Consider the following 108,214-nt stretch of genomic DNA (forward strand, 5'->3'; position numbering starts at 1 on the left):
ATCTTGGGCAGGTACTTGGTCTTCTGCTCGGCATTGCCGTGCTTCAGCACGGTACCCATCGTGTACATCTGGGCGTGGCAGGCCGCGGCGTTGCAGCCCGACGCATGGATTTCCTCGAGGATCGCAGCGGCGGCGGAGAGCGGCAGGCCTGACCCGCCAAATTCCTCGGGGATCAGCGCGGACAGCCAGCCGGCCTCGGTCAGCGCATTGACGAATTCGGTGGGGTAGCCGCGACGGGCATCGAGCTCACGCCAGTATTCGCCGGGGAAGCGGGTGCAGAGCTTGCGCACCTCCTCGCGGATCTCGGCGTGGGCGTCGGTCGGCATCTGCATGTCCATGGGTTCTCTCCCGCTTGGGTGGGGATTAGGGCCGGGTGGGCGGGCTGGCAAGGTGATTGGATTGTGTGCCTCAAACGCCGGCGCCGCCATCCGGCGGCCTGGCTTTCGCGCCCTGCATCGGCGTTCTTGCGGCGACTGTCGGACTGGGCGCGCTCGCGGCCCGATGCGCGGCATCGGGCCGAAGGGTACGCGACAGAAGGGGTGGGCGGTGTCTCAGGCGGCCAGCCCGAGCGCCGCCTGCATTCGGCCGCGTACATAGGCGCCGTCGCGGCTTGGCAGCACGCGCGGGGCTTCGGCCGGGTCGATGCTGATCACCGCGACGCGCGGCCCGGCACCGCCGGCCTGGATGGATGCCGCCAGCGCGGCCACGCCCGCCATGTCGGCGATGCGCGACGCATCGGCGATGCCGCAGCCGCGCGCCACCGCGGCCAGGTCCACGCCGCGGCCGGTGTGGCTCTGCTGCCCGCCGGTCTCGCCATACAGCCCGTTGTCCAGCACCACGACGGTCAGGTTGGCCGGCGCCTGCAAGGCGATGGTGGCGAAGGCGCCGAGCCCCATCAGTTGTTCGCCATCCCCGGTGACCACCACCACGGGCCGGTCGGGCTGCGCGATCGCCAGGCCGAGGCCCATCAGCGCCGCGCCCCCCATGGCACCCCAGAGGTAGAAGTTGCGCGCATCGTCGCCGGCTGCCGCCACATCATAGGTCGCAGCGCCGAGGCCCGTGACGACCAGCGCCTCGCCGCGATCGGCCAGCAGCCGCGCAACCACATCCCGCCTGTCCAGCATCGTCATCTCCGTAGTTTGGCGCATGGCCGTCCCGCCGCTCCGCTCCGCCTGCATCTCAAAAGACCTTCGCGCCGATAAGCCGCTGTCCCAGCAGAACGGCGACCGCGCTGCCGCCCTCGAACACCATCCGCGCGGCGGCGTTCACCGTGTCCGCGACATCCTCCGGCCGATCGGCGCGGCGGGTCTCCACATCCATCAGCCGGAAGGCGGCCTCGGTCGTCGAGCCCATCGGCACCTGCCACGGATTGAACTCGCCCCATTCGCCGCGCATCGTCACCAGAACCAGCAACGGGAAGCGGCAGGTCTTCACCAGCGACAGCATGTTCACGCAGTTCCCGACACCGGAGGACTGCATCAGCAGCACGCCGCGATCGCCGCCCAGCGCTGCACCGGCGAGGACGGCGATGCCTTCCTCCTCGGTCGTCAGCGGGATGGCGCGCATGGCGGCATCGGCATGGATGCTGCGGATCAGCCGCGCATGGCCGCCATCGGGCACATAGGCGACCTGGCGCACCTGCCAGCGCTGCAACTCGGCGAAGATCGCATCGGGCCAGGCGATCGCCTCGGCTGAAACGGTACCATCCATGGAAGTCCCTCCCGCATTCGGTGGCGGTCTTATGCGGTGCGACCAGCCTTCGCGAAATTCGAAACAACGGATAGCTTCCATCGCAGAATGCTATAAATGACAGGATGGACCTGCGGCAGCTGCGCACCTTCCGCGAAATCGCCGAGGCCGGCTCGCTCAGCCGTGCCGCCGACCGGCTGCGCATCGCCCAGCCGGCGCTGTCCCGCCAGGTCCGGCTGCTGGAGGCCGAGGCCGGCCTCGCGCTGTTCACCCGCCATGGCCGCGGCATGGCGTTGACCGAGGCAGGGCAGGATCTGCTCGCCCGCGTCGCCGGGCCGATGCGGCAATTGGAAGGCGCCATTGCCGAGGTCCGCGCCCTGTCCGGCGCGGTGGCGGGGCAGGTCGCGCTCGGCATGATGCCGACTGTCGCCGCGGTGCTGGCCGGGCCGCTGTCGCGCCGCGTGGCGCAGCGGCATCCTGATGTCTCGCTCCGCGTCGTCGAAGGCTATACGGGCCACCTGATCGAATGGGTGCAGCGCGGGGCAACCGACGCGACGCTGCTGTATGGCCGAGCGACGGATTTCCACCTGCCGGTGCGCGACCTGTTCGTCGAGGGGCTGGTCCTCGCCGGCCCGCCAGGCAGCGGTCTGTCGCCCGATACGCCCGTCACCCTGGCCGCCGCCGCCCATCATCCGCTGGTGCTGCCGAGCCGCCCGCATGGTCTTCGCGCTATCGTGGACGCCGCGGCCGGGCGGGCCCGTGTCACGCTGAACCTGCGGCATGAGGCCGATTCCTTCCTGGTCCTGAAGGACCTCGTCGAATGCGGCCTGGGCTTCGCCATCCTGCCGCGCTCGGCGATCCGGCGGGAGGAACAGGAAGGGCGGATGCTGGTGGCACCGCTGGTGCGCCCGGCGATCCGCCGGCATGTGGTGCTCGCCCTGCCGCCCGATCGTGCGCCGGGGCGGGCGACGGAGGCGGTGCTCACGCTGCTGGCCGAGGAAGTCGCCGCCCGTGCCGAGGCCGGGGATTGGCGACTGAGCCTGGGACGGGCGGCGGATGATCAGCGCGCTTGAACTGCGCGAAAGATCGGCGGTAAGAATTCTACCATGAGTAGAATATTCGCGCTCGCCACCCTGCTGCCCATCCTCGCCGGCCCGGCCGCGGCGCAGACGCGCAGCGTGGTGGTGCCGCCGGATAGCACGGTGGTCATAGCCCCGCGCGGGGAACCCGCGCCGCGCCCGCGCCTTGCACCGGCCCCGCGACCGCAACAGCAGCGCATGGTGATGGTCGCCCCTGGCGGGGATACCCTGTCCGGCCCCACCGCCCTGGCGGCGGCCGGCATGGCGGCTGCCGCGGTGGCCGCCATTCTTTTCGCAGGCGGCGCGAGCGGTGGCAGTAGCGGCGGCGGTTCGGCCACCGGCAGCGCGAGCGGCACCGTCCGCCGCTAGCGCCCCGGCCCCCTTGCGCGGCGGCGGGGGCAAGGCCAGGGTCGCGCCCGTTCTGAACCGGGAGAGCCCTTCGATGCTGCCGCCGAGCGATCAATTGACCGTCTGCTTCGCCCATGTCGCCTATCGCTTCGGGGATCGCTTCCTGCCGCGCAACACGGGCATCCGCTTCATCGAGGCGCGGTCGCGCGAGGAACTCGACGCCAACCTGGCGCAGGCCGACGTGCTGGTGTGCTCGGGCATGTGGCGCAACGACATTCCGCAGATCGCCCCGAAGCTGCGCTTCATCCAGTCCTGCTCCGCCGGCACCGACCAGTATGACCGGGACGTGCTGAAGAAGGCCGGCATCCGGCTGGCGAGCGGGCAGGGCATCAACGCCAATGCGGTGTCCGACCATGCCATCGCGCTGATGCTCGCCTTGCTGCGCCGCATCCCCGAAGCCCGCGACAACCAGGCCAAGCGCATTTGGCGCGGCATGCAGGGGGATTTCGCCAAGCGCGAGGACGAGGCATTCGGCAAGACCGCTGTCGTGGTGGGCCTGGGCCGCATCGGCGGACGCATCGCGCGGCTGTGCAAGGCCTTCGGGATGAATGTCGTGGGCGTGCGGCAGAACGTCGCCGGCGGGGCGGAGGGCGCGGATGAGGTGCATTCCTTTCGCGACCTGGTCTCGGTCCTGCCGCGTGCGGATTTCCTGATCCTGGCGTGCCCGCTGACGGATGACACGCGCGGGCTGGTGGGTGCGGCGGCGCTCGCCGCATTGAAGCCGACGGCGCAGATCATCAACGTCGCGCGCGGGCGGGTGATCGACGAGCCGGCGCTGATCGCCACGCTCCAGGCGGGGAAAATCGTCGGCGCGGCGCTGGACGTGACGGCGGATGAACCGCTGCCGGCCGACAGCCCGCTCTGGGCCATGCCGAATGTGCTGGTCACGCCGCATACCGGCGGCGAGACGCATATGTACGAGGACAATGTCCTCGACTTCATGGTGGAGAACATCGCCCGGCTGCAGCGGGGCGAGGCCGCGCTGGTCAACCAGATCGTGTGATCGGCGGCCGCGCCTCCGGTCCCCCGGGCCGGAGGCGCGGACTTGACCGCCGCTTATCATGTCGATAAGTCGGGACATATGGACGCTAATGCGGCTACGGAATGCTTCGCCGCCCTGTCGCAGGACACGCGCCTCGCGGTCTTCCGCTTGCTGGTGGCCGCCGAGGGCAGCATCCCGGCCGGCGAGATCGCCGAGCGGCTCGGCGTGCCGCACAACACCATGAGTACCCATCTGGCCATCCTGGCGCGCGCCGGGTTGATCGGCGCGCAGCGGGAAGGGCGGCTGGTGCGCTACGGCGCGGACCATGACGGCATCCGTGCCCTGATCGGCTTCATACTCCAGGATTGCTGCCAGGGCAGGCCGGAACTCTGCGCGCCGCCCGCGGCCTGCTGCGCCACCGGGAAGGACCCCGCATGACCGAGGTGACGATCTACCACAACCCGGCCTGCGGCACGTCGCGCAACGTGCTCGGCCTGATCCGCAACAGCGGGGTCGAGCCGCGCATCATCGAATATCTCCGCACCCCGCCCACGCGCGACGAACTGGCCGCGCTGATCGCCCGCATGGGTGTGCCGGTGCGCGCGGTGCTGCGGGAAAAGGGCACGCCCTATGCCGAACTCGGCCTGGGCGACCCCGGCCAGTCCGACGATGCGCTGCTGGATGCGATGATGGCGCACCCGATCCTGATCAACCGGCCGATCGTGGTCACGCCGCTTGGCGTGCGGCTGTGCCGCCCGTCCGAGATGGTGCTGGACATCCTGCCCGACCCGCCGCGCGGCGCCTTCGCCAAGGAGGATGGCGCGCCGGTGCTGGATGCGGCCGGGCGGCGTGCGGATGGGGCATCCTCGTGAGCCAGGCGCCCGCACTCGGCCTGTTCGAACGCTACCTGACGCTGTGGGTGGCGCTGTGCATCCTGGTGGGAGTCGGGGCGGGGCAGGCGGCACCGGGGCTGTTTCACGCCATCGGCGCGGCGACGCTCGCCGAGGTGAACCTGCCGGTCGCGATGCTGGTCTGGCTGATGATCGTGCCGATGCTGCTGCGCATCGATCTCGGCGCGCTGGGGCAGGTGCGGGACCATTGGCGCGGCATCGCCGCGACCGTCGCGGTGAACTGGCTGGTGAAGCCCTTCTCGATGGCGCTGCTGGGCTGGCTGTTCATCGGCGTGCTGTTCCGCGCGCTGCTGCCGGCCGACCAGATCGATTCCTACATGGCGGGGCTGATCCTGCTCGCCGCCGCACCCTGCACGGCGATGGTCTTCGTCTGGTCGAACCTGGTCGATGGGGAGCCGCATTTCACGCTGAGCCAGGTGGCGTTGAACGACATCATCATGGTGGTCGCCTTCGCGCCGATCGTGGGGCTGCTGCTGGGCCTGTCCGCGATCGTGGTGCCGTGGGAGACGCTGCTGCTCTCGGTCGTGCTCTACATCGTCGTGCCGGTGGCGGTGGCGCAACTCTGGCGGCGGGCCTTGCTGGCACGCGGCGGGGAAGAGGCCCTGCGGCGTGCGCTCGGCGCACTCGGGCCCTTATCGCTGGGCGCGCTGCTGCTGACGCTCGTCATCCTGTTCGGGCTGCAGGGGGAACAGATCATCCGCCAGCCACTGGTCATCGCCCTGCTGGCCGTGCCGATCCTCATCCAGGTCTATCTGAATGCGGGGCTGGCCTATTGGCTCAACCGGAAGCTCGGCGTCGCCTGGTGCGTGGCCGGGCCTTCCGCGCTGATCGGGGCGTCGAATTTCTTCGAACTGGCCGTCGCCACGGCCATCGCGCTGTTCGGCTTCCAGTCGGGGGCGGCGCTTGCCACCGTGGTCGGCGTGCTGATCGAAGTGCCGGTGATGCTGAGCGTGGTGCACATCGTCCAGCGCAGCCGCGGCTGGTACGAACGGAGCCTGCCGGCGGGCTAGGCACCGGGGCCGGGCGGGTCTACCGAAGGGCCGAGACGTCCCGGCAGGAGTGACCCATGCCCACCCGCGAAGGCGCGCTGTCCCGCGCCGCATCCTTCTTCGACGATGGCGGCTTCAAGTCGCTGCTGTCCGACCTCGTCGCCATCCCCTCCACTGCGCAGGAGGAAGGCCGCGAGGCCGATCTCGACCGGTATCTGAACGGCGCGATCCGGCCGTGGCTCGAAGGGCTCGGCTTCACCGTGCAGGTGCGGCCCAATCCGCGCGCGGGCTTCGGCCCGATCCTGACCGGCATCCGCATCGAGGATCCGTCGCGTCCCACGGTCCTGCTCTACGGCCACGGCGACACCGTGCGCGGGCTTGAGGACCAGTGGCGCGCCGGCCTCGAACCCTGGAAGCTGATCGAGGAAGGCGACCGCTGGTACGGCCGCGGCACCGCCGACAACAAGGGCCAGCACGCGCTGAACATCGCCGCGCTTGAAGCGGTCATCAAGGAACGCGGCGGCAAGCTCGGCTTCAACGTGAAGGTCGTGCTGGAGATGGCGGAGGAGCGCGGCTCCACCGGCCTGCGCGAATTCATCGCGGCGCATGCCGAGGAACTCGCCGCCGATGTGCTGATCGCCTCCGACGGCCCGCGCGTCGAACCCGAGATCCCGACCATCGCCACCGGCACGCGCGGCACCTTCCATTTCGACCTGGTGCTGAAGCTGCGCCCGGGTGGCGTGCATTCCGGCCATTGGGGCGGGCTGACGCGCGACCCGGCGATCCTGCTCGCCCATGCGCTCACCACCATGATGGACCGCAACGGCAAGGTCCTGGTGCGCGGCATCCTGCCGAAAACCCTGTCGAACTCGGTGCGCGCGGTGCTCGATGGCTGCCCGGTGGGTGGCGGCGATGGCGCGGCGACGATCGACGCGGGCTGGGGCGAACCGGGCCTCACCTCCGCCGAGAAGATCTATGGCTGGAACAGCCTGATCGTGCTGGCGATGATCTCCGGCCGTCCCGAGAACCCGGTCAATGCCGTGGCACCCGACGCCCGCGCGCATATGCAGGTGCGCTACACGGTGGATTCCGACCCGGCGACCTTTGGCAAGGCGGTGCGCGACCATCTCGACGCGCATGGCTTCCAGGACATCGCGGTGGAGAATGCCGGGCTGCGCATGCCGGCGTCCCGCACCGATCCCGACCATCCCTGGGTGCGCTGGGCGCAGGCCTCGATGGCGAAATCGCTCGGCAAGAAGGTGCAGATCATCCCGAATTCCTCGGGCGGGCTGCCGGGGGATGTCTTCGTGGACCATCTGAATGTGCCGCTGGTGTGGGTCCCGCATTCCTACAATGGCTGCAAGCAGCATGGCCCGGACGAGCATTACCTGATCGCGCCCGCCCGCGAAGGCATCCTGGCCTTTGCTGGAATGTGGTGGGATCTGGGCGAGCCGGGCACACCCTGAACACCCCCGCGTTACCCTTCCTCACCCTGTCAAGCGGGTTTCGCAATGCCGCCGTTACACGAAGGGGCCAATTTCCTCACAGCGGCGTAAGGCCGCAGACAGAAGGGATTGAGACCATGCGAAAGACAACGGTTGCGGCGGTGAGTGCGATGCTTCTGGCCGGCAGCATGGGCCTCGCCTTGGCGCAGCCCGCGCCGGGCGGCCCGCCGCCGGGTGGCCCCGGCGGTCCCGGCTGGCAGGGCCATGGCCCGGGGCCGCATCACGGCCGCGGCGGCGCCGCCGGCTTCGCGATGGGCGAGGCCTTCGCCCGCGCCGACGCCAATAACGACGGCCGGGTGACGCGTGAGGAAGGGCAGGCCTGGTTGCAGGCGCGCTTCGTCGAGATCGACGCCAACAAGGATGGCGGCGTCACCATCGAGGAGTTCCGCGCCTATATGGAAGCGCAGCGCCCCGCCGGCCGCCGTGGCCCGCCCGAGGCGATGCGCGAGGGGATGCAGCAGCGCGGTGCGGCGATGTTCCGCTTCATCGACGCGAACCTCGACGGCAAGGTCACGCTGGATGAGCTTCGCCCGATGTTCGACGCAGCCTTCCGCGCGGCAGACGTGAACGGCGACGGTGCCCTGACGCGGGACGAGGTGATGATGCGCGGTCAGGGCGGTCCGGGTCGTCGCGGCGGTCCGCCCGCCGGCGCCCCGGCCGTACCGGCTGCCCCGGCGGCGCCCGCCACGCCACGCTGAGGCAGGGGCGGGGCAAGCCCACGCCCAGCCTTGAAGGACGGACGCCGCCGCATTCCCATGCGGCGGCGTTCGCGCATTGACCCCCTGCGCACCCCCGCGCAGTTTCCCGCCGACGTGACGGGATTGGGGGGAAGGCGGGTGCAGTTTTCGCTGACGGACGACCAGGAGGAATTGCGGGCACAGGTGCTGCGCCTCTGCGCGCGGTTTGACGACGCCTATTGGCTCGCCCGCGACCGCGACGGCGTCTTCCCGCATGATTTCCACGCCGCCATGGCCGAAGGTGGCTGGCTCGGCATCGCCATGCCCGAGCCATATGGCGGCGGTGGCCTCGGCATGATGGAAGCCACCATCATGATGCGCGCGGTGGCCGAAAGCGGCGCCTGCATGACCGGCGCCTCGGCCATCCACATGAACATCTTCGGGCTGAATCCGGTCGTCGTCTTCGGCACCGAGGCGCAGAAGCAGCGCTTCCTGCCGCCGCTGATCGCGGGGCGGGAGAAGGCATGCTTCGGTGTGACGGAGCCGAATGCGGGCCTCAACACGACCGAACTGAAGACTCGGGCGGAGAAGCGCGGCGACCGCTATGTCGTGAACGGCCAGAAGATCTGGATCTCCACCGCGCAGGTGGCCGACCGCATCCTGCTGCTGGCGCGCACCACGCCGCTCGACCAGGTGAAGCGCAAGACCGATGGGCTGACGTTGTTCTACACCGCGCTGGACCGGTCGAAGGTGGAAGTCCGGCTGATCGAGAAGATGGGCCGCCACGCCGTCGATTCGAACATGCTGTTCTTCGATGGGCTGGAGATCCCGGAGGAGGACCGCATCGGCGCCGAAGGTGCCGGGTTCAGGCAGATCCTGCATGGGATGAACCCCGAGCGCATGCTGATCGCCGCCGAGGCGGTGGGCATCGGCCATGCGGCGTTGGGTCGCGCGGCCAACTACGCGAAGGAACGCGTGGTCTTCGGCCGCCCGATCGGCAAGAACCAGGCGATCCAGCATCCGCTGGCGCGCTGCTGGGCGAATCTGGAAGCGGCCTGGCTGATGACGATGAAGGCGGCCGCGCTGTACGACGCCGGGCGCGACTGCGGCGCAGAGGCCAATGCCGCCAAATACCTCGCCGCCGAGGCGGGCTTCACCGCCGCCGAGACGGCGGTGATGACCCATGGCGGGATGGGCTATGCCCAGGAATACCATGTCGAGCGGTATCTGCGCGAAAGCCTGATCCCCCGCATCGCGCCGGTCAGCCGGGAACTGATCCTGAGCCATTTGGCGGAACGGGTGCTGGGGCTGCCGAAATCGTACTGAGCACAGCGCCCATCCCGGCGCGGCGGACGGCCGCGTCCGGCGCGCGGATGCGCGACCGCGCCCACCGCCGGCGACCGCCGATGCGACTGCGCAGGACGCGACGCCTAGCCGCCGTCGCCAGTCCGATGCGTCGCCCACGAGGGTAACGGGGCTCAGGTTGATGGTGTCGGAATTCTTGACAGTGCCCATCTCAGCTTCAGAAAATATGGCTTATTATGCAATAAAATCAATGAATTGGCAGAATGGCATGTCACTTGCTCTACCCTAGGTAGAAGCGTGCACGGCGCGTGCTTCGAAACAGGAGATAGTCCCCGATGCTGAAGCGAATCGTTTTGGCGGGTCTGGCCGCACTGGCGATGGCAGTTGCGACGCCGGCCCGCGCTGCGCTCTACGATTTTACCTATACCCAGACGAGCGGTGCAGCGAACGACAACTACACAGGTACGCTCGACGTCAGCGGCGGCACCGTGACCAGCATCACCGGCACTTCGACGCTGTTCGGCAGCATCGTGGCGCTGCTCCCCGCCGGCGCCTGCTGCGCGCCGCCCAACAACGACAATCTGTTCTCGGCGACCGCGCCGTTCCTGACGATCGGCGGGATCGCGTTCTCGACGTCGAGCGGGCAGAACGTGAACCTCTGGTACGCCAGCGGCAACAACTACTACAACGCGGCTACCGGCCTTGGCGTCTACTTCAGCGGCGGCGCCTTTACGGCGACGGCTGTGCCGGAACCGGCGACCTTGGGCCTGTTCGGCATGGGCCTGATTGGCCTGGCGGCGTTGCGCCGCGCGCGTCGCCGCACCGCCTGACCTGACGGATCCGCTTCAGGGCGGATCCATTCGGCCTTGATCGGCGCGCTGCTCCCGGGGACAGCGCGCCGATTGCATCGCTCCGCGCCCGCCATGGGCTCGCGTTTCCCGCCGCCGGCCCTGGCGATGTCCTGGCGATGGTCCCTGCGCCGCGCAGCGGGCCATTCGATGCGTGCCAAGTCGGCGACACCGGGGCGCGATTTGTCGCGGGCGAAATCGGGGACGGGCTGGCGATCGCGGATGCGCGCGCCGCGGCTATCGAGCAGCCTGCGGATCGCGGAATGCCAGACAAACCTGGAATTTGAATGGTGGGCGCGACAGGGATTGAACCTGTGACCCTTCGCGTGTGAAGCGAATGCTCTACCGCTGAGCTACGCGCCCGACCTTGCGGGGAGGCGGACATAGAAGCGGGTGGGTGGGGGTGTCAAGCACCTGCCTCTTGCCCCGACGCCGGGATGGGCCATTCTGTTGTGGATGAATCTGCGCATCGCCGCCGCAGTGTTGGCCGCTGTCGCCCTCACGGGTGGCTATGGCCCTGTGTCTGCCACGCCGTTCGAGGCCAGCTACGCCGTCTCCCAATCCGGTCTGCCGGTGATGGACGTGCAACTGGCGATGCAGCTTACCGATGCCTCCTACCGCCTGGTCAGCATCTCGCGCGCCCGTGGACTCGCGCGGCTCTTCCTGCCGGCCGAACAGCGTGCCGAGGTACAGGGCGGCCTGGCGGGCCGTGAGGTCCGTCCCCTGCGCTACATGTCCGAAGGCAACTGGCGCAGCGGCACGCGGCGTACCGTGGTCGACTTCCTCGGCGGACAGCCGAGCCTGTCGCTGCAGGAACCGCCTGACCTCGACCGGTACCCGGTGCCGCCCGACCAGATGCGCGGCACCATCGACAGCCTCTCGGCCTTCGTGCGGCTGTCGCTGGATGCCGCCGCCACCGGGCGGTGCGACGTGACCGGCGCGGTCTTCGACGGGCGGCGCCGGCTGGAATGGTCCTCGCGCACGGTCGGGATGGTGCCCTCGCCGCTGCCCGGCGTCACGGCGCAGGCGCTGCGCTGCCGGCTCGAAAGCCGCCTGGTGGCGGGCTTCCGCCACAGCGACAACCCCGCCGAGGCCGGTCGCCCGCGCGAAGCCGATGCCTGGATCGCCGCCCCCGGCGCCGGGCTGCCGCTGATGCCGCTCAGAGTCGATTTCCCCTCCACCCTGTTCGGCGCCATGCGGCTCGAACTGGTGCGGGTGAACCGGTCAGGCGAGTAGCGCGTCCATCATGCCCGGCAGGTCGAGCGGCGTCGCGGCGACCGGCGCGCCATCGGCCATGGCCAGCGGCCCATAGCCCCAGCCGGCGAAGATGCAGGGCACGCCGGCCCGGGCCGCCGCCTGCACGTCGTTGCGATGGTCGCCAATCATCACCGCGCGGTCGGGGCCAACCCCGGCGGCGGCGAGCGTCGCCAGCAGATGTGCCGGGTCGGGCTTGCGCACGGGAAAGGAATCGCCCCCGCCCAGCGCCGCGAAGCGATGCGCCAGGCCAAGATCCTCCAGCAGCAGCCGTGCCGCCGCCTCGGGCTTGTTGGTGCAGACCGCCATGCGCCAGCCCTGGGCCTGGAGCGTGTCGAGCACGGCGGGAATGCCCTCGAAGGGCCGGGTCAGCACGGTGGCCTGCGCGGTGTAGTCCTCGACGAAATCGGCCAGCACCGCCTCGTCGAAGGGCCGGCCGCGCGCGGTCAGCGCCTTGGTCATCAGGGCGCGCACCCCGTCGCCGATCATGGCGATCACCTCGGCGCGGGTGAATCCGGTCAGGCCGAGCCCGGCCATGGACCGGTCCAGCGAGACGTGGATGTCGGCCGCGCTGTCCACCAGCGTGCCATCGAGGTCGAAAACGGCGATCCTGTTCATCCCATCCGGGTACGCAGGCGGGTCGCGGCCCGCAAGGGGGGGAAGCGGGCCCCGACACATGCGGCAAAGCAACTTGACCGCGACTGCGCTGGACGCGGCGCCGCGCGGCGCGTTACCGGAGGGGTATGTCAGCCGCTGCCATCATCCTCGCCGCGGGCCTGGGCACCCGCATGCGGTCCACCCGGCCCAAGGTCATGCACCCGCTCGCGGGACGACCGATGATTCGGCATCTGCTCGCCGCGTGCCAGCCGCGCTTCGGGCGCATCGTCGTCGTGGTCGGGCCGGACATGCCGGAACTGGAGGCGGCGGTGGCGCCGCATGACGTTGCGGTGCAGCGCGAAAGGCTGGGCACCGGCCATGCGGCCCTGCAGGCGATGTCGCAACTCGGCGGGCATGCGGGCGATGTCGCGGTGCTTTATGGCGACAACCCGCTGGTGACGGAGGCCACGCTCGGCCGCCTGCTGGCCGCCCGTGGGGAAGCGGATCTGGTGCTGCTGGCGATGCGCCCGGCCGATCCGGGGCGCTATGGCCGCGTCGTCACCGCGGCGGATGGCATGGTCGAACGCATCGTCGAATGGGCGGATGCGGATGACGGCGAACGCGCCATCGGCCTGTGCAATGCGGGCGTGGTCTGCGCGGCGTCGGCGGATCTGTTCCGCTGGCTCTCGGCGGTGACGAACGACAATGCCAAGGGCGAATACTACCTGACCGACGTGGTCGCGCTGGCGCGCGCCGAGGGGATGCGCGTGCGCGCCGTGGAAGCGCCCGAGACCGAGCTGCGCGGCATCAACAGCCGCGCCGAGCTCGCCGCCGCTGAGGCCGAGCTGCAATCCCGGCTGCGTCTCGCCGCGATGGACGCCGGGGTGACCATGACGGCGCCGGAGACGGTGTTCCTGTGCCACGACACGCGCCTTGGGCCCGATGTGGTGGTTGAACCTCATGTCGTCTTCGGCCCCGGCGTGACGGTCGAGGAGGGCGCGGTGATCCGTGCCTTCAGCCATCTGGAAGGCTGCGCGGTGAAGCGCGAGGCCATCATCGGCCCCTATGCGCGGCTGCGCCCCGGCACGGTGGTCGAAGCGCGCGCCCATGTCGGCAACTTCGTGGAACTCAAGGCGACGACGCTGGGCGAGGGGGCGAAGGCCAATCACCTGGCGTATCTGGGCGATGCGAGCATCGGCGCGGGGGCGAATATCGGCGCGGGGACCATCACCTGCAATTATGACGGCGTGCACAAGCATCGCACGGATATCGGCGGGGGCGCCTTCATCGGCAGCAACACCGCGCTGGTGGCACCGGTGAAGGTCGGCGCTCGGGCGCTGGTGGGGGCGGGCAGCGTCATCACCAGGGACGTGCCGGACGATGCGCTGGCGATCGCGCGCGGCCAGCAATCGGTGAAGCCGGGCCGGGGCTTCAAGGGCAAGAAGGGGTAGCGGGACCATGTGCGGAATTGTCGGCGTCGTCGGGCGCGAAGCGGCCGCGCCGCGCATCCTGGAGGCGCTGCGCCGGCTGGAGTATCGCGGCTACGACAGCGCGGGCATCGCCACGCTGGTCAACGGCTACATCGACCGCCGGCGGGCGGAAGGCAAGCTCTCCAACCTCGCGGCCGTGCTGGACAGCGCCCCGCTGCCCGGCACCACCGGCATCGGCCACACCCGCTGGGCGACGCATGGCGCGCCGACCGAACGCAACGCCCATCCGCATGGCACGCTGCGGGTGTCCGTCGTGCACAACGGCATCATCGAGAACCACGCCGACCTGCGCGCCGAACTCGAAGCCAAGGGCCAGGTCTTCGAGACCGAGACCGATACCGAGACCTTCGCCCGCCTGGTGGACCAGAACATCGTCGAGGGCCTTACCCCCGAACAGGCTGCCAGTGCCGCGCTGCGGCGCGCCCACGGCGCCTATGCGCTGGCGATGATCTTCGCCGGCCATCCACGCAAGCTGATCTGCGCGCGCCAGGGCGCGCCGCTCGCCGTCGGCTACGGCGAGGGCGAGATGTTCGTCGGTTCCGATGCGCTGGCGCTCGCACCGCTGACGCGCCGCATCGCCTATCTCGACGAAGGCGATTGGGCGGTGGTGGACGACGCCGGCGCCCGCTTCTTCGACATCCATGACGCGCCGGTGGAACGCGAGGTCCGTCTCACCGCCGTCTCGGGTGCGGCGACCGGCAAGGGCAACTACCGCCACTTCATGGAGAAGGAACTGCACGAACACCCGGTCGTGCTCGGCGACACGCTGACGCAGTATCTGGACCCGATGACGCGCAGCGTGACGCTGCCGCCGCTGCCCTTCGACCCCGCCGTCGTGCCGCGCATGACTATCACCGCCTGCGGGTCGGCCTTCCTGGCCGGGCAGGTCGGGCGGTACTGGATCGAACAGCTTGCACGCATTCCGGTCGATGCCGATGTCGCCAGCGAATTCCGCTATCGCGAGCCGCCGCTGCCCGAAGGAGGTGCGGCCCTGCTGGTCAGCCAGTCCGGCGAGACGGCCGACACCATGGCCGCGCTGCACCTGCTGAAGCGGCACGGCCAGAAGGTCGTCGCCGTGGTGAATGTGCCGGAAAGCAGCATGGCGCGTGAAGCCGATGGCGCCGTGCTGACGGTCGCCGGGCCGGAGATCGGCGTCGCCTCGACCAAGGCCTTCACCGCGCAGCTCGCCGTGCTGGCGTGCCTGGCGATCGGCTTCGGCCGCGCGCGCGGCACCATCACCACCGAGGCCGAGGCGGAACTGACTGCGGCCCTGCTGGAGGTGCCCGGCATGGCCGCGCAGGTGCTGGAGAAGGACGAGGAAATCCGCGCCATGGCCGTCGAGGTCGCCCGCGCGCGCGACGTGCTGTTCCTCGGCCGCGGCACGCTGTTCCCGATCGCCATGGAAGGCGCGCTGAAGCTCAAGGAGATCAGCTACATCCACGCCGAAGGCTATGCGGCCGGGGAGATGAAGCACGGCCCGATCGCGCTGATCGATTCCGCCGTGCCGGTGATCTCGCTGTGCCCGTCAGGCCCGATGTTCGAGAAGACGGCGTCGAACCTGCAGGAAGCCGCGGCGCGCGGCGGGCGCATCATGGCCTTCACCGATGACCTCGGCGCATCGCGGCTGCGCGCCTTCGCCGACCGCGTGGTGGTGCTGCCGCGGGTGGGGGCCTTCGCGGCGCCGATCCTGCATGCCATTCCGGTGCAGTTGCTCGCCTATCACGTCGCGGTGCTGAAGGGCACGGATGTGGACCAGCCCCGCAACCTCGCGAAAAGCGTGACGGTGGAGTGAGGCGATGGAAGTCCATGTGGCGCCGGGGCAGGCGGCAAGGCTCACGGAGGTCGAGGATCTGCGTCGCTTCAGCGTGATCGTCGCCGCTGCGCCGGATGCGCTGCCGGCCCTGGCCGAGGCGCTGCGGGGCGTAATCGACTTCCAGGGCGCGGAGCATGCGTGGGTGTCGGTGGACTGGCTGATCGAGGCATCGGGCCGGTCCGGTTCCGCAACCTGGCGGAAGGATTTTGCGGCGATGACCGCCTATGCCGAGTCCAAGGGCTGGACACGGGCGGAGCCGGCGGCGCTGCGCGGGCATGTTGTTTGGCAGGGCGGCTGAGCATCAGGGTTGCGGTGGCGGATGGAGAGGGGCGCTGCCCCTCTCCGGTCCGCTCACTCCGGCTGCACGCCCAGTTCCCGCAGGATGCGCCCATAGGCCTCGTATTCGCTGTGCACCATGGCGGTGAAATCGGCGCGCGACATGAAGTTCACCGGCACGCGGCGTGCGGCGGCGATGCGGCGGAAGGCTTCGTCCTCGGTCCCCGTGCGGCAGGCTTCCTCCAGCTTCGCCATCACCGGTTCGGGCGTCCCGCGCGGGGCGTAGATCCCGACCTGGCTTAGCTGCTGCGCGTCGATGCCCTGTTCGCGCGCGGTCGGCACCTGGGGGTAGTCGGGGTGGCGACGGGCGGAGAACACGGCGATCAGCCGCAGCCGATCGCCATCGATCAGGCCGCTGGCGGACGCCACCACCGCGGCGGAGAAATCCAGCCGCCCGGCCAGCACCTCATTCAGATGCGGCGGGTCGCCACGAAAGGGAATGTGGCTGAATTCCACGCCCGTCGCGCGCGTGACGCGCACCATCGCGAGTTGCGGCAGGGAATTCGGCCCCGGGCTGCCGAAGGTGAGCGTGCGCTGCCGCCCGGCGGCGACCAGCCCGGGCAGGTCGCGGATGTCGCTGTCGGCGCGCACCACCACGCCGATGACGTTCTCATTGGTGCCGCAGACCGGGGCGAAACTGTCCGGCCCGATGCCGAGGTTGCGCACCATGTGCGGCTGCACGACCACCGGCGTGACCGGCGTCAGGCCCAGCGTGTGCCCATCGGGCGTCGATTGCGCGACGAAGCGCATGCCGACGACGCCCGACGCGCCATCGCGGTTCACCAGGACGACGGGCTGGCCCATCAGGCGCGTGAAATGCTCGCCGATCGCGCGGCCATAGGCATCGGATGCGCTGCCGGGCGCGTAGGGCAGCACGATGGTGATGGGACGGTCGGGAAAGGTCTGTGCTGCCGCCCCGACGGGGGCCAGCAGCGCGATGGCAAGCATCAGGCGGCGCATCGCCCTCACTCCTCGATGATCGCGACGGCGCGCGTCCAGCCGGCCGAGGCGCGATGCACCTTCACCGGGAAGCAGGCGACCATGAAGCCGTCCGACGGCAGGGTCTCCAGCTTCGACAGTTTCTCGATGTGGCAATAGCCGATCTCGCGTCCGGCGCGATGGCCTTCCCAGATCAGCCCGGCATCGCCGGTCGCCTGCACCTTCTTCTTCGTCAGCGAGAAGGGCGCATCCCAGGACCAGCCATCGGTCCCCGTCACCCGCACGCCCTGTTCCAGCAGCCAAAGTGTGGCCGCCTTGCCCATGCCGCAGCCGGAGTGGATGTAGTCGTCCTCACCATACCGCGCGCCGGCGGCGGTGTTGACCACGACGATCTCCAGCGGCTTCAGCGTGTGGCCGATACGCTTGAGCTCCGCCTGCACGTCGGCGGGTGTCGCGACATAGCCGTGTTCGAAGTGCCGGAAGTCGAGCTTCACCGCGGGCTGGAAGCACCAGTCGAGCGGGATCTCGTCGATCCGCCAGGACGGTTCGCCGCCGGGGACGGTGCGTTCGTTCATACGGGGGAAGAAGTGGTAGGGCGCGTCGAGATGCGTGCCGTTGTGGGTGCTGAGCTTCACCTTCTCGACGGCTGCGTAGTTGCCTTCCGGCAGTTCATCCTCGCGGATGCCGAATTCCTGCGCCATGCCCGGCGCGGTCATCTTGTGGTCGAGGTAGTCGATCTCCGGCAGCGAACGCGGCGGGTCGGAGGCAATGCCGGATTTCAGCGCGACCGAGATGTCGATGATGCGACGGGCCATGGGGCGTTTCCTTGCGTTTCTTGATTCAGGCGGGCCAGGCGATGGCGGGGGTCAGCACGCCGCGGCATTCGCCGAAGCCGATCGACACGGCACCAGGGGCTTCGGCGCGGCCGCGGAAGATGATCTCGTCGCCATCCTGGATCCATTTCCGCGTCTCGCCACTCGGCAGCGTGACGAGGCCGGTCAGGCCGATCTCGGCGAGGCAGGCGCGCGCCGTTTCCTCCGGCCCCGATACCGTGCCGCTGCCGAGCACATCGCCGGCGAGCAGGTTGCAGCCATTGGTGGCGTGGTGCGCGACCATCGTCGCCGCGGTCCAGTACATGCCGGCGAACTGTGTATCGGTCAGGATGAAGGGCTCGGCGCCCTCGGCGCGCATGCGCGGCGTGAGGATCGCCGCGGTCATGCGCACCGACAATGCGCCATTGGACCGGTTCCACGGGCTGTCGAGATAGGGCAGGGCAGGCGGGTCCTGCACGGGTGCGGGGACCTCGAAGGGGGCGAGCGCCTCCGCCGTGACGATCCAGGCCGAGACGGAGGTGGACACCGACTTGCCGAGGAACGGGCCGAGCGGCGGCATTTCCCACCGCTGCACGTCGCGCACCGACCAGTCATTGAGCAGGCCGTAGCCGAAGATGCGATCGGGCGCGCGCGACATCGGCACCGGCTCGCCGATCGCGTTGTCGCCGGCGATCCAGACGGCCATTTCGAGTTCGTAGTCCATTGCCTCGGTCGGGCCGAAAGCCATTGACCCGTCCTGGCGCTGCCACTGGCCGTGCGGGCGGGTGATCGCCTCACCCGACACGCGCAGCGATGAAGCGCGCGAGTGATAGGCCACGGGCAAGTGCCGGAAGGCCGGCGGCAGCGGGTTCTTCGGGTCGCGCCGCACGCCGAGCCGCGCGCAATGGTCGTAGGACGCCATGAAGTCGGAGAAGTTCCGCACCGTCGTCGGCAGGTGCATCCGTGCCCTGGACATTGGCACCAGCACATCCGGCCGTGGCGTCGCACCTTCGGACAGCAGCGCCGAGACCTCCGCGCGCAGCGTCGCCGACGCCATGCGCCCCTGCGCCATCAGCCCGGCCAGCGAGGTCTCCTTCACGACCGGGTTCATCACCAGGTCGGCATCGACCGCGGCCCGCAGGTCGAGGATCTGGTCCCCGATCGCCACGCCGCAGCGCGGCCCGGCAAGCCCGGCGCTGAACACCCCGAGCGGCAGGTTCTGGATGGGGAAATCCGCCCCCGGCGCATTGGCGCTGGCGACCCAGCTGCGGCGCGCGGGGTCATGAGTGGCATCACGCTGGGCCATGGACGCTCCGTTTGCTCCCGAATGGGCGGGATCATGCCGTTGTTGATCGATATGGCAAGATAAAATATATTTTCGATATGAACATATCCGCCGCCACCGCCACGGAAGCCGCGACGGCACGTCTGCGGGAGGAGATCGTCGCCGGCGCCCTGCCGCCCGAGGCTCGGTTGCGGCTCCGCGACCTTGTTCCCCGCTACGGCTTCGGCGCGACGCCGCTGCGCGAGGCGTTGTCCCGCCTCGCCGCCGAGGGTTTCGTCACCTTTGAGGGTCAGAAAGGCTTCTCGGTGCCGCCGGTGACGCGGGTGCACCTGCTCGACATCACCCGGTCGCGGCAGTTCGTGGAACCGGAGGCGCTGCGCCAGGCGATGGCCGAGGGCGGCGCGGCCTGGGAGGATGAGATCGTCGCCAGCCTGTCCCTGCTGAAGCGCGAGACCGAGCGACACCGCGCCGAGGATGATTGGCTTGATGTCTATGAGGCCAAGCACCACCGCTTCCACCGGGCGCTGATCGCCGCCTGTCCGCTGGCCTCGCTGCGCGGCTTCTGCGACGAGCTCTATATGCAGACCACGCGGTATCGCCGGCTGATGAAATCCGTCACGCCCGACTGGCCGCGCATGGCTGCGGCGCATGAGGCGCTGGCCGAGCGGGTGTTGGCGCGTGATCCCGCCGCACTTCGGGCGCTGCGTGACCATATCGGTACCACCGCGACCCGCGTGCTGGAGATGCTGGGCCAAGACCCGCCATCCTGACATCGGCGCCCCGCGGGCCTATCTTCCGCCCAGTCCCGGAGGAGAAGCCGCCATGCTCGATGCCATCGCCAAGGTTCCGCTGAAGGATCCCGACCTCTTCCGCCAGGCCAACTACATCGCCGGGCAATGGGTGCAGGCCGACAGCGGCAAGACCATCGCCGTGCGCAACCCCGCCAGCGGCGAGGTGATCGGCTCCGTCCCCGCCCTCGGCCGCGCTGAGACCCGCCGCGCAATCGAAGCCGCGAACGCCGCCTGGCCGGCCTGGCGGGCGATGCTGGCGAAGGATCGCGCGGTCATCCTGCACAAGCTCGCCGCGCTGATGCATGCGAATGCGGACGACCTCGCCGCCATCATGACGGCCGAACAGGGCAAGCCGCTGGCCGAGGCCAAGGGCGAGGTGGTCTATGCCGCGTCCTTCATCGAGTGGTTCGCCGACGAAGGCCGCCGCGTCTATGGCGAGACCATCCCGCAAAACGCCAAGGGCCGGCGCATCATCGTGACGAAGGAGCCGATCGGCGTCTTCGCGGCGATCACGCCGTGGAACTTCCCCGCCGCGATGATCACCCGCAAGGCCGGTCCCGGCTGGGCCGCGGGCTGCACCGGTGTGATCCGCCCCGCGTCGCAGACGCCGTTCTCCGCACTCGCCATCGCCGTGCTGGCGGAGCGCGCGGGCATGCCCTCGGGCGTGTGCAACGTCATCACCGGCCCGTCGGGTGAGACGGGCAAGGAACTCACCGCCAACCCGATCATCCGCAAGCTGTCCTTCACCGGATCCACCGAGGTCGGCCGCGTGCTGCTCGCGCAATGCGCCGAGACCATCAAGAAGACCTCGATGGAACTGGGCGGCAACGCGCCCTTCATCGTGTTCGACGATGCCGACCTCGACCAGGCAGTGCTGGGCGCGATGGCGTCGAAGTATCGCAATACCGGGCAGACCTGCGTCTGCGCCAACCGCATCCTCGTGCAGGATGGCGTCTATGACGCCTTCGCCGCCAAGCTGAAGACGGCGGTGGAAGGGCTGAAGGTCGGCCCCGGCATGGAACCCGGCGTGACCCAGGGACCGTTGATCAACGCCGATGCGGTCGCGAAGGTCGAGGAGCACATCGCCGATGCGCTCGCCCTTGGTGCGACGATCGTGACCGGCGGCCACCGCCATGCCCGCGGCGGCAATTTCTTCGAGCCGACCGTGCTCGCCAACGTGCCGCGCGGTGCGAAGATCTTCGGCGAGGAGACCTTCGGCCCCGTCGCCCCGCTGTTCCGCTTCAAGACGGAAGAAGAAGCGATCGCGCTTGCCAACGACACCGAGTTCGGTCTCGCCTCCTACTTCTACGCCCGCGATGTCGGCCGCATCTTCCGCGTCGCGGAAGCCCTGGAATACGGTATCATCGGCATCAACGAGGGCATCATCTCGACCGCCGAGGTGCCCTTCGGCGGCTTCAAGCAGTCGGGCCTCGGCCGCGAGGGCAGCCATATGGGCATCGAGGAATACCTGGAGGTGAAGTACCTCGCGATCGGCGGCATCGGGACGTGAGCGAGCCGATCTATCTCGATGACCTGACCGTGGGCCGACGCTTCACCGCCGGCCCGGTGACCGTCACCGAGGCCGAGATCATCGCCTTCGCCAGCCGCTACGACCCGCAACCCTTCCACACCGACCCCGAGGCAGCGGCGAAGCATCCGCTGTTCCAGGGCCTGGCGGCAAGTGGCTGGCATACCGCGGCGCTGACCATGCCGATGGTGGTCCAGGCGGCAGGCAACATCGCCGGCGGCATCATTGGCGGCGGTGGCGAACTGCAATGGCCCCGCCCGACGCGCCCCGGCGACACGCTGACGCTTGAGATCGAGGTATTGGAGGTTACGCCCTCCCGATCTCGCCCCGATCGCGGATCGGCGCTGATGCGCAACCGTACGCTCAACCAGCATGGCGAGGAGGTGCAGGTCTTCACCGTACGCATCGTCGTCCCACGGAAGCCCGCGCCATGAAGCTCGGCTACGTCATCCACTACGTGCCCGATGTGGCGGCGACCGTGGCTTTCTATGAGGCGGCCTTCGGCCTCTCACCGCGCTTCGTCCATGACAGCGGCACCTATGCGGAGATGGAAACAGGCGCCACGGCCCTGGCCTTCGCATCCGAGGCGATGATCGACGAGCAGGGCGCGAGTTTCCGCCGCACCCGTCCCGGCGACACGCCGCCAGGCATGGAGATCGCCCTGGTCACCGAGGACGTCCGCGCTGCCTTTGCGCGGGCCGTCGCGGCCGGTGCGGTGCCGCTGATGCCGCCGAAGCAGAAGCCCTGGGGCCAGACGGTCGGCTATGTCCGCGACCTCAACGGCGCCCTGGTCGAACTTTGCACCCCGATGGGCTGACCTGTGGCGCTGGGCGCAAGACGAGGATTCCAGGGCCTGTCGGGCTTTTGGTGATGCAGGGTTTGGAGGAAGCGAAGGTTGGAGGGGCGCTGCCCCTCCAAGCCACCCCGCCAGGGACCAGCGGGTCCCTGGACCGCGGGATTTTGGGCGATTGGCCTCGGCGGTCGCCGATACCCCGAGCGGCCGACCTGCGGGCCCGCCTCATCCGGCGCCAAGTCGAGGTGTCCAGAGGCCCTTAGGCCTTTGGTGGGGAGAGGTCCGGAGAGGGGCAAAGCCCCTCTCTGCCCCCCCGTATCACCGCACTTCCCGCGTCGCCAGCGCATCCCGCGCCGCCGAGCGGAACTCCCGCCGATGCAACTCCCGCAGCACGAACAGGCTTGCGCCCACCAGCGCCAGCGGATGGATGATCCAGGCCAGTGCCGCGAGCCCGAAGTAATACGCCCGCAGCCCGGTGTTGAAATGTCGTGCGGCGCGGTTGGCGAGTTTCGCCGCTGCCTCGGCATGGTGGACCGCCGTGGCGTCCAGCGGCATCCCCATCACCAGGGTCGATGTGTAGTTGAACTGGCGCAGCGCCCAGGTGAATTCGAAGAAGGTCTTCACGAATATCAGCAGTAGCAGGCCGATCTTCACCTCCCACATCATCTCGTCCGGCACCGATGTCCAGGGCAGGATCGCGACGACGCGCCGCGCCGGGTCGGGGGCCGCCAGCATCGCGACCAGGCCGCCGAGCACCAGGATCGACGTGGTGGCGAGGAAGGAGGTCGAGGACATCAGGTTGCCGATCGCCGAGATGTCGGCGATGCGGTTCTCCCGGCCCAGCGCCGCGCGCATCCAGCGTTCGCGATGCACGTCCATCGCGGCGATGACGCTGCGGGCGCGGATGGAGGGCACGCGGTCGACCACGGAGGCATAGCCGATCCAGGCGCAGGCGAAGATCGCGACGGCGATCCAATCGAGAAGCGTGAGGGGCAGGTTCATGGAACACCAGTCTGGGCGGAGGGGGCGGGTGCGAGCGGCTCGGGCTCGCAGACGTCGGCAAGCGATTGCCGTGCCGCCGGCGTCGCGCCAGTGAAACGGTAGGATGCGCGGTCCCAGGCGAAGGGCAGGGTGACGGTGCGGCAAACGTCCCGCCCGGTTTCGCAATAGTTGGCCCGTAACCGCAAGGTGTTACCGCTCCGGCTGAACTGTAGCTGGCTATCATGGATGCCCTGGAACAGCGTCTGCGCCTGCGGGCGACCGGCGGGTGCGTTCCAGCGCAGCTCGACGGTGCTCATGGATCGCCCATGGTCGGCCGCCACGCTGCCGATGCGCCAGCGCAGCGGGCCGGATGGCACGCCTTGCAGCGTGCCTTGCCGGATCGTCACCTGGTTGTCCTCCCAGTCGAAGCAATCCGCCCGTGCCGCGCCGGTCAGGGCGAGCAGCATCAGCACCGCCGCTGCGCCGCGTGCCGCGTCAGCGCCGCAGCGGGTCATAGGGCGCCAGGTCGAGCGGCGGCGCCTCACCCAGCGCGAGCCGCGCCGCGATGGCGCCGGCGAAGGGCGATATGGTCAGCCCGCTCGGCCCGAGCCCATTGGCGAGGACCAGACCCGGCAGACCCGGCACGGTGCCGAGCAGCGGGCGCCCATCCGGCGACATCGGCCGGAATCCTATGCGTGTCTCGATATGCGTTGCCACCGCAAGGCCGGGCGCCGCGGACAACGCCGTTGCCAGCACTTCCGCGAGCCCCGCGGCGGTGACGCGCAGGTCGAAGCCCGACCCGGTTTCCCGCGTGGCGCCGACCACGACGCGGCCGCCCTCGAAGGTCAGCAGGTAGTGCGAGGTCATCGGATAAAGCACGGGCCAGGCCGCGGTGTCCGTGCCTTCTAGTCGCAGATGCAGGATCTGCCCCCGCTGCGGCTCGACCGCCAGGCGCAGCCCAACCGGCGCGAGGACGTCCGGCGCCCAGGCGCCAGCCGCGAGGATCACCGCATCGGCCTCGATCGCCGCGCCGTCCAACCGCGCACCACGCAGCCGGTCACCCTCCATCATCAATTCGGCGAGCCCCTGGCGCAGCGTGCCGCCGCGGCGCGCGATGGCGCGATGCAGCGCGGCGCAGAGCCGCCGCCCATCCACCCGCGCCCCGCCTTCGACATGCAGCGCGGCGCGCGGCGCCATGGCCGGGAACAGGCGCTGCGCCTCGGCCGCCGTCAGGCGGGTGATGGCGCCGGCCATCGGCGATGCGGTGGCGCGGCGGCGCACCAGCGGTTCGATCGTGTCGAGAAGGGCAGGGTCTTCCGGCGCGCTCAAGGTGCCGACGCGGGCGTAGCCGAGATCGGTCTCGCCATCCTCGGCCAGCGCTGCGATGAGGTCGGGGTAGGCGGTCGCTCCGCCATGCAGCATCGCATAGAGGGCCTCGCCCTCATATCGGGTGGTCCAGGGGCAGACGATGCCGGCCCCCGCCTGCGTCGCCCGGCCGTCATGCGCGCGATCGAGGAGGGTGACCTCCGCCTTGGCGCGCAACAGGGAATAGGCCGCGACGGCGCCCAGAATGCCGCCGCCGATCACCACCACTCGCATTGGTGCCCCCATCGCTGTCGCGGCAATTGAGCGCCGAACGCCGCCGCAAGGGAAGGTTCCGAAAACGACGCGGCCCGCGTCCCCGAGGGGATGCGGGCCGTGTCACCAATCACAGGACCTCGAATCGCGGCCCTGCCGCGATCCGCGAGCGCACGGCGCGACCGCGCCCAGACCACCAGCCGCCGCCAGAACGCCAGCCCGTGGCGCGAAGGCAAGCCGCGCGGATGCGCGGCGCCCGCCGTTTCGGAGATGCAGGCCTTGTCACCAATCACAGGACTTCGAATCGCGGCCCTGCCGCGATCCGCGATCCGCGAGCGCACGGCGCGACCGCGCCCAGACCACCAGCCGCCGCCAGGACGCCAGCCCATGGCGCGAAGGCAAGCCGCGCGGATGCGCGGCGCCCGCCGTTTCGGAGATGCAGGCCGCGTCACCAATCACAAGACTTCGGATCGCTGCCCTGCCGCGATCCGCGAGCGCACGGCGCGACCGCGCCCAGACCAACAGCCGTCGCCAGAACACCAGCCCATGGCGCGAAGGCAAGCCGGCCGGATGGCCGGCGCCGGCCGTTTGAGGGACCAAAAAACCAAGGGCGGCCCGAAGGCCGCCCTTGCGATCAGGCCATCGCCTTCTTCAGGTTCTCGTCGATCTTGGCGAGGAACGCCTGGGTGTTCAGCCAGGGCTGGTCCTTGCCGATCAGGATGGCGAGGTCCTTGGTCATGAAGCCGGCTTCCACCGTATCGACGCAGACCTTCTCCAGCGCATTCGCGAAGTCCGTCACGTCCTGCGTGCCGTCGAACTTGCCGCGATAGGCAAGGCCACGGGTCCAGGCGAAGATCGACGCGATCGGGTTGGTCGAGGTCTCGCGGCCCTTCTGGTGCTCGCGGTAGTGGCGCGTGACGGTGCCGTGCGCGGCTTCGGATTCCACCGTGTTGCCGTCCGGGGAGAGCAGCACCGAGGTCATCAGGCCGAGCGAGCCGAAGCCCTGCGCCACGATGTCGGACTGCACGTCACCGTCGTAGTTCTTGCAGGCCCAGATGTAGCCGCCTTCCCACTTCAGGGCCGAGGCGACCATGTCGTCGATCAGGCGGTCTTCGTAGGTCAGGCCGCGCTTCTCGTATTCCGCCTTGAACTCGGCGTCGTAGATGGCGCGGAAGATGTCCTTGAACTGGCCATCATAGGCCTTGAGGATCGTGTTCTTGTGGCTGAAGTACACCGAGTAGTTGCGCGCCAGGCCGTAGTTGAAGGACGCGCGGGCGAAGCCCTCGATCGACTTGTTCAGGTTGTGGATCATCATCGCCACGCCGCCCGAGGCCGGCATGACGAATTCGCCGATCTCCTGCGGGGCGCCGCCTTCGGGGGTGAAGGTCATCTTCACCGTGCCGGCGCCCGGCACCTTCATCTCGACCGAGCGGTAGATGTCGCCATAGGCGTGGCGGCCGACGACGATCGGCTTCGACCAGTGCGGCACCAGGCGGGGCACGTTCTGGCAGATGATCGGCTCGCGGAAGATGGTGCCGTCGAGGATGTTGCGGATCGTGCCGTTCGGGCTGCGCCACATCTTCTTCAGGCCGAATTCGGCGACGCGCGCCTCATCGGGGGTGATGGTCGCGCACTTCACGCCGACGCCGTACTGCTTGGTCGCGTTGGCCGCGTCCACGGTCACCTGGTCGTCGGTCTGGTCGCGATACTCGATGCCGAGGTCGTAGTACTTCAGGTCGATGTCGAGATACGGGAGGATCAGCTTGTCCTTGATGAACCCCCAGATGATGCGGGTCATCTCGTCCCCGTCCATCTCGACGACGGGGGTCTTCACCTTGATCTTGGCCATGAACTGTCCTCTGCGCGCGTGCGGATGCGGGCACGCCCGGGCAGGGCGGCCGATGCGGGCGGAAATTGCACGGCCCGGGCCGGTGCGGCAAGCCCGGGGGGCACGGGAGCGGGAGGCGCGGGCGGCGATCCCCGGCGGATCGGCCCGCTGCCCGCCCGTCCGTGCACCACCCGTCCCACAGCCGGATCGCGGTCAGGCCGCGATCCCGGAGCACGAAGCGCAACCGCGCCCGGACAGGCTGCTGTCCCCGGCAGAACAGCACAGGGCGCGACGGCAAGGGGCGCGAATGCGGCCCGCCCGCCGCCCGAGGGGCTGGAGCATGCTGCGTTCGCATGCGCTGACGCCACATGCTCCAGCCTGATGTTTTGAGAGCATCTTCACGCGTCCAGATTATTCCATCTGAACGCGATCTGCTCTAACCCAGGCTCGTCACGTCCATCGGCGCCTGGTGCCAGGCAAAGCCTTCGCCTTCCTTCGCCACGCGCCCCAGGCCCGGCCAAGGGAAGTGGTAGGACAGCAGCAACGGCTTGTCGGTGGCGAAGACCTCCAGCGCCCGTGCCCGCGTCTGCGCCGACTGCTTCGGGTCCGTATCGAAGGAGAATTCAAGCAGCGGCCGCCGCAGCAGCAGGATATGGTGATGCGCGAGGTCGCCAGTATAGACCATGACGTTCGGCCCGGAACTGATCGCATAGATGGTGTGGCCGACCGTATGCCCGGGGGCGGCGATGGCGGTCACGCCGGGCACCACCTCGCGCCCGTCCTGCACCATCACCATGCGGTCGCGATAGGCGTTGAGGTTCTTCGTCGCACCGCGGATGAACGGCCCCATGAAGGCCGGGCCGCGGATGTTCGATTCATCCGTCCAGTAGCGCAGGTCGGCCTCAGTCACCGCCACCTGGGCATTGGGGAAATTGCGGTTGCCGCTGGCGTCCACCAGCGCCCAGCAATGGTCGCAATGGGCGTGGGACAGCACGACCATGTCGATCTGCGCGGGATCGATGCCGGCGGCGCGCATGTTGCGCAGCAGCCGCCCCGTGGTCGGGCCGAACATCTGGCTGTCCGCCCCCATGCTGTCGCCCATGCCGGTGTCGAACAGGATCAGCTGCCGCCCGGTGTTCAGCACCAGCGCGTTCTGTTCCAGCAGCGCATTGGCGGGGTCGAGGAAATTCGACTGCATCATGGCGTTGATCTCGCCGGGGCGCGCGCCGACGAAGGAATCCTCAGCCTTGCCGAGCGGCAGGGCGCCGTCGGAAATGATGGTCGCTTCGTAATCGCCGAACTTGAAGCGGTACCAGGCGGGCGCACCCCGCCCGACGAAGGGGGCGGCAGCCTCGGCCCGCAGCAGCGGCAGCGCGGCCGCTGCCAATCCGGCACCCAACAGGGCGCGGCGGTTCATGGTCATCGTTCGTTTCTCCCTTTGGCGCCGCCATGCCGGTGGGCGGCGCCGCGCCGGCAGGCTATCGTCCGGATCGGATGAAATGCCAGCATGGCGTGTGTCGCATTCAGTCATGCTCACGTTACAATGTAAGGAGAGTCGCATGTTTCTCCGCATGATGGGCGTGGGCCTTGCGGGCATCGCCGTGGTGACCGCCACGGCCGCGGTGGCCGGCGCGGCGGTCGCGGGTGTGGCCGTGCTGGCCTGTGCCGCCAGGCGCCGGGCCAAGGCGGACAGCGCATGGCCGCGGGAGGCCGCGGCCACGCCCACCCCGGCCGAGGAGAACTGAACGACAGCGTCGCCACGCCGCCTTGTCCGGTGTGCCCCCGGGCGCTACGCCGCACCCGATGGCGTCGGAGAGTGACATGCGGGTGCTGATCGCTGGCGGTGGCGTGGGCGGGCTGACCCTGGCGCTGTCGCTGCACGAGCGCGGCATCGCCTGTTCGGTGTTCGAGGCGGCGGAGCAGGTCCGCCCGCTTGGCGTCGGCATCAACACCCTGCCGCATGCGATCCGCGAATTGGCGGCGCTGGGGCTGTTGCCGGCGCTGGATGCGGTGGCGGTTCGCACGCGGGAACTGCGCTACCTGAACCGTTTCGGCCAGGAGATCTGGGTCGAACCGCGCGGCACCTGGGCGGGGCATGAGGTGCCGCAATTCTCGATCCATCGCGGTCATCTGCATGCGGTGCTGTGGGCGGCGGCGTTGGAACGGCTGGGGCCGGATGCGCTCATCACCGGCGCCAGGCTGGCCGGCTTCTCGCAGGATGCGCAGGGCGTGACGGCGCGCTTCGCCGATGGCCGCAGCGCGCGCGGCGATTTGCTGGTCGGCGCCGATGGCATCCATTCCGTACTGCGTGCCGCGCTGCATCCCAATGACGGCGGCATCCGCTGGAACGGTATCCAGATGTGGCGCGGCGCGATCGACTGGCCGGCCTTCGAAGGCGGCGACACCATGATCGTCGCCGGCGACATGACCGAAAAGCTGGTGCTGTATCCGATCGCCGCCGGCGCGACGCCGGGGACGCGGCTGACCAACTGGGTGGTCTGCGCGCAGATCGGCGATGCGACGCGACCGCCGCCGCGCCGGGAGGACTGGTCGCGCCCCGGCCTGCTGTCCGAGGTGCTGCCCCATGTCGCGCGCTTCCGTATCCCGTTCCTGGATGTCGGGGCGCTGGTTCGCGCGACGCCGGAATTCTGGGAATACCCGATGTGCGACCGCGACCCGCTGCCGTTCTGGACGCAGGGGCGCGTCACGCTGCTCGGCGACGCCGCGCATCCGATGTATCCGGTGGGCTCGAACGGCGCGTCGCAGGCGGTGCTCGATGCGCGCTGCCTGGCCGCGCTGCTGGATGGGGGCGATGGCGTCGCGGCGCTCGCCGCCTATGCGGCCGAGCGCCTGCCGAAGACAGCCGATATCGTCCGCAGCAATCGGAAAGGCGGGCCTGAGCGCGTGGTCGATGTCGTTTCCGAACGCGCGCCCGATGGCTTCGCGCGCATCGAGGATGTGATCGCGCGGGAGGAGCTTGCCGCGATCGCCGGCGGCTATGCGCGCATGGCCGGCTTCGCCGCGCCGCGGTAACCGCGCCACTTCGCTACCGACCGCACCATCGCGCGGATCACTTGCGGCATTTCACCTGTCCACACGGCAGGAGAATGACGATGACCTCGCACAGCGGTACGCAGACACCATCGCGGATCATCATCGCCGCGCCGTGGTCCTGGGCCGGCGTGGTGCAATGGATCGGCATGGCGATGGATCGGCAGGCGCAACGAGCGCGGCTCGCATCGCTCGACCCGCGGCTGCTGCGCGACATCGGGCTGACGCGCGCGCAAGCACTCGCCGAAGCGCGCCGGCCGTGGTGGCAGGGCTGACCGCTGCATTGGCAGCCTTCCCCGACGCGGGCAGGATGGCCGGCGACGGAGGAAACCGATGGCTGGACGAATGGATGTGCGGCGGTCCCATGACGGGCGGGTCGCGCATGTGGCGGTGGATCACGACGCCAAGCTGAACACGCTGAATCCGGCGCTGATGGATGCCTTCGTCGCGACCTTCGCTGCGCTCGGCCAGGACCAGTCCCTGCGCGCGGTGGTGCTGACCGGCGCGGGGCCGCGCGCCTTCATCGGCGGGGCCGATATCTCGGTGATGGCGGCGGTGCAGGATCCGGCGGGCGGCGAAGCCTTCATCCGCCTGGTGCATGGCTGCTGCCGCGCGGTGCGCGACTGCCCGGTGCCGGTGATCGCGCGGGTCAATGGCTGGTGCCTGGGTGCCGGGCTGGAGATCGCCGCCGCCTGCGACCTGCGCATCGCTTCTGAGGCCGCGAAATTCGGCATGCCGGAAGTGCGCGTCGGCATCCCTTCGGTGGTCGAGGCCGCGCTGTTGCCCGGATTGATTGGCTGGGGCCGCACCCGCCGTCTGCTGTTGCTCGCGGAGACGATCGGCGCGGCGGAAGCGCTCGACTGGGGCCTGGTGGAACGCGTCGCCGCGCCGGAGGCGCTGGATGGGGCGGTGGAATCCTGGGTCGAACTGCTGCTTGAAGCCGGTCCCGAGGCGATCCGGTCCCAGAAGGCGTTGATCCGGCGCTGGGAGGACCTGACGCTGACCCAGGCGATCGCTGCCGGCATCGAATCCTTCGCCGCATCCTGGCGCACGGATGAGCCGGTACGGATGCTCGGCGGGTTCATGGCGCGGAAGAAGGGTGGGTGAGGGTGAACCGGGAGGCCTTGCCTCACCTGGGACGCGATGTGCCGAAGGCCTTTGACGCCTTTTCGCGGCGGGCCTTCGTGCCCGGCGCGGTTGGGGATGGGGCCGATCCCCGTCCCGATGTGCGCCTGGAGCAGGATCCGTTCGCTTTCGCTCACGCCTCCGGCTCCATGCCGCTGTCTGATCGTGTGATTCACGCCTCCGGTGATTCCACCTGCGGCGGTCACGCCTTAACGTAGGGGGCCGTGCCAACTGGCCCGCAGGAGAATACGCATGATGAATGTTCTGGCCGGTCCGGCATCCGCCGGCGCCGCGCAGCGCACCGTCGCTGGATCGGCCCGGCGCGGCATGGCGGCCCTGGGGCTCGGCTTGCTTGCGAATATCGGGCTGCTGTTCGGTGACGGCGCCCATGCGCAGGGGTCGCCGACGCTCGCCGCGATCCGCGCCCGCGGCAGCGTGGTCTGCGGCGTGCAGTCGAACAATCCGCCATTCTCGCTTCCGGACAGCCGTGGGGTCTGGCGCGGGATGGATGTCGATTCCTGTCGCGCTCTGGCCGCCGCCGTCCTGGGCGATCCGAACAAGATGACCATTCGTCCCGTCACCGGACTGACCCGCTTCCCCGCGGTCCAGAGCGGCGACATCGACGTGTTGTTCGGCAGCACGACCTGGACCACCACGCGTGAGACCCAGCTCGGCCTGATCTTCGCCGCCGCGAACTATTTCAGCGGGCAGGGCTTCCTGGTGCGCCGCTCGCTCGGCGTCACAAGCCTGAACCAGCTGGACGGGGCGACCATCTGCGTACCGCCGGGATCCACCACCGAGGTCATCCTGCAGGAATGGTTCCGGGCCAATCGGCTGACCTTCCAGCCCATCCTCATCGACGACCCCAACGAGATCATCGGCGCGTTCCTGGCCGGTCGCTGCGATGTCTATACCCGCGACATGACCGGCCTTTCCGGTTTCCGCATGTCGCAATCCAAGCCGGATGATTTCCTGTTGCTGCCCGAGAACATCACCATGGAACCGCTGGGCGCCTGGATCCGCAAGGGCGACGACCAATGGCTGGACGTGGTGCGCTGGACGCAGTTCGCCCTGATCTGGGCGGAGCAGCAGGGCGTGACCGCCGCGACGGTCGACAACCCCGGCCCGGCGCCATCGACCGACGTTCGGCGCCTTCTGGGCGAGGGCGACATCGGGCCGGGCCTGGGTCTCGATCGCCGCTGGGCGGCGAACGCCATCAAGGCCGTCGGCAATTACGGCGAGATGTGGGAGCGCAACGCGGCACCCTACGGCCTGGCGCGAGGCCTGAACCGGCTCTGGAACCAGGGCGGTCTCATGTACTCGCCACCGCTTCGCTAGCGTGTGATGGCCGCAGGTGCCAATGCACCGAAGGTCTGAATCACGCGATCAGGCAATAGGTTGGAGCGTGATGGGCGAACGAATGTGAACCAATCGTGCTCCGAGCCGGATCGCGATCAGGTGGAAGCACCTGGTCGGGCGGCTTGGCCCATTGCCTCGCGGGGCGCGACCCGGTGCGAGCGCCTCATTCGCGCCCGGACCGGGCTGAGATGCCGGACGGCGCTCAGCCCCTTGGCGGGAAAGGGTCCGGGGCGGTGCCGCGTTCCTCTCCCATCGCCTTCAGCCGCCGGCAGCACGCCTCGAACGCAGTGAAATCCCGCCACCGCTGCATCGGGGCGGCGTCGAACCGCTCGAACGCGCCGCCGGCCGCCTCGATCCCGCCATCGATCATCAGGTTGTCGGCCAGGCCGAAATCCTCGAGGCCCATCGCTTCCGCATCCTCCCACCCGCCATCGGCGCGCGGGCGGGCCTGGTCGCCGAGGAAGGCGCGGGTGCGGGTCAGGAACTCGGCGGCCTCGTTGCTGTAGCCCATGACCGGCCGGCCGAGCGCGCGCATGAAGCCAAGCTCGAACACCGTCCCCGCATCGGCCGACGGCCCGCGGAACGGCGTGAGGTTGGCGATCAGCCCGCCGCAGGACCGGATATGCGCCTCATTGCCCAGGTAGATGCGCATCCAGTAGGGCCGGTCGGCCGGCGGCGCCCGGGGCGGCGGGTCGAGCGGGAAGACGCCCTCCAGCCCGTGCGCGGCGCAGATGCGCTTCTTCGCCGCCGCGACCTCGAGCGCGTCGGGCAGGAAGACTTCGGGGCCGGCGAGGTAGACGCGCATCACCCGATCCTGCCTTGCCGGCTTGCGCCGCGCCATGCGCAATACAGGGCATGGATCTGGAAGCCGAATACAACAACCGCGCGCGGGTGGCCGACAGCGCCGCGATCATCGCCGGATGGGCGCGCGATGCCGCCGCGTTCCGGGCCGGCTGGGCCCGCAGCACGCTCGACCAGCCCTATGGGGATGGCGCGCGGGAACGACTCGACCTGTTCGAGCCTGATATGCCCGGCCCGCTCGCCGTGTTCATCCATGGCGGCTATTGGCAGGCGCTCGACAAATCCTTCGCCAGCCATTGCGCGCGCGGATTGCTGGGACGCGGCGTGGCGGTTGCCGTGCCGTCCTACGACCTGTGCCCCGGCGTGCCGATGCGGCGGATCGTCGAGCAGATGCGGGCGGCCTGCGCCATGCTGCACCGGCGCACCGGGCGGCGGCTGCTGGTGGCGGGCCATTCGGCGGGCGGGCACCTTGCCGCGTTGCTGATGGCAACCGACTGGACGGCGGTCGACCCGGCGCTGCCGGCCGGGCTGGTCGGCGCGGCCCTGCCGGTCTCCGGCGTGTTCGAGATTGAGCCCGTGCTGCCCACCAGCCTCGGCCGCGCGCTGAACCTGTCGCCCGCCGAGGCCCACGCCCTGTCGCCGCGCTTCCTGCCGCCAGCTGGGGGCGACCTGCACGCCGTGGTGGGCGGGGCGGAAAGTGGCGAATTCATCCGCCAGACCCGCGACTTCGCCGCCGCCTGGGGCGGCAGCGAGGAGGTCCTGCCGGGGGCGAACCACTTCACCGTGCTCGACCCCTTCGCCGATCCGGCGCATCCGCTGGTCGCCCGCGCCGCCGCCATGGCGGGGCGACTTGCGCAGGGCTGACGGATCGCGCTTAACAGGGGCCGGAATCCAGGCAAACGGGGGGGTTTCCATGGTCGGTATCGGACGGCGCGGGCTTCTGGGCGGAACGACGGCGCTGCTGGCCGCCCCCGCGATTCTTCATGCGCAGCCTGCGGGTGGCGTGAAGATCGGCGTGGTCGCGGTGCAGACGGGGCCGCAGGCAGCCCTTGGCAACCAGTTGAAGGACGGGTTCGCGCTGGGGCTTCGGCACCTGGACGGCAAGCTCGGTGGGCTGACCGCCGAGACGGTCGTCATCGATGACGAGCTGAAGCCCGATGTCGCCGTCACCAAGGTCCGCGCGGCGCTGGAACGCGACAAGGTGGATTTCATCGTCGGCGTGGTGTTCTCGAACATCCTGCAGGCGATCATCCGGCCGGTGACCGAATCCGGCACCTTCCTGATCAGCACCAATGCTGGCCCGTCCACCTTCGCTGGCCGCGGCTGCAACCCGAACTTCTTCACCACGTCGTACAACAATGACCAGGTCCATGCGGTGATGGGCCAGGTGGCGCAGGACAACGGCTATCGCCGCGTCTTCGTGCTGGTGCCGAACTACCAAGCGGGCCGCGACGCGGTGGCCGGCTTCAGGTCGAAGTTCCAGGGGGAAGTGGTGGACGAGGTCTTCGTCCCGCTCACCCAGCTCGATTTCTCCGCGGAACTGGCGAAGATCGCGGCCGCGCGTCCGGACGCCATCTTCACCTTCATGCCCGGCGGGCTTGGTGTGAACCTGGTGCGGCAGTATCGCCAGGCGGGGCTTGCCAACATCCCGTTCCTGTCCACCTTCACGGTGGATGAGGCGACGCTGCCCGCGCAGGGCGATGCGGCGCTCGGCTTCTATTCGGCGGCGTCCTGGGCGCCGAACATGACCAACGCGCAGAACGTGAAGTTCGTGGCCGACTACATCGCCGCGCACAATGCGGTGCCGGCGACCTATGCGGCGCAGGCCTATGACGCGGCGATGCTGCTCGATTCGGCGATCAAGCGGGTCAACGGCAACCTCGCCGGCAAAGATGCGCTGCGCGCGGCGATCAAGGCGGCCGATTTCCGCTCCGTGCGCGGGTCGTTCGCCTTCGGGGAGAATCACTACCCGGTACAGGATTTCTGGCTGCTGAAGGTCGGCCGCCGCGCCGACGGCAAGCTCGAGACCCAGACCGATCGTAAGGTCTTCGCCAACGCGGTCGATCCCTGGGCTGCCGAATGCCGCATGCGCTGATGGCCGGCGCGCAAAGGCATGTCCTTTGCGCGCCGGGCCGCGCGCGCCGAGCCGTTGGGGCGGCCATGCGCCCGACCATGGCGGCGGCTGGCCCGCGGCCGTGCGCCGGGGGGCGGGCGTGACGACCCAGTTGCTGCTGGTGCAGGCGCTCAACGGCCTGCAACTCGGTATCCTGCTGTTCCTCGTGGCGGCCGGGCTGACGCTGGTGTTCGGGGTGATGGATTTCATCAACCTCGCCCATGGCGTGCAGTACATGCTGGGGGCCTATCTCGGTGCGTCGCTGGCGGCAGCGACCGGGTCCTTCTGGTGGGGGCTGCTGCTGGCCCTGCCGGCGGCCCTGGCGGCGGGGCTGCTGCTGGAAATGCTGGTGTTCCGGCATCTTTATGCGCGCGATCACCTCTCCCAGGTTCTGGCGACCTTCGGCGTCATCCTGTTCCTGAATCAGGGCGTGAAGCTTGTGTGGGGTGCGGCACCCCTGCAGGTGCCGATACCCGCGATCCTTGAAGGTGGGATCGAGATCATGCCCGGACTGCAATACCCGCTGTATCGCGTGGCAGTGCTGGCGGCCGGCATCGCGACGGCGGGCGGGCTGTGGTGGCTGGTTGAACGCACCCGCGCGGGGATGCTGGTGCGTGCGGGCGCGACCAATGCGGCGATGGTCTCGGCCCTTGGCGTGGACATCAACCGGCTGTTCACCATGGTCTTCGCCTTCGGCGCCATGCTGGCAGGCTTCGCGGGCGTGCTGGCCGGGCCGATCTTCTCGGTCGAACCCGGCATGGGCGACAACGTGCTGATCCTCGCCTTCGTGGTCATCGTGACCGGTGGCATCGGCTCGATCCGGGGGGCGTTCCTGGCCGCACTCCTGGTCGGGCTGATCGACACGCTCGGCAAGTCGTTGATGCCGGACCTGATGCGACTTTTCCTCGATGCGTCGCAGGCACGGCAGACCGGCGCGGCGCTCGCCTCCATGCTGGTCTATGTCGCGATGGCGGCGATCCTCGCCTTCCGCCCGGCGGGGTTGTTTCCGGTCCGGGCCGGCTGATCCATGCGCGAGGTCTGGCTGCCGCTGCTGGTGCTGGCCGCGCTGGGGCTCGCGCCCTTCGCCGGCTTCGCGGCGTCCTACGAGATGACCCTGATGGCGCGGATCATGATCCTGGCCATGGCGGCGGTGTCGCTGTCCTTCCTGGTCGGCGGGGCGGGGTTGGCGAGCCTGGGCCATGCGGCATCCGTCGGCGTCGGCGCCTATGCGGTGGCGCTCCTCGACGCGCATGGCGTGACGGACGCCGCGCGCGTGCTGCCCGTCGCGATCGGTGCGGCGACGCTGTTCTCGCTGGTCACCGGCGCGATCGCGATCCGCACCAGTGGCGTGCATTTCATCATGATCACGCTGGCCTTCGGGCAGATGGCCTTCTTCACCGCGTCCTCGCTCTCGGCCTATGGCGGCGATGACGGCTACACGCTGTACAGCCGGACCGAGGTCGCGGGCACGCGGCTGCTCGAGAATCGCCTCGTCTTCCACGTCATCTGCCTTGGCGCGCTGGCGCTGACCTGGGCGGGCTGCGCCATGTTGCTCGCCTCGCGCTTCGGCCGCGTGCTGCGCGCGGCGCGGCAGAACGCGCAGCGCGTCGAGGCGATGGGCCTCGCGCCCTATCCCTTCCGCCTGGTGGGCTTCGGCATCGCGGGGGGGCTGGGCGGCGTGGCCGGCGTGCTGCTCGCGAATGCGACCGAGTTCGTCTCCCCCGCCATGTTGTCCTGGCAGCGCTCCGGGGAGTTGCTGTTCATGGTGATCCTCGGCGGTGCTGGCCGGTTGTGGGGGGCGATGCTCGGCGCCGTGGTCTTCGTGCTGCTGGAGACCTGGCTCGCTGAGATCACGCCGCATTGGCGCATGATTTTCGGGCCGCTGCTGGTGATCTCCGTCCTGCTGATGCGTGGCGGCCTGTCCGGCCTGGTGGAGCGCCGCCATGGCTGACCCGCTGCTGCGCCTGGTCGACCTGCGCAAGCAGTATGGCGGCCTGGCCGTGACCGATGGCGTCTCGCTGGATGTGATGCCGGGTGCGATCCATGCGGTGATCGGCCCGAACGGCGCGGGCAAGACGACGCTGATCCACGAAATCACCGGCGTGGTCGCGCCGGATGCGGGGCAGGTTGTCTTGGCCGGCCAGGACATCACGCGGCTGTCCCTGCCGCGACGGGTGCGCGCGGGGCTGGCGCGCACGTTCCAGATCACCAGCGTCGTCGCCGGTTTCTCGGCGCTGGAGAATGTCGCGCTGGCGGCCCAGGCGCGCAGCGGATCGTCCTTCCGTTTTGTCAGGCCCGCATCCTCCGAACGTCGCCTGAACGACGCCGCGATGGCCGCGCTCGATGACGTCGGCCTCGCCGATCGCGCCGCCGTGCCGGCCGGCGCGCTGTCCCATGGCGAGAAGCGCGCCCTGGAACTTGCCGTCGCGCTGGCAACGCGCCCGCGCCTGCTGCTGCTCGACGAACCGCTTGCCGGCGCCGGGCCGGAAGAGACGGAGCGGCTGGTCGCCCTGCTGACCCGGCTGAAGGCCGGCTACACCATCCTGCTGGTCGAACACGACATGCAGGCGGTCTTCGCACTCGCCGACCGCATCTCGGTCCTGGTCTATGGCCGCATCATCGCGACCGGGTCCGTGGCGGAGATTCGCGGCAATGCCGAGGTGCGCGCCGCCTACCTTGGCGAGGACGATTGATGCTGGCGGTCGATGGCCTCCTCGCCGGCTATGGCGGCAGCCGCGTGCTGCACGGCATGACCTTCGCGGTGGGCGCGGGCGAAGTCGTCACGCTGCTCGGCCGCAATGGCATGGGCAAGACCACCACGGTGCGTGCCGTGATGGGCCTGCTGGCGCCCCAGGGCGGGCGCATCGCCTTCGAAGGCACCGATGTGACCGGCCAGCCGCCCTATCGCATCGCGCAGCGGGGCATCGGGCTGGTGCCGGAAGGCCGCCAGGTCTTCCCGACCTTGACGGTCGAGGAGAACCTGATCGCCACGGCCGCCAACCGCACCGGCGGGGCGCCGCGCTGGACGCTGCCCGCCGCGCTGGCGCTGTTTCCGCGCCTGGCCGAGCGCCGGCGCAACCTCGGGTCGCGCCTGTCGGGGGGTGAGCAGCAGATGCTCGCGATCGGCCGCGCGCTGATGACCAATCCGCGCCTGCTGATCCTGGATGAAGCGACTGAGGGCCTCGCGCCGATCATCCGGGCCGAGATCTGGGCCGTGCTCGCACGGCTGCGCGCCGAGGGCCTCGCCATCCTGCTGATCGACAAGAACCTCGCGGCGATCCAGCGCCTGGCCGACCGCCATGTGGTGATCGAGAAGGGCCGCGTGGTCTGGGCCGGCACCAGCGAGGCCCTTTCGGCCGCGCCCGAAGTGCGCGACACCTATCTTCACGTTTGAGGGAGGAACCGAGCCCATGACCGCTTTGACCGCAGGCATCACCCCCGCCGGGGAAGGGATCGACGGCGTCGTCTGGAACATCCTGGGCCAGACCTACAAGCCCGTCGCCCACGGCGAATCCTGCTTCGCCTTCGACACGCTGTTCCCCGACGGCACCTTCGTGCCGCCGCATATCCACAGCAGCCAGGACGAGTTCATCCGCGTGCTCGACGGCCGCTTCGACCTAGTGCTGGACGGGCAGGCGGTCACCGCCACGACTGGCGACCTGATCCGCATGCCGGCCGGCATCATGCACGGCATTTTCAACAAGTCAGGCGCGCCGGTGCGGGCGCTGTTCTGGGTCAGCCCGGCGAAGGGGCTGTATCAACTGTTCACGCGCATCAACAACGTGCCGGATCCAGCCGAAGTGGTGCGTATTGCGTCGGAATACGAGGTGACGTTCCTGCCGCCCCCGGGGTGAGGGCGATTGGAGGGGCCTTGCCCCTCCAAACCACCCCATCAGGGGCCAACGGGCCCCTGGACCGCGGGTAACGGGCGCCGGTTACCGGGGCGCGGCATTGCCGCGAGGCCGAGCGCGCCCAAGTGACCGGTCGCCCCGGTGCATGGCGCGAAGGACAGCCGGCGCCCGCCATTGAAGGTCAATCCAGGGCGCTTCAGTGATCTTCCGCGTCCAGCGCATACCCCGCCGAGCGCACCGTGCGGATCAGATCCACCTCGTGCTCGCCATTGATCGCCTTGCGCAGCCGGCGGATATGCACATCCACCGTGCGTGGCTCGACATGGATGTCGCGCCCCCAGACCGCATCCAGCATCTGTTCGCGCGTGAAGACGCGTCCCGGATGCTGCAGGAAGAATTCCAGCAGCCGGTACTCCGTCGGCCCAAGATGCAGGGCGCGCCCGCCGCGCGAGACCCGGTGCGAATCCTGGTCCATGCTCAGGTCGCGATAGGTCAGCACGCCCTTCGTCGCCGCCCCGCCCGACCGGCGCAGCAAGGCGCGGATGCGCGCCAGCAGCGCGTCCATCACGAAGGGCTTGGCGATGTAGTCATCGGCACCGGTATCCAGCGCGCGGACCGCGTCCTGGTCCTCGGTGCGCGCCGTGACCATGATGATCGGCAGGTCGCGCGTATTGGGCCGGCGGCGCAATTGGCGGCAGACCTCGATGCCCGACAGCGCAGGCAGCATCCAGTCGAGCAGCACGAGGTCCGGCCGCGCTTCGGCGACGCGCAGCAGCGCCTCCTGGCCGTCGGCCGCCTCGTCGACCTTGAAGCCCTGCTTCTCGAGGTTGTAGCGCAGCAGGGTCATCAGCGCGGCCTCGTCCTCGACCACCAGGATGGTGGGCTTGGCGAGAGTGGAATAGGCCTCGGCCATCGTGGCTATTCTCCGGCGGGGCGGACGACCGCATAGGCCGACTGGTCGGCCTTGGGGCGGTCCTCGGGCAGGGTGTCGCCGCGCACGGCGTAGAAGATGCGCTCGGCGATGTTGGTGGTGTGGTCGCCGATGCGTTCCAGGTTCTTGGCGATGAACAGCATGTGCGTCGCCGCCGAGATGTTGCGCGGATCCTCCATCATGAAGGTCAGCAGCTCCCGGAAGATGCCGTTGTAGATCGCATCGATCGGCTCGTCGGCTTCCCAGACGCGCTGCGCCGCCTCGGCGTCGCTGTTCACGAAGGCATCCATCGCCGCCTTCAGGTTTTCCTGCACCAGGTGCGTCATGCGCTCGAAGCCGTTAAGGCTGCCGATCGAGGGCAGGGAGGCGAGCACGATGGCGCGCTTGGCCGCATTGCGCGCGTAATCCCCGATGCGCTCGAGGTCGTTCGACGCCTTCATCGCCGCGATGATGACGCGCAGATCCTGCGCCATGGGCTGGCGCAGGGCGAGCAGGCGGACGCAGAAGCTCTCGATCTCGCGTTCCAGCGCGTCGATCTGGATGTCGCGGCCGACCACCTCGGTCGCGAGGTCGGTGTCGCGGCGCACCAGGGCGCGCGTCGCATCCGCCACCTGGCGTTCCGCAAGCCCGCCCATGCGCGCGACCATGTCGCGCAGCCGCCGCAGTTCCTCGTCATACGAACGCACGATGTGTTCATTGGCCATGTCGTTGGTCCTCCCGCCGCTCAGCCGAAGCGGCCGGTGATGTATTCCTGGGTCTTGGCGTGCCTGGGCGCGGTGAACATCTGCGCCGCGGGTGCCACCTCGATCAGCTCGCCGAGGTAGAAGAATGCCACCTGGTCGGCGCAGCGCGCCGCCTGCTGCATGTTGTGCGTCACGATCACGATGGTGAAGTCGCGCTTCAACTCGTCGATCAGCTCCTCGATCTTCAGCGTGGAGATCGGGTCGAGCGCTGATGTCGGTTCGTCGAACAGGATGACCTCGGGGCGCACCGCGATGGTGCGCGCGATGCACAGCCGCTGCTGCTGGCCGCCCGACAGGCCGAGGGCGGAGGCATCGAGCCGGTCCTTCACCTCGTCCCAGATCGCCGCGCGGGTCAGCGCCCATTCGATGCGTTCGTCCATCTGGCTGCGCGACAGCTTCTCATGCAGGCGGATGCCGAAGGCGATGTTGTCGTAGATCGTCATCGGGAAGGGCGTCGGCTTCTGGAACACCATGCCGACCTTCGCGCGCAGGGCATTCAGGTCTGCATCGGGGGCGATGACGTTCACGCCGTCGAGCATGACCTCCCCGGTAGCGCGCTGGCCGGGATACAGGCTGTACATCCGGTTCAGCACGCGCAGCAGAGTGGACTTGCCGCAACCCGACGGGCCGATCATGCCGGTCACCTGGCGGTCGGGGATGTTGAAGTCGATCCCCTTCAGCGCGCGGTTGTCGCCGTAGAAGAATTCAAGGTTCTGGATGGCGATGCGCGGCGCGTTGATCGCCGCGCCGGAGCGCGCCTGGACGCCCCCGAAGCCTTGGCTTCCCGCCTCGGTGATGCCGGTGTCGGCCGTGGTGGACATGGGGTTCTTCCTTCCGCTCACTTGCGGCCGCGCAGCAGGCTGCGCGCCAGGATGTTGAGGCTGAGCACGCCGAGCGTGATCAGCAGGGCGCCGGCCCAGGCAAGCGCGATCCAGTCCTCGAAGGGCGAGCCGGCCATCGAATAGATGGTCACCGGCAGGCTCGACATCGGCTTCGACAGGTCGACCGACCAGGCGTTGTTGCCGAGCGAGGTGAACAGCAGCGGCGCCGTCTCGCCCGCCACGCGGGCGACGGCCAGCAGGATGCCGGTGATGATGCCCGAGATGGCCGACTTCCAGCAGACGAAGACGATCATCTTCCACTTGGGCGAGCCAAGCCCGATCACCGCCTCGCGCAGCGTGTTCGGGATCAGGGAGAGCATGTCCTCGGTGGTGCGCACCACCACCGGGATGACGATGATCGCCAGCGCCACCACGCCTGCCCAGCCCGAGAAGCCGCCGAAGGGCAGCACCAGGATCTGGTACACGAACAGCCCGACCAGGATCGACGGCGCGGACAGCAGGATGTCGCACACGAAGCGCACCAGATTGCCGAACTTCGACCCGCGGGCATATTCGGCGAGGTAGGTGCCGACCAGCATGCCGATCGGTGTGCCGATGGCGGTGCCGAGGGACGCCTGGATCAGGCTGCCGACGATGGCATTCAGCAGCCCGCCATCGGAACCGGGCGGCGCGGTGACGCGGGTGAAGACATTGGGGCCCATCGCCGTGAAGCCGCGGATGGTCAGCGTCAGCAGGATGGAGGCCAGGAAGGCGAGGCCGACCAGCGTCGCCGCGACGCACAGCAGGCGCACGATGCGGTCGGCGCGCTTGCGCCGGCGCCCGAGGGCGGCGGCGACGTCGATGTCCTTGCGTGGGCCGGGCAGGGATCCGGCCGTGAGGGAAAGGCTCATCGGATCAGGCCTTCAGCCGCGAGCGCAGCAGGTAGCGCGAGGTTGCCAGGACGATGAAGGACAGCACGAACAGGATGAAGCCGAGCGCGAGCAGCGAGGCGAGCTTGAGGCTGCCGGTCTCGCTTTCGCCGAATTCCAGCGCCACCAGCGAAGCGATGGTGTTGCCCGGCCCGAACAGGGAGGTGGAGATGCGGTTGGCGTTGCCGATCACGAAGGTGACGGCCATCGTCTCGCCCAGCGCGCGCCCCAGGCCCAGCATGATGCCGCCGACCACCGAGATGCGGGTATAGGGCAGCACGACGCCGCGCATCACCTCCCAGGTCGTCGCCCCCAGGCCATAGGCGCTTTCCTTGTAGACCGGCGGCACCTGCAGGAAGACATCGCGCATCGTCGCCGCGATGAAGGGCAGGATCATGATCGCCAGGATGAAGGATGCGGTGAAGATACCGGTGCCGAAGGGCGCGCCCTGGAACAGGAAGCCGATCAGCGGCCATTCGCCGACATTGTCGATGATCCAGGGCTGGATATGCGCGGCGAAGGCCGGCGCGATCACGAAGAAGCCCCACATGCCGTAGATGATCGACGGCACGGCGGCCAGCAGCTCGATCGCCGTGCCCACCGGGCCGCGCAGCCAGGCGGGCGCGAGTTCGGTCAGGTAGAAGGCGATGCCGAATGCGAGCGGTACGGCCAGTGCGATCGACAGCACGGCGGTGACGATGGTGCCATAGATGGAGACACCGGCGCCGAATACCTCCTGCACCGGATCCCATTCGGTGGACCAGATGAAGGCCGGGCCGAAGGCGCGGAAGGCCGGCAGGCCGGCGATGAACAGCTCGACGATGATGGCACCCAGCAGTGCCAGGACCAGCACGCCGGAGCCCTTGCAGGCGAGGGCGAAGATCGTGTCGCCGAGATTGCCACCGCGCCGCGCGCCATGGCCGAGGATCGGTGGGGAAGCGGTTGCGGCCTGGCTCACGGCATCTGCCTGTCAGGAGGGAAGGGAAGGGGCCCGGCCTCGCGGCACGGGCCCCTCGTTCTCATGCGCCGAACTGGCGGTTCCAGGCCGCCCTGATGGCGGTCTTGGTCGCTTCCGGCAGCGGGATGTATTCCAGCTCGCGGGCCATCGCGTCGCCATTGGCATAGGCCCAGTCGAAGAACTTGCGAACATTGGCGCCGCGTGCCGCATCCGCCGGGTTGGTCGGCAGCAGGATGAAGGTCGGCGAGACGATCGGCCAGGAATTCAGCCCCGGCTGGTTGATGATGTCGGCCGCGAAGCCCGGCACCGACCAATCCGCGTTGGACGCAGCGGCGAGGAAGTTCTCCATGGTCGGCTTCACGAAGTTGCCGTCCTTGTTGCGCAGCTGCGTGGTGATCAGGTTGTTGCGGCTGGCATAGGCGTTCTCGACATAGCCGATGCCGCCGCGCGTGTTGCGCACGCCGCCCGCGACACCCTCATTGCCGCGCGCGCCGTTGCCGACCGGCCAGCGCACCGAGGTCGCCGAGCCCGGCCCGCCGCGCCAATCGGCCGACACCGCCGCGAGGTAGGAGGTGAACACGAAGGTCGTGCCCGACCCGTCCGCGCGATAGACCGGCGCGATGGCCAGCGCGGGCAGCGTCACGCCCGGGTTCAGCGCGGTGATCTTGGCGTCGTTCCAGCGGTTGATCTTGCCGAGGAAGATCTCGGCCAGCACGTCGCCGGTCAGCTTCAGCTGCTCGTTCTCGATGCCCGGCACGTTGATGATCGGCACCACCGAGCCCATCACCGTCGGGAACTGCAGCAGGTTGCCCTCGGTCAGTTGCTGGGCGGTCAGCGGCGCGTCGGTCGCGCCGAAATCGACCGTGCGGTTGCGGATCTGGTTGATCCCCGCGCCCGAGCCGACCGACTGGTAGTTCACCTGCATCCCGATCGCCGTGCGGGCCGCCTCGGCCCACTTCTGGTAGATCGGGTTGGGGAAGGACGCGCCGGCGCCGGTGATCTGGGCGCCCTGGGCGCGGGCGGCGAGGGGAAGGGCCAGCATCGCGCCGGCGCCGAGAAGGATGGACCGCCTGTTCATCTGCGTCACTCCGTACGTGTTACAGTGGCGCTCCGCGGGGAAGCGCCGACGCCCGGGCTTCTAGGCGGGGTGAAAGACCTCCCGATTGCAGTTTTATGATGGTTCGATGACAGGCGGGGCGACAACCTGCCCGGTCATCCCTGACCTGCGCCGGGCGCGGCCCCGCCGGACCGCGCCCGCCGGCTTCAGCGATACCAGGCCGGGCGGCGCTTTTCGCGGAAGGCCGCGAGGCCTTCCTTGCCCTCGGCCGAGGCGCGCTGCATCCAGGATTCATGCGCGAGCAGCGACATCTCCCGCGCCGAGAGCTTCAATCCGTTGGCGCCCAGGAACGAATCCTTGGTCATAGCGATGGCCGACGGGGAGGAGAGCATCGTCTGGTCGATCACCTCGGCGAGTCGCGCATCCGCGCGGCCGGCCTCAACCACCTCATGCACCAGGCCGATGCGCAGCGCCTCGGCGGCGTCGAAGCGTTCGCCGGTCAGCGCATAGCGGCGGGTGTGGCGCAGCCCCATGGCATGGACCATGTGGGTGCTGATGGGGGTGGGGGCGACGCCGACGCGCACCTCGGTCAGGCCGAAGATGGCGTCGGGCGTGGCGATCGCCACATCCACGCAGCACACCACGCCGCAGCCGCCGCCGAAGCAGGCGCCATGCACCAGGGCGAAGGTCGGCTTGGGAAATTCGTTCAACTTCTGCATCGCCGTGGTCGTCGCCATCGACGCCGCATAGGCCTGTTCCGGGCCGTAGGTCGCCGCCACGGCCAGCCAGTCGAGGTCGGCGCCGGCCTGGAAGTGCTTGCCCGCGCCGCGGATCACCAGCGCCCGCACCGCGTCGTCATCGCGCAGCGTGTCGAGCCCGGCGATCAGCGCGCCGAGCAGGTTCTCGTCATAGGCATTGCCCTTGGCGGGCTTGTTGAGCGTGGCAGTGGCGATGCCGCGATCATCGATCGACAGCAGGACGGGTTCGGCCATGGCGGTTCTCCCTTTGTAAGGCGGGGCGCATCCTTGCCGCGCGCGCGCCTGGCGCCAAGCCGCCGTTGACGCATGGCCGCAGCGCGCCGAGGCTTCGCCGGTCAGAAGGAGGCCCGACGCCATGGCCAGCAGCCGCCCCACGCTTTCCGGTCCCCGCCATGCCGTCTCGGCCGGGCACTATCTCGCCGCCTCGGCCGGTGCCGCGGTCCTGGAAGCCGGTGGCAATGCCATCGATGCCGGCTGCGCGGCCGGCATGGCGCTTGGCGTGCTGCTGCCGGACCTGGTGAATGTCGCCGGCGTCGCGCCAATCATGATCCGGATGGCGGATGGCACGGTCGAGACCATCGCCGGCCTCGGCCATTGGCCGCGTTCGCTGCCGCCCGACGTCTTCATGCGCGAACATGGCGGCAAGATCCCGAACGGGGTGCGTCGCACGGTGGTGCCGGCCGCCCCCGACGCCTGGATCACTGCGCTGGAACGCCACGGCACCATGAGCTTCGGCGACGTCGCGCAATACGCCATCCGCTATGCGGGCGAAGGCTTCGCCGTCTTTCCGCTGCTGGCCGAGACGGTCGCGCTGCATCTCGCGGATTACCAGCGGTATCCCTCCAACGCCGCGATCTTCCTGCCGAACGGCGCCCCGCCGAAGGTCGGCGACCGCTTCGTGCAATCCGACCTCGCCCGCACGCTGTCCTACATGGTCGAGGAGGAGCGGCGCGCCGCCGCGAAGGGCGGGCGCATGGCCGGCCTCGCCGCCGCGCATGCCGCCTTCTACCGCGGCGACATCGCGCGGGAGATCGTGAAGTTCATCCAGGCCGAGGGCGGCTTCCTGTCCATGGAGGACATGGAAGGCTTCCGGTCCCGCCTGGAACCCGCCGTCGCCAAGCCCTGGCGCGGCCACACGCTGCTGACCTGCGGCCCGTGGTGCCAGGGCCCGGCACTCGCCCAGGCTTTGCTGCTGATGGAACGCGCCGGCTTCTCCGGCATGGCGCATAATTCCGCCGACTACCTGCACCTGCTGACCGAGTGCGTGAAGGCGGCCATGGCCGACCGCGAATACCATTTTGGCGATCCGCTGTTCACCCAGGTGCCGCTGGATGGGCTGCTCTCGCCGGATCATCTCGACGCCCGCCTGCGCCAGATCGACCCTGAGCGCGCGCATCCGTCGATGTATGAGCCGCTGCTCGGCCGCGGCACGCCGGCCGATGGCCCGCGGCGCGCCGACCTGCCGAAGGTCGAGGCCGATACCTCCTACGTCGCCGTGGTCGATCGCTGGGGCAATGCGTTCAGCGCGACGCCGTCCGACGGATCGTGGAATTCCCCGGTGGTGCCGGGTCTTGGGCTAATCCCGTCCAACCGTGGCAGCCAGTCGCGTCCCGACCCGGCGCATCCCTCGGGCGTGGCACCCGGCAAGCGTCCGCGCCTGACACCCAACCCGGCGATGCTGGTGACGGAAGATGGCGGCGTCATGCCATTCGGCACGCCGGGCGGCGACGTGCAGATCCAGGCCATGCTGCAGGTCATGCTGAACGTCTTCCACTTCGGCATGGAGCTGCAGGACGCGATCGAGGCGCCGCGCATCGCCTCCTATGCCTTCCCCTCCTCCTTCGCGCCCTTCGACTATTTCCCCGGCCGCATCGCCGTGGAAGGCCGCGTGCCGCAAGCCGTGCGCGACGACCTGACCTCGCGCGGGCATGAGGTGGTCGCCTGGCCTGACATCACCTGGCTCGCCGGCAGCGTGGAGGCGGTGATGTCTGACCCCGTCGCCGGCCTCGTGCGCGCCGGCGCCGATCCGCGTCGCCCGGCCTACGCCATCGCGGGGTGACGGCCGCCGCCTTGATCGAGGCTGCCGCCGCGCATCAGCGGGGCGGCCGCGCCGCCGCCGCGGCCGCCGCCTATGATGCGGCCATTGCCGCCGGGGCGGATGCGCCGGAATTGCGCAACAACCTCGGCGTCGCCTGGCGTGACGCCGGCAACGCGGCGCGCGCCGAGGCGGCCTTCCGCGCCGCCCTGGCGCAGCGTCCGGACTATGTCCGCGCGGCGCAGAACCTCGCGGAACTGCTGCAGGCCGCCACGCGCGCGGCGGAGGCGGCCGAGGTCTTCGAAGCCGCCATCGCCGCCGGCGCCGGGGAGGGGTTGCGAAGTGCGGCCGGCCGCGCCTGGTCGCGCGCCAACCGGCCCGACCTTGCCCTGCCGCATCTGCTGGCCGCCCACACCGCCGCGCCGGACGATGCCGTGCTGCGCAACGACCTCGCCGGCGTGATGATGGCGCTCGGCCGGCCGAATGAGGCGGCCGGGCATTTCGCGGCCGTGGTCGCGGCACTCGCCCATCGTGCCGATGTGAAGGTCAATCTCGGCGTCGCCCTGCATCAGGCCGGGCGCTGGGCGGAAGCCGAGGCGGTACATCGCAGCGCCATCGCGCAGGACCCGTTCTGCCGGCCGGCCTGGCACAACCTGCTGCTGTTGCTGAACTATGCGCCCGGCGTGACGGCCGAGGCCGTGGCACGGGAACACCGCGCCTATGGCGAACACTTCCCGCCGCGCGCCGCACCCCCCTTCGCGAACCGCCGCGACCCGGACCGGCGGCTGCGCATCGGACTGCTCTCGGCCGATTTCCGATCCCATCCGGTGGGGCGCTTCCTCGCCGCACCGCTCGCCGCGCTCGACCGGCGCGGCTTCGAGGTCATCGCCTACGCCAACCAGGCAACCACGGATGGCATGACCGCGCATCTGCGCGGGCTGCTCGATGGCTGGCGCCCGGTGCATCATCTGCCCGATGCCGCGGCGGCAGCGGCGATCCGCGCCGATGGCATCGACATCCTGGTCGACCTATCGGGCCATACCCAGGGCACGCGCCTGCCGGTGCTGGATCATCGTGCCGCACCGGTGCAGGCCGCCTGGATCGGCTATGCGAACAGCACCGGCTCAGCGGCCGTGGACTGGATCATCGGCGATGCCGCCTGCGTGCCGCCCGGCGAGGAGGCGCTGTATGTCGAACGGGTGATGCGGCTGCCCGGCTGCTACCTGTGCTTCGCGCCACCGGCCTTCCCGGTGAGTCGCAGCCCGCCGCCGATGCTGGCGCGTGGCCATCCCGTGCTGGCCTGCTTCAATCCGCCGACCAAACTGCATGACGGCGTGCTGGCCGCCTGGGCGCGCATCCTCGCCGCGCTGCCCGCCGCGCGCCTGCTGCTGAAGGCGCGGCCATACGGCGAAGCCGAGGCGGCGGAGGCCATCCGTGCGCGCTTCGCGGCCTGCGGGGGCGATGTGGCGCGCCTCGATCTGGAAGGGCAGAGTCCCTACCCGGACTACTTCGCGCGCTATGCCGGGGTCGATTTCATGCTCGACCCGTTTCCCTTCCCCGGCGGCACCACCACCGCCGAGGCCATCCATGCGGGCGTGCCGACCCTGACCCTGCGGGGGCGCGGCGGCATGATGTCCCGCAACGGCGAGACCCTGCTGAGCGCCGCCGGAATCCCCGACTGGATCGCGGCGGATGAGGGTGACTACATCGCCCAGGCGGTGCGCCGCGCGCAGGACCCGCAGGGGCTGGCGGCGGTGCGCGCGCGTCTTGGCCTCGGCACGCTTGGCGACAGGACGGCGTATGCGCGCGGGCTGGAGGCGGCCTTCCGGGCGATGTGGCGGGACTGGTGCGACGGTCGGGGGCTGACCCCGGTGCCGTCCGGCCCTTGACGCTTGCGCCGGACGCGACGGCGGTCGTCTAATCGACCGATCGGTCGGTCGCACGCATCGTCAGGCGCGCCGGTCGCAGCCATGCCGCATTACGTCGGCCGCGGAGGACACCATGATCACGCGACGCCTGTTGGCCGGCGCCGCCCTGGCACTGCCCGCCCCTGCTGCGCTGCGGGCCGCCGAGCCGACATCCACCCGGCCCATCCGCATGCTGGTCGGTTCCGCCCCCGGCGGTTCGCAGGATCTGACGGCGCGGCTGATCGCCCCGGGCATGGCCGCACGTCTCGGCCAGGCGGTGGTGGTGGAGAATCGCGGCGGCGGCGGCGGCATGCTGGTCTTCGACCCCGTGATGCGCGCGGTGCCGGACGGCACCACCGTCACCACCGGCAACATGGGCGCGATCATCATCAACGCGATCAGCGAGCCGAACTTCCCGATCAAGCCGATGAACGACCTCGCGCCGGTGTCGCTGGTCGCCGATGTCATGACGATCCTGATCACGCCGGCCGACCGGCCCTGGCGGAATGTGGAGGAACTCATTGCCGCCGCCCGCGCGCGGCCCGGCGAATTGAGCTGGGCGCATCCCGGTGTCGGGTCGAGCCCCTGGCTCGCCTCCCTGCTGCTCGACAAGGATGCCGGGCTGTCCACCATCGCCGTGCCGTTCCGCGGCGGCGCGCCGGCGGTGATGGAACTCATCGCCGGGCGGATCGACTATTGCTTCGCCACCACGCCGACCGCCCTGCCGCAGATACGCGCCGGGAAGGTGCGCGCCCTGGCGGTGCCGACGCCGCAGCGACTGGCGATGATCCCCGATGTGCCGACGATGGTGGAACTTGGCCATCGCGATTTCCTGGTCAGCGGTTGGTTCGCAGTGATGACGACGCCAGGCACCCCGCCGGCGACGATCCTGCGCCTGAACCGGTCGATCAATGCCGCGGCGGCGGATACCGACGTGGTCGCGGCCTTCGCGCGCGAGGGCATGTCGCCGCTGCCCTCCACCCCCGAGGAATTTGCGCAGCGAGGCGCCGCCGAGCGCGAAAAGTGGGAACCTATCGTGCTTGCCGCGCTGCGGGGCCGGCCGGGCTGAAGCATGTCCAACCGGCGCGGCGCAACCACCTCATAGGTATCCGCGCAGGCGCGCCCTGCTGTCGCCCTGGATCCCCGCCAGCGCGCCAGGCCGCCACACGAGCGGGCATCGCCGCCCACTCCGCCGCATGTTCCCGTTCGGGCTCAGCCCTACACGTAGCCAGGCCCTTCGATCGCCGGGTAGGCGGTCAGGAACGCCTCATCCACCTCGACCCCGATGCCCGGCGTCTCGTTCGGGCGGACATGGCCGTCGGCGCCGATCTTCCACGGCTCGCTGCCGAGTTCGTCGCGGAAGCGGTTGGCCCGCGAGATGTCGGCTTCGAAATACCCGCCATTCTCGATGGCCGCGAGGAAGTGAATCGACGCCGCCTGATTCACCCCCGTCATCGACGAATGCGGATGGATCGGGATCTTGAAGGCGGATGCCATGCCGGCGATGCGCAGCGCCTCGGTGATGCCGCCGCATTTCGACAGGTCCGGCTGCCAGATCGTGATGACGCCGTCTTCCAGCACGCGGGTGAATTCGTAGCGCGTGAAGTGGTTTTCCCCCGCTGCCAGCGGCGTTGATCCATAGCCGCGCGCCTGGGAATAGGAATGGTGGTCGTGCGCGGGGAAGGGTTCCTCCAGCCAGCCGATGTTCAGCCGGTCCATCTCCGGCATCACCTGGCGCACCTGGTCGATGGAATAGCCGATATTGGCGTCGGTCAGGATCGTCAGGTCCTTGCCGAAGGCGTCGCGCACCGCCTCCATGCGTGCCACGTCGTCCTTCACCGTATCGCCGACGCGCAGCTTCACCGCGGTATAGCCGGCCTCCATATGCGGGGCGGCCTCGTCGATCAGCTGCGCAGGCGGCTGGTAGCCGAGGGCAACCCCGCCGGCATAGGCCGGCACCGGCCGCGCCGCCCCGCCGAGCAGCTTGTACAGCGGCAGGTTCAGCGCCTTCGCCTTCGCATCCCAGATCGCCATGTCGATGCCCGACATCGCCATGGCGCAGCCCGCGCCCATGCCGTGGGATGCCAATTGGTACTTGTAGATGCGCGCATTGATGCCGGTGGTGTCGAACGCATTCATGCCCAGCACCAGCTGCCGCAGCGTGGTCTGGATCAGCGTGGCGATGGCGGTATGCGCGCGGCCGTGATGGGCCTCGCCCCAGCCGACGATGCCGTCCTCGGTGGTGACCTTCACCATTACCGCGTCGCGCTTGACCGCCTGGCCGATGCCCAGGCGCGGCCCGCCCGGCGGCAGCGGGAAGGAGGTTGGGAAGGCGCGCACATCCACGATCTTCATCGGCGTCGTTTCCTCGTTTCGTTGCGCCGGACGGGCCGGGCCAGGCGACCGGCGGCGGTGGGAGCGACGCTGCCAGCCGGGCACGGGGTTTGCAAATCCCGGCCCTGCCATGCCCAGGATGCGGCCTGGCGATTCAGGAGCAGTGACAGAATGGCGAGCGAACCCGTTCCTCCGACCCTGGCGGCGATCCGCCTCTGGTCCGGCGTGGAATGCCCCAATGCGGCCGGCCGGCGGAGCCTCGACGATCTCCCGGCGCTGATCCGGGAATTCGAGGCGCTGCGTGGCACGCTGGTGTTCGAGGATGAACCGTCGTCCTTCGAGGCGGCCTTGCGCGACGAAGCGGAGAAGGGCGCATGACTGACCTCGCGACGCTGTCGGTCACCGAGGCCACGGACGCCTTCGCCCGCGGCGAGGCGAGCGCCGAGGCGATGGTTTCCGCCTGCCTGGCGCGCATCGATGCGCATGACGTGAAGGTGAACAGCGTCATCCGCCTGGACCGCGACGCCGCGCTGGAAGTGGCGGCGGCGCAGGACAGGGCGCGCGCGGCTGGTGCGGCCCTCGGCACGCTGTCCGGCGTGCCGATGATGCACAAGGACATGTACTACCGCGCCGGCCGCGTCAGCACCTGCGGGTCGAAGATCCGCCGCGACTTCGTGCCGAGCGTGACCGCGACCGCATTGCGACGCCTGGATGCAGCCGGTGCCATCGACATGGGCACGTTGAACATGGCGGAGTTTGCGCAGAACCCGACCGGCCACAACGCGCATTTCGGCGACTGCCACAATCCGTGGAACCTGCCCTATTGCACGGGCGGGTCGTCGTCGGGTTCGGGTGCGGGTGTGGCCGCGCGCTTCTTCGCCGCCGCGCTGGGGTCGGACACCGGCGGTTCGATCCGCCTGCCCGCGGGCATCTGCGGCGTCACCGGCATCAAGGGCACGCAGACGCGCGTGCCGCGCACCGGGGTCATGCCGCTATCCTTCTCGATGGACAATGTCGGGCCGCTGACGCGCACCGCGCGCGACGCGGCGCGCATCATGACGGTGATCTCGGGCAGCGACGGCATCGACCCGACCGCCGCGCCGGAAGCCGTGCCGGACTATGAGGCCGCATTGACCGGCGACCTGCGCGGCCTGCGCATCGCAGTGCCGCATGAATGGTTCTTCGACAACGCCGACGACATCGTGATGACCGGCTTCGAGGCCGCGCTCGATGTGCTGAAGGCGCGCGGTGCGAGCGTCGACTACCTCGCCTGCCCTTCGCTGCGCGCCATCGGCACCTATGTCGCGGTGGTCAGCCGCATCGAGGGTGCGACCATCCACGCCAACTGGATGCGCGAGCACGCCGCCGACTACGCCATCCATCTCTCCGGCCGGTTGTTCGGCGGCTATGCCATTCCCGGCACCTATTACCTGGAGGCGCTGTCGCGCCGCGGCGCGCTGCTGCGGCAATTCTGCAAGGAGGCCTTCAGCGACCACGATATCGTCGCCACGCCGACGCTGCGCATGCGCGTGCCGACGCTGGCGGAAACCGATATCGACACCGATGCCGAAGCCAATTGGGCACGGCACATGGCGGTCTCGGCGAATACGCGGCCGTTCAACTACCTTGGCCTGCCGACCGTCAGCATCCCGATGGGCTTCGACGATCGCGGCCTGCCGATGGGGATGCAACTCTCGGCGCGGCCCTTCGGCGAGGGGCGCGCGCTGATGGTCGCCGATGCCTATCAGCGCGACACCGATTGGCACGCCCGCATGCCGGCGCTGTAACGGGTGGCGCGCGTCCAGGCGGGGGTGGAACCCGCCAGGACGCACCCCGGAGCAGGATCCGTTCGCCTTCGCTCACGCCGACTGCTCCATGCCGTTGTCTGATCGTGTGATTCGCGCCTCCGGTGCTTCCGCCCGCGGCGATCACGCTTCAGCCCGGACCGAGCGGGGGCGTGCGGTCGAAGACCGGCGGCGCGTAGCCCGCACCGTCCCAACGGTGGCGACTGACCACGGCATTGTTGCGGCGGTCGCGCACTTCGAGGTTCGGCATGCCGTCGCGGCCGCGTCCGACCGGCACCACCACCCAGCGGCGCTGCCAGCCGATGCGTCGCCCGCGCGGGCCTTCCTCGCTGTGTGCGGCCGACAGCAGGCTGCCGAAGGCCGGCCGAAGCGTCGCGCCATCACGCAGCAACAGATGCAACGCCTCAGTCGAGGTGCTACGCCCGGTCGATGTGTAGGAATTGTGGATCCGCAGCGCGATCACCGCCCGCCCGCCTAGCGGGGCGAGCCGGTCCACATCGATCCGGCAGGCCCACCAGGGGTCGATGGTGATGGGGTCCAGTTCCACCGGGCCGGCGACGGTCTCGGGCGCGCCATTCGCGCCGTCATGCATCAGCGAGACGCGCAGCGCGTCATCCACCGGCACCGCGACGACGGACAGGCCCTCCGCCTCCGGCCCCCAGGCGCCGAAACCCGAGCAGGACGGCGACCCGCCGCTTCGGCCATCCCCGGGGCCGATGAACAGGGAGCGAACCGCCGCGGCTTCCTCCACGGCGCGCGCAGCGCGGGCGGGCAGCAGCAGTGCGGGCAGGAGGGCGAGGCCGCGGCGATTGATCATCCCCGCAGCGCCTTGATCTGCGCGGGATAGCCGGAGGGATCGACGGCGACGTCGATCAGCACTGGACCCGTCGCGGCGCAGGCGGTGGCCATCGCCTCGGCGAGCTCGGCCTCGGTATTCGCCGTCAGCCCCAGCCCGCCCATCGACCGCATTGCGGCGGCCAGGTCGGCGCGCGGCCAGCCCAGCGCGCCATCCGGCAGATCGCGGCTGTCCTTCTTGATGTCGATCAGCGAGAGCGTCGCGTCGTTGAACGCCACCACCACCAGCTTCACGCCAAGCACCGCGGCCGTTGCCAATTCACCGAGCCCCATCAGCAGCCCGCCATCCCCGGTGAAGGCGATCGCCCCGCGGGCGGGATCATGCAGCGCCGCCGCGATCGCCGCCGGCAGCGCGAAGCCCATCGTCGCCAAGCCGTTCGAGATCAGCAGGTCGCCCGGCCGCGCGCATTGCCAGAAGGTGGTGGCGGGGAACATGTGCGCCCCGGCATCGACCGCCACGCGCGGGTCGAAGCCCGCCTTGCGGCAGGCGGCCTGGGTGACCTCGACCAGCCGCTGCGGTCCGATCCCGCCGCCCCGCTTCGGGTCGTTGGCGAGCGTCAGCAGCCAGGCCTCGCGCAGCGCGGCGATCGCCTGCGCGTCCCAGGCCGAATGCCGCGCACCTTCGGTGATCGCCGCCAGCGCCGGGGCGATGGCGCCCGACAGCGCGGCCGCCGGCGCGGCATAGGGCAGGGTGCGGGGCGCCGTCGCCACCTCGATCACTGGCACCGGCCAGCGCCAGGGCTTGGGGATGAATTCGACCGGATCGGCGCCGACCATGATCACCGCATCCGCCTGGTCCAGCACCGGGCCTTCCGCCGCGCCGCAGGTGAAGATGCCGGCGAAATGCGGATCGGTATCGGCGATCACGCCCTTGGCCTTGTAGGTGACCAGCGCTGGGCAACCCAATGCTGCGACCAGAGCGCGCAGTTCCGGCGCGGCGTCCACCGCTTCCAGCCCCGCCACGACGACCGGACGCTTGGCCGCCGCCAGTACGCGCCGCGCGGCGGCCACGGCGGCAGCATCGGGGCCGGGCAGGGCAGCGCGCGCCACGGCGGCTGGCAGGGCCGCCGGCTGCCTTGCGGCGCTGCCCGACAATTCGATCAGCGCCGCCCCGCGCGGCGCGGTCATCGCCGCTTCGATCGCCCGCGTCGCGGCCTCGCCGGCCGCCATCTGGCCGACCGAGAGCTGCGCCTTGGTCACCGGGGCGAGCATTGCCGCGTGATCGAAATACTGATGCGTGGCGAAGGCGCGCTCGGCGGCGGCGAAGCCATCGGCGAGCAGCACGACCGGCGCCCGGTCGAGTGCCGCATGCGCCATGCCGTTCGCCGCATTGCCGACGCCCGGGCCGCGCGTGCACAGCGCGACGCCCGGCGTGCCCGACAATTCCGCCTCGGTTGCCGCCATGATGACCGCCGAGGTCTCATGCCGCGCCAGCACGAAGTCCAGCCCGCGCGCCTTGGCCGCGGCGATCAGGTCCAAGCTCGAGCCACCCCCCGGCACGCCGTAGATCCGCCTGCTGCCGGCGCCGGCGAAGGCAGCGGCAATCGATTCGGCGGCGGTGGTCGGGGCGGGTTCGGTCATCGGTCACTCCGGCTTTCTGGATGGCCGAGGATAGGGGCGGCGGGCCGCGCTGCCCATCCGCAGACCACCCATCGCCCGCTTCCTGGGCAAAACCGCGCCCGATGTTGCGCTGCGACAGCAACGCAGGCTTGCGCCGCCCCCCCCGGCCCGGCGAGGCTGGCGACCGGAGGACTTCGCGCCGGTGACCAGGACGACCCCTACCTTCGACGAGATGACGGCCGATGGCCTGTTTCGCGGACCCTATGCCGAGATCGCCCGCTGGCTCGCCGCCACGCCGCGTGACGCGCTGGAACGACGACGACACGAGGCCGAATTGCTGTTCAAGCGCATCGGCATCACCTTCGCCGTCTATGGCGAAGGCGGCGATCCCGAACGACTGATCCCCTTCGACATCATCCCGCGCATCCTCGCACGGTCCGAATGGGAGGCCCTGTCGCGCGGCCTGGTGCAGCGGGTCAAGGCGCTGAACATGTTCCTGCTGGACGTCTATGGCGCGCAGGAGATCCTCAAGGCCGGCCGGGTGCCCGCGGCGCTGATCCAGGGCAACGAGGCGTTCCGCCCGGAGATGAAGGGCTTCGTCCCGCCCGGCGGCGTCTATACCCACATCGCCGGCATCGACGTGGTGCGCACCGACACCAATGATTTCTGGGTACTCGAGGATAATTGCCGCACGCCGTCCGGCGTCTCCTACATGCTGGAGGGGCGGGAGGCGATGCTGCGCCTGTTCCCCGGCCTGTGCGCGTCGCACCACATCGCCCCGGTCAGCCATTACCCCGAGGAACTGCTCGAGACGCTGAAATCCGTCGCGCCGGCGAATTGCCGCGGGCTGCCGCGTGTCGCCATCCTCACGCCGGGTTCCTTCAACAGCGCCTATTACGAACACTGCTTCCTCGCCGATGAGATGGGCGTGGAGGTGGTCGAAGGCCCCGACCTGTTCGTCGAGGACGACGTGGTCTTCATGAAGACCACGACCGGGCCACAGCGCGTCGACGTCATCTATCGCCGGATCGATGACGACTACCTCGACCCCAAGGTGTTCCGTCCGGAAAGCGTGCTGGGCGTCCCCGGCTTGATGGCGGCCTACAAGGCGGGCAATGTCGCGCTGGCCAATGCGCCGGGCGCGGGCATCGCCGACGACAAGGCGATCTACCCCTATGTGCCGGAGATGGTGCGCTTCTATCTGGGCGAGGAGCCGCTGCTGTCGAACGTGCCGACCTATCTGTGCGAGCGGGCCGACGACCGCGCCTATGTCCTTGAACACCTGCATGAGCTGGTGGTGAAGCTTACCCACGGGTCGGGCGGCTACGGCATGCTGGTCGGGCCGCACAGCACGGCCGAACAGCGCGCCGAGTTCGCCGCGCGCATCAAGGCGAAGCCCGCCGAATACATCGCCCAGCCAACGCTCGCCCTGTCCACCGTGCCGACGCTGGTGGACCAGGGCATCGCGCCGCGCCATGTCGACCTGCGGCCCTTCGTGCTGTGCGGCAAGGAGGTGCGCATCGTCCCCGGCGGGCTGACGCGCGTCGCGCTGCGCGAAGGCTCGCTGGTCGTCAATTCGTCCCAGGGCGGCGGCACCAAGGATACCTGGGTGCTGGAGGACGATCCCGCCGACATCGCCCGGTCCTCCACCGCATCGCAGGGTCAGTCGCAATGCTGAGCAGGACCGCCGACAGCCTCTACTGGCTCGGCCGCTACATGGAGCGCGCCGGCAACAATGCCCGCGGCCTGCAGGTGACGCTGCGCATGGCGAGCCTGACCGGCGTCGTGGACCGGCGCGACAATGCCTGGCGGGCGTTGCTCACGGCATCCGGCTGCGCGCCCGGCTTCGCCGAGACCGGTGCCGAGATGACGCAGGCCAATGTGGTGCGTTACCTCGCGGCCGACGCTTCCAACGGGTCCTCCATCCTGTCTTGCATCGAGGCGGCGCGGAGCAATGCGCGCCGCGTGCGCACGGCGCTGACCACCGACATGTGGGAAGCCGTGAACGAGACCTGGTCCGAAGGCCGCCGTACCACCGAGGCGACCTTCACGCCGGACAACCTGCCGGCCTTCCTCGATTGGGTGAAGTCCCGCACCATCCTGTTCAACGGCGCCTATGCCGACACCATGCTGCGCGACGAGGCCTGGAGCTTCGTCCGCCTCGGCACGATGTTCGAACGCGCCGACAACACCGCCCGCGTGCTCGACGTGCACCACCATGCCCTGGCGGGTGCGGAGGAAGGCGGCGCGCTCGCCTATGTCCAGTGGCAGGCGATCCTGCGGTCGGTGTCGGCGCTGCGCGCCTATCAGTGGGTGTATCATTCCCGGCTCGACCCAGAGCGCATCGCCGAGTTGATGATCCTGCGCCCGGAACTGCCGCGCTCGATGATCGCCTGCTATGCGCGCATCGAGGAGACGCTGGACGGCATCGCCGCCCTGCATGGCGGGCGGCGCGGCGAATGTCATCGGCTGGCCGGCGAGATGCACGCCAGGCTGCGCTTCGGCCGCATCGGCGACATCATGGAAGGCGGGTTGCACAACTTCCTGACCGCGACGATCGACCGCAACCTCGAACTCGGCCGGCGGATCCAGGAGTTCTATCTTCAGGCCTAGTTTCCGGACCTCACGCGCCGGCGCGCGCTTCCGCGCGCCTGGTTTGTGCGCCGTGCGCCGGCATGTCGGTCCGGGCGCGGTCGCGCTGTGCGCCCCGGCCCGATGCAAGGCACCGGGCCGCCGTTTCTGGTGAGCAGGGGCCGCCGACAGGCTTGACGCAACGGTCCTGATGACCGTCTCTCCGCCCCAGCGGAGGCAGCTTCCATGACCTATTGCGTCGGGCTCTATCTCAACCAGGGCCTCGTCATGCTTTCCGACACCCGCACCAATGCGGGAGTCGACCACATCTCCACCTTCTCCAAGATGCATCTGGAGGAAGTGACCGGCGAACGCATGATCGCCATGCTCTCCTCGGGCAACCTCGCCATCAGCCAGCAGGTCTGGTCGCGGCTGCAGGAAGGGGTGTGGCTCGATGGCGAACGCCACACGCTGCGCGACGTGCCGACCATGTTCCGCGCCGCGCAGCTGGTGGGTGCCGCAGTGCGCGCGGTGTTCGACGCCGACGGCCCATCCCTGCGCGCCCAGGGTTTCAGCTTCGACGTTGCCCTGCTGCTTGGCGGGCAGATCATCGGCCAGGCGCAGCGATTGTTCGAGATCTACGCCGCCGGGAACTTCATCGAAGCCACCGCCGACACGCCGTTCCTGCAGATCGGCGAGCACAAATACGGCAAGCCGATCCTCGACCGCGTGGTCACGCCCGAGACCACGCTGGTCGATGGCGTGAAGCTCGCGCTCATCAGCATGGATTCCACGCTTCGGTCGAACCTGACGGTTGGCATGCCGCTCGACCTGCTCGTGTATCGGGAAGGGGGCTGCTGCGCGACCTTGCGCAAGCGCATCACCGAGGAAGAGCCTTATTTCCGTTCCGTCCGCGAAGGCTGGTCGAAGAGCCTGCGCGAGGCCTATCGCGCCATGCCGGTGCCGGACTGGGTGCCGGGCTGACCCTTGCCTCCTCCCGCCGCGGCGCCCCTAATGACGGCAAGCAACGGGAGGAACAGCACATGATCGGTCGCAGGACAGCCCTGGCCCTGGGAACGCTGGCCTCGGCGACGCTTGCGCGCGGCGCCGCCGCGCAGGCTTGGCCGTCGCGGCCCATCCGCGTGATTGTCCCCTTCGGACTCGGCGGGTCGGCCGATGTGGCCGGCCGGTTCCTGGCCGAACCGCTGACCGTCGCGCTCGGCCAGCCGGTGGTGATCGAGAACCGCCCCGGCGCCGGTGGGACGATCGGCGCCGATGCCGTGGCGAAGGCGACGCCGGACGGCCACACCCTGCTGCTGATGTCCAACACCCACACGGCGAATGAGACCCTGCTGCCCAATCGCCCGTATGTGCTGATGCGCGACCTGGCCTCGGTCGCCTTCATCAACGTCGCCCACCATGTGCTGGTGGTGCATCCGTCCCTGCCGGCGCAGTCGGTGCAGGAGCTGATCGCCTATGCCAAGGCGAATCCCGGCAAGGTGGACTACGCCTCCTCCGGCCCCGGCACACCCTATCACGTCGCCGGGGAGGTGTTCCGCGCCATGGCCGGCATCGAGATCACCCACATCCCCTTCCGCGGGTCGAACGAGGCGCGCACTGCGCTGATCTCCGGCCAGGTGCCGATGATGTTCGACGCCATCCCGACCATGGTGGAACAGGCGCACGGCGGACGCGTGCGCGCGCTGGCCACCACCGGCCCGCAGCGCAGCCCGCTGCTGCCCGATGTGCCCACCGTCGCGGAAGTGCTGCCCGGCTACGAGGCCAGCATCTGGCTTGGCCTGATGGCACCCGCCGCGACGCCGCCGGCGATCCGTGAACGCCTGAACGCCGAGGTCAACCGCATCATGTCCCTGCCGGCGACGCGGGATCAGCAGCAGCGCATGGGCGCCCTGGTCGATCCGATGAGCGTGGATGCCTTCGACCGCTTCCTGCGCGCGGACATTACGCGACAGGCCGAAGGCATCCGCCTCGCCGGCATCCAGGCGAACTGAGGCAGCCATGGTCGCCTTCACGCTGAACGGCGCGGCGGTGTCGGTGGACCTGGACGGACCGCTGCCGCTGTTGCACGCGCTGCGCGGTCCGCTTGGCCTGTCCGGTCCGCGCTTCGGCTGCGGGGTGGAACAGTGCGGCGCCTGCGTCGTGCTGGTCGATGGCGCGCCGGCCCATGCCTGCACGCTGGATGCCGCCTCGGTCGCGGGGCGGCGGGTGACGACGGTGGAAGGGCTCGGCACGCCGGATGCGCCGCATCCGTTGCAGCGCGCCTTCCTCGACGAACAGGCGGGGCAATGCGGCTTCTGCCTCTCGGGTATCCTGGTGGCCTCCGCCGCGCTGCTGGCACGCGAACCCGACCCGGATGACGCGGCGATCCGCACGGCACTCGACCCGCATCTGTGCCGCTGCGGCAGCCACAACCGGATCATCCGCGCGGTGAAGCGGGCGGCGGTGGAGATGCGGGCCGATCGGCCACCGGCCGGTGCCGCATGACCAGCGACCTCGACCGCCGCGCCGCGCCGCCGGGCAAGCTGCCGGGCAGCCTTGCGGCCAATCCGCGCCTCGATCGCTGGCTCGCCTTCGACGCGGCCGGGCGTGTCATCGTCACGCCGGGTAAGGTCGAACTGGGGCAGGGGATCCTCACCGCCCTCGCGCAGATCGTCGCCGACGAACTCGATGTTGCCCTCGCACGGGTTGCGCTGCGCGCCGCCGCCACGCCCGACAGCCCGAATGAGGGCGTGACCTCCGGCAGCCTGTCGGTGCAGGACAGCGGCATGGCGCTGCGCCATGCGGCAGCGGCGGCGCGCGCCATCCATCTGCAGGTCGCCGCCCAGCGCAGCGGCGTCGCGCTCGATGCGCTTCGCGTCGATGACGGCGCCTTCCTCGCCCCGGATGGGCGGCAGGTCGGGTCGTACTGGGCGCAGGCCGATGCAGGGCTGCTGGCCTGCGACGCACCGGCCGATATCCGCGCGAAGCCACCGACGGCGCGCCGCATCGCCGGCACCTCGGCGGCGCGGCTCGACCTGCCGGACAAGGTGTTCGGTGCCGCGCGCTTCGTTCATGACCTGCGCCTGCCGGGCATGCTGCATGGGCGCGTCGTGCGGCCGCCGGCACGCCGCGCGCGGCTGGTGGCACTGCGCGACGGCACGCTGCCCGGCGATGCGATCGTCGTGCGCGACGGCGCCTTCCTGGCCGTGCTGGCGGAGATCGAGCACGACGCCGAACGCGCCGCCGAACGGCTCGCCGCGCGCGCGGGCTGGGAGGCCGAGGACACGCTGCCGCCCGAGGGCGCGCTGCCCGCCTGGCTGCGCGACGCGCCGGGCGACCATGCCGTGATCGCCGAGCGCGACGAAGCGGCGGGTGCGGCGGTGCAAACCCTGCGCGCCGCCTTCCACCGTCCCTACGTCACCCATGCCTCGGTCGGCACCTGCTGCGCGGTCGCGCGTTGGCAGGGCGGGACGCTCGAGGTCTGGACCCATTCGCAGGGCGTCTACAACCTCCGAGCCGATCTCGCGAAGGCGCTGGCGGTGGCGGAACAGGACGTCGTCGTCCGCCACATGGAAGGTGCGGGCTGCTACGGCCACAATGGCGCGGATGACGTGGCGCTCGACGCCGCGCTCGCCGCCCGCGCCGTGCCGGGGCGCCCGGTGCGGCTGCTGTGGTCGCGCGCCGAGGAACTTGGCTGGGGCCCCATGTCCTCGGCGATGCTGGTGGAGATCGAGGCATCGCTCGACGCCGGGGGCAACATCGTGGAATGGCGGGAGGAGGTGACGAGCCACGGCCATTCCTCGCGCCCGGGACGCAATCCCAGCCCGACGCTGCTCGCCGTCGAATACATGGACCCGCCGCGGCCGATCCCGAACGCGATGAACCCGCCGCTGGCGAGTGGCGGCGGGGCGCAGCGCAACGCCGTTCCGGCCTATCGCATCCCGAAGCTGACGGTCGGCGTGAAGCGGCTCGACGCCATGCCGCTGCGCGTCTCCGCGCTGCGCGGGCTTGGTGCGCCGGCCAATGTGCTGGCGATCGAATCCGTGATGGATGAACTCGCGGCCATGACGGGCGAGGACGCGCTCGACTTCCGCCTGCGCCATCTGGATGATCCGCGCGGGCGGGATGTCGTCGCCCTGGCCGCCGAGGTGTCGGGCTGGCGGGGCCGCGCCCGGCGCGAAGGCTTCGGCCTCGGCCTCGCCTATGCGCGCTACAAGAATTTCGGCGCCTATTGCGCCGTCGCGGCCGAGATCGAGGCGCTTGACCGCGTCGTCTGCCGTCGGCTGTGGATCGCCGCCGATGTGGGGGAGGTGATCAACCCCGATGGCGTGCTGAACCAGTATGAGGGCGGCGCCATCCATGGCGTGTCGATGGCCCTGAAGGAACAGGTCCGCTTTGACCGCCGCGCGGTGACCAGCGACGACTGGGACCGCTACCCGATCCTGCGCTTCTCGGAAGTGCCCATCGTCGCGGCGCGGCTGATCCCGCGCCCGGACCTGCCGCCGCTCGGGGCGGGGGAGGCTTCGCTCGCGCCCACCATCGCCGCGATCGCCAACGCCATCCACGACGCGCTCGGCATCCGTGCGCGCACCATGCCCTTCACGCCCGGGAATATCGCCGCCTCATGATCGCGCTGACGCTCGCCTGCACATCCTCCGACCGCACGCGGCCGCTGATGGATGGGCGCTTCCGCATCCCCGGCTGCGACATCACCTTCCTGCCCGGCGAACCCGAGGACATCTTCCGCCGCGCCCTGCGCGACAAGGCATTCGACATCAGCGAATTGTCGATGGGCAGCCACATCGTCACCACCGCGCGCGGCGATTCGCCCTATGTCGGCGTGCCGGTGTTCCTCTCCCGCGCCTTCCGGCATTCGGCGGTCTATGTGCGCACCGATCGCGGCATCCGCTCCGCCGCCGACCTGGCGGGACGGACCATCGGCCTGCCGGAATACCAGCAGACCGCGGCATTGTGGGTGCGCGGCTTCCTGCGCGAGCACTATGGCGTGGACACCAGGGCCATCGCGTGGCGGACCGGCGGGGAACGCGTCGCGATCACGCTGCCGGCGGGTTTCGACGTGCAGCCGCTCGGCCGGGACCTGGAAGCCGCGCTGGCGGCGGGCGAGGTCGACGCGCTGATCGGACCGCGCCCGCCGCGCTGCTTCCTCGATGGATCGGCGCCGGTCGCGCGCCTGTGGCCCGACACGCGCGCCGAGGAACAGGCCTGGTTCAAGGCGACAGGCTTCTTCCCGATCATGCACTGCCTCGCCGTGCGGAAGGACGTGGCCGAGCGCCATCCCTGGCTACCGGTCGAATTGTTCCGCGCCTTCACCGCCGCCAAGGCCGCCTCGCTCGCCGAGTTGCGCCTGGTCAACGTGCTGCGCGTCTCGCTGCCCTGGATCGCGGCGGAGGCCGAGGCGCAGATCGCGGCCATGGGCGGCAACCCCTGGCCCTACGGCTTTGCCCGCAACCGCGACGAGGTTGCCGCGATGATCCGCTACGCCGTGGCCGACGGGCTGGCCGCGCGGGAGATCGCGCCCGAGGCACTGTTCCATCCTTCCGTGCTCGACCTGATGGATGCCGGGTGAGGGGTTGCCTGTACGGCCTCATCGCCGCATCAAGGCGGTCGAGCAGATCCTGCCCAGGTATGATCGCCCGAAGGGGCGAGGATGCGCCCCCGGCCAGGGTGAGCGGTTCCAGCCGGGCGGGACCGCTCATGCGAACCAGGGAGAACGACCATGATCCGACTGACCCGCCGCACCGCCCTCGGGGTTGCTGCCGCGAGCATCGCCGCGCCGGCCGTTCACGCGCAGGGCACCGCCATCCGCATCGTCGTTCCCTTCGCCCCGGGCGGGTCCACCGATGCGGTCGCGCGGCTCGTGGCGCCGGGGCTGACGCAGCGCCTTGGCGTGCCAGTGGTGGTCGAGAACCGTGGCGGTGCGGCCGGGTCGATCGGCACCGATGCGGTGGCCAAGGCACGCCCGGACGGCCAGACCTGGCTGCTGACCTTCGACAGCCACGCCACGCTCGCCGCGCTGATCCCGCAATTGCCCTTCAACCCCGATCGCGACCTCGATCCGGTGATGCTGATCGGCGGCGCGCCCTATGTGCTCGCCTGCAAGCCGGACAAGCCGTTCCAGACCATCGGCGACGTGGTGGATGGGGCGAAGGCGCGGCCGGACGCGGTCTCCTTCGGGTCCACCGGCAACGGCACGATCGGTCACCTGACCATGGTGCTGCTGCAGGGCAAGACCGGCACGCGGATGACGCATCTGCCGTATCGCAGCGGCGGCCTCGCGGTGAATGACACCGTAGCCGGGCATGTCGACATGATGATCGGCTCGGCCGCGGTGGTCAGCCCGCATGTGCGCGGCGGCACGCTGCGCACCTTCGCCCAGTTCGGGCCGCAGCGCCTGCCGGCGCTGGCCAGCCTGCCGACCGTCGGCGAGGCAGGCTTCGAGGGTCTGGAGGCGGAGGCCTGGTGGGGTGTTTTCGCGCCGCATGGCACGCCGCAGGCGGCCGTCGCGCGGATGAACGCCGCGCTGAAGGAATCGCTGTCCGACCCGCAGGTCCGCCACACCATGGAGGACACCCAGCAGGCGCGCCTGATCATGTCCGACCCGGCGGGGCTGGCGGCCTTCGTGCAGCGGGAAGTGGCGAAGTGGAGCGCAGTCGTGCGCGACAACGCCATCCGCGCCGATTGACGCCGAATCGTCACGCCCGGCAGAAGCGGCCGGAGGACGCCCCCGATGTTCCGACGCCGTCGCACCCTGCCGCCCGAATTGCGTGACGCGCTGTGCGCGGCCGAGCGTGCGGCGCCACGCCGGGGTCGTTGGCGGCGGCACCTGTCGATGCTGCTGCCGGGCGCGCTGGTGCCGTCGCTCATCATCCTGATCGGCTATTTCGCCTTCTATCATCAGGGCGCACCTGAGCCTGTCGTGACCAACGGGCCGGCCAGCGTCCCGGCCGCACAGGCGCAGTCGGGCATCGCCCCGCGGCCCGCCGGCATGCCGCGCGTCATCTATGGCAATGCGCCGCCGGCCGTCCCGACGGCTGCGCAGACCGGCGGCGTCTTCGCCGTTCGCGCCGTCGTCGTCGATGGCGATACGGTGTCCACCGGTGGCGAAAGGCTGCGTCTGAACGGCATCGACGCGCCGGAGATGGCCCAGATCTGCGAACGCGACGGTGCTGCGTATCGCTGCGGCGAACAGGCGCGCGCCGCGCTGGGGCGCATCCTGGGCAGCGGCGCGCTGACCTGCCAGGCGATCGGGGTGGACCGCTACGACCGCCGCGTCGTGCGCTGCGTGAACGAGGACGGCCAGGACATCGCCGGGGCGATGGTTGCCGCCGGCTGGGCCATGGCCTACCGGCAATATGCCCTCGACTATGTTCCGCATGAGGATGAAGCGCGGACCCGCGGCCGGGGCATCTGGGCCGGTCGCTTCGAGCCACCCTGGGATTGGCGCCGCCGCCAAGGTTATTGAATGCTGCGGCGCAATATTCCGGTTGCGCACATTACTCCGATTTCAATCCCCCGCGGGTTGACGCTGTGACCCCGGTTACGGCCTATGACCGGAGGCTTCACCAACGGGAGAATCCCATCGCATGCGCAAGACGCGCCTGACCCGACGCTTGTCCTTTGCTGCCGGATTTGGCGCGACCTGTGCCGCCGCCTTCGCCATCGCGCCCCATGCCGCCCAGGCCGGGCCATGCGACGGCGTGCTGCCGGTGGCGGGCGAATATTCCTCGGGCTTCGGCTATCGCGGCCGGGGCTTTCATCCCGGCGTCGACATCCGCGCCCCCTATGGCGCACCGATCACCGCGGCGCGGGCGGGGCGCGTGGTCTATGCCGGCCGCTACTTCGCCTATGGCCTGATCGTGGATGTCGAACATGCGGACGGAACTGTGGCGCGCTACGCGCATCTGTCGCGTATCGCTTCGGGCGTGACGCCGGGCGCGGCGATAGCGCCCAACGGCAGCATCGGGGCGGTCGGGCGTACCGGCCGGACCACCGGCGCGCATCTGCATGTCGAACTGCGCATCGGCGGCATGCCGGTTAATCCCTGGCCCTGGCTGACGCAGACCGCGTGCCTGGAGGACCGCCAGGTGGCCGAGGCGCCGCGCTGATCCCAACGGCCGAATTCCTCGGCCGCTGGCATTCGCGTTGCCTTTCCCCCTCTGTTGCCGGCCGCAAACCCTCGGTTTGCCCGGCTTCCGGACGGGCCGCATCCACGGCCCCGTCCTGTGCCGTCGGTATCGGGCTCAGCCCTGGCGCGCCCGGCGCAGCGCCGCCTGCGCCATGGTATCGAGCGCGTTGAGGAAGCGGGACCGGTCGGCCGGTGTCATCGGTGCCGGCCCGCCGGTGATCGCACCTGTCTCCCGCAGGTGCTGGGACAGGTCCCGCCCCGCCAGCGCGCTGCCGATATTGTCGGTGGTCCAGGGCCTGCCCTTGAAGGATATTGCGAAGGCGCCCCTGGCGAGGCACCGCGCCGCCAGGGGAATATCCGCCGTCAGGCAGACATCGACGGGCCGCGCTTCCTCGGCGATCCAGTCATCGGCCTTGTCCGCACCCTCCGACACCACGACCAGCCGCACATAGGGCAGGGCGGGCGGGCGTACCGGGCGCGCGCCGTTCGTCACCAGCACCACCGCGAATCCAAGACGCCCGGCGACACGCACCGCTTCGTCGCGCACCGGGCAGGCATCGGCATCGACCAGGAAGCGAGGTGGGGCAGGTGGCGTGTCCATGCCCCATCCTATGCGGCTGTGCGACGCGGACGCGCAAGCCTGGCTGGCACGCAGCCCCCGTCGGGCGCCGGGCGATGTCCTGGCGAGTCCGTTTCGCGTAAGCCGGCGATGGCGCCGGGGCCGGTCGCCGGCTACTCGGCCGCCATGACCCCCGCGCGGCGCGTCATGCCCGCCGAACCATCGGCCGGCATGCATTGGCGCACCTGCGATTCGACGCGGATGCGAGTGACCAGTTTCGACAGGCCGCGGATGTGCGTCGTCCAGGTGGCGAGCGACATCTTCATTTCACGCGCGCCTTCCTCGGTCAGTTCGAACAGGAAAAGCTGCGGTTCCGCCAGCCGGCAGGCCGCTGGGTTCATCCAGTCGCCCGACGCGATCCAGGCCGGGAAGTCGTAGTTCAGCACCGCCTCGGTCGAAGCGAGGATCGCCTCCTCGGTCAGCCCGGTCGCGTGGGACAGGCGGGTGAAGCTGTGGAAATCCGCCCAGAACAGGTCGAAATCCGGGATCGTCGCGGGCACGCCGCGGGCTTCGAGCAGCTCGCGCGAGGCCTTCATCGCCGCATTGCACACCGCATCCCAGATGAAGAAGGAGGCGATGGCCCGGTAGCGGTACATCAGGTTGTCGCCGATGTCGCCACGGCCGAGCTTCTCGAAGTTTTCGTCGCGCGAATAGAAGTCGATGCAGGCTTCGCGCGTCGGGAACAGCTCGCCCTTGGTCTCGCCCACGAACTGGTCGAGGAAGCCGCGCACCTCCGCATCGCCATCCTCCAGCGCCGGCAGCATCGCCTTCCACCATTCGGCGTTGGAGATGCCATGCGCGCGGCAGAACGCCACCAGATGCGCGAACCACCCGTCGTTCCAGAACACCGAGGAGATCAGGTGGTACTTGCGGCAGGTGATGTAGTCCTCGAAGGGCAGCGTGTCGGTCGCGACGATGATCTCCTCGGTGTCGAAGACGCGCCTCTCCTCGAAGACGCCGAAATTGCGCGGCAGCACGCGGAAGCGAGTGTCGAACTTGAACACCTCGCGGCTCTCGGCCTTCTCCATTTCGGAGCCCTTGAGCATCATCGCCTGGAAGTTGTGCATCTGGTCGATGTTGGAATCGAGCAGCGTGGTCAGCCCGTGCAGGTGGGTCTGCAGGCTTTCGCCCGGCAGGCCGAGGATGAGGTCGGAGATCGACTTCAGCCCGCGCCCGCGCATGTGCACTTCCAGGGCCTTGTAGGCATCGAGCTTGATCGTCTCGCGCTTGATCTTGCGCAGCACGTTCTCATCGAGCGATTGCACCGCCTGGTACAGCACCAGCGCGCCCGAGACCTGTTCGACCGACTTGATGATGCGCTCGGGCCGGTTCTTGCCGGTGGTGGCGTCGATGAAGGTCGGCCAGCCATAGTCGCGCTGCATCTGGCCGATATAGCCGGAGATCTCGATGTCGCGCTCGAACATGCCGTAGTTGGAATCGGCGATGCGCAGCGTGCCCATCTTGGGCGACTTCTCCTGGATGCGCTTCGCGATGTAGTGGATTTCCTCCTTCATGCGGTCCAGCTCGAAATTATGGACCTTCGAGTACCAGGAGGTGCCCTGCGCGCAGAAGGTGCAGGTGAAGGGGCAGCCGCGATTGGTCTCGATCATCGGCGACAGGCGGCCGTCGAAGAATTCATCCTGGATGCCGGTCAGCCAGGGGGAGGGGATCTCGTTCACCTCGCGGTGGCGCGGCTTCGTCGCGCTGCGCACCAGCTGGCCTTCCGGGTTGCGCCAGATGGAACTGTCCATCCCGCGCGCGCCCCAGGCGGTGTGGGACTGCCCGCAATCCTGGAAGATCGAGACCAGGCGGGACGCGGCGAAATCGGCCTCCCCGGTGATGTAGACATCGACCTCGGGGCAGGCTTCGACATAGGCGATCTGCCGGTCGGGCTCGAGCGGGATGTTCGGTCCGCCCATCACCGTCAGCACGTTGGGGTTCACCTGCTTGGCGATGCGGAAGAAGGCGCGCGACAGCGCTTCGTTCCACACATAGTTGGATAGCATCAGGATGTCGGGCGGCGCTTCCCTCAGCGCTTGCATCAGCCGGTCCGGATAGACGAACAGCCGGCTGTCCACATCCGTATTGTCCCGGTCCATCACCGCCTTCATGTAGGCGACGCCAAGCGGCATGCAGTCATTGGCCAGCACGCCGCCGGTGTTGTAGCGCAGGTCGCCCAGATAGACGCGCGTGGCCATCGACCCCATCTCCCGCTGGTACCCGGGCGGCCCCGGCATGGGGCGCACAGGTCGAATCTCCGACGAGGCCGGTTTTCCCGATGGCGACGAGCTGGAGCCGTCATCCCTGGGCGGCCGGCCCCTGTTTTCAGTGCGCGACCGCGCCGCGCCCCTTGCCGATGGTCTGGCGAGGGTCGCCTGCCGGCGGCCGGGCGCACCGACCACAAGTTTGTTCCGATGGCAGCATGGCAACTTCCATGACGCATCGCAACAGAGCGTAACGACCCGCCATGAAATCGTTCGGGGTGCCATTCCGCTGTCGTGATCATCGCGTCCGGGCGCTCGGACGGCAGTGATCCCGGGCACAGCCGGGCGGCGCCCGCGTGGCTTGGCGCTCGCCGCGGGCGGTGCGATACCGGCCAGCGAAGCGAGGAGACATCCCCACGATGATGAGCGCCGCCGATGCGCCACCGACCACCTGGCACGCCATCCTGCGCCAGGCGCTGAAGGACAACGATGTCCGCCTGGTCACCTATGTGCCCGACAATGTGCTGCGGCCGTTGATCGACGGCATCCACGCCGACCCTTTCTTCACCGCTTTCCCCTGCGCGCGGGAAGAAGAAGCCGTGGGCATCGTGACCGGCGCCAACATGGCGGGCATGCGGGGCATCGTGATGATGCAGACCTCGGGCTTCGCGACGCTGCCGAACGTGCTGGCGTCGCTGCCCGTCGCCTTCCAGGTGCCGGTGCTGATGGTGGTCTCCGAACGCGGCACCATGGGCGAATTCAACCCGGGCCAGGCGATCGTCTGCCGCACCATGCGCCCGATCCTCGATTCCATGGGCATCGAGCACCACACCATGACGCGGCTGGATGAGGCCGCCTTCATGGCCGACCGCACCATCCGCCAGGCCTTCGCCACCCGCTGGCCGGCCTGCCTGATCATCTCCCCTCTGCTGAGCGGAGCGCGCAAGTGACCGACACCACCGACAACCTGCATGTGATGAACCGCGCGGCGCTGACGAAGCGCCTGGTCGGGCGCCTGACCAACCGCGAGGCGGTGATCGGCGGCATCGGCAATTCCAACTGGGACCTGTGGGGCGCCGACAAGACGCGCGGCGAGAACTTCTACATGCTGGGGTCCATGGGCCTCGCAGCACCCATCGCCTTCGGCGTCGCCATCGCCCAGCCGACCCGCCGGGTGTTCGCTCTGGAAGGGGATGGCTCGCTGCTGATGCAGCTGGGCTGCCTGTCCACCATCGCGTCGCAGAAGCCCAGGAACCTCGCCATCATCCTGTGGGACAACGGCATCTATCAGATCACCGGCGGGCAGGGGACGCCGTCCCGGACCGCCGGCACCGACATGGTGGCGATCGCGCGCGCATCCGGCATCGCCTCGGCCGCCTGGGCGGCGGACGAAGCCGAGTTCGACGCGCTGGTGGGTCGCGCGCTGGCCACCGACGGGCCGCACGTCATCGGCGTGAAGATCGACAACGAACCAGGGCGCAACCAGACGGATCGCGATCCCATCCGGTTCCGCGAAACCTTCATGCGGGCGATGGCGCAGGGCGTGTGAACGGAGAGGGCCCTCGCCCCTCTCCGAACCTCACCCCACCAGGGGCCTGCGGGCCCCTGGACCGCGGGGAATTGGCGCCTTGGGTGGGGTCATGGGCCACCGAGCCACGGTGCGCTGACCATCGCCAGGCTTCCGGCGGCCAGCGCCCAGAGCGGATTGCGGCGCGACAGCACGACGAAGGCGGCAGTGGCCAGGCCGATCGCCAGGCCCAGCGCGCCATGGGCCGCGGCACGCATCATCGCCACGCCGCTCGCCAGGATCAGCCCAAGTGCCACCGGCACTAACCCCGCCTTGACCAGCCCGACCGCCGGATGATCGTTCCAGCGCGACAGCGTGCGCGACACGACGAAGGCCAGCGTGCAGGACGGCGCGACGATGGCGAAGGTCGCCACCAGCAGGCCTGCCAGCCCCGCCACCTGCCAGCCGATCAGGCTGACCATGATGATGTTCGGCCCCGGCGCGGCGTGGGAAATCGCGAAGGCATCGGCGAAACCCGCATCGCCCATCCAGCCATGCACTTCCACCACCTGGCGCCGGATCTCGGGCAGCGTCGCATTCGCGCCCCCGATCGACACCAGCGACAGCGCCGCGAAGACCTGCGCGATGTCGATCAGCGAGGCCTGGTTCATGCCCGCCGCTCCAGCGCCGCGCCGCCTATGGACAGCGGCACCAGCACCGCCACCACCGGCACCAGCGGCCATTCCATGACGCCGATGGCGATGAACGCTGCGGCGATGATGACGAGCGAGCGCGCCGATGGCCGGATGTTGCGCGCCATCTTCACCGCCGTGCCCATCACCAGCCCCGCCGCCCCCGCCGCCGCGCCGACCACCAGCGCCTGCACCACCGGCACATCCGCGAAGCGCAGATAGGCCGCGCCGAGCGCGGTCACGATCACCAGCGGCACCACCAACTGTCCGAGCACGCACAGCAGCGCGCCTGCCAACCCCTGGAAACGGTCGCCGATCATCACCGCGGCATTCATCGTGTTCGGCCCCGGCAACACCTGGCCGATGCCGAGGATCGCGGCGAATTCCTTCTCGGTCAGCCAGCGCCGCTCCTCGATGATGACGTGCCGCGCCCAGGGCGCGATGCCCCCGAACCCCAGCATCCCGATCTTCAGGAAACCGAGGAACAACTCGGCCTTGGTCACCACGCGCCCTTCCGTCATCCGATCCGCCCCATCCGGTCCGCCGCCCAGTATCGGGCGGCCCCGTCTGGCCCGCTTCGCAATACGGGCCCGAATGCTATGAATCCGGGCCATGGCCCGGCACATCCGCGCGGCAGAGATCGAAGCGACCCCGCGCCCCGTCGTCGCGGTCGGCAACGACTACCCTGCCGGCCACGAGCATCCGGCGCACAGCCATCGCCGCTCGCAACTGCTGTTCGCCGAACACGGCACCATGCTGGTCCGCACCGGGCAGGGGGCCTGGATGGTGCCGCCCAGCCAGGGCATCTGGATCCCCGGCGGCACGGTCCATGCCATCACCATGATGGGCGCGGTCGCCACCCGCAGCGTGTATGTCGAACCCGGGGCGCGCGACGACCTGGCGCCTGACTGCCGGGTGATCGGGGTGCCGCCTTTGCTGCGCCAGTTGCTGATCGCCGCGGTGGACCTGCCCGCCGAGTACGATCCGCATGGGCGGGACGGCCGCGTCATGGCGCTGCTGCTGGATGAGGTCGTGGCCGCGCCGGTCCTGCCGCTCAGCCTGCCGCTGCCGTGCGGCGGACGGCTGCTCGCGCAGTGCCGCCGCTTCCTCCAGGCCCCGACGATGCGCCAGACGATCGATGCCTGGAGCCGTGACCTCGCGCTGAGTCGCCGCGGCTTCACCCGTCGCTTCCGGCAGGAGACGGGGCTGAGCTTCGCGCAATGGCAGCGCCGCGCCTGCCTTCTGGCGGCGCTGCCGCGGCTGGCGCGGGGCGACCAGGTGACCGGGATCGCCTTCGACCTCGGCTATGCCGGCCCGGCCGCCTTCAGCACGATGTTTCGCCGCATCCTGGGCGTCCCGCCGGCGGCCTATGTCCGGCGTCGCGATTGAAGCGCAGCGGCGCCTTGGTGATGGTCACGCCTGTCGTCGCGCGGACGCCCGAGGCCGCGCAAGACCTCGACCTCGCCCTGCCTACCCCAGCCGCTGCTGGTCTCCGTCGACCGACAGCGCCTGCCCGCTGATGGTCGCGCCGAACGGCGAGCACAGGTACAGCGCCATGTTGGTGATGTCCTGCTGCGTCACGTAGCAGCGTAGCGAGACATCGCGCAGCAGTTCCGCCTCCTTCACCTTGAAGGCCACGCCCTCCGCCTGGGCCTTGGCCTCGATCACGCGGCGGATGCGGTCGCCGGCGACGAGGCCGGGCAGGATGGCGTTCACCCGGATGCGGTCCGGGCCGAGTTCGATCGACAGCGACTTAGTGAAACCCACCACGCCCCATTTCGCCGCGGCATAGGGGCTGCGCAGCGGAAAGCCGAAGCGCCCCGCCGCCGAGGACAGGTTCACGATCGACCCGCCCCCGGCATTGCGCAGGTGCGGCACGGCGCGCCGCGCGCAATGGAACATGGCGGCGAGGTCGATGCGCAGCGTGGCTTCCAGCGCCTCGGGCGTCACATCCTCGACCCGCGCGGTGGGGCCGGCGATGCCGGCGTTGTTCACCAGCACGTCCAGCCCGCCGAGAGTGGAGGCGGCGACATCGACGAATTCCTCGCAATCGGCCGTCTCGCCCATGTCGGCACGCATCTTCGGGTGCGGGCAGGTGGCAAGCGCCTCGGCATCGAGGTCGCAGACGAAGACCTTGGCGCCGCGCGCGGCGAAGCTGTCGGCCATGACGCGGCCGATGCCGCCGGCGCCGGCGCTGATCGCCACGCGCAGTCCCGCCAGGTCCACCGTCAGCGGCTGGTTGCTGCCCTGCATCACGCGTCCTCCGATATGAAATGCTTCATCCATGGTCACGCCGCGCCGCCCCGACGGCAAGGCCGACATTCCGTTGCGCCGCCCATCCGGTCTATGCTTGGGCCATGAGCCCATTCGAGATCATCTCCGCCTCGACCATCGTCCTGATCGTACTGCTGTTCCTGGCGGTGCTCACCGCGCTGCGCGGCATCCGCACCGTGCCGCAGGGCGAGGTCTGGACGGTGGAGCGCTTCGGCGCCTTCACCCGCATGCTGTCGCCCGGCCTGAACTTCATCATCCCCTTCATCGATGGCATCGGAAGGCGGGTGAACGTGCAGGAACAGGTGCTCGACATTCCCGAGCAATCCGTCATCACCCGTGACAACGCGACCGTCGCCGTGGATGGCATCGTCTATTACCGCGTGATGGACCCGGCGAAGGCTGCCTATGCCGTGCAGGACCTTGGCATCGCCCTGACCGCGCTGACCATGACCAACATCCGCGCGGTGATCGGCGAGATGGAACTCGACGCCACCTTGTCGGGGCGCGAGCGCATCAACTCCTCGCTGCTCGCCATCCTGGATGGCGCGACCGATCCGTGGGGCGTGAAGATCGCCCGCGTCGAGATCCGCAAGATCGAGCCGCCCGAGAACCTGATCCGCGCGATGAACCTGCAGATGACCGCCGAGCGCGAGCGCCGCGCCACGGTCGCCAAGGCGGAAGGCGAGCGCGAGGCCGAGATCAAGCGTGCCGAGGGCGAGAAGCAGGCGCTGATCCTGCAGGCCGAGGGCCGCAAGGAAGCCGCCTTCCGCGACGCCGAGGCGCGCGAGCGTTCCGCCGAGGCCGAGGCCGCCGCGACGCGCATGGTCGCCGAGGTCGCCGCCGGCGCGGGCACCGATGCGCTGCGCTACTTCATCGCCGACAAGTATGTGAAGGCGTTCGAGGTGCTGGCCGGCAACACCGCCCAGAAGCTGGTCATCGTGCCGATGGAAAGCAGCGCGCTGGCCGGCGGCATCACCCAGGCGATGGAATTGCTGCGCGGGCCGGACGGCACGGTACCGCCACGCCTGCCACCCCGTCCGCCCACGCCTTCGCCCGCACCGGAGGCGCCCTCGCCATGGACCCCGCGCTGACCTGGATCCTCGTCGGGCTGCTGCTGCTCGGCGCGGAAACCCTGCTGCCCGGGGTCTTCCTGCTGTGGGTCGGCCTCGCCGCGATCGGCACCGGCCTGATGCTCATGCTGGTCACGCCGCCCTTCTGGCTGACCGTGACCGTGTTCATCGCGCTGCTCGCCGCCGGCATCGCCACCGCCCTGCGGCTGCGCCGGTCGGACCGGCCGCGGCCGCGGGTGAATACCCCCGATGCGGGGCTGGTTGGCCGGCCCGGCGTGCTGGTGGAACCGAATTCCACCGGCCCGCGCGTGCGGGTGGGTGATTCCGACTGGTCCGCCCGCCTGCCGCGCGATGTCGCCGGCAGCCCGGCCGGCACCCGCGTGAGGGTGGAAGGTGTCGACGGCACGACGCTGGTGGTGCGCCCGGAATAGGGCTTTGCTGCCGATCAAGGCGCCGCCCGTCGCGATGGTCCATCAAGGACCGATCAAGGGAGCGAGAAGCCAGATGACCCCGCAGCCAGCAAGCATCGACAGTGACCATGCCCGGCGCCTTTTCGTCGTGGCCAATGGCAGCCACGGCAAGGGCTACCTGAAGCGGCTAGGCGAGACGGGCTACGACGCCGTGCTCGCCTGGGCCTCCCCCGATGCGCGGGCGAAGGATTCCGAACTTGGCGAGGACCGGCCCGGCCGCAGTTTCGCGAGCGCCGGGGCGACCGCCCGCAGCGCCATGGAATATGACGGCAAGGACGACAGCCCGAAGGAACACGCGAAGCGTGACCTGGCGCGCCGCATGGCCGAGGACGTGGTCGGTGCCCTGCGCGCCGGCACAGTGGAAAGCGTCGCGCTCGTCGCGCCCGCGCCGGTCGCCACGGCCATCCGGGGCCATGTGCCGGCCGAGCTGCACCGGGCCCTGGTGGGCGAGGAACACCACGACCTGACCGGCCTGCCGGTGGCCGAGGTGTTCGCGCGGCTCGACGCGCTGCGTCACGGATCGTAACGGCCCTTGATCCTGGCGCGCCCATGGGCCACGTCCTCAAGGCCATGAACACGCAACACCGCCCACCCGTCATCGACATGACCCCGGAAGGCGAATTCCGCGACCCCGTGCAACCCCGGGCGATGAGTGGCTTCGACCGGATGCTGGCCCGCATCGGCGGCGTCGCCATGCTGGTGGCGCTGGGGGCGGCGGGCCTTGCCCTGGCTGGCCTGGCGGTGCTGGCGATCAGCGTCATGCTGCCGATCGCCCTGATCGCGGGGCTGATCGGTGGCGGGTCGCTGTGGTGGCGCATGCGGCGGGCCGGGCCCGGCGGCGCGCCCCCGGTGCGCTTCGTCTTCATCCGCCGCTGACAATCGCCACGGCGGTCACGCGGCGATAGGCTCCCGCCCGACATGGTGGGGAGCAACCGGTGACGCTGTGGGTACGTTTCGCGCGACAGGATGGTGCCGAGGGCTTCGGCACGCTCGATGAGGCCGCCGGCGTCATCGCCGTTCATGCCGGCGACCTGTTCGCCGGCGCCACGCCGACGCGCGAGACGCTGCCGCGCGACGCCGTCCGCCTGCTGGCGCCGGTGCGGCCGGGCAAGTTCATCGGCCTGTGGAACAACTTCCACGACCTCGCCGCCCGGACCGGCGCCGCGATCCCCGAGGTGCCGCTGTGGTTCCTCAAGGCCGGCACCGCGCTGCTCGACCCCGAGGACACGATCCGCCCGCCCGCCGGCTACACTGGCAAGGTGCTGTATGAAGGCGAACTCGGGCTGGTGGTCGGTCGCCGCTGCAGGGATGCCGACGAGGTCGAGGCCGCCGCCGCGATCTTCGGGCTCACGGCCGTGAACGACGTCACGGCGCTGGATATCCTCCATGCCGACCCGTCCTTCCCGCAATGGGCGCGGGCGAAGTCCTGCGACGGCTTCGGGCCGGTCGGGCCGGCCATCGCGACCGGGCTCGACTGGTCCGCGCTGCGCGTGCGCGTGGCGTTGAACGGTCGCGTCCGGCAGGATTATCCGCTCGCCGACATGATCATCCCGCCGGCGCGGATCGTGGCGCTGCTGTCGCGGGAGATGACGCTGGAACCGGGCGACCTGATCGCTTGCGGCACCTCGGTCGGCGCCTTGCCGATGCGGCCCGGCATGACCGTGGAGGTCAGCATCGACGGGATCGGCACGCTGCGCAACGTGATGGGCGGTTGATGCGGGCGGGGCGCCGCTCCGTCACTCCGCCGCCAGGGCCACCCCGCCCGCCTGCAACCCAAACACCTCCGCCAGCAGGCTGTAGGACCGCCGCCGCGCCGCCGGATCATGGCAGTGGGTGATGACGGCAAATTCCGCGATGCCGCCATGCGCAGCCGACAGCGCCTCCAGCTTCGCCTTCACCTGTTCCGGCGTGCCGACCATCGCGCCGTCGCGCATCCGTTCCACGCGCGCGAGTTCAAGGTCGGAATAGGCGTGGGCCTCCGCCTCCTCGACGCTCGGCAGGGGCAGATACAGGCCGCGATCCCGCTTCAGCCGCCATAATTCGCGCGACCGGAACAGCCGCTTCGCCTCGGCCTCGGTGTCCGCCACCAGGCAATAGACGCCAAGCGCCGGGTGCGGCGCGGCAACCCGCCCGGCCATCCCGGGCTTCGGCTGGAAGGATTCGCGATACACCGCGATCGCCTGTTCCGACCCGCCGCCATCGGAGAAGAAATGCGCGTAGCAAAAAGGCAGCGCGAAGTACCCCGCGACCTGCGCGCCGTAATCCGACGAGCCCAGGATCCACATCTGCGGGCGCGTCTCCACCGCCGGCTGGGCGATGATCGACCGGAAGGGGTGATTCTCCGGCAGCCCGTCACCGTGCCAGCCGAGCAGCTCCATCACCTGCTGCGGAAACAGATCCGCCGCCTGGTTGGCCTGCGGGTTCAGCGCGAAGGCGGTGCGCCCGTCCGACCCCGGTGCGCGCCCGACGCCCAGGTCGACGCGGCCCGGGGCGATCGCCTCCAGCACGCGGAACTGCTCGGCCACCTTCAGTGATGCGTAGTGCGGCAGCATCACCCCCGCGCTGCCGATGCGGATGCGCTTCGTGGTGGCGCCGATCGCCGCCAGCAGCACCTCCGGCGCCGTGCCGGCATGCGATGCGCTGTTGTGGTGTTCGGCGCACCAGTAGCGGTGGAAGCCGAGCGCGTCGCAATGCTGGGCGAGGGCGATGGTCTCGCGGATCGCCTCCCCGGGCGTGCGGCCCGCAGCGACGGAGGATTGATCAAGTGCGGAGAGCGTGAACCCGGTCATGCGCGCGAGACTAGCGCGGCCGCGGGCCTGTGTGGGAGGGGTGGCGGGCGCCGCGCGTCAGGACGCGGCGCCCGGCGGCGGCGCTGCCGCCCGAAACGCGCGGTCCGGGGGTGCGGTGGCTCCTGGCGGGCGGGTTCGAAGGGGCGGCACCCCTCCCATCCTGCGTCCTGGTCCTCGGCTTGTGGAGCAGTGCGACCGCGGGTTGGTCCGTCGCGCCCGCCTTCAGGCGACCTCGGCGCGCGGTCCCGGCAGGGCGATCACGCTGGCCAGGTTGCTGGTCGCCTGGCGCGGCGTTTCGGGCAGAAGGGCGTCGAGAAACGCGCCGACCGGCGGCGGGCCATCGTAGCAGGCCAATACCTGGCGCAGCGCCGCCAGCCGCTGATACGGCGTCGTGGCGCGCAGCTCCTCCAGGATGGACAGTTCCTCGTGCCGGAGCTGCTCGATCAGACGAATGTCCATGCCGTCCCCCAAGTCGGTCCCCCGATGCCGTGCCGCTGTCATCACGGAAAGGCATCATTAACGTGTGTACCGGATAATGAATCGCGGGTGGGTTGTAGGCAAGGCTCAACTCACGCGCGAAGTCGTGCTCCGGGTGCCGCGCGAAAATCGCCATGGCGCGTGTTGCGCGCGAACCACAGCCCATCCCCTGTCATTCGCTGTCGCCTCCCGCCGCCGGATTGGGCGAAGATGCGAGCCGGAAATCAGCGGCATGGCGGAGGATGGATGGAGGAGGCGGATTTCATGCGGCGCGCCATCGCGCTGTCCTGCGACGGGGTGGCCGAGGGCGGCGGTCCCTTCGGCGCGGTGGTCGTGAAGGATGGCGTGGTGGTGGGGGAGGGCCGCAACGCCGTGGTCCCCGGCCGCGACCCCACCGCCCATGCCGAGGTCGTGGCGATCCGTGCCGCCTGTGCAAGACTTGGCACCCACGACCTGTCGGGGGCGGTGATCTACACCAGTTGCGAGCCCTGCCCGATGTGTCTCGGCGCCGTCTGGTGGGCGCGCATCGCCGAGATCGTCTATGGCAATGATCGCGCGGATGCCGCGGCGATCGGCTTCGACGACGCCGCGATCTATCAGGAGGTCTGCCTGCCGATCCCCGCCCGCACGTTGCCGCTGCGCCGCCTGATGGCGGCCGAGGCGTTCGAGGGTTTCCGCCGCTGGCAGGCCCGGCCTGACAAGGTGCCCTATTGAACGGCCCGCCGCCCGATGCGGTGATCCTGTCGATCACCGGGCTGCAGGGCCCGGCCGATGCGGCGGCGGTGGAAGCGGCGCTGAGGCGCGGCGACCCGGCCGTGCGGCTGTGGACCGACTGGCCGCGCGGTCTCGTCGCCGTGCAGTCGGCGGCGCCGGCCAAGGCGCTGTGCGCCGCGGTGCAGGGGGCGGGCTTCGGCGTGCTGGTGCGCGGCGGCGCCGGCGCGGGGCGGGGCAGCATCGCCGGCATCTTCGGGCGGATGCTGCTGTATGCGGTGCTTGGCGCGGTCGCGGGGCTGCTGCTGGGCATCGGGCTTGGCCTGGCGAATTCGATGTTCAATCCGGATTGCACGCGGCCGGGCAGCAGCGGCGGCTGCGCCATCGGCGTCGGGATCTTCGGCCTGCTGTTCGGCTGCATCGGCGTGCCCGTCGGCGCGGTGGTCGGACTGATCCACGGCCTGGTCCGTCGCCATGGGTGAGCCACGGTGCCGGTGACGATCCCGCCCGGCGGCGTGCTGCTGTCCGTGCGTGGCCTGCGCGGATCCGACGACCATGCATCCGTGCGGGGCGCGATCCGCGGCCGCGATCCGGCCGCGCATGTCGATGCCGATTGGCCGCGCGGCCTCATCATCGTGCAATCCGATCATCCTCCCGAGGCATTGCGCCTGGCGGTCCAGGACGCCGGCTTCATCACCGCCTGGCTGCCCCATCCGCCGCGTGAGGTCACCGCGCGCGGGGCGATGGCGACGGCAATGCGGATCCTGGGCCTCGGCTTCGCGGGATTGGTCGTTGGAACGCTGCTGGGCGGCGTGGCGGCTCTGGCGCTGATCGCGCTCGACCCGCGCTGCGGTGGACCGGGGGATTCCGGCGGCTGCGCCATGGGCATACCTGCCTTCGCGATTGGCGCCGGGCTGCTCGGCGCGGCGGCCGGGCTGGCGCTGGGCGTCGTCCGCGCCATCCGGCGCCGTTGAGGGGCACCCCTGCCACATAGGGGCGCGCCGGCGCCTGGTCCGGCAGGCCACGGCGCCGTCGCATCCCGACGCGCCGCGGCGGGGCCCCGGCAAGCCCGCACCGCGTTGCGCATGGTCCGTGAACGTCGAATACTCCGATGCCGACGCCCGTTCCGGCGGCAGCGGCGTGGGCGAACCGCTCCGCGCGGATGAGGCCCGGACCGGCTGGCCCGCGCGGCCCGCCCCACCATCCTGGAGGACAACCGATGTCATTCTACCGCGGCATGACCTGCGAGAACGTGACCATCAAGGGCCACGAAGGAACCCCGATCACGGCCTATGTGGCCAAGCCCGCCGGTCCCGGGCCCTTGCCCGGCGTCGTGCTGATCCATCACCTGCCGGGCTGGAGCGAGCTCTACATCGAGACGACGCGCCGCTTCGCGCATCACGGCTACCTCGCCATCTGCGCCAACCTCTATGAGCGGGCCGGCGCGGGCAATCCGGACGATGTCGCCGCCAAGGTGCGCGCCGAAGGCGGCATTCCCGATGCCCAGATGGTCGGCGACACCGCTGCCGCGGTGGCGTGGATGCGCGCGCAGACGAACCACAACGGCAAGGTCGGCGTGTTGGGCTCCTGCTCCGGCGGCCGGCACGCTGTCATCTACGCGTCGCAGCGCAAGGACGTCGATGCCTGCGTCGACCTGTGGGGCGGCCGCGTGGTGATGGGGGCGGAGGAACTCAACGCCAAGACGCCCACCGCCCCGATCGACATGACGAAGGACCTGTCGTGCCCGTTGCTCGGCCTGTTCGGCAATGACGACCGCGCGCCGAGCCCCGAGCAGGTGAACCAGCACGAGGCCGCGTTGAAGAAGCACGGCAAGGACCACGAGTTCCACCGCTACGACGGTGCCGGCCACGGCTTCTTCTATTGGCACCGGCCGCTGTATCGCCCCGAACAGGCGATGGATGGCTGGGGCAAGGTGTTCGCCTTCTTCCGCAAGCACCTGGCGACGTAGGGCGCGCGGCGATGTGCACCTCGATCGTCGAGATCGCGCGCGCGTACGGCATGGCCAAGCGCGGCGACGACTGGTTTGCGCTGACGCAGGCCGTGGTGGCCTATGACCACGCGCGGCATGCGCCGCTGGGGGACGTCATCACGCTCGACTTCCTCAACACCAGCCTCGGCCCTTCGGCGCGCGCCGGGGTGGAGTTGTCGCTGGACAGCGCGAAGGAACTCCGTGCGGCGCTCGAACGCGCCATCGCGGCCGCCGAGCACGAGGAAGCGGAAGTCCGGGGCAAGGGCGCCGTGCTCAGCCTTGTCAGGGCAGGCTGACGGGCCTCGACCACCCGCCACGGCCCCATCGGATCGCGGCCCCGCCGCGATCCGGAAACGCACGGCGCGACCGTTCTCATCCCGCCCGCTTCGCCAGGGCAACAGCGCAGGTCGTGCGCATGCGTGCGCCGGCGCCTGGGGCAAAACCAGGACCCTGCCGGCCGACGGGATCATACCAACGGCACGAGTGCTTGACTCGTGCCGAGGCCGCGAAGGCGGCCCGCCGGTAGTCCGGCGGAAGCCAAGCAAACCGGACGTTTGCGCCCGGCGTCTGAGGGCAGGCTGAAGCCGATACCAACGGTCGAAGAATTCGGCCGTTGGTATCAGCCCGCCACCCGACCGAACACCGCGTGCAGCACCGCGAACAGCGCCCCGCCGGCGAGGAAGCCAACCAGCGTCCCGTTGATGCGCACATATTGCAGGTCCGCGCCCACCCGCAGCTCGATCTTGTCGGCCGCCGACTTCGCATCCCAGTTGCCGACCACGCCGGCGATGAAGTCCGACAACTGCGACTGCGCGCTCGGCAGCAGCGTCATCAGCACCCGTTCCACGGCCTGGTTCAGCCTTTCGCGCGCCGCCGGATCCTCGGCGAGCAGCGTGCCGGCATTGGCGAGGACGCCCGACAGCAGCGCCACCGTCCGCCCATCGGGCCGGGCGGCATCGGCGACCAGCGCCGCGCGCAGCCGGCCCCAGACATCCATCAGCCAGGCGGCGACGGATGGATGCGCCAGCGCTTCGCGCAGCACCCGCCCGATCGCGGCGGCGCGCTCCGGGTCGGTCTCCAGCCGTTCGATCTCGTGGCCCAGCCATTCGGCGAAGGCGGCGCGCAGGTCGGAATCCTCGGGCTCGACCTTCTCCAACTCGGCATTCACCGCGGCCAGCACCCGGTTCGCAACACGCGCGCCGGCCAGCCAGCCGATCACCGCACCGCCCTCGGCACGGATGCGCGCGGCGATGGCGGTCCGCAGCGCTTCCTCCCGCGCCGTCAGCAGCACCTTCAACTGCCCGATCGCCAGGCTGAACACTTCCTGGTGCCGTCCGGATGCCACGAAGGCGCGCAGCACGCGGGCCACCAGCCGCGCCCCGGCCGGGCCCGAGACGATGCGCGGCAGCAGCCGCGCCAGCAGCTTGCGCGCCCGCCCATCCTCGAGGCTCGCGACGAGTTTCGGCAGGCTTCCCGCCAAGGCCGCCGCCGCGGGGCGCATCGCCGCCGGATCCGCCAGGAAACGCTGCAGGATGCGCGCGAGGTCCAGCCGCCCGATCACCCGCCGCAGCTCGGCCTCGGTGAACACATGCGACGACACGAAGCGCCCTAGCGCCCGGCCCAGCCTTTCCTTCTGGTTCGGCACGATGGCGGTGTGCGGGATGGGAATGCCCAGCGGATGGCGGAACAGCGCCGTCACCGCGAACCAGTCGGCCAGGCCACCCACCACCCCTGCCTTGGCCGAGGCCTGCAGGAGATCCGTCCAATAGCCGGGCGGCATCCCGTATGTGCCGACCAGCAGCGCCGCCATGCCGGCCAGCATGCCGGTGGCGAGCATCCGGTGGCGCCGCAGACTGCGGCGCAGATCGGCATCGGGGTCGGGTATAGTGGGGCTGCCTTGCATCACACGCGGAGATAAGCCGCCCCACCGCCCTTGCCCAGCAGGCAACGCATGTTACATCATAACGCGATGATTGCAGGCCTGACCGATCCGCTCGCGCTGTCCTCCTCCGCCCTGTCCCGGCTGGTTTTGGCCGGCGGCGTGGCGGCGCTGGTGTGGGCGGGCGTTGCCTGGGCGCTGGCGGCATGACCGCACCGCGCGCCCCCGCCGGCATCCGGCTGCAGGACCTGACCCTGACGCATGGTCGGCGTGCCGCCGTGCACCACGTTTCGGGCCGCTTCGCGCCAGGCAGCCTGACCGCCGTGGTCGGCCCCAATGGCGCAGGCAAGACGACGCTGCTGCGCGCCCTGGCCGGACTTCACAAGCCCGAGAGCGGATCCATCGCACTTGAGGGCACCGCCCGTATCGCGCTGCTGCCGCAACTTGCGGCACTGGACCGTGCCTTCCCGATCGCCTGCATCGATGTGGTGATGCAGGGGCTGTGGCCGCGACTGGGTGCCTTCCGCGGCGCATCGCCGCAGGACCGGCAGCGGGCGGAACAGGCGCTGGCTGCCGTCGGCCTGTCGGGGTTCGAAAGGCGCCCTGTGGGATCGCTGTCGGCCGGGCAGACGCAGCGCCTGCTGTTCTCGCGGCTGTTGGTGCAGGACGCCGATATCCTGCTGCTCGACGAGCCCTTCAACGCGGTCGATGCCCGCACCTCGGCCGACCTGCTGCGGCTGGTGCGGGACTGGCACGGGCAGGGGCGCACGGTCGTCGCGGTGCTGCACGACCTTGACCTTGTCGCGCGGGAATTCCCTGACACGCTGCTGATCGCGCGCGACGCCATCGCCTGGGGGCCGACCGACACGGCGCTGACGGCCGCCAATCGGCTGAAGGCGCGGATGATGGCGGAAGCCTGGGCGGACGACGCCGAAGCCTGCGCTGCGTGATCCCCGAGAGGGGCTTTGCCCCTCCCGGACCCACCCCACCAAAGGCTTAAGGCCTTTGGAAACCTCAATTGGGCGCCCGGCGCCTTGGGCAGACCCCGTGCCGCAACCCGCCCTCTTGCACCCCGCGCGCCCGTCTTGCGCGACGCCAGGTACCGGCATTCCAAAGGCCCCCTGGCCTTTGGTGGGGGAGGTTCGGAGGGGGCAAAGCCCCCTCTGACAGCACCATGCACGACCTGTTGATCGCTCCCTTCACCGAATTCGGCTTCCTCCGCCGCGCCCTGGTCGGCTGCCTGGCGCTGTCCGTCTCTGCCCCTGTGCTGGGCGTTTTCCTGGTGCTGCGGCGGATGAGCCTGACGGCGGATGTGCTGGCGCATGGCGCCTTGCCGGGCGTGGCCCTTGCTTTCCTGCTGGCCGGCTTCTCGGCGCCGTTGCTGTGGTTTGGCGGATTGGTTGCCGGGCTGCTTGTGGCGGTCGGCGCCGGTGCGCTGTCGCGCGCGACCGGCGGGCGGGAGGATGCGACGCTCGCCGCGCTGTATCTGCTCGCGCTGGGGGCGGGCGTGGCGATCATTTCCATCGGCGGGGGCGGCGGGGCGGATATCACGCATATCCTGTTCGGCAGCGTGCTCGGCGTCGATGACCCGGCGCTGCTGCTGATGGCAGGTGTGGCGACGCTGACGCTGGCGGTGCTGGCACTGGCTTGGCGGCCGCTGGTCCTGGAATGCTTCGATCCGTCCTTCGCCGCCGCCACAGGTGCGCGGGGCGGCGCGTGGCACATGGTGTTCCAGGCGCTGGTGGTGCTGAACGTGCTGTCCGCCTTCCAGGCGCTGGGCACGCTGATGGCGGTGGGGCTGATGATGCTGCCGGCGATCGCCGCGCGGCACTGGGCGCGGCAGGTGTCGGGGATGGCCTATGCGGCGGTGGGGATCGCGCTGGCGTCGTCGGTCGCGGGGCTGCTGCTGTCCTATCATGCCGATGTGCCGACGGGGCCGGCGATCGTGCTGATCGCGGGTGGGGTATGGGCAGTGTCGGTGCTGGCGGGGCCGGTGGACGGGCTGCTGCCGCGGCTGGTGCGGCGGCGGCATCTGGCGAGGTAGCGCCACCCGTTCCATCCTCCGGCCAACCAATCGCTTCAGGAGGATGTCCCGCATGGGATCGCTGCTGTTCTCGCCGCTGAAGCGCATCACCGACTTCATCCGCGCGCAGGGCGCGGTGCCGGCGGTGCAACTGGGCCATGCCGGCCGAAAGGGTTCGAGGCAGCGGCCCTGGGAAGGCAATGGCCCGCTTGACCCCGACCAGTTCGTGCGCGGCGAGACCACCTGGGACATCGTTTCGGCCGTAGCCAAGCCGATCGGCGAGGGGTTCCTGACGCCGGCCGCGCTGGACGCCGCCGGCATGGCGACGATCGTCGAAGGCTTCGCCACCGGCGCCCGCCGCGCCCGCGCCGCCGGCTTCGATGCGGTGGAAGTCCACTGCGCCCATGGCTACCTGCTGCACCATTTCCTCTCACCAAATCTGGAGTGGCGGGAAAACGGACCAAAAGATGAACAAAATTATCGCACCTGCAAAATTGCTGATTGCGCAACCTCGCGCCAATCATTGTATCGAGATAGATCAGTATTTGCTTATGGTAGTGCAATGAGCGTCCGCGTGGCGGGGCGCCGAGAATGACGCGCTACAAGTCCGTGACGGGCTTACATCTGACGGCAGCGCAGCCGCCAATTGGCGAACGCACCTGTGGGATCAATCAGTGCCAGAATTGATCACTGAGATCGGACCGGCCGAGGTCATGATCGGCCTCGACGGCCGCGTTGCACGGCTCCCAAGATCAGATTGGCCCCTGAAATGGAGCCCGGCACCCGCGATGGAGGATCGCCTCATCGATGCCATCGAAGCGTGGCTACGCAGTCAGCCTGTTGGCGAGGACCTGAGCATCGATATCGAAGCAATCAATGGCCTGATCGTGCCTGCGGACCTAATGGACGACTTCGACAGGACGTTACAATGGTTGAGTTCGCACCTCCCAAAGCCGCAGAATTTGGGGCATCAGGAGGTTCTATGGGGTCAAGCCACAGCCTTGGTCGTCCTTCGCACCAACATGCTGGATGTTCGTGCTTACCGCGCGGGACATCCCCTGAAAGTCCCTTCGCGGCTTTTCCACACGCCTCACCTTAAGACCGTGCGCGAAATGCTTAGGTACTACGCGACCGTGGTGGAAGAGCCGGAGGACCTACGCGCAATCATGCGCGTGAAGCATTGGCTCTCGGCTAGGTAGGCTACCAGACCGCCGATCCGGGAGGCTGGCAGTCGCGGGAGCGACACTGACGCTGGAATGTGCAGTTGAGCGTGCCGAGGCCGCCCGAGCCTGCGAGCCAGCGCGGCCATAAATGAATCACCTTTGCCCGCTGTCGAACACGCGCAACGATGCGTTTGGCGGCGACCTCGCCGGACGCATGCGGTTCCCTTTGCAGGTGATCGAGGCCGTGCGCGCCGCCTGGCCTGACAACCTGCCGGTCTTCGTGCGCATCTCCGCCGTCGATGGTGCCGATGGCGGCTGGACGATGAAGGACAGCCTGGCCTTCGCGCATGCCATGAAGCCGCTTGGTGTCGATGTGGTGGATTGCAGTTCGGGCGGCATCGGCGGGTCGGCGACAGGGTCGAAGCGCATCCCGCGCGGCTATGGCTTCCAACTGCCCTACGCGGCCGATATCAGGCGCGAGACCGGCCTCGCTTCCATGGCGGTCGGCCTGATCATCGGCCCGCACCAGGCCGAGGCCGCGCTGGCGGATGGGGAATCCGACCTGATCGCCATCGGGCGGGAGGCGATGAACAACTCCAACTGGGCGCTGATGGCGCGCGGCGTGCTGGAACCGGGCACCACGGAGGATGTCTTCGCCCGCTGGCCGCCGCAGCATGGCTGGTGGATGGAAAAGCGCGCCGCCGTGATGGAAGCGCTGGGCGGCCCGCCCGCCTGACGGGTTCGCCGCCGCGCCAGGATTCGGCATTCCATAGGCGCGGGCGCTTGGTGGGGCAGGGTTCCATCGGCGCCGGGTGGGAAGGCCGGTAGGGCCTTTGCCGCCTCCGGACCGCCCCCACCAAAGGCACACTGGCCTTCGGTGGGATGCCTGGAGGGGCGACGCCCCTCCAAAAGTTCCGTCACAGGCCAGCGCATCGATCCCGCGTCCAGGAACGCGCCCGCCACGACCGCCATGCGTCCGCGGCGCTTCCGCGACGCGGCGGCAGAGCGATAGAATGGCCCCCGCATGACCGAATTCATCACCCGCACCATCGACGACCTCACCGCCTGGCTGTTCGAGACGATCGTCCAGCCGGCCATGTACAGCCTGGGCCTGATGGACTGGGCCGATGATGCGGTCGACTGGATCCAGTTTGGACTGTTCGGCGTCTTCTCGATCCTCGTCGTCTATGTGGTGTGCCGGCCGCTCGAAGCCTGGCGGCCGGTCGAACCGGTTACCGATCGCGGCGCCATCCGCACCGATATCGTCTACACGCTGCTGACGCGGCTCGGCCTGTTGCCGCTGGTGGCCTTCGTGCTGCTTAATTCGCTGTCGGCCTGGTGGGCCGGCGCCGTGGCTGACAGCGGCTTCGTGCCGCCGACGCTCGAGAACCTGATCCCCGGCCTGCGCGACCATCCGGTCATCGCCTTCGCTGTGTATGTCGTGATCCTCGACTTCGGCGAGTATTGGCGGCACCGCATGCAGCATCAGCTCGGCTGGTGGTGGGCGCTGCATTCGATCCATCACGCACAGCGCCAGATGACCTTCTGGACCGATGACCGCAACCACATCCTCGATGAGGTTCTCGCGGCGCTGTGGTTCGGCCTGATTGCGCTAGCGATCGGCGTCCCGCCGGGGCAATTCCCGCTGCTGGTCCTGGTCATGCGCCTGGCCGAGAGCCTGTCCCACGCCAATGTCCGGCTGTCCTTCGGCCGGTTCGGCGAAAGGCTGGTGGTGTCGCCGCGCTTCCACAGGCTGCATCACGGCATCCTGTCCACCGCCGATCACGGCAAGAACTACGCGGTGCTGCTGCCCATCTGGGACTGGATGTTCGGCACGGCGGATTTCCGCCGCGACGTATTCCCGCGCACCGGCGACCCCGATGCGCCCGAGGCACTGGCCACCGGCGGCTGGCTGCGGCAACAATTCGTCGGCCTGAAGCGGATGGCGGGCGCCATCGCGGGACGACCAGGAAGCTGACCATGAACGCACCGCCACGGCTGAAGCCCCATTCATCCCATTGGGGCGTGTTCGAGGCCGGCTGGCGGGACGGCAAGCTGGTCGTCGAACCGCATCCGGGCGACCCCGACCCCAACCCCCTGCTGCAGAACTTCCCCGAGGCGATCCGCCACCGCGCGCGCATCGCCGAGCCGATGGTCCGCCGCGGCTGGCTGGAACGCGGCCCTGGGAAGGATGACCGGCGCGGGCGTGACGAATTCATTCCCATGGCGTGGGACAAGATGCTGGACCTGCTGGCCGGCGAACTCGCCCGGGTGCGGGACGCGCATGGACCCGGCGCGATCTTCGGCGGGTCCTATGGCTGGTCCTCGGCCGGGCGCTTCCATCACGCGCAATCCCAGGTGCACCGCTTCCTGAACACCGCGCTCGGCGGTTACGTGAAGTCGGTCAATTCCTACTCGGCCGGTGCCTCGGCGGTGATCCTGCCGCATTTCCTCGGGCCGTTCGAGGCTGTGTCCCGGCGCAACGTGACCTGGGAACAGGTGGTGGCGCATAGCGAGATCGTCGTCGCCTTCGGCGGCATGGCGCTGAAGAACTCGATGGTCGCCTCGGGCGGCGTCAGCCGGCATGTCGAGCGCCAGTCGATGCGCGCCGCCGCGGCGCGGGGCTGCGCCTTCGTCAACGTCTCCCCGCTGCGCGACGACCTGCCGGCAGAGGCCGGCGCCGAATGGCTGGCGCCGGTGCCGGGGACGGATACGGCGATGATGCTCGGCATGGCGCATACGCTGCTGGCCGAAGGGTTGCACGACGCCGCGTTCATCGCGCGCTACTGCTCGGGCTGGGACGAGTTCGAGGCCTATCTGACCGGGCGCGCCGATGGCGTGGCGAAGACGGCCGGCTGGGCCGCCACCATCTGCGGCCTGCCGGCGGACGCCATCGCGGGCCTCGCGCGGCGCATGGCGGGCAAGCGGTCGCTGATCGTGCTCGCCCATTCGCTGCAGCGCGCCGAACACGGCGAACAGCCGATCTGGATGGCGGGCGTCCTGGCGGCGATGCTCGGGCAGATCGGCCTGCCGGGCGGCGGCTACAATTATGCGCTGGGGTCGATCGCGCATTACGGCAAGCGCCATAATGCGGTGCCGTCCGCCGCTTTGCCGCAGGGCAGGAACGGCGTGCCGGCCTTCATCCCGGTGGCGCGCATCTCGGACATGCTGCTCAATCCGGGCGAGCCTTTCGACTATGACGGAAAGCGGATGGAATACCCCGACATCCGGCTGGTCTATTGGGCGGGCGGCAATCCATTCCACCATCATCAGGATCTCAACCGGCTGCGCCGCGCCTTCGCCGCGGTCGAGACGCTGGTAGTGCACGAGATCGCCTGGACCGCCACCGCGCGTCACGCCGACATCGTGCTGCCGACGACGATGACGCTGGAGCGCGAGGATATCGGCGCCGCGCCGACCGACCCGCTGATGGTGGCGATGCACCAGGTCGTCGAACCGTTCGGCCAGGCGCGCGACGACTACACCATCTTCGCCGACCTCGCCGAACGCCTGGGCAAGCGGGATGCCTTCACCGAGGGCCGCGATGCGCGCGGCTGGCTGCGGCACCTGTATGCCGCCACGCAGAAGGGCCTGGTCGAGAAGGGCCTGCCCGCGCCGTCCTTCGATGAATTCTGGGAGGCCGGCTACCTGGCCCTGCCGCAGGAGGATGACGATGGCGGCATCCTGCGCGCCTTCCGCGAGGACCCGCAGGAGGCGCCGCTGCCGACGCGGACGGGTCGCATCCAATTGTCGTCCGAAACCATCGCGTCCTTCGGCTATGCCGATTGCCCCGGCCACCCGGCCTGGATGGAGCCGGTGGATGCGCCGGCGGCGGAGCGGCCCCTGTGGCTGGTGGCGAACCAGCCGTCGACGCGGCTGCACAGCCAGTTCGATTTCGGCGGCCACAGCAACGGGATGAAGCGCCGCGGTCGCGAGGTGATGCGCATCCATCCCACCGACGCCGCCCCGCGTGGCATCGCCGAGGGCGACATCGTGCGGCTGTTCAATGCGCGCGGCGCCTGCCTTGCGACGGCGACGGTGACCGTGGATGTTCGGGCGGGTGTCGTCCAGTTGCCGACCGGCGCCTGGTATGACCCGGAGGACCCGCAGGACGCGATGGCGCTGTGCGTCCATGGCAATCCGAACGTGCTGACGCGCGATGTGGGCACCTCATCGCTGGCGCAGGGTTGCACGGGGCAGCTGACCAGCGTGGAGGTCGAGCGCTTCACTGGGAACCTGCCGCCGATCCGGGCTTTCGACCCGCCGGGCGCCTGATGGGCCGTGTGTCGTTCGTCGCTGCGCAGCACCTTGGCGGTCGCGCGGCGAAGGACGAGGCAGATCGACGAACTGACGCCGTCGGGATGCGCCACAATGCAAACCGGCACCGGCAGCGCCAACTGCCGATGCCGTGACCGGCCATCGCGCCGGCCGCCGCCCATGACGTAACTCGGACGGCGCAGGCAACGTCCGGATCAGACTGCGGACAGACCCCCCCCTGCGCGCCTGTGCGATCGCGGATGGTGGCGCGAATGCGCCCGTTCTTGGGCCGAGAGGCCCGAAGCAGATCCCGCCAGAGTGGGATCACCTGGACGGGGGAACTTGCTCGATCAAGCAATACGAGAGCGGTTCCACCCGCGGTGGAACCGCTCTGGAGCAGACCGCGTCTGACAAGCATCGGTCAGGCGCGCGACGATGCTCGCGAAAACCGGGGGATAGGGCGGCCTTCGCGAGCACAGGCGAGCGAAATGCGCTCTACGGCCTCGCGGCCGGTAGTCCGGTGTTCAGCGTGACATTGCCTTGGGCATCAACCATGGCCTGGACATTGCTACCCTGCGCCGAGGTGACCTGGGCGCGCCACGTGCCGTCATTCAACATGGTCAGGTCGCGGATATTCTGCAGGCCGGCAGCTTCCAGCCGACTTCGCGCCTGGGTCTCGGCCATGCTCGCGGCTTGCGGCTGCGCTTGCGCAGCACTCGCCGCCGGCGCCACACCGGTGTTCAGGATGATGTTGCCCTGGGCATCGACCGTGGCCCGTACATTGCCGCCTGATCCCGACGTGACCTGGGCGCGCCATGTCCCGTCATTCTGCATGGTCAGGTCGCGGATATTGCGCAAGCCGGAGGCCTCCAGGCGGCTGCGCACCTGATCCTCGGCCATGCTGGCGGCTTGCGGCTGTGCTTGCGTGCCGCTTGCTGCCGGCGCCACCCCGGTGTTCAGCATGATGTTGCCCTGGGCATCAACCGTGGCGAGGACGTTGCCGCCGGACCCCGAGGTCACCTGGGCACGCCATGTGCCATCACTCAGCATGGTCAGGTCGCGGATGTTCCGTAGGCCGGCGGCTTCCAGGTGGCTGCGCACCTGGTTCTCGGCCACGCCTCCGGTCGGGGGCTGCCCTTGCGTGGCACCCGGTCCCGGGACACTGGTCTGCGCCCACGCCGTGGGCGCAAGGCCGACCCCCAAGGTGAGGGCAAATGCAGCTGCTGTCGCGCGCTTCATGACTGAGCCTCCCTGGATGTGTCCCATCGCTGTTTGCAGGAGCGATGTTCCCTGGCCGGCCAGTCCGCCGTGTCAGATGGTCACGATGGACGATCGACAGGCGGAGTGTCGCTGACTGCGCCGATCGTTACCAGCTTCATGTAGAGGGAAGCAGAGTGGCCCCGCATTCGGATCGACAATGGAAATCCGCGCAGACCGATGGTCGGGAATACCGATATCCATGCCAAATTCTATGAACCTGCAATCACAAATATTGACGTTGAAATTCCGGCCATTCACGGAACAGCGTCATCCTGGCGTGCTGGTCTGGCCTTGTGCTTCGTTGGTATTGAGCGCCGCGCGCATTTCGGCGCCCGTGCTCAGCCACCCGAAGAACGCCTGCACGTTGAACTCGGTCGCCTGCTGCGCCCCTGGGCCCGCGCCCATCGTCGCGTCCGTCAGCATCACCGGGAAGAATTCGCGGTGATAGGCGTCGCGGATGGTGCTTTCGACGCAGACATTGGTGGCGACGCCGCAGACCAGCAGGGTGCGGATGCGTCGTGACGCCAGCACCTGTTCCAGCCCCGTGCCGGCGAAGCCGGAATAGCGCGCCTTCGGCACGACGATGTCACCGGGCCGGGGGGTGAGTTCGGGCACGATCTCATGGTCCCAGGTGCCGTGGGTGATGAGTTTGCCGGCATAGGCATCGTTGGCGCGCATGAATTTCAGCGCATTCGACTTGCGCCAGACGGGGGCGGAGGGCGGGGCCTCCCGCTGGTCGGGAGAAAAGCCGTTCTGGAGGTAGATGACGGGGATGCCGGCCGCGCGGCAGGCCTCGGCGATGCGCGCGGTTTCGTAGATGACGGGCGCTGCGCCGGATACGTCGAAGCCGACCAGGTCGATGTAGCCGCCTTTCGAGAGATAGGCGTTCTGCATGTCCACGATGATGAGGGCGGTTTCCTCGATCGTGACGGTCAGCGGCTCGGGTCGGGCGGGCAGGGAGACGGTGCGGGGCATCGGCGCGGATCCTTGGGCTGCGCCGATGGTTGGCAATGCGTGTGCCAGAGCGTTGCGTGGGCGTCAGCCGCACGCCAGCATGGCAACCGAGAGCAGGATCCGGTCGCTTTCGCTCGCGCCTCCTGCTCTATGCCTTTGTTTGATCGTGTGATTTACGCCTGTGGTGATTCCACCTGCGGCGATCACGCTTTAGCAACCGGGATTCCGAGATGACACTATCCAGCCTGAAGCAGGGCCGAAGCTGATGGCCGCCGAATCGCATGGGCCGGATCTGGTCAGCGCCGTGGTGCTGCTGGGTGCCGCGGTGGTCGCCGTGCCGCTGTTCAAGCGGCTCGGGCTCGGGTCGGTGCTGGGTTACCTGGTGGCGGGGCTGGTGATCGGTCCCTATGGCTTCGCGCTATTCAGCGACGCGCAGGCGATCCTGCATGTCGCAGAATTGGGCGTGGTGATGTTCCTGTTCATCATCGGGCTGGAGATGGAGCCATCCCGATTGTGGGGGATGCGCAAGCAGATCTTCGGATTGGGGCTGGCGCAGGTGGGCGTGTGCATCGCGCTGCTGATGGGTGTCGGCATGGCGATGGGCCTGCCGCCGGTGGTCGCCTTCGTAGCGGGGACGGGCTTCGTGCTGACCTCGACGGCGATCGTGATGCAGATGCTCGAGGAACGGCGGATGATCGGCATCCCGGCTGGGCAGCGCATCATCGCGGTGCTGCTGCTGGAGGATCTGGCGATCGTGCCGCTGCTCGCACTGGTGGCGTTTCTCGCGCCCGGCGCGGGCGAGGTCACGGCGCTTGAACGGTGGCAGGCGGTGGGTATCGGGCTTGCGACGATTGCCGGCCTGGTCGCCGCGGGGCTTTGGCTGCTGAACCCGATGTTCCGGCTGTTGGCGGAAGCGCGCGCGCGGGAGGTGATGACGGCGGCCGCGCTGCTGGTGGTGCTGGGCTCCGCGCTGGCGATGCAACTGGGCGGATTGTCGATGGCGATGGGGGCGTTCCTCGCGGGCGTGCTGCTGTCGGAAAGCGCGTTCCGGCATCAGCTTGAAGCCGATGTGGAACCGTTCCGCGGCCTGCTGCTGGGGCTGTTCTTCCTGGCCGTCGGGATGGCGCTCGACCTTGCGGTGATCGCGGCGAACTGGGCGACGGTGGCGATCGGGGTCGTCGCCTACATGGCCGTGAAGGCGCTGGCGATCTACGCCGTTGCCCGCTTCACCCTGGCCAGCCATCGGGAGGCGGTGGAGCGCGCGGTACTGATGGCGCAGGGCGGCGAATTCGCCTTCGTGCTGTATGCGGCGGCCTCCGCGGTGGGGATCATCGATGCGCAGGCCAATGCGGTGCTGACGGCCACGGTCATCATCTCGATGGTGCTGACGCCGGTGATGGTCATCCTGCATGACAGGATGGTGCCGCCTGAGGCGCCGTCCCTAGATGGGCTGGAGGCGCCGGACCACAATGAAGCGAGCGTGCTGATCATCGGCTTCGGGCGATTCGGCCAGATCGTCGGCGGATCGATGCTGACGCGGCAATGCTCGATCTCGGTCATCGACACCGATCCGGAGATGGTGCGCGAGGCCAACGCCTATGGCTTCAAGGTGCACTACGGGGACGGGACGCGGCTCGATATCCTGCATGCCGCCGGGGCGGGACGGGCGCGGATGATCCTGCTGTGCGTGGATGACCGCGATACCGCGCTGCGCATCCTGCATCTGCTGAAGGACGAGTTCCGCGGCATACCGGTGCTCGCCCGCGCCTTCGACCGCGAGCATGCGATGCGGATGCTCGCCGCCGGGGCGGAGGAGGTGGTGCGCGAGACATTCGAATCGGCACTGTCGCTGGGGCGGGAGGCGCTGATCCGCCTGGGCAATGCGGATGCCGAGGCGGATGAGGTGATCGCGACGCAGCGCAGGCGTGACGCGGAGCGGTTTGCGCTGGAATCGTCTCAGGGCATGGAGGCGGGGCGGCGATTGCTGCTGTCGCACCGGGCGGATTGGCTGGGGGCGGAGAAGGCCGGGGAGACGCCGCGTTAAAGCGTGATCGCCGCAGGTGGAATCACCAGAGGCGTGAATCACACGATCAAACAAAGGCATAGAACAGGAGGCGTGAGCGAAAGCGAAGGGATCCTGCTCTGGGGCAGGTCCCGATCACGTGGCATCGCCTGGTCGGGTGAAGCGGCTCTATGGCGCTCTCAACGCAGTTCCCGCCGTGGCCAATCCAGCGCCGCGAGCGGGCGCCCCGGCGCCGCGCGCACGAAGTTCGTCCAAAAGCGGCAGTCGCGCATCTGCCAGCCCGGCCCGGGTGGCTCGCTGACCGACAGCATCGGGCAGCGCTGCTCGCGCTGCACATGCTCGGCCTGTTGCGACAGGTCGGCGCGGCGGGCGACGGCCGCATTCTCCCACCGTTCCCAGCGCACCATGCCGAGGTCGCGGGCGAGGACGAAGCGTTCGAGGTGCTCCGCCGTCGCGATCGTCGCCCCGCCGAAGTGTTCGGACACGATGGCATCGACTGTGGCGGTTCCGGTGCGTCCGGTTGCCGCGTCACGCCAGGGCAGGTGGAGCGGGGTGCGGCGGAACCGCGTCAGGCTGGCATCGAAGGCGGTCGGGCAGGCCTGCGGAGAGGGTGCGATGCGCAGCCGCATCACGCGGGTGGTCCAGGCCTGCGTCGCGGCCGGCCCGGCGAGCAGCCAACCCTGCCAGCCCCGACCGCCCTGGCGGCAATCGGGCGAGAGGAACCATTGGATGCCGCCGCCGCCATCCTCGGTCATGGCGATGAAGGACGGGCCGGGTCCCAGCGGGATGACCTGGCCGCCATCGCCGCGCCCGTGGTCGTCCAGCACGCCGAAGCGCCGGTTCTGGCCGGCACCGAAATCGAAGGTGTGCACGGCCGCGGGCACGCCGAGCACGCTGCCGAGGACCGCATCGGAGGCCTGGTAGCCCAGCGGCAGCGCGCGGGCCTCATGGGCCGCGGGCCAGTCATGCCGGCGATAGGGCATCGGCGCGTCCTGGCGCTGCGGGGCGCGGCGGGCGCAGCCGGCTTCGAAGGGCAGCAGGCCGGGCAGGGGGGCGCCGGTGGCGTCGAGGCAGACGCTTTGCACCAGGAAGGGCAACAGGGCGTTCTGCGCGGCAGCCGGCAGGATGGCGGCTAGCAGCAGAGCCCCGGACAGCAAAAAACCGCGAAACATGGGGGACCCATGCCGCGGTTTCCGGCTTTCTCCCGCCATTTCGGGCGGAAGGCGGGGCTTCAGAAGCCCTCGCGCTCCAGGCGCTTGCGCTCGACCTTGCGGGCGCGGCGGACGGCCTCGGCGGCCTCGCGCGCACGACGCTCGGACGGCTTCTCATAGTGCCGGCGAAGCTTCATCTCGCGGAACACACCTTCCCGCTGGAGCTTCTTCTTCAGGGCCTTGAGCGCCTGATCGATATTGTTGTCACGAACGACGACTTGCACGCGGCGCAACCTCCTGCGCGTTGGAATTGAAGGGTAGCCAAGGGTAATCGACGCGACCGCGAAGACGGTCCACGTCGGTTGCGGGACGCTTATCACGATTCCCCGCCGCGCCGGAAGCCCTCCCTTGAGGCGCGAAGGCCCTATATGCATGGTCGCACCACAATTTTCGAGCCCTTTCGACGCCATGGCCCTCCTGAAGATCGCCCGCATGGGCCACCCCGTCCTGCTCGCCCCCGCTGCACCGGTGGACGACCCGACCGCACCCGAGATCCGGCGCCTGGTCGCCGACATGGCGGAGACGATGGAGGACGCCTCGGGCCTCGGCCTGGCCGCGCCGCAGGTGCATGTCGGGCTGCGGCTGTTCGTCTGGCGCACGGGGGCAGGGGGCATCTCCGCCTTGATCAACCCCGAGCTGGAGCAGGTGGGGGAGGAGACGGAACTCGGCTGGGAAGGCTGCCTGTCGATCCCCGGCCTGCGCGGTGCGGTGCGTCGCGCATCGCGTCTTCGCTTCCGCGGCTTCGACATCGACGGCAATGCCGTGGATGGCGAGGCGGCGGGCCTGGTTGCCCGCGTCATGCAGCATGAGACGGACCACCTCGACGGCCTGCTCTATCCCATGCGCATGGAGGATTTCTCGCTGTTCGGCTTCAACGAGGAACTCGCCCGCGCGGCGAGGAAGGAGGGATGATGGAAGCGCTGTCGGCCACCGATCGCGCCGGGCGCGACGCCACGATCCGCGCCATGCTTCCCCTGGTGCCGCAAGGCGGCTGGACGGCGCGGACCATCGCCGCCGGCCTGCACACGGCCGGGCTGCCGGAGGACGAGGCATCCTTCCTGTTTCCCCGCGGCGTCACTTCGGCGATCGAGGCCTGGGCCGACCTGACCGACCGCGCGATGGCTGGGGAAGCCGGCGACGTCTTATCCCTGCGCGTTCCGGCACGCATTCGCACCCTGGTGGCGGCAAGGCTGCGCCTCGTGGCACCCCACAAGGATGCTGCGCGCCGCGCCCTGGCCTTGCTGGCGCTGCCTTGGAACGCCGCCGCCGGTCTGCGCATCGCCGCCCATACCGCCGATGCCATCTGGCTGGCTGCCGGCGACACGTCGGACGACCTGTCGCGCTACACGCGGCGGGCGACGCTCGCCGCCATCCACGGCGCGACCCTGGCCTTCTGGCTGCGCGACGATTCCGAGGATACCGGGCCGGCGCTCGACTTCCTGGACCGTCGCCTGGCCGGGCTGGCGCGGTTTCAGCGCTGCCGCAAGGCGCCTGCCCGTGCAAAGGTTGCATGAATCTCCAATGGCGTGTGCATCACGCCCCGCAAGGCCCTGTATCGGCGAGGGATTGAAACAAAATTTTCGTTTCCTCGGGCAGCGGCGGCGGCTAATGAGCGCGGGCAGGAGCCGTTTCGCGGCGCAACCGGGAATCGGGGGCGTGCGTGCGGGGTGGCCCAAACCGATCCAACAGGGAGCGCCCGGCGCCCGATGATGATGAAGCCCAAGACCCGCACCGTCCTCGCCGCCCTGTGCGGTGCCCTGATCGCCGGCCCCGCGCTGGCCGATGCCTGCCTGCGTCCGGAAGAACGCTCGGCGATCGAGATCCGCGCCCTGCGGTCCTACCTGATGGTGGCGGCGCTGCAGTGCCGCACCGGCCAGACCTTTGACGCGCCGGGCGGCTACAACGCCTTCCTGCGTCGCTTCGGTTCCGACCTTTCGGCGGCCGACCGTGTGGCCGCCAGCCACTTCCAGCGCTCCTATGGTGGTTCGTCGCGCGGCGGGCGCCTCGACCAGTACAACACCAACCTCGCCAACGAACATTCGCAGGACGCGCTGCGCAGCGGGTCATTCTTCTGCCGCGACGCCGAGCCGCTGTTCCGCGCTGTGGTGCAGACCTCGGCGACCGAACTGCCGAAGCTGGTGAATGAGCGCAACATCATCGAAGGCTACGACGCACCGGATTGCCCCGCGAATGCGGCGGCCCCGGCGCGGCGCACGACCGCGCGCCGCTGATCGCCGACGCAGTATCGAAAACAGGGGCGGTCCCGCGGGGCCGCCCCTTTTTCGTTGGGTGGCGGCCCGGCCTTTGATTCGGGCCGAGGCCGCGAATGCGGCCGGCCCGCAGCGCGGCGAAAGCGCACCAAAGTTTGCCCATCACGTCGAGGGCGTGCCTTCAGCATGACGCGATTAAGGGCAGAACGGCCAGGATGCCAGATATGGGCCGCCAGCAGCATCGGCGGGCTGCGGCTTCGTGAGCGCCGGCATTGCGGGGGCCGGCGAGACTGCGGGCGCATTTGCGCTTGTGACGGTCGAGGAATAGAGAGGCTTTGCCCCCCGAACCTTTATCCTGTGTCAGCGCGAGCGGGGCGTGGTCCGTGCGATCATCCCGCCCCGGGTCTCCCCGCGCCGTCAGCGCAGGACGATTTCAACCCGCCGGTTCTGCGGTTCGCGCGCATCATCCGCGGTCGGCACCAACGGCTGGCTTTCGCCGAGCGCGGTGATGGTGATCTCCTCCCGCGCCACGCCGAGGCGGACCAGTTCAGCCGCAACGGTCTCCGCCCGGCGGCGGGACAGGGCCTGATTATACTGCACCGTGCCGGATCGGTCGGCGTGGCCGGCGACCTCGATGCGCGTGGTGCGCTGGGCGCGGGCCTGCTGGGCCGCATCGGCGATGATCTGGCGGGCGCGCTCGCTCAGTTCGGCGCGGTTCCAATCAAAGAAGACGATGAAGCTGCGATGCTGCACAGGCGCCGCCGCCGGGGCGGGCGGGGCCGCAGTGGGCGCGCCGCTGAAGGCGTAGCGCAGCCCCAGCATCACGGATTGATTGTAGGCGTCGGGCTCGGCCGTGCCGCGCGCCACGGTCGCACCCGTGGCGGGATTGTCGAAGCGCACCTGCAGGCGTGGCTGCAACGTGCCGAGGAACCGGTATTCAGCCGTCAATGCCAGGCCGGGCGCGAAGGAGAGCGGGAAGGCGAGGCCAGCGATGCCCTGGTAGGCGAAGCGGCCGTCGCTGTCGTCCACCGCCATGCGCAGCGCCCCGTTCTGGCTAAGGCCGCGCACGCCGGCCCAGTCCGTCATCACGTAGCCGGCGCCAACGCCGATATAGGGCATGACCGGGCCAATCTGCCCAAGGTCGAGCATCACATTGCCCATCACGCCCCAGGATTCCTGGCGGCCTGAGATGCCGCCATCGGCCGCCCAGCCGGCGACGCCGGAGGAGCCATCGGTGTCGTTGCTGCGGTAGAGTCCTTCGATCTCCGTCCGTAAGCCGTTGCCGAAGCCCCAGCCGATGCTGAGGACCCCGGCAAATCCCGGCGCAAATCCGACGGTCGCCTGATTGCCGTAGCCGGCGGTGGCGAGGCCCGTGACGGCCGCCGAGTCGAGCCCGAGTCCCGTGTTGGGCAGCAGGCTGAAGCCAGCGCCACCGGCGATGTAGAGCCCCTCGGTGAACTGGGCGTGGGCAGGCGGTGCGGCGGTAAGCCAAGCGCCTGCAAGGGCTGCGTACAGCAAGGCGGTCGATCGGCGGGCGGCGACGGAAGTCATGGTCCGAGTATCAGTCATGGATGCTGATGGAATGTGGATGATCGGCGGCGGTGCTGCAACGCAGAAAGGGCGCCTTGCGGCGCCCTTCCCGTATCCGTCGATGATCCGAAGATCAGCGCAGGATGATTTCCACGCGGCGGTTCTGAGGCTCGCGGGTGTTGTCCGGGGTCGGAACCAGCAGGTTCGTCTCGCCGAAGCCACGGGCGACGATCTCGCCGCGCGGCACGCCCAGGCGGACCAGCTCGGCAGCCACGTTGTTCGCGCGGCGGACCGACAGGGCCTGGTTGTAGGTGGCCGAGCCCGAGGTGTCGGTGTAGCCGTTGACCTCGATCCGGGTGACCGCCTGGCGGGTGCGGGCCTGCGCCGCTTCCGCGATGATCTGGCGGGCGCGGTCGGTCAGGTTGTCGCGGTTCCAGTCGAAGAACACCAGGAAGGTGCGCGCCGGCGCCGGGGCAGCGGCCACCGGAGCCACCGGGGCGGCGGTGCGGCCGAAGTTGTAGCGAACGCCGAACAGGATCGACCAGTTGTAGTTGTCGGTGCTGAACTTGACGTTGTCGCGGGCGGTGAGGGTCTGGCCGTTCACCGTCGCGTTGGAGTTGAAGCGACCGTCGATGTCGTCGCCCGTCGTGCCCATGAAGCGGCCTTCGGCGGTCAGCGCCAGGCCCGGGACGGAGTCGATCGGGAAGGCGACGCCCAGGATGGCCTGGTAGCCGAAGGCGCCGTTGGTGCCGCCGGCATTGAACGAGGCGTTGTTGTTGCCGTTCCGGACCTGGAAGCCGACGCTGTCGTAGTCGTTCCACACGTAGCCGGCGCCGACGCCGACATACGGCATCACCGGGCCGAGCACGAAGTCATACAGCACATTGGCCATCAGGCCGTAGCTGCGGACCGTGCCGGTCGTGCGCGGCAGGTTGCCGGAGTTGGAGGAGATGCTGTCGACGTCATTCTGGCGGTAGTTGCCCTCGACTTCGAGGCGCAGACCATTGCCGAAGCCGTAGCCGACCGAGAGAACGCCGGCCCAGCCCCACTCGAAGGAGATGGAGATGCCGCGGTTGGAGTCGGAGTCGTCGAGGAAGTTGGTCCCCAGGCCGGCACCGATGTAGATGCCCTGGACCCGCGGGTCCCAGCTCTGCGCGTTCGCCGTCGCGACCATCGGCAGCGACAGCAGCGTCGCGGCGAGAAGCGCCTTCTTCAGGCTCATTGGTATTCTCCTGCTCGGGCCCTCAGGGCCATAAGATCCGTCCGAAGCCCGTGCGCTGGAAGCATCACCGGCTCGACACCCATATCTTCTAACATTATGCGCGGCTTGCGCCAGGGCTTGTTCCCTGATGGCCGCGAACTGTGGCGTCTTTGCCACGCATGCTGGTGGCAAATCCGTCACAAGCCGGAGAGCGCTTCGTAATCACTGAGACCGGCAAGGCTGCCAAACGGCAGGAGCCGGTTCGCATGGCCCATCTTGCGGCCGGGCCGGGCCTCGGCCTTGCCATACAGATGGGGCACGACCTGCGGCATCCGCAGCAGGCGGGGCCATGCGTCGAGTCCCTCCGGCCCGATCAGGTTGCGCATCACGGCGTCATGGTGCCGCTCCGGCGCTGCCAATGGCAGGCCGGCGACGGCGCGCACATGCTGCTCGAACTGCGAGGCGGCGCAGGCATCCATGGTCCAATGCCCGGAATTGTGCGGCCGCGGGGCGATCTCGTTGCCGAGAAGCGTGCCATCGGCCAGCAGGAACATCTCGAGCGCGACGATGCCGACCAGTTCGAGGCCCTCGGCCACCGCCGCGACATGGCCGCGCGCGGCCTCAGCCACCGCAGGCGGCACCCGCGCCGGCGCGAAGGACAGGTCGAGGATATGATGCGCATGGCGGTTCTCGGCCGGGTCGAACACCGCGATGGTGCCGTCCGCGCCGCGCGCGGCGATCGCCGAGACTTCGGCCGCGAAGGGCACGAAGGCTTCCAGGATCAGCGGCCGCGGCGCGAGTCGCTCAAAGGCGGGGACAAGGTCCGAAGCCTCCCGCAGCACCGCCTGGCCCCGGCCGTCATAGCCGAGCCGGGTCGTCTTCAGCACCGCCGGCAAGCCGAGATCGGCCACCGCGGCAGCGAGGTCCGACTCGGTCTCGACCAGCCGCCAGGGTGCGACAGGCACGCCGATCCGGCCCAGGAACGCCTTCTCCGCCGCACGGTCCTGGCAGGTGGCCAGCGCGGCAAGGCCGGGGCGGCAGGGCACGAGGCCGGCCAGGGCCTCAAGCGCTGCGGCCGGGACATTCTCGAATTCAAAGGTCACCACGGCGACGGAGGCGGCAAAACGCGCCAGCGCCTCGCGATCCTCATAGGCCGCGACGGTGCGGTGGGCGGAGACCTGCATGCCGGGTGAATCCGGCTCGGGCGCGAAGATGTGGCAGGCGTAGCCGAGTCGCGCGGCGGCCAAGGCGGACATTCGGCCCAACTGCCCGCCACCGAGGATGCCGATGACCGAACCGGGCGGCAGGGGAAATCCGCTCATGCCGGCGCGTCCGGCACGGCGTTGGTCTGCGCCGCGCGCCAGGCATCGAGCCGCGCGGCAAGCGCCGCATCGGACAGCGCCAGGATCGCTGCCGCCAGCAGCCCGGCATTGATCGCGCCCGGCTTGCCGATAGCCAAGGTGGCGACCGGGATGCCGCCGGGCATCTGGACGATGGACAGCAGGCTGTCCATGCCCTTCAGCGCATGGCTTTCGACCGGCACGCCCAGCACGGGCAACGCGGTCATCGAAGCCGCCATGCCCGGCAGATGCGCTGCCCCGCCGGCGCCCGCGATGATCACCTTCAGCCCACGCCCGGCCGCGCCCTTGGCGTAGGACACCAGCCGATCGGGCGTGCGGTGGGCGGAGACGACGCGCGTCTCGTGCGGCACGCCAAGCCGGTCCAGGGTCTCGGCCGCGTGACGCATCGTCTCCCAATCGGAACGGCTGCCCATGATGATGCCGACCAGCGGCGCCAGAACCGTCTCACCTGTCATTCACATCACCGTCAGCCAAAACGGAACAAACCTCACCTTCGGATCGCGGCTCTGCCGCGATCCGGGAGCGCACGGCGCGACCGCGCCCAGACCATCAGCGGCCGCCAATACGGCAGTGCATGGCGCGAAGCCAAGGCCCGCGGATGCGGGCCGCCCGGCGTCTGAGGGCACATAATTTAAGCAATGATATCAGGGACGAGGCGGCCTTCGAGCCAGGCGATCTCGTCCTTCAACTTCAGCTTGCGTTTCTTGAGCCGCTGCAACTGGAGCTGGTCCACCGGCGACCCGTCGAGCCTGGAGATGACGGTGTCGAGGTCGCGGTGCTCGCTGCGCAATTCGTGCAGACGGCGCAGCATGGCATCACGGTCGGCGATCATGGCCGGCGGCCCCGGAACGAAGTTGAAGGTGCATTCCCAAGGCCAACGCCCTTAACATGATCGGGCCGGGGCGCGACAGGCCATTCCGGTCGATCGCGCATCCGGCCGGACAGGGGCTGCAACGGCCCCTTCCGGTGCCGCTGCCGGCTGGCGCGGCACTCAACCAAAGATGAGGATGCGCAGCGCATGCCCATGGACGCCCGGATCGCCTCTCTCGAGGAACGCCATGCCGCCCTCGAGCGCCGAATCCTGGATGAGGATCGCCGCCCCAAGCCGAACGACGGCGAATTGGCGCGGATGAAACTCGAGAAGCTCCGCCTCAAGGAAGAAATGCAACGCCTGCGGACCAGCAAGCCACACTGACGTTTTTTGCCCCTCAGACGGCGGGCGGCCGGCATTCGCCGGCCTTGCCCTCGCGCCCTGTACTGTCGCGCGGAGGCGCCTGACGGTCTGGGTGCGGTCACGATTGGCGCTCCCGGATCGCGGCAGGGCCGCGATCCGAATCGAGGCCCCGGGTGGCGCAAGCGTGCCGCCTTTTTAAGCCGCGTCTTCGGCCTGGGGCGGTGGCGTCAGGCTGCCACCGGCTGCCTGGATGGCGGCATTCAGGTCGCCCTGGCTGCACAGGCCCAGGATCACCGGGTCGCGCGGCTTGATGTTCGGGCTGTTCCAATGGGTCTTGTCGCGCACCTTGGCGATGGTGTCCTTCGTGGTGCCAAGCAGCTTCGCCACCACCGCATCCGGCAGCATCGGGTAATTGCGCAGCAGGAAGGCAATGCCATCCGGCCGGTCGTTGCGCTTCGACACCGGCGTGTAGCGGCCACCCTTGCTGCGCTGCTTGGGCAGCACGATGGTGCTTTCCAGCAGGTGCAACCTGGCGTCCGGCGTGCCCTCGCAGCGCGCGATCTCCTCCCGCGTCAGCTGGCCGGAAGCGACGGGGTCGAACCCGACAATGCCCTGTGCGACCTCACCATCGGCGATCGCCTGGATCTCCAGCGGGTGCATGCCGACGAAATCGGCGATCTGTTCGAAGGAAAGCGACGTCTTGTCGATCAGCCACACGGCGGTGGCCTTCGGCATGAGTGGCTGGGGCATGGGCGGACCTCGGGATGGTCGGGAGGGGCAGGAGCGAACCCCCGCGACAATGTCGCGCTCCCTATAATGAGGCAGGATGGCAGGGTCAAAGCCTTGATGGGAAAGGAGGCAACATGCCGGTCATGGACGAGGATGCGGCGCCGCGCCGCCGACAGGTGCTGGAAAAGCCACGTTTCGACGGCTGGGACGTCGCCCAGCTGCAGGACTATATCGCCGAACTCCAGGCCGAGATCGCCCGGGCGGAGATCGCGATCGGGGCGCGGCAGGACCACCGGGCGGCAGCCGAGGCGTTCTTCAAGAAGGGGTAGGGACGGCGTGACCACCCCGGAGAGGGCGTTGCCCCCTCCGGACCTCCCCCACCAGGGGGCAACGGCCCCCTGGACCACGGGATATTGGCGCGGGGCCTGGGTGTCGGGCACGGGAGGCGGTCTTGGGGGGTTGTTCCCCGGGGCCAGGCGCGCGATTTGCGAGGGATCATGCCGGATACCGTCACCGCCGACCCCATCCCGCTGTCCGAGACCGGACGCCGCCCGGTCTTCGACAATTCCTATGCCCGCCTGCCGGAACGGCTGTTCGCCCGCCTGCCGCCGACCCCGGTCAGCGCGCCACGCCTGCTGCGGCTGAACACCGGACTGGCCGAGATGCTCGGGCTGGATCCCGATTGGCTCGCATCCGAAGCGGGCGTGGCGATGCTGGCGGGCAATCTCGTGCCTCCGGGGGCGGAGCCAATCGCGCAGGCCTATGCCGGGCACCAGTTCGGGCATTTCAACCCGAGCCTGGGCGATGGTCGCGCCATCCTGCTGGGGGAGGTGGTGACCCCCGCCGGCCTGCGCCACGACATCCAATTGAAGGGGTCGGGGCCGACGCCGTTTTCACGTCGCGGCGACGGGCGCGCAGCGGTGGGTCCGGTGCTGCGCGAATACATCATCGGCGAGGCGATGGCCGCTTTCGGCATCCCGACGACGCGCGCACTCGCGGCCGTTGCGACCGGCGACCATGTCTTCCGCGAGGATGCGCTGCCCGGCGCGGTGCTGACCCGCGTGGCGACCAGCCATCTGCGCGTCGGCACCTTCCAGTATTTCGCCGCGCGGCGGGACAATGACGCGCTGCGGGTGCTGGTGGAGACCGCCATCGCCCGGCATGACCCGGCGGCAGCCCAGGCGACGAACCCCACACTCGCGCTGCTGGAAGGCGTGGTGGCGCGACAGGCGGATCTGGTGGCGCGCTGGATGCTGGTGGGTTTCATCCATGGCGTGATGAACACCGACAATTGCGCCATATCGGGCGAGACGATCGACTATGGACCCTGCGCCTTCCTCGATGCCTATCATCCGGAGACGGTGTTCTCCTCGATCGACCAGCAGGGGCGCTATGCCTATGGCAACCAGCCTGGCATCGCGCATTGGAACCTGGCGCGATTGGCGGAATGCCTGCTGCCGCTGATCGATGCCGATGAGGAGACGTCGCTGTCCCTCGCGCAGGAGGCGTTGGCCGGATTCGCGCCGCGCTTCGGCACCGCCTGGCGCGACGGGCTGTTGCGCAAGCTCGGTCTGACCACGGTGCAGGACGGCGACGAGGACCTGGTGCAGGACCTTCTGGTGCGCATGGCGGCCAACCAGGCGGATTTCACCCTGACTTTCCGGCGCCTGGCCGATGCGGCGGAGGCCGAGGTGGGGGATGCGGCCGTCCGGGAGCTGTTCGCGGATCCCGCGGCCTATGATGGCTGGGCGGTGGGCTGGCGGGCGCGGCTGGCGCGCGAACCGGCCGGCCGTGCAGCGGCGATGCGGGCGGTCAACCCGGCATTCATCCCGCGCAATCACCTGGTGGAGGAGGCATTGTCGGCGGCCGTGCAGCGTGACGACCTGGCCCCCTTCGAGGACCTGCTGGCGGTGTTGGCGCGTCCCTTCGACGACCAGCCTGGCCGAGAGCGTTTCGCCTTGCCGCCGCGCCCCGAGGAACGTGTCACCGCCACCTTCTGCGGTACCTGACGCAAACGCCCGACCGGGACGTGACCCCTGGCCGGGCGCAACAGCGCAACAGACAAAAAACGGAGGGGGACCGGGGGAGGTGTTCCTCCCCCGGCCTTTCTTGTCTTGTTCAGGCCGCCTGCGCGGTCTGCACCTGGGCCTCGATGGCCTTCTGCCCGCCCTGCACCGGGATGCGGCGCGGCTTCAGCGTCTCCGGCACCACCTGCTTCAGGGCGACATGGAGCAGCCCGTTGGCGAGGTCGGCCCCTTCGACCACGATGTGGTCGGCGAGCACGAAGCGGCGTTCGAAGGCGCGCCCGGCGATGCCGCGATGCAGGTAGCGGCGGCCGTCCTCGGGCTGGGCCTGCGGCTTGCCGGCGACGGTCAGCGTGTTCTCCTGGGCGGTGATTTCGATATCCGCCTCGGAGAAGCCGGCGACGGCCATGGTCAGGACGTAGCTGTCCTCACCGGTCTTTTCGATGTTGTAGGGGGGGTACCCGGTGGCGTCCGGCGCGTTGCGCGCGGTGTCCATCAGGCGTGCCAGCCGGTCGAAGCCGATGGCGGAGCGGAACAGAGGGGAGAAGTCGACAGCGTTCATAAAGAACCTCCTGCTGAAGCAAGGTCCATTGACAGGGCGGATCCGGTCTCAACGGGCCCCCAGAGGGCGACCCTGCCGTTCCGCGCCGACAGCCCCCGAGGGGCGCCACCGGCAGGGATGGAGTTGGGTGGGCGTTTCGGTGGCTTCAAGGGGCGGCGTGAACGCTCCAGAACGCAAAGCGGCCCGAGGCATTGCCTCGGGCCGGGAGCGCACGGCGCGACCGCGCCCAAACCATCAGTTGCCGCCGATGCGACAGTGCAGGGCGCGAAGGCAAGCGGCCCGGATGGGCCGCGCCCGCCGTCTGAGGGCGAAAAACTACGCCTTCTTGCGGCCGCCGAGGCCGATGCCGGCGAACTTCTTGTTGAACTTGGCGATCTGGCCGCCGGTGTCGATCACGCGCTGCTGTCCGGTCCAGGCCGGATGCGACTTCGGATCGATGTCGAGACGCAGCGTGTCGCCCGCCTTGCCCATGCAGGACCGTGTCTTGAACTCGGTCCCGTCGGTCATGATGACGGTGATCTCGTGGTAGTCCGGATGGATATCGGATTTCATCGGGCGACACTCATGCAAAAACGCCCGACGATGCCGACCGGCGGGCAGGGAAACGCGCGTATAGGGGACGCGCGGCGCGGGCGCAACTCAGCCCTGGGTGATCTCCCCCCGTTCGATCACATAGGTCTGTTCGACCAGCGGGCGCAGCAGTTCGGGGTTGGATTCCGTGATCAGGATGGCGACGTCGGGCAGGGCGGCGCGCAGGCGCTTCAGCGCTTCCGCGTAGCGCATGGCCAGCGCCGGGGCGAGACCCTGGAAAGGTTCGTCCAGCAGCACCGCCCGCGTACCCACCATCAGCGCGCGACCCAGGGCGACCATCTTGCCCTGCCCACCCGACAGGCCGGCGGCCTTGCGCGGGGCGAGGTCGCGCAGTTCCGGCAGCAGCCCATAGACGCGGGCCAGGCGCTGGCTGATCTCGGTTTCCGGCAGGCGTAGCACCTGGGCCGGCAGCAGCATGTTGTCCTCGACCGTGAAGGACCCGAACAGCCGCCGTTCCTCCGGCGCATAGCCGATGCCGTGGCGGGGGCGGTGATGCGGGGGCAGGCGGGTCTCATCCTCCCCGTCGATCATCACCTTGCCCGTGCTGGCGGCGACCAGCCCCATCAGCGCGCGCAGGGTGGTGGTCTTGCCCGCGCCGTTGCGCCCGATCAGCGCGACGCGCCCGCCGGCGGGGACGGACAGGGACACGTTGCGCAGCACCGGCACGCCGGCGATGGCGACGGAGACGCCGTTCAGCTCAAGCATGACGTTCGATCCCGATCACGTCGCGCTGCACCGCGGGGTCGGCCAGCACCTCGGCCGGCGGGCCAAGGGCGGCGATACGCCCCTGGCTCCAGACCGCGACGCGGTCGGCGAAGCGTTCGACCACATCCATGTCGTGCTCGACGAAGACCGCCGTGACCTTGGCGTCCCGCAGCACGTTCACCAGCGTCTCGACGATCGCCATCTTCTCCGACGCCGCGACGCCGGAGGTCGGTTCATCCATCAGCAGCAGCCGTGGCTTCAGGGCGACGGCCATGGCGATGTCGGCGAGCTTGCGCGCGCCTTCGTTCAACGCATCGGCGCGCGTATCGGCGATGGACGACAGGCCGAAGCGTTCGAGCAGGTCGCGCGCTTCTTCGCGGTACCGCGGCCGCAGCAGTGGCGTCAGCGGGGACCAGACGCCATCGC

The 108,214-nt window shown here is 69.6% G+C and carries 119 protein-coding genes and 1 tRNA gene (2 of these 120 cut by a window edge); 74 read left to right on the forward strand and 46 right to left on the reverse strand.

The features are described from left to right. From AAFN86_RS02055 to AAFN86_RS02065, 3 genes are all read right to left on the reverse strand, one after another. On the reverse strand, nt 1–338 hold the beginning of the coding sequence (locus tag AAFN86_RS02055) for an acyl-CoA dehydrogenase family protein (protein WP_347541541.1). Its footprint begins 829 nt before the window's first position; 338 of the gene's 1,167 nt are visible here — the first part of the coding sequence; the start codon lies at nt 336–338; its stop codon lies off the left edge, out of view. Nucleotides 339–551: 213 nt separating this feature from the next. Next, nucleotides 552–1,124 carry a thiamine pyrophosphate-dependent enzyme gene (locus AAFN86_RS02060; RefSeq protein WP_347541542.1) on the reverse strand — a complete coding sequence of 191 codons (573 nt, stop codon included), beginning with the start codon at nt 1,122–1,124 and terminating at the stop codon, nt 552–554. Between the two features lie 55 nt (nt 1,125–1,179). Further along, nucleotides 1,180–1,710, reverse strand: a complete 531-nt coding sequence (locus tag AAFN86_RS02065; protein ID WP_347541543.1) for a thiamine pyrophosphate-binding protein — start codon at nt 1,708–1,710, stop codon at nt 1,180–1,182. Nucleotides 1,711–1,814: 104 nt separating this feature from the next. Here AAFN86_RS02065 and AAFN86_RS02070 point away from each other — a divergent pair, with 104 nt between their 5' ends. From AAFN86_RS02070 to AAFN86_RS02115, 10 genes are all read left to right on the forward strand, one after another. Beyond that, entirely contained in the window at nt 1,815–2,762 is a 948-nt protein-coding gene (locus AAFN86_RS02070) for a LysR family transcriptional regulator (RefSeq protein ID WP_347541544.1), read from the forward strand. Between the two features lie 33 nt (nt 2,763–2,795). Next, nucleotides 2,796–3,137 (forward strand): hypothetical protein, encoded by a 342-nt coding sequence (locus AAFN86_RS02075; protein ID WP_347541545.1) that lies wholly within the window; start codon nt 2,796–2,798, stop codon nt 3,135–3,137. A gap of 73 nt (nt 3,138–3,210) precedes the next feature. Next, nucleotides 3,211–4,179, forward strand: a complete 969-nt coding sequence (locus AAFN86_RS02080; protein ID WP_347541546.1) for a D-2-hydroxyacid dehydrogenase — start codon at nt 3,211–3,213, stop codon at nt 4,177–4,179. Between the two features lie 78 nt (nt 4,180–4,257). Then, nucleotides 4,258–4,596: a metalloregulator ArsR/SmtB family transcription factor gene (locus AAFN86_RS02085; RefSeq protein ID WP_347541547.1), complete on the forward strand. Its 339-nt coding sequence runs from the start codon at nt 4,258–4,260 to the stop codon at nt 4,594–4,596. Beyond that, on the forward strand, nt 4,593–5,030 hold the full coding sequence (gene arsC, locus AAFN86_RS02090; protein ID WP_347541548.1) for an arsenate reductase (glutaredoxin): 438 nt from the start codon (nt 4,593–4,595) through the stop codon (nt 5,028–5,030). Before AAFN86_RS02085 ends, arsC begins: the two co-directional genes overlap by 4 nt. Beyond that, the gene (gene arsB, locus AAFN86_RS02095) at nt 5,027–6,079 is read left to right on the forward strand and encodes an ACR3 family arsenite efflux transporter (protein WP_347541549.1); all 1,053 of its coding nucleotides are present in this window, start codon (nt 5,027–5,029) and stop codon (nt 6,077–6,079) included. Before arsC ends, arsB begins: the two co-directional genes overlap by 4 nt. Nucleotides 6,080–6,135: 56 nt before the next feature. Further along, nucleotides 6,136–7,524, forward strand: coding sequence for a M20 family metallopeptidase (locus tag AAFN86_RS02100; RefSeq protein WP_347541550.1), 1,389 nt, complete (start codon nt 6,136–6,138; stop codon nt 7,522–7,524). A 116-nt stretch (nt 7,525–7,640) separates the two neighbouring features. Continuing rightward, the gene (locus AAFN86_RS02105; RefSeq protein ID WP_347541551.1) at nt 7,641–8,261 is read left to right on the forward strand and encodes an EF-hand domain-containing protein; all 621 of its coding nucleotides are present in this window, start codon (nt 7,641–7,643) and stop codon (nt 8,259–8,261) included. 138 nt (nt 8,262–8,399) lie between these two features. Beyond that, nucleotides 8,400–9,566 carry an acyl-CoA dehydrogenase family protein gene (locus AAFN86_RS02110; protein WP_347541552.1) on the forward strand — a complete coding sequence of 389 codons (1,167 nt, stop codon included), beginning with the start codon at nt 8,400–8,402 and terminating at the stop codon, nt 9,564–9,566. A gap of 314 nt (nt 9,567–9,880) precedes the next feature. Next, entirely contained in the window at nt 9,881–10,375 is a 495-nt protein-coding gene (locus AAFN86_RS02115; protein ID WP_347541553.1) for a PEP-CTERM sorting domain-containing protein, read from the forward strand. Between the two features lie 306 nt (nt 10,376–10,681). Here the strand turns inward: AAFN86_RS02115 and AAFN86_RS02120 are convergent. Then, nucleotides 10,682–10,756 (reverse strand) — tRNA-Val (locus tag AAFN86_RS02120). Nucleotides 10,757–10,849: 93 nt separating this feature from the next. On the opposite strand from AAFN86_RS02120, the gene AAFN86_RS02125 reads away from it, so the two are divergent. After that, on the forward strand, nt 10,850–11,629 hold the full coding sequence (locus tag AAFN86_RS02125) for a DUF3108 domain-containing protein (RefSeq protein ID WP_347541855.1): 780 nt from the start codon (nt 10,850–10,852) through the stop codon (nt 11,627–11,629). On the opposite strand, the gene AAFN86_RS02130 is transcribed toward AAFN86_RS02125, so the two are convergent. Then, complete coding sequence (locus AAFN86_RS02130; protein WP_347541554.1) at nt 11,618–12,265, reverse strand: HAD-IA family hydrolase; 648 nt, start codon at nt 12,263–12,265, stop codon at nt 11,618–11,620. The two genes, AAFN86_RS02125 and AAFN86_RS02130, sit on opposite strands and share 12 nt — an antisense overlap. Before the next feature lie 125 nt (nt 12,266–12,390). Here AAFN86_RS02130 and glmU point away from each other — a divergent pair, with 125 nt between their 5' ends. The 3 genes from glmU to AAFN86_RS02145 are packed head-to-tail and all read left to right on the forward strand — an operon-like array spanning nt 12,391 to nt 15,845. Continuing rightward, nucleotides 12,391–13,695: a bifunctional UDP-N-acetylglucosamine diphosphorylase/glucosamine-1-phosphate N-acetyltransferase GlmU gene (glmU, locus tag AAFN86_RS02135; RefSeq protein ID WP_347541555.1), complete on the forward strand. Its 1,305-nt coding sequence runs from the start codon at nt 12,391–12,393 to the stop codon at nt 13,693–13,695. A 7-nt stretch (nt 13,696–13,702) separates the two neighbouring features. After that, complete coding sequence (glmS, locus tag AAFN86_RS02140; protein ID WP_347541556.1) at nt 13,703–15,526, forward strand: glutamine--fructose-6-phosphate transaminase (isomerizing); 1,824 nt, start codon at nt 13,703–13,705, stop codon at nt 15,524–15,526. Nucleotides 15,527–15,530: 4 nt separating this feature from the next. After that, nucleotides 15,531–15,845, forward strand: coding sequence for a hypothetical protein (locus tag AAFN86_RS02145; protein ID WP_347541557.1), 315 nt, complete (start codon nt 15,531–15,533; stop codon nt 15,843–15,845). A 53-nt stretch (nt 15,846–15,898) separates the two neighbouring features. On the opposite strand, the gene AAFN86_RS02150 is transcribed toward AAFN86_RS02145, so the two are convergent. The 3 genes from AAFN86_RS02150 to fahA are packed head-to-tail and all read right to left on the reverse strand — an operon-like array spanning nt 15,899 to nt 18,940. Further along, nucleotides 15,899–16,843 carry a tripartite tricarboxylate transporter substrate binding protein gene (locus AAFN86_RS02150; RefSeq protein ID WP_347541558.1) on the reverse strand — a complete coding sequence of 315 codons (945 nt, stop codon included), beginning with the start codon at nt 16,841–16,843 and terminating at the stop codon, nt 15,899–15,901. 5 nt (nt 16,844–16,848) lie between these two features. Continuing rightward, complete coding sequence (locus AAFN86_RS02155; protein WP_347541559.1) at nt 16,849–17,637, reverse strand: cyclase family protein; 789 nt, start codon at nt 17,635–17,637, stop codon at nt 16,849–16,851. A gap of 25 nt (nt 17,638–17,662) precedes the next feature. Next, nucleotides 17,663–18,940 carry a fumarylacetoacetase gene (gene fahA / locus AAFN86_RS02160; RefSeq protein WP_347541560.1) on the reverse strand — a complete coding sequence of 426 codons (1,278 nt, stop codon included), beginning with the start codon at nt 18,938–18,940 and terminating at the stop codon, nt 17,663–17,665. A 77-nt stretch (nt 18,941–19,017) separates the two neighbouring features. Between fahA and AAFN86_RS02165 the strand changes: the two genes are divergently transcribed. From AAFN86_RS02165 to AAFN86_RS02180, 4 genes are read left to right on the forward strand one after another with little or no spacing between them, the layout of a single operon-like run. Further along, nucleotides 19,018–19,689 carry a GntR family transcriptional regulator gene (locus tag AAFN86_RS02165; protein WP_347541561.1) on the forward strand — a complete coding sequence of 224 codons (672 nt, stop codon included), beginning with the start codon at nt 19,018–19,020 and terminating at the stop codon, nt 19,687–19,689. 52 nt (nt 19,690–19,741) lie between these two features. Then, nucleotides 19,742–21,220, forward strand: coding sequence for an NAD-dependent succinate-semialdehyde dehydrogenase (locus tag AAFN86_RS02170; protein WP_347541562.1), 1,479 nt, complete (start codon nt 19,742–19,744; stop codon nt 21,218–21,220). Beyond that, on the forward strand, nt 21,217–21,672 hold the full coding sequence (locus AAFN86_RS02175; protein ID WP_347541563.1) for a MaoC family dehydratase: 456 nt from the start codon (nt 21,217–21,219) through the stop codon (nt 21,670–21,672). Before AAFN86_RS02170 ends, AAFN86_RS02175 begins: the two co-directional genes overlap by 4 nt. Next, nucleotides 21,669–22,055 carry a VOC family protein gene (locus AAFN86_RS02180; protein WP_347541564.1) on the forward strand — a complete coding sequence of 129 codons (387 nt, stop codon included), beginning with the start codon at nt 21,669–21,671 and terminating at the stop codon, nt 22,053–22,055. Before AAFN86_RS02175 ends, AAFN86_RS02180 begins: the two co-directional genes overlap by 4 nt. Nucleotides 22,056–22,349: 294 nt before the next feature. Here the strand turns inward: AAFN86_RS02180 and AAFN86_RS02185 are convergent, their stop codons facing one another. From AAFN86_RS02185 to AAFN86_RS02205, 5 genes are all read right to left on the reverse strand, one after another. Further along, entirely contained in the window at nt 22,350–23,033 is a 684-nt protein-coding gene (locus AAFN86_RS02185; protein WP_347541565.1) for a DUF599 domain-containing protein, read from the reverse strand. Continuing rightward, on the reverse strand, nt 23,030–23,527 hold the full coding sequence (locus AAFN86_RS02190; protein WP_347541566.1) for a hypothetical protein: 498 nt from the start codon (nt 23,525–23,527) through the stop codon (nt 23,030–23,032). The genes AAFN86_RS02185 and AAFN86_RS02190 overlap by 4 nt, the downstream gene beginning before the upstream one ends. After that, nucleotides 23,508–24,611, reverse strand: a complete 1,104-nt coding sequence (locus AAFN86_RS02195; protein ID WP_347541567.1) for an FAD-dependent oxidoreductase — start codon at nt 24,609–24,611, stop codon at nt 23,508–23,510. The genes AAFN86_RS02190 and AAFN86_RS02195 overlap by 20 nt, the downstream gene beginning before the upstream one ends. A 613-nt stretch (nt 24,612–25,224) precedes the next feature. Next, a complete protein-coding gene (locus tag AAFN86_RS02200; RefSeq protein ID WP_347541568.1) occupies nt 25,225–26,439 on the reverse strand; it encodes an NADP-dependent isocitrate dehydrogenase in 1,215 nt (404 codons plus the stop codon). 415 nt (nt 26,440–26,854) lie between these two features. After that, on the reverse strand, nt 26,855–27,841 hold the full coding sequence (locus AAFN86_RS02205; protein WP_347541569.1) for an MBL fold metallo-hydrolase: 987 nt from the start codon (nt 27,839–27,841) through the stop codon (nt 26,855–26,857). A 136-nt stretch (nt 27,842–27,977) separates the two neighbouring features. On the opposite strand from AAFN86_RS02205, the gene AAFN86_RS02210 reads away from it, so the two are divergent. The 5 genes from AAFN86_RS02210 (at nt 27,978) to AAFN86_RS02230 (ending at nt 31,932) form a co-directional block, all read left to right on the forward strand. Then, complete coding sequence (locus AAFN86_RS02210) at nt 27,978–28,163, forward strand: hypothetical protein (RefSeq protein ID WP_347541570.1); 186 nt, start codon at nt 27,978–27,980, stop codon at nt 28,161–28,163. 76 nt (nt 28,164–28,239) lie between these two features. Continuing rightward, entirely contained in the window at nt 28,240–29,451 is a 1,212-nt protein-coding gene (locus tag AAFN86_RS02215; protein ID WP_347541571.1) for a flavin-dependent oxidoreductase, read from the forward strand. Between the two features lie 80 nt (nt 29,452–29,531). Beyond that, complete coding sequence (locus tag AAFN86_RS02220; protein ID WP_347541572.1) at nt 29,532–29,744, forward strand: DUF1127 domain-containing protein; 213 nt, start codon at nt 29,532–29,534, stop codon at nt 29,742–29,744. Nucleotides 29,745–29,802: 58 nt separating this feature from the next. Continuing rightward, entirely contained in the window at nt 29,803–30,576 is a 774-nt protein-coding gene (locus tag AAFN86_RS02225) for an enoyl-CoA hydratase (protein ID WP_347541573.1), read from the forward strand. 270 nt (nt 30,577–30,846) lie between these two features. Next, nucleotides 30,847–31,932, forward strand: a complete 1,086-nt coding sequence (locus tag AAFN86_RS02230) for an amino acid ABC transporter substrate-binding protein (RefSeq protein ID WP_347541574.1) — start codon at nt 30,847–30,849, stop codon at nt 31,930–31,932. A 223-nt stretch (nt 31,933–32,155) separates the two neighbouring features. Here AAFN86_RS02230 and AAFN86_RS02235 read toward each other — a convergent pair whose 3' ends face one another. Next, on the reverse strand, nt 32,156–32,758 hold the full coding sequence (locus AAFN86_RS02235; protein ID WP_347541575.1) for a nucleoside 2-deoxyribosyltransferase: 603 nt from the start codon (nt 32,756–32,758) through the stop codon (nt 32,156–32,158). A gap of 50 nt (nt 32,759–32,808) precedes the next feature. Between AAFN86_RS02235 and AAFN86_RS02240 the strand changes: the two genes are divergently transcribed. The 7 genes from AAFN86_RS02240 to AAFN86_RS02270 all read left to right on the forward strand — a co-directional run bounded on the left by AAFN86_RS02240 (nt 32,809) and on the right by AAFN86_RS02270 (nt 38,721). Next, the gene (locus tag AAFN86_RS02240; protein ID WP_347541576.1) at nt 32,809–33,618 is read left to right on the forward strand and encodes an alpha/beta hydrolase; all 810 of its coding nucleotides are present in this window, start codon (nt 32,809–32,811) and stop codon (nt 33,616–33,618) included. Nucleotides 33,619–33,667: 49 nt separating this feature from the next. Next, complete coding sequence (locus tag AAFN86_RS02245; RefSeq protein ID WP_347541577.1) at nt 33,668–34,849, forward strand: ABC transporter substrate-binding protein; 1,182 nt, start codon at nt 33,668–33,670, stop codon at nt 34,847–34,849. 118 nt (nt 34,850–34,967) lie between these two features. After that, complete coding sequence (locus tag AAFN86_RS02250; RefSeq protein WP_347541578.1) at nt 34,968–35,891, forward strand: branched-chain amino acid ABC transporter permease; 924 nt, start codon at nt 34,968–34,970, stop codon at nt 35,889–35,891. 3 nt (nt 35,892–35,894) lie between these two features. Continuing rightward, complete coding sequence (locus tag AAFN86_RS02255) at nt 35,895–36,818, forward strand: branched-chain amino acid ABC transporter permease (RefSeq protein ID WP_347541579.1); 924 nt, start codon at nt 35,895–35,897, stop codon at nt 36,816–36,818. Further along, nucleotides 36,811–37,560, forward strand: a complete 750-nt coding sequence (locus tag AAFN86_RS02260; protein ID WP_347541580.1) for an ABC transporter ATP-binding protein — start codon at nt 36,811–36,813, stop codon at nt 37,558–37,560. The genes AAFN86_RS02255 and AAFN86_RS02260 overlap by 8 nt, the downstream gene beginning before the upstream one ends. After that, a complete protein-coding gene (locus AAFN86_RS02265) occupies nt 37,560–38,261 on the forward strand; it encodes an ABC transporter ATP-binding protein (protein ID WP_347541581.1) in 702 nt (233 codons plus the stop codon). Before AAFN86_RS02260 ends, AAFN86_RS02265 begins: the two co-directional genes overlap by 1 nt. A gap of 16 nt (nt 38,262–38,277) precedes the next feature. Continuing rightward, nucleotides 38,278–38,721 carry a cupin domain-containing protein gene (locus AAFN86_RS02270; RefSeq protein ID WP_347541582.1) on the forward strand — a complete coding sequence of 148 codons (444 nt, stop codon included), beginning with the start codon at nt 38,278–38,280 and terminating at the stop codon, nt 38,719–38,721. Nucleotides 38,722–38,914: 193 nt separating this feature from the next. Here the strand turns inward: AAFN86_RS02270 and phoB are convergent, their stop codons facing one another. The 7 genes from phoB to AAFN86_RS02305 all read right to left on the reverse strand — a co-directional run bounded on the left by phoB (nt 38,915) and on the right by AAFN86_RS02305 (nt 45,149). After that, nucleotides 38,915–39,631 carry a phosphate regulon transcriptional regulator PhoB gene (gene phoB / locus AAFN86_RS02275; protein WP_347541583.1) on the reverse strand — a complete coding sequence of 239 codons (717 nt, stop codon included), beginning with the start codon at nt 39,629–39,631 and terminating at the stop codon, nt 38,915–38,917. Nucleotides 39,632–39,636: 5 nt separating this feature from the next. Next, the gene (phoU, locus tag AAFN86_RS02280) at nt 39,637–40,353 is read right to left on the reverse strand and encodes a phosphate signaling complex protein PhoU (RefSeq protein ID WP_347541584.1); all 717 of its coding nucleotides are present in this window, start codon (nt 40,351–40,353) and stop codon (nt 39,637–39,639) included. Nucleotides 40,354–40,373: 20 nt separating this feature from the next. Next, the gene (pstB, locus tag AAFN86_RS02285; RefSeq protein WP_347541585.1) at nt 40,374–41,213 is read right to left on the reverse strand and encodes a phosphate ABC transporter ATP-binding protein PstB; all 840 of its coding nucleotides are present in this window, start codon (nt 41,211–41,213) and stop codon (nt 40,374–40,376) included. Nucleotides 41,214–41,230: 17 nt separating this feature from the next. After that, nucleotides 41,231–42,124, reverse strand: a complete 894-nt coding sequence (gene pstA, locus AAFN86_RS02290; RefSeq protein ID WP_347541586.1) for a phosphate ABC transporter permease PstA — start codon at nt 42,122–42,124, stop codon at nt 41,231–41,233. 4 nt (nt 42,125–42,128) lie between these two features. Continuing rightward, nucleotides 42,129–43,100, reverse strand: coding sequence for a phosphate ABC transporter permease subunit PstC (gene pstC, locus AAFN86_RS02295; protein WP_347541587.1), 972 nt, complete (start codon nt 43,098–43,100; stop codon nt 42,129–42,131). A gap of 61 nt (nt 43,101–43,161) precedes the next feature. Then, complete coding sequence (gene pstS / locus AAFN86_RS02300) at nt 43,162–44,178, reverse strand: phosphate ABC transporter substrate-binding protein PstS (protein ID WP_347541588.1); 1,017 nt, start codon at nt 44,176–44,178, stop codon at nt 43,162–43,164. 185 nt (nt 44,179–44,363) lie between these two features. Further along, nucleotides 44,364–45,149 (reverse strand): enoyl-CoA hydratase-related protein, encoded by a 786-nt coding sequence (locus AAFN86_RS02305; protein ID WP_347541589.1) that lies wholly within the window; start codon nt 45,147–45,149, stop codon nt 44,364–44,366. Nucleotides 45,150–45,270: 121 nt separating this feature from the next. Between AAFN86_RS02305 and AAFN86_RS02310 the strand changes: the two genes are divergently transcribed. The 3 genes from AAFN86_RS02310 to AAFN86_RS02320 all read left to right on the forward strand — a co-directional run bounded on the left by AAFN86_RS02310 (nt 45,271) and on the right by AAFN86_RS02320 (nt 49,926). Then, nucleotides 45,271–46,974, forward strand: coding sequence for a gamma-glutamyltransferase (locus AAFN86_RS02310; protein ID WP_347541590.1), 1,704 nt, complete (start codon nt 45,271–45,273; stop codon nt 46,972–46,974). After that, nucleotides 46,971–48,839, forward strand: coding sequence for a tetratricopeptide repeat protein (locus AAFN86_RS02315; protein WP_347541591.1), 1,869 nt, complete (start codon nt 46,971–46,973; stop codon nt 48,837–48,839). The genes AAFN86_RS02310 and AAFN86_RS02315 overlap by 4 nt, the downstream gene beginning before the upstream one ends. A 112-nt stretch (nt 48,840–48,951) precedes the next feature. Then, nucleotides 48,952–49,926: a tripartite tricarboxylate transporter substrate binding protein gene (locus AAFN86_RS02320; protein WP_347541592.1), complete on the forward strand. Its 975-nt coding sequence runs from the start codon at nt 48,952–48,954 to the stop codon at nt 49,924–49,926. Between the two features lie 149 nt (nt 49,927–50,075). Here the strand turns inward: AAFN86_RS02320 and AAFN86_RS02325 are convergent, their stop codons facing one another. Continuing rightward, nucleotides 50,076–51,212, reverse strand: coding sequence for a mandelate racemase/muconate lactonizing enzyme family protein (locus tag AAFN86_RS02325; RefSeq protein WP_347541593.1), 1,137 nt, complete (start codon nt 51,210–51,212; stop codon nt 50,076–50,078). 150 nt (nt 51,213–51,362) lie between these two features. Here AAFN86_RS02325 and AAFN86_RS02330 point away from each other — a divergent pair, with 150 nt between their 5' ends. After that, nucleotides 51,363–51,569, forward strand: a complete 207-nt coding sequence (locus AAFN86_RS02330; protein WP_347541594.1) for a hypothetical protein — start codon at nt 51,363–51,365, stop codon at nt 51,567–51,569. Further along, on the forward strand, nt 51,566–52,978 hold the full coding sequence (locus AAFN86_RS02335; protein ID WP_347541595.1) for an amidase: 1,413 nt from the start codon (nt 51,566–51,568) through the stop codon (nt 52,976–52,978). Before AAFN86_RS02330 ends, AAFN86_RS02335 begins: the two co-directional genes overlap by 4 nt. 148 nt (nt 52,979–53,126) lie before the next feature. Here the strand turns inward: AAFN86_RS02335 and AAFN86_RS02340 are convergent, their stop codons facing one another. Both AAFN86_RS02340 and AAFN86_RS02345 read right to left on the reverse strand, forming a co-directional pair. Continuing rightward, a complete protein-coding gene (locus AAFN86_RS02340) occupies nt 53,127–53,813 on the reverse strand; it encodes a hypothetical protein (RefSeq protein WP_347541596.1) in 687 nt (228 codons plus the stop codon). Continuing rightward, a complete protein-coding gene (locus AAFN86_RS02345; RefSeq protein WP_347541597.1) occupies nt 53,810–55,432 on the reverse strand; it encodes a thiamine pyrophosphate-dependent enzyme in 1,623 nt (540 codons plus the stop codon). The genes AAFN86_RS02340 and AAFN86_RS02345 overlap by 4 nt, the downstream gene beginning before the upstream one ends. A gap of 211 nt (nt 55,433–55,643) precedes the next feature. On the opposite strand from AAFN86_RS02345, the gene AAFN86_RS02350 reads away from it, so the two are divergent. The 10 genes from AAFN86_RS02350 (at nt 55,644) to AAFN86_RS02395 (ending at nt 66,108) form a co-directional block, all read left to right on the forward strand. Continuing rightward, nucleotides 55,644–57,089, forward strand: a complete 1,446-nt coding sequence (locus tag AAFN86_RS02350) for a circularly permuted type 2 ATP-grasp protein (protein ID WP_347541856.1) — start codon at nt 55,644–55,646, stop codon at nt 57,087–57,089. Next, nucleotides 57,083–58,024, forward strand: a complete 942-nt coding sequence (locus AAFN86_RS02355; protein WP_347541598.1) for an alpha-E domain-containing protein — start codon at nt 57,083–57,085, stop codon at nt 58,022–58,024. Before AAFN86_RS02350 ends, AAFN86_RS02355 begins: the two co-directional genes overlap by 7 nt. Nucleotides 58,025–58,228: 204 nt before the next feature. Further along, entirely contained in the window at nt 58,229–58,966 is a 738-nt protein-coding gene (locus AAFN86_RS02360) for a peptidase (protein WP_347541599.1), read from the forward strand. 59 nt (nt 58,967–59,025) lie between these two features. Next, on the forward strand, nt 59,026–59,994 hold the full coding sequence (locus AAFN86_RS02365) for a tripartite tricarboxylate transporter substrate binding protein (RefSeq protein ID WP_347541600.1): 969 nt from the start codon (nt 59,026–59,028) through the stop codon (nt 59,992–59,994). A 7-nt stretch (nt 59,995–60,001) separates the two neighbouring features. Beyond that, nucleotides 60,002–60,487 (forward strand): (2Fe-2S)-binding protein, encoded by a 486-nt coding sequence (locus AAFN86_RS02370; RefSeq protein ID WP_347541601.1) that lies wholly within the window; start codon nt 60,002–60,004, stop codon nt 60,485–60,487. Then, on the forward strand, nt 60,484–62,610 hold the full coding sequence (locus AAFN86_RS02375; protein ID WP_347541602.1) for a molybdopterin cofactor-binding domain-containing protein: 2,127 nt from the start codon (nt 60,484–60,486) through the stop codon (nt 62,608–62,610). Before AAFN86_RS02370 ends, AAFN86_RS02375 begins: the two co-directional genes overlap by 4 nt. Then, entirely contained in the window at nt 62,607–63,569 is a 963-nt protein-coding gene (locus AAFN86_RS02380; RefSeq protein WP_347541603.1) for an ABC transporter substrate-binding protein, read from the forward strand. The genes AAFN86_RS02375 and AAFN86_RS02380 overlap by 4 nt, the downstream gene beginning before the upstream one ends. Nucleotides 63,570–63,719: 150 nt before the next feature. Further along, on the forward strand, nt 63,720–64,685 hold the full coding sequence (locus AAFN86_RS02385; protein WP_347541604.1) for a tripartite tricarboxylate transporter substrate binding protein: 966 nt from the start codon (nt 63,720–63,722) through the stop codon (nt 64,683–64,685). A gap of 45 nt (nt 64,686–64,730) precedes the next feature. Further along, nucleotides 64,731–65,465: a thermonuclease family protein gene (locus AAFN86_RS02390; RefSeq protein ID WP_347541605.1), complete on the forward strand. Its 735-nt coding sequence runs from the start codon at nt 64,731–64,733 to the stop codon at nt 65,463–65,465. A 121-nt stretch (nt 65,466–65,586) separates the two neighbouring features. Then, on the forward strand, nt 65,587–66,108 hold the full coding sequence (locus tag AAFN86_RS02395; protein ID WP_347541606.1) for a M23 family metallopeptidase: 522 nt from the start codon (nt 65,587–65,589) through the stop codon (nt 66,106–66,108). A gap of 135 nt (nt 66,109–66,243) precedes the next feature. Here AAFN86_RS02395 and AAFN86_RS02400 read toward each other — a convergent pair whose 3' ends face one another. Continuing rightward, on the reverse strand, nt 66,244–66,729 hold the full coding sequence (locus AAFN86_RS02400; RefSeq protein WP_347541607.1) for a YaiI/YqxD family protein: 486 nt from the start codon (nt 66,727–66,729) through the stop codon (nt 66,244–66,246). A gap of 131 nt (nt 66,730–66,860) precedes the next feature. Continuing rightward, a complete protein-coding gene (locus AAFN86_RS02405) occupies nt 66,861–68,945 on the reverse strand; it encodes a B12-binding domain-containing radical SAM protein (protein ID WP_347541608.1) in 2,085 nt (694 codons plus the stop codon). Here AAFN86_RS02405 and AAFN86_RS02410 point away from each other — a divergent pair. The 3 genes from AAFN86_RS02410 (at nt 68,938) to AAFN86_RS02420 (ending at nt 70,500) form a co-directional block, all read left to right on the forward strand. Next, complete coding sequence (locus AAFN86_RS02410; protein WP_347541609.1) at nt 68,938–69,249, forward strand: hypothetical protein; 312 nt, start codon at nt 68,938–68,940, stop codon at nt 69,247–69,249. The two genes, AAFN86_RS02405 and AAFN86_RS02410, sit on opposite strands and share 8 nt — an antisense overlap. Before the next feature lie 121 nt (nt 69,250–69,370). Next, nucleotides 69,371–69,901 carry a decarboxylase gene (locus tag AAFN86_RS02415; RefSeq protein ID WP_347541610.1) on the forward strand — a complete coding sequence of 177 codons (531 nt, stop codon included), beginning with the start codon at nt 69,371–69,373 and terminating at the stop codon, nt 69,899–69,901. Beyond that, on the forward strand, nt 69,898–70,500 hold the full coding sequence (locus AAFN86_RS02420; RefSeq protein WP_347541611.1) for a thiamine pyrophosphate-dependent enzyme: 603 nt from the start codon (nt 69,898–69,900) through the stop codon (nt 70,498–70,500). The genes AAFN86_RS02415 and AAFN86_RS02420 overlap by 4 nt, the downstream gene beginning before the upstream one ends. Nucleotides 70,501–70,589: 89 nt before the next feature. On the opposite strand, the gene AAFN86_RS02425 is transcribed toward AAFN86_RS02420, so the two are convergent. Continuing rightward, nucleotides 70,590–71,129 carry a chromate transporter gene (locus AAFN86_RS02425; RefSeq protein ID WP_347541612.1) on the reverse strand — a complete coding sequence of 180 codons (540 nt, stop codon included), beginning with the start codon at nt 71,127–71,129 and terminating at the stop codon, nt 70,590–70,592. Then, nucleotides 71,126–71,671 (reverse strand): chromate transporter, encoded by a 546-nt coding sequence (locus AAFN86_RS02430; RefSeq protein ID WP_347541613.1) that lies wholly within the window; start codon nt 71,669–71,671, stop codon nt 71,126–71,128. The genes AAFN86_RS02425 and AAFN86_RS02430 overlap by 4 nt, the downstream gene beginning before the upstream one ends. 91 nt (nt 71,672–71,762) lie before the next feature. On the opposite strand from AAFN86_RS02430, the gene AAFN86_RS02435 reads away from it, so the two are divergent. Continuing rightward, a complete protein-coding gene (locus AAFN86_RS02435) occupies nt 71,763–72,539 on the forward strand; it encodes a helix-turn-helix transcriptional regulator (protein WP_347541614.1) in 777 nt (258 codons plus the stop codon). An 81-nt stretch (nt 72,540–72,620) separates the two neighbouring features. Here the strand turns inward: AAFN86_RS02435 and AAFN86_RS02440 are convergent, their stop codons facing one another. After that, nucleotides 72,621–73,403, reverse strand: coding sequence for an SDR family oxidoreductase (locus tag AAFN86_RS02440; protein WP_347541615.1), 783 nt, complete (start codon nt 73,401–73,403; stop codon nt 72,621–72,623). A 104-nt stretch (nt 73,404–73,507) separates the two neighbouring features. Here AAFN86_RS02440 and AAFN86_RS02445 point away from each other — a divergent pair, with 104 nt between their 5' ends. The 5 genes from AAFN86_RS02445 (at nt 73,508) to AAFN86_RS02465 (ending at nt 76,679) form a co-directional block, all read left to right on the forward strand. Continuing rightward, complete coding sequence (locus AAFN86_RS02445; protein ID WP_347541616.1) at nt 73,508–74,515, forward strand: SPFH domain-containing protein; 1,008 nt, start codon at nt 73,508–73,510, stop codon at nt 74,513–74,515. After that, complete coding sequence (locus AAFN86_RS02450; RefSeq protein WP_347541617.1) at nt 74,500–74,925, forward strand: NfeD family protein; 426 nt, start codon at nt 74,500–74,502, stop codon at nt 74,923–74,925. The genes AAFN86_RS02445 and AAFN86_RS02450 overlap by 16 nt, the downstream gene beginning before the upstream one ends. Nucleotides 74,926–74,998: 73 nt before the next feature. After that, nucleotides 74,999–75,490, forward strand: a complete 492-nt coding sequence (locus AAFN86_RS02455) for a host attachment protein (protein ID WP_347541618.1) — start codon at nt 74,999–75,001, stop codon at nt 75,488–75,490. A gap of 44 nt (nt 75,491–75,534) precedes the next feature. After that, nucleotides 75,535–75,840, forward strand: coding sequence for a hypothetical protein (locus tag AAFN86_RS02460; protein ID WP_347541619.1), 306 nt, complete (start codon nt 75,535–75,537; stop codon nt 75,838–75,840). 59 nt (nt 75,841–75,899) lie between these two features. Continuing rightward, entirely contained in the window at nt 75,900–76,679 is a 780-nt protein-coding gene (locus tag AAFN86_RS02465; RefSeq protein WP_347541620.1) for a fumarylacetoacetate hydrolase family protein, read from the forward strand. 21 nt (nt 76,680–76,700) lie between these two features. On the opposite strand, the gene AAFN86_RS02470 is transcribed toward AAFN86_RS02465, so the two are convergent. Further along, nucleotides 76,701–77,753, reverse strand: coding sequence for an LLM class flavin-dependent oxidoreductase (locus AAFN86_RS02470; protein WP_347541621.1), 1,053 nt, complete (start codon nt 77,751–77,753; stop codon nt 76,701–76,703). A gap of 222 nt (nt 77,754–77,975) precedes the next feature. Further along, a complete protein-coding gene (locus AAFN86_RS02475) occupies nt 77,976–78,212 on the reverse strand; it encodes a hypothetical protein (protein WP_347541622.1) in 237 nt (78 codons plus the stop codon). 264 nt (nt 78,213–78,476) lie between these two features. Between AAFN86_RS02475 and AAFN86_RS02480 the strand changes: the two genes are divergently transcribed. From AAFN86_RS02480 to AAFN86_RS02500, 5 genes are all read left to right on the forward strand, one after another. After that, a complete protein-coding gene (locus AAFN86_RS02480) occupies nt 78,477–78,944 on the forward strand; it encodes a nucleoside deaminase (RefSeq protein ID WP_347541623.1) in 468 nt (155 codons plus the stop codon). Next, nucleotides 78,941–79,423, forward strand: coding sequence for a hypothetical protein (locus tag AAFN86_RS02485; RefSeq protein WP_347541624.1), 483 nt, complete (start codon nt 78,941–78,943; stop codon nt 79,421–79,423). Before AAFN86_RS02480 ends, AAFN86_RS02485 begins: the two co-directional genes overlap by 4 nt. A gap of 12 nt (nt 79,424–79,435) precedes the next feature. After that, complete coding sequence (locus AAFN86_RS02490) at nt 79,436–79,915, forward strand: hypothetical protein (RefSeq protein ID WP_347541625.1); 480 nt, start codon at nt 79,436–79,438, stop codon at nt 79,913–79,915. A 245-nt stretch (nt 79,916–80,160) separates the two neighbouring features. After that, on the forward strand, nt 80,161–80,910 hold the full coding sequence (locus AAFN86_RS02495) for a dienelactone hydrolase family protein (protein ID WP_347541626.1): 750 nt from the start codon (nt 80,161–80,163) through the stop codon (nt 80,908–80,910). An 11-nt stretch (nt 80,911–80,921) separates the two neighbouring features. Further along, a complete protein-coding gene (locus AAFN86_RS02500; protein WP_347541627.1) occupies nt 80,922–81,227 on the forward strand; it encodes a DUF6295 family protein in 306 nt (101 codons plus the stop codon). Nucleotides 81,228–81,550: 323 nt separating this feature from the next. Here AAFN86_RS02500 and AAFN86_RS02505 read toward each other — a convergent pair whose 3' ends face one another. Continuing rightward, nucleotides 81,551–82,768, reverse strand: coding sequence for a DUF445 domain-containing protein (locus AAFN86_RS02505; protein WP_347541628.1), 1,218 nt, complete (start codon nt 82,766–82,768; stop codon nt 81,551–81,553). Between the two features lie 114 nt (nt 82,769–82,882). Between AAFN86_RS02505 and AAFN86_RS02510 the strand changes: the two genes are divergently transcribed. The 8 genes from AAFN86_RS02510 (at nt 82,883) to AAFN86_RS02545 (ending at nt 90,271) form a co-directional block, all read left to right on the forward strand. Beyond that, complete coding sequence (locus AAFN86_RS02510) at nt 82,883–83,020, forward strand: hypothetical protein (protein ID WP_347541629.1); 138 nt, start codon at nt 82,883–82,885, stop codon at nt 83,018–83,020. Continuing rightward, a complete protein-coding gene (locus AAFN86_RS02515; protein WP_347541630.1) occupies nt 83,017–83,760 on the forward strand; it encodes an ABC transporter ATP-binding protein in 744 nt (247 codons plus the stop codon). The genes AAFN86_RS02510 and AAFN86_RS02515 overlap by 4 nt, the downstream gene beginning before the upstream one ends. Before the next feature lie 224 nt (nt 83,761–83,984). After that, on the forward strand, nt 83,985–84,854 hold the full coding sequence (locus AAFN86_RS02520; protein ID WP_347541631.1) for a metal ABC transporter permease: 870 nt from the start codon (nt 83,985–83,987) through the stop codon (nt 84,852–84,854). Nucleotides 84,855–84,906: 52 nt separating this feature from the next. Continuing rightward, nucleotides 84,907–85,428 (forward strand): hypothetical protein, encoded by a 522-nt coding sequence (locus tag AAFN86_RS02525; RefSeq protein ID WP_347541632.1) that lies wholly within the window; start codon nt 84,907–84,909, stop codon nt 85,426–85,428. Nucleotides 85,429–85,507: 79 nt separating this feature from the next. Beyond that, nucleotides 85,508–86,032: a hypothetical protein gene (locus AAFN86_RS02530; RefSeq protein WP_347541633.1), complete on the forward strand. Its 525-nt coding sequence runs from the start codon at nt 85,508–85,510 to the stop codon at nt 86,030–86,032. Between the two features lie 112 nt (nt 86,033–86,144). Next, nucleotides 86,145–86,732 carry a hypothetical protein gene (locus tag AAFN86_RS02535; RefSeq protein ID WP_347541634.1) on the forward strand — a complete coding sequence of 196 codons (588 nt, stop codon included), beginning with the start codon at nt 86,145–86,147 and terminating at the stop codon, nt 86,730–86,732. A gap of 288 nt (nt 86,733–87,020) precedes the next feature. Beyond that, entirely contained in the window at nt 87,021–87,974 is a 954-nt protein-coding gene (locus AAFN86_RS02540) for a sterol desaturase family protein (protein WP_347541635.1), read from the forward strand. 2 nt (nt 87,975–87,976) lie between these two features. Continuing rightward, nucleotides 87,977–90,271, forward strand: a complete 2,295-nt coding sequence (locus AAFN86_RS02545; RefSeq protein WP_347541636.1) for a molybdopterin guanine dinucleotide-containing S/N-oxide reductase — start codon at nt 87,977–87,979, stop codon at nt 90,269–90,271. 477 nt (nt 90,272–90,748) lie between these two features. On the opposite strand, the gene AAFN86_RS02550 is transcribed toward AAFN86_RS02545, so the two are convergent. Beyond that, the gene (locus AAFN86_RS02550; protein WP_347541637.1) at nt 90,749–91,492 is read right to left on the reverse strand and encodes a hypothetical protein; all 744 of its coding nucleotides are present in this window, start codon (nt 91,490–91,492) and stop codon (nt 90,749–90,751) included. 288 nt (nt 91,493–91,780) lie between these two features. Further along, on the reverse strand, nt 91,781–92,488 hold the full coding sequence (locus tag AAFN86_RS02555) for a cysteine hydrolase (RefSeq protein WP_347541638.1): 708 nt from the start codon (nt 92,486–92,488) through the stop codon (nt 91,781–91,783). Nucleotides 92,489–92,732: 244 nt separating this feature from the next. Here AAFN86_RS02555 and AAFN86_RS02560 point away from each other — a divergent pair, with 244 nt between their 5' ends. Continuing rightward, nucleotides 92,733–94,511: a monovalent cation:proton antiporter-2 (CPA2) family protein gene (locus AAFN86_RS02560; RefSeq protein ID WP_347541639.1), complete on the forward strand. Its 1,779-nt coding sequence runs from the start codon at nt 92,733–92,735 to the stop codon at nt 94,509–94,511. Between the two features lie 158 nt (nt 94,512–94,669). On the opposite strand, the gene AAFN86_RS02565 is transcribed toward AAFN86_RS02560, so the two are convergent. Continuing rightward, nucleotides 94,670–95,662, reverse strand: coding sequence for a hypothetical protein (locus AAFN86_RS02565; RefSeq protein ID WP_347541640.1), 993 nt, complete (start codon nt 95,660–95,662; stop codon nt 94,670–94,672). Nucleotides 95,663–95,721: 59 nt separating this feature from the next. Next, entirely contained in the window at nt 95,722–95,925 is a 204-nt protein-coding gene (gene rpsU / locus AAFN86_RS02570) for a 30S ribosomal protein S21 (RefSeq protein WP_007006360.1), read from the reverse strand. A gap of 184 nt (nt 95,926–96,109) precedes the next feature. Here rpsU and def point away from each other — a divergent pair, with 184 nt between their 5' ends. The 3 genes from def to AAFN86_RS02585 all read left to right on the forward strand — a co-directional run bounded on the left by def (nt 96,110) and on the right by AAFN86_RS02585 (nt 97,932). Further along, nucleotides 96,110–96,613, forward strand: coding sequence for a peptide deformylase (def, locus tag AAFN86_RS02575; protein WP_347541641.1), 504 nt, complete (start codon nt 96,110–96,112; stop codon nt 96,611–96,613). Continuing rightward, on the forward strand, nt 96,610–97,215 hold the full coding sequence (locus AAFN86_RS02580; protein ID WP_347541642.1) for a COQ9 family protein: 606 nt from the start codon (nt 96,610–96,612) through the stop codon (nt 97,213–97,215). The genes def and AAFN86_RS02580 overlap by 4 nt, the downstream gene beginning before the upstream one ends. A 192-nt stretch (nt 97,216–97,407) precedes the next feature. Continuing rightward, nucleotides 97,408–97,932, forward strand: coding sequence for a hypothetical protein (locus AAFN86_RS02585; protein WP_347541643.1), 525 nt, complete (start codon nt 97,408–97,410; stop codon nt 97,930–97,932). Nucleotides 97,933–98,328: 396 nt separating this feature from the next. On the opposite strand, the gene AAFN86_RS02590 is transcribed toward AAFN86_RS02585, so the two are convergent. The 5 genes from AAFN86_RS02590 to AAFN86_RS02610 all read right to left on the reverse strand — a co-directional run bounded on the left by AAFN86_RS02590 (nt 98,329) and on the right by AAFN86_RS02610 (nt 102,835). Beyond that, the gene (locus AAFN86_RS02590) at nt 98,329–99,462 is read right to left on the reverse strand and encodes an OmpA family protein (RefSeq protein WP_347541644.1); all 1,134 of its coding nucleotides are present in this window, start codon (nt 99,460–99,462) and stop codon (nt 98,329–98,331) included. A 112-nt stretch (nt 99,463–99,574) separates the two neighbouring features. Continuing rightward, nucleotides 99,575–100,663: an OmpA family protein gene (locus tag AAFN86_RS02595; RefSeq protein ID WP_347541645.1), complete on the reverse strand. Its 1,089-nt coding sequence runs from the start codon at nt 100,661–100,663 to the stop codon at nt 99,575–99,577. A 176-nt stretch (nt 100,664–100,839) separates the two neighbouring features. Next, nucleotides 100,840–101,964, reverse strand: coding sequence for a 5-(carboxyamino)imidazole ribonucleotide synthase (locus AAFN86_RS02600; RefSeq protein WP_347541646.1), 1,125 nt, complete (start codon nt 101,962–101,964; stop codon nt 100,840–100,842). After that, nucleotides 101,961–102,458: a 5-(carboxyamino)imidazole ribonucleotide mutase gene (gene purE, locus AAFN86_RS02605; RefSeq protein WP_347541647.1), complete on the reverse strand. Its 498-nt coding sequence runs from the start codon at nt 102,456–102,458 to the stop codon at nt 101,961–101,963. Before purE ends, AAFN86_RS02600 begins: the two co-directional genes overlap by 4 nt. A gap of 176 nt (nt 102,459–102,634) precedes the next feature. After that, nucleotides 102,635–102,835: a DUF465 domain-containing protein gene (locus AAFN86_RS02610; protein WP_347541648.1), complete on the reverse strand. Its 201-nt coding sequence runs from the start codon at nt 102,833–102,835 to the stop codon at nt 102,635–102,637. Nucleotides 102,836–103,021: 186 nt separating this feature from the next. Here AAFN86_RS02610 and AAFN86_RS02615 point away from each other — a divergent pair, with 186 nt between their 5' ends. Next, the gene (locus AAFN86_RS02615; protein ID WP_347541649.1) at nt 103,022–103,198 is read left to right on the forward strand and encodes a YdcH family protein; all 177 of its coding nucleotides are present in this window, start codon (nt 103,022–103,024) and stop codon (nt 103,196–103,198) included. Nucleotides 103,199–103,372: 174 nt separating this feature from the next. On the opposite strand, the gene AAFN86_RS02620 is transcribed toward AAFN86_RS02615, so the two are convergent. Further along, entirely contained in the window at nt 103,373–103,927 is a 555-nt protein-coding gene (locus tag AAFN86_RS02620) for a cell cycle transcriptional regulator TrcR (protein ID WP_347541650.1), read from the reverse strand. Nucleotides 103,928–104,040: 113 nt separating this feature from the next. Between AAFN86_RS02620 and AAFN86_RS02625 the strand changes: the two genes are divergently transcribed. Then, nucleotides 104,041–104,235 (forward strand): DUF1192 domain-containing protein, encoded by a 195-nt coding sequence (locus tag AAFN86_RS02625; RefSeq protein ID WP_347541651.1) that lies wholly within the window; start codon nt 104,041–104,043, stop codon nt 104,233–104,235. Between the two features lie 168 nt (nt 104,236–104,403). Then, nucleotides 104,404–105,915 (forward strand): protein adenylyltransferase SelO, encoded by a 1,512-nt coding sequence (locus AAFN86_RS02630; protein ID WP_347541652.1) that lies wholly within the window; start codon nt 104,404–104,406, stop codon nt 105,913–105,915. 109 nt (nt 105,916–106,024) lie between these two features. Here the strand turns inward: AAFN86_RS02630 and AAFN86_RS02635 are convergent, their stop codons facing one another. The 4 genes from AAFN86_RS02635 to AAFN86_RS02650 all read right to left on the reverse strand — a co-directional run. Further along, the gene (locus AAFN86_RS02635) at nt 106,025–106,492 is read right to left on the reverse strand and encodes an Hsp20 family protein (protein WP_347541653.1); all 468 of its coding nucleotides are present in this window, start codon (nt 106,490–106,492) and stop codon (nt 106,025–106,027) included. A gap of 315 nt (nt 106,493–106,807) precedes the next feature. Beyond that, nucleotides 106,808–107,044 carry a 50S ribosomal protein L31 gene (gene rpmE, locus AAFN86_RS02640; RefSeq protein ID WP_347541654.1) on the reverse strand — a complete coding sequence of 79 codons (237 nt, stop codon included), beginning with the start codon at nt 107,042–107,044 and terminating at the stop codon, nt 106,808–106,810. Between the two features lie 87 nt (nt 107,045–107,131). Continuing rightward, nucleotides 107,132–107,788 (reverse strand): ATP-binding cassette domain-containing protein, encoded by a 657-nt coding sequence (locus tag AAFN86_RS02645; protein WP_347541655.1) that lies wholly within the window; start codon nt 107,786–107,788, stop codon nt 107,132–107,134. Further along, on the reverse strand, nt 107,781–108,214 hold the 3' portion of the coding sequence (locus AAFN86_RS02650; RefSeq protein WP_347541656.1) for an ABC transporter ATP-binding protein. Its footprint extends 322 nt past the window's final position; only the last 434 of its 756 coding nucleotides appear in the window; the start codon falls outside the window, past its right edge; its stop codon occupies nt 107,781–107,783. Before AAFN86_RS02650 ends, AAFN86_RS02645 begins: the two co-directional genes overlap by 8 nt.

This window comes from Roseomonas sp. CAU 1739 (assembly GCF_039839775.1).
Lineage (GTDB): Bacteria > Pseudomonadota > Alphaproteobacteria > Acetobacterales > Acetobacteraceae > Neoroseomonas.

What these genes read in the sequence shown, in the direction of transcription:
- AAFN86_RS02345 (WP_347541597.1), bottom strand. Translation starts at nt 55,432, where the DNA reads ATGACCGAACCCGCCCCGACCACCGCCGCCGAATCGATTGCCGCTGCC.
- AAFN86_RS02505 (WP_347541628.1), bottom strand. Translation starts at nt 82,768, where the DNA reads ATGCTCGCCACCGGCATGCTGGCCGGCATGGCGGCGCTGCTGGTCGGC.
- AAFN86_RS02440 (WP_347541615.1), bottom strand. Translation starts at nt 73,403, where the DNA reads ATGCAGGGCAGCAACCAGCCGCTGACGGTGGACCTGGCGGGACTGCGC.
- AAFN86_RS02060 (WP_347541542.1), bottom strand. Translation starts at nt 1,124, where the DNA reads ATGCTGGACAGGCGGGATGTGGTTGCGCGGCTGCTGGCCGATCGCGGC.
- def (WP_347541641.1), top strand. Translation starts at nt 96,110, where the DNA reads ATGGCCCTCCTGAAGATCGCCCGCATGGGCCACCCCGTCCTGCTCGCC.
- AAFN86_RS02500 (WP_347541627.1), top strand. Translation starts at nt 80,922, where the DNA reads ATGTGCACCTCGATCGTCGAGATCGCGCGCGCGTACGGCATGGCCAAG.
- AAFN86_RS02215 (WP_347541571.1), top strand. Translation starts at nt 28,240, where the DNA reads ATGCGGGTGCTGATCGCTGGCGGTGGCGTGGGCGGGCTGACCCTGGCG.
- AAFN86_RS02165 (WP_347541561.1), top strand. Translation starts at nt 19,018, where the DNA reads ATGAACATATCCGCCGCCACCGCCACGGAAGCCGCGACGGCACGTCTG.
- AAFN86_RS02265 (WP_347541581.1), top strand. Translation starts at nt 37,560, where the DNA reads ATGCTGGCGGTCGATGGCCTCCTCGCCGGCTATGGCGGCAGCCGCGTG.
- AAFN86_RS02600 (WP_347541646.1), bottom strand. Translation starts at nt 101,964, where the DNA reads ATGAGCGGATTTCCCCTGCCGCCCGGTTCGGTCATCGGCATCCTCGGT.
- AAFN86_RS02525 (WP_347541632.1), top strand. Translation starts at nt 84,907, where the DNA reads ATGGGATCGCTGCTGTTCTCGCCGCTGAAGCGCATCACCGACTTCATC.
- AAFN86_RS02450 (WP_347541617.1), top strand. Translation starts at nt 74,500, where the DNA reads ATGGACCCCGCGCTGACCTGGATCCTCGTCGGGCTGCTGCTGCTCGGC.
- AAFN86_RS02065 (WP_347541543.1), bottom strand. Translation starts at nt 1,710, where the DNA reads ATGGATGGTACCGTTTCAGCCGAGGCGATCGCCTGGCCCGATGCGATC.
- AAFN86_RS02105 (WP_347541551.1), top strand. Translation starts at nt 7,641, where the DNA reads ATGCGAAAGACAACGGTTGCGGCGGTGAGTGCGATGCTTCTGGCCGGC.
- AAFN86_RS02340 (WP_347541596.1), bottom strand. Translation starts at nt 53,813, where the DNA reads ATGATCAATCGCCGCGGCCTCGCCCTCCTGCCCGCACTGCTGCTGCCC.
- AAFN86_RS02205 (WP_347541569.1), bottom strand. Translation starts at nt 27,841, where the DNA reads ATGACCATGAACCGCCGCGCCCTGTTGGGTGCCGGATTGGCAGCGGCC.
- AAFN86_RS02210 (WP_347541570.1), top strand. Translation starts at nt 27,978, where the DNA reads ATGTTTCTCCGCATGATGGGCGTGGGCCTTGCGGGCATCGCCGTGGTG.
- AAFN86_RS02200 (WP_347541568.1), bottom strand. Translation starts at nt 26,439, where the DNA reads ATGGCCAAGATCAAGGTGAAGACCCCCGTCGTCGAGATGGACGGGGAC.
- AAFN86_RS02245 (WP_347541577.1), top strand. Translation starts at nt 33,668, where the DNA reads ATGGTCGGTATCGGACGGCGCGGGCTTCTGGGCGGAACGACGGCGCTG.
- AAFN86_RS02085 (WP_347541547.1), top strand. Translation starts at nt 4,258, where the DNA reads ATGGACGCTAATGCGGCTACGGAATGCTTCGCCGCCCTGTCGCAGGAC.
- AAFN86_RS02310 (WP_347541590.1), top strand. Translation starts at nt 45,271, where the DNA reads ATGGCCAGCAGCCGCCCCACGCTTTCCGGTCCCCGCCATGCCGTCTCG.
- AAFN86_RS02585 (WP_347541643.1), top strand. Translation starts at nt 97,408, where the DNA reads ATGATGATGAAGCCCAAGACCCGCACCGTCCTCGCCGCCCTGTGCGGT.
- AAFN86_RS02355 (WP_347541598.1), top strand. Translation starts at nt 57,083, where the DNA reads ATGCTGAGCAGGACCGCCGACAGCCTCTACTGGCTCGGCCGCTACATG.
- AAFN86_RS02335 (WP_347541595.1), top strand. Translation starts at nt 51,566, where the DNA reads ATGACTGACCTCGCGACGCTGTCGGTCACCGAGGCCACGGACGCCTTC.
- AAFN86_RS02260 (WP_347541580.1), top strand. Translation starts at nt 36,811, where the DNA reads ATGGCTGACCCGCTGCTGCGCCTGGTCGACCTGCGCAAGCAGTATGGC.
- AAFN86_RS02155 (WP_347541559.1), bottom strand. Translation starts at nt 17,637, where the DNA reads ATGGCCCGTCGCATCATCGACATCTCGGTCGCGCTGAAATCCGGCATT.
- phoB (WP_347541583.1), bottom strand. Translation starts at nt 39,631, where the DNA reads ATGGCCGAGGCCTATTCCACTCTCGCCAAGCCCACCATCCTGGTGGTC.
- AAFN86_RS02255 (WP_347541579.1), top strand. Translation starts at nt 35,895, where the DNA reads ATGCGCGAGGTCTGGCTGCCGCTGCTGGTGCTGGCCGCGCTGGGGCTC.
- AAFN86_RS02270 (WP_347541582.1), top strand. Translation starts at nt 38,278, where the DNA reads ATGACCGCTTTGACCGCAGGCATCACCCCCGCCGGGGAAGGGATCGAC.
- AAFN86_RS02320 (WP_347541592.1), top strand. Translation starts at nt 48,952, where the DNA reads ATGATCACGCGACGCCTGTTGGCCGGCGCCGCCCTGGCACTGCCCGCC.
- AAFN86_RS02370 (WP_347541601.1), top strand. Translation starts at nt 60,002, where the DNA reads ATGGTCGCCTTCACGCTGAACGGCGCGGCGGTGTCGGTGGACCTGGAC.
- AAFN86_RS02070 (WP_347541544.1), top strand. Translation starts at nt 1,815, where the DNA reads ATGGACCTGCGGCAGCTGCGCACCTTCCGCGAAATCGCCGAGGCCGGC.
- AAFN86_RS02430 (WP_347541613.1), bottom strand. Translation starts at nt 71,671, where the DNA reads ATGACGGAAGGGCGCGTGGTGACCAAGGCCGAGTTGTTCCTCGGTTTC.
- purE (WP_347541647.1), bottom strand. Translation starts at nt 102,458, where the DNA reads ATGACAGGTGAGACGGTTCTGGCGCCGCTGGTCGGCATCATCATGGGC.
- AAFN86_RS02375 (WP_347541602.1), top strand. Translation starts at nt 60,484, where the DNA reads ATGACCAGCGACCTCGACCGCCGCGCCGCGCCGCCGGGCAAGCTGCCG.
- AAFN86_RS02415 (WP_347541610.1), top strand. Translation starts at nt 69,371, where the DNA reads ATGATGAGCGCCGCCGATGCGCCACCGACCACCTGGCACGCCATCCTG.
- AAFN86_RS02385 (WP_347541604.1), top strand. Translation starts at nt 63,720, where the DNA reads ATGATCCGACTGACCCGCCGCACCGCCCTCGGGGTTGCTGCCGCGAGC.
- AAFN86_RS02125 (WP_347541855.1), top strand. Translation starts at nt 10,850, where the DNA reads ATGAATCTGCGCATCGCCGCCGCAGTGTTGGCCGCTGTCGCCCTCACG.
- AAFN86_RS02405 (WP_347541608.1), bottom strand. Translation starts at nt 68,945, where the DNA reads ATGGCCACGCGCGTCTATCTGGGCGACCTGCGCTACAACACCGGCGGC.
- AAFN86_RS02240 (WP_347541576.1), top strand. Translation starts at nt 32,809, where the DNA reads ATGGATCTGGAAGCCGAATACAACAACCGCGCGCGGGTGGCCGACAGC.
- AAFN86_RS02230 (WP_347541574.1), top strand. Translation starts at nt 30,847, where the DNA reads ATGATGAATGTTCTGGCCGGTCCGGCATCCGCCGGCGCCGCGCAGCGC.
- AAFN86_RS02380 (WP_347541603.1), top strand. Translation starts at nt 62,607, where the DNA reads ATGATCGCGCTGACGCTCGCCTGCACATCCTCCGACCGCACGCGGCCG.
- AAFN86_RS02535 (WP_347541634.1), top strand. Translation starts at nt 86,145, where the DNA reads ATGAATCACCTTTGCCCGCTGTCGAACACGCGCAACGATGCGTTTGGC.
- AAFN86_RS02460 (WP_347541619.1), top strand. Translation starts at nt 75,535, where the DNA reads ATGAACACGCAACACCGCCCACCCGTCATCGACATGACCCCGGAAGGC.
- arsC (WP_347541548.1), top strand. Translation starts at nt 4,593, where the DNA reads ATGACCGAGGTGACGATCTACCACAACCCGGCCTGCGGCACGTCGCGC.
- AAFN86_RS02495 (WP_347541626.1), top strand. Translation starts at nt 80,161, where the DNA reads ATGTCATTCTACCGCGGCATGACCTGCGAGAACGTGACCATCAAGGGC.
- pstA (WP_347541586.1), bottom strand. Translation starts at nt 42,124, where the DNA reads ATGAGCCTTTCCCTCACGGCCGGATCCCTGCCCGGCCCACGCAAGGAC.
- AAFN86_RS02365 (WP_347541600.1), top strand. Translation starts at nt 59,026, where the DNA reads ATGATCGGTCGCAGGACAGCCCTGGCCCTGGGAACGCTGGCCTCGGCG.
- AAFN86_RS02590 (WP_347541644.1), bottom strand. Translation starts at nt 99,462, where the DNA reads ATGACTTCCGTCGCCGCCCGCCGATCGACCGCCTTGCTGTACGCAGCC.
- AAFN86_RS02545 (WP_347541636.1), top strand. Translation starts at nt 87,977, where the DNA reads ATGAACGCACCGCCACGGCTGAAGCCCCATTCATCCCATTGGGGCGTG.
- AAFN86_RS02645 (WP_347541655.1), bottom strand. Translation starts at nt 107,788, where the DNA reads ATGCTTGAGCTGAACGGCGTCTCCGTCGCCATCGCCGGCGTGCCGGTG.
- AAFN86_RS02445 (WP_347541616.1), top strand. Translation starts at nt 73,508, where the DNA reads ATGAGCCCATTCGAGATCATCTCCGCCTCGACCATCGTCCTGATCGTA.
- AAFN86_RS02235 (WP_347541575.1), bottom strand. Translation starts at nt 32,758, where the DNA reads ATGCGCGTCTACCTCGCCGGCCCCGAAGTCTTCCTGCCCGACGCGCTC.
- AAFN86_RS02555 (WP_347541638.1), bottom strand. Translation starts at nt 92,488, where the DNA reads ATGCCCCGCACCGTCTCCCTGCCCGCCCGACCCGAGCCGCTGACCGTC.
- phoU (WP_347541584.1), bottom strand. Translation starts at nt 40,353, where the DNA reads ATGGCCAATGAACACATCGTGCGTTCGTATGACGAGGAACTGCGGCGG.
- AAFN86_RS02325 (WP_347541593.1), bottom strand. Translation starts at nt 51,212, where the DNA reads ATGAAGATCGTGGATGTGCGCGCCTTCCCAACCTCCTTCCCGCTGCCG.
- AAFN86_RS02080 (WP_347541546.1), top strand. Translation starts at nt 3,211, where the DNA reads ATGCTGCCGCCGAGCGATCAATTGACCGTCTGCTTCGCCCATGTCGCC.
- AAFN86_RS02400 (WP_347541607.1), bottom strand. Translation starts at nt 66,729, where the DNA reads ATGGACACGCCACCTGCCCCACCTCGCTTCCTGGTCGATGCCGATGCC.
- AAFN86_RS02180 (WP_347541564.1), top strand. Translation starts at nt 21,669, where the DNA reads ATGAAGCTCGGCTACGTCATCCACTACGTGCCCGATGTGGCGGCGACC.
- pstB (WP_347541585.1), bottom strand. Translation starts at nt 41,213, where the DNA reads ATGTCCACCACGGCCGACACCGGCATCACCGAGGCGGGAAGCCAAGGC.
- AAFN86_RS02510 (WP_347541629.1), top strand. Translation starts at nt 82,883, where the DNA reads ATGTTACATCATAACGCGATGATTGCAGGCCTGACCGATCCGCTCGCG.
- AAFN86_RS02565 (WP_347541640.1), bottom strand. Translation starts at nt 95,662, where the DNA reads ATGTTTCGCGGTTTTTTGCTGTCCGGGGCTCTGCTGCTAGCCGCCATC.
- AAFN86_RS02625 (WP_347541651.1), top strand. Translation starts at nt 104,041, where the DNA reads ATGCCGGTCATGGACGAGGATGCGGCGCCGCGCCGCCGACAGGTGCTG.
- AAFN86_RS02145 (WP_347541557.1), top strand. Translation starts at nt 15,531, where the DNA reads ATGGAAGTCCATGTGGCGCCGGGGCAGGCGGCAAGGCTCACGGAGGTC.
- AAFN86_RS02185 (WP_347541565.1), bottom strand. Translation starts at nt 23,033, where the DNA reads ATGAACCTGCCCCTCACGCTTCTCGATTGGATCGCCGTCGCGATCTTC.
- AAFN86_RS02610 (WP_347541648.1), bottom strand. Translation starts at nt 102,835, where the DNA reads ATGATCGCCGACCGTGATGCCATGCTGCGCCGTCTGCACGAATTGCGC.
- AAFN86_RS02560 (WP_347541639.1), top strand. Translation starts at nt 92,733, where the DNA reads ATGGCCGCCGAATCGCATGGGCCGGATCTGGTCAGCGCCGTGGTGCTG.
- AAFN86_RS02630 (WP_347541652.1), top strand. Translation starts at nt 104,404, where the DNA reads ATGCCGGATACCGTCACCGCCGACCCCATCCCGCTGTCCGAGACCGGA.
- rpmE (WP_347541654.1), bottom strand. Translation starts at nt 107,044, where the DNA reads ATGAAATCCGATATCCATCCGGACTACCACGAGATCACCGTCATCATG.
- AAFN86_RS02350 (WP_347541856.1), top strand. Translation starts at nt 55,644, where the DNA reads ATGACGGCCGATGGCCTGTTTCGCGGACCCTATGCCGAGATCGCCCGC.
- pstS (WP_347541588.1), bottom strand. Translation starts at nt 44,178, where the DNA reads ATGAACAGGCGGTCCATCCTTCTCGGCGCCGGCGCGATGCTGGCCCTT.
- AAFN86_RS02455 (WP_347541618.1), top strand. Translation starts at nt 74,999, where the DNA reads ATGACCCCGCAGCCAGCAAGCATCGACAGTGACCATGCCCGGCGCCTT.
- AAFN86_RS02540 (WP_347541635.1), top strand. Translation starts at nt 87,021, where the DNA reads ATGACCGAATTCATCACCCGCACCATCGACGACCTCACCGCCTGGCTG.
- AAFN86_RS02550 (WP_347541637.1), bottom strand. Translation starts at nt 91,492, where the DNA reads ATGAAGCGCGCGACAGCAGCTGCATTTGCCCTCACCTTGGGGGTCGGC.
- AAFN86_RS02520 (WP_347541631.1), top strand. Translation starts at nt 83,985, where the DNA reads ATGCACGACCTGTTGATCGCTCCCTTCACCGAATTCGGCTTCCTCCGC.
- AAFN86_RS02330 (WP_347541594.1), top strand. Translation starts at nt 51,363, where the DNA reads ATGGCGAGCGAACCCGTTCCTCCGACCCTGGCGGCGATCCGCCTCTGG.
- AAFN86_RS02595 (WP_347541645.1), bottom strand. Translation starts at nt 100,663, where the DNA reads ATGAGCCTGAAGAAGGCGCTTCTCGCCGCGACGCTGCTGTCGCTGCCG.
- AAFN86_RS02220 (WP_347541572.1), top strand. Translation starts at nt 29,532, where the DNA reads ATGACCTCGCACAGCGGTACGCAGACACCATCGCGGATCATCATCGCC.
- AAFN86_RS02130 (WP_347541554.1), bottom strand. Translation starts at nt 12,265, where the DNA reads ATGAACAGGATCGCCGTTTTCGACCTCGATGGCACGCTGGTGGACAGC.
- AAFN86_RS02100 (WP_347541550.1), top strand. Translation starts at nt 6,136, where the DNA reads ATGCCCACCCGCGAAGGCGCGCTGTCCCGCGCCGCATCCTTCTTCGAC.
- AAFN86_RS02620 (WP_347541650.1), bottom strand. Translation starts at nt 103,927, where the DNA reads ATGCCCCAGCCACTCATGCCGAAGGCCACCGCCGTGTGGCTGATCGAC.
- AAFN86_RS02635 (WP_347541653.1), bottom strand. Translation starts at nt 106,492, where the DNA reads ATGAACGCTGTCGACTTCTCCCCTCTGTTCCGCTCCGCCATCGGCTTC.
- AAFN86_RS02390 (WP_347541605.1), top strand. Translation starts at nt 64,731, where the DNA reads ATGTTCCGACGCCGTCGCACCCTGCCGCCCGAATTGCGTGACGCGCTG.
- AAFN86_RS02305 (WP_347541589.1), bottom strand. Translation starts at nt 45,149, where the DNA reads ATGGCCGAACCCGTCCTGCTGTCGATCGATGATCGCGGCATCGCCACT.
- AAFN86_RS02615 (WP_347541649.1), top strand. Translation starts at nt 103,022, where the DNA reads ATGCCCATGGACGCCCGGATCGCCTCTCTCGAGGAACGCCATGCCGCC.
- AAFN86_RS02225 (WP_347541573.1), top strand. Translation starts at nt 29,803, where the DNA reads ATGGCTGGACGAATGGATGTGCGGCGGTCCCATGACGGGCGGGTCGCG.
- AAFN86_RS02580 (WP_347541642.1), top strand. Translation starts at nt 96,610, where the DNA reads ATGATGGAAGCGCTGTCGGCCACCGATCGCGCCGGGCGCGACGCCACG.
- AAFN86_RS02470 (WP_347541621.1), bottom strand. Translation starts at nt 77,753, where the DNA reads ATGACCGGGTTCACGCTCTCCGCACTTGATCAATCCTCCGTCGCTGCG.
- AAFN86_RS02395 (WP_347541606.1), top strand. Translation starts at nt 65,587, where the DNA reads ATGCGCAAGACGCGCCTGACCCGACGCTTGTCCTTTGCTGCCGGATTT.
- AAFN86_RS02170 (WP_347541562.1), top strand. Translation starts at nt 19,742, where the DNA reads ATGCTCGATGCCATCGCCAAGGTTCCGCTGAAGGATCCCGACCTCTTC.
- AAFN86_RS02515 (WP_347541630.1), top strand. Translation starts at nt 83,017, where the DNA reads ATGACCGCACCGCGCGCCCCCGCCGGCATCCGGCTGCAGGACCTGACC.
- AAFN86_RS02435 (WP_347541614.1), top strand. Translation starts at nt 71,763, where the DNA reads ATGGCCCGGCACATCCGCGCGGCAGAGATCGAAGCGACCCCGCGCCCC.
- AAFN86_RS02425 (WP_347541612.1), bottom strand. Translation starts at nt 71,129, where the DNA reads ATGAACCAGGCCTCGCTGATCGACATCGCGCAGGTCTTCGCGGCGCTG.
- AAFN86_RS02360 (WP_347541599.1), top strand. Translation starts at nt 58,229, where the DNA reads ATGACCTATTGCGTCGGGCTCTATCTCAACCAGGGCCTCGTCATGCTT.
- AAFN86_RS02075 (WP_347541545.1), top strand. Translation starts at nt 2,796, where the DNA reads ATGAGTAGAATATTCGCGCTCGCCACCCTGCTGCCCATCCTCGCCGGC.
- fahA (WP_347541560.1), bottom strand. Translation starts at nt 18,940, where the DNA reads ATGGCCCAGCGTGATGCCACTCATGACCCCGCGCGCCGCAGCTGGGTC.
- AAFN86_RS02190 (WP_347541566.1), bottom strand. Translation starts at nt 23,527, where the DNA reads ATGACCCGCTGCGGCGCTGACGCGGCACGCGGCGCAGCGGCGGTGCTG.
- glmU (WP_347541555.1), top strand. Translation starts at nt 12,391, where the DNA reads ATGTCAGCCGCTGCCATCATCCTCGCCGCGGGCCTGGGCACCCGCATG.
- AAFN86_RS02195 (WP_347541567.1), bottom strand. Translation starts at nt 24,611, where the DNA reads ATGCGAGTGGTGGTGATCGGCGGCGGCATTCTGGGCGCCGTCGCGGCC.
- AAFN86_RS02115 (WP_347541553.1), top strand. Translation starts at nt 9,881, where the DNA reads ATGCTGAAGCGAATCGTTTTGGCGGGTCTGGCCGCACTGGCGATGGCA.
- glmS (WP_347541556.1), top strand. Translation starts at nt 13,703, where the DNA reads ATGTGCGGAATTGTCGGCGTCGTCGGGCGCGAAGCGGCCGCGCCGCGC.
- AAFN86_RS02475 (WP_347541622.1), bottom strand. Translation starts at nt 78,212, where the DNA reads ATGGACATTCGTCTGATCGAGCAGCTCCGGCACGAGGAACTGTCCATC.
- AAFN86_RS02150 (WP_347541558.1), bottom strand. Translation starts at nt 16,843, where the DNA reads ATGCGCCGCCTGATGCTTGCCATCGCGCTGCTGGCCCCCGTCGGGGCG.
- AAFN86_RS02480 (WP_347541623.1), top strand. Translation starts at nt 78,477, where the DNA reads ATGGAGGAGGCGGATTTCATGCGGCGCGCCATCGCGCTGTCCTGCGAC.